The organism is Bacillota bacterium (assembly GCA_012518215.1).
GTDB lineage: Bacteria > Bacillota > Dethiobacteria > DTU022 > PWGO01 > JAAYSV01.
Genome location: JAAYSV010000020.1, coordinates 1 through 84688 on the forward strand (window position 1 = coordinate 1; position 84688 = coordinate 84688).

The window sequence follows — 84688 nt, forward strand, 5'->3', positions numbered from 1 at the left end:
GCGAAACGGGACTGCCGACGTGATGTCGGCAGCCGGATACTTCACAGGACGTGAAGATTGGAGGTGTTCCCGTTGAGCCCGAGCCTGAACCGTTCTTTTGCTATGGCCCATGAACGGCCCAGTCGCCAAGCCAACATATAAAAAAAGATTCCACGCTGTGCTATGCCTACCAATTCAGGTTGGCATTTTAGCATTACTTTCCCCCTAGGGCATAGTGCTTGTGTATTTGCGAGAAACCGCTTGCTCTGAATGGCAACGTAAAAGCATTCTTCATTGCGCACCGTAGTAAAAAACCGCACTACCTGTCATTCACAGGAAACCGCAGGCGACCGAAGAATCCCCTCCTCGAACACCACTTACCACCTGCCTAAACTGGTTCCTGGTTTTGTTTTTCCCCGTCCCGTTGCCCATGGTTTTCGAGAGTCAAAAAAAACTGACTGTCCGGCAAGCCCATGCTGAAGGTGCCAGGGGTTGGTGATGGTTCCCTTGAATTTTTTGGGAACGATTGGCACAGAATATGTCCTGAAGCCAATTAACAGCGGAAGGGGGAAGATGGATGGCAGAACTGATCACCAACCTTGGACGACTGCGCGATAATTTGCTACGCGAGTATATGCTGGCTCGGGGGCTGGAAAAAGCCACGGTTCTGACGAGGATAATTGATATCGATGAACAGATAGAAAATGAAAGAGAACGCCGTGGTGAGAAAATTGTCCGGTAAAATGACACATGATGGATATACAATGAAAAAATTTTATTGGCGGGGAATTTCCCGCCTGTTTGCTGAAGGGGGATAATTTCGAATAATGGTAATTTAGTATATTTTATTGGTTTTAATACAAGGAAGATGTTATCATATTGAAGAAAGGGGTGCATTTGTTTGCAGTTGGATATGCGGGGCTTGTACCGCCGCCTGGAAGAAATCAATTATATCGGTGAAGAAGAAAATATTTTTACTGTCTTTCTGGCCCTGAGGCTGCAGAAGCCTTTGCTGATAGAAGGTGCGCCTGGGGTGGGAAAAACAGAGATGGGCAAGGCTCTGGCAGAGGTTTTTGGAGCCGAACTGATCCGGTTGCAGTGCTACGAGGGTCTTGATGAGAACAAGGCACTCTACGAATGGAATTATCAGAAGCAATTGCTGGCCATACAGATGAGCAAGGAACTGGGTGTGCAGGATCTGGACACCGCGGATCTGTTTACCATGGATTATCTGTTGCAGAGACCCCTTTTGAAGGCAATCAGATCTACCGAAAAGGCGGTACTGCTCATCGATGAGGTTGACAAATGCGACCATGAATTCGAGGCGTTTTTGTTCGAGGTTTTATCCGATTTCCAGGTATCGATTCCCGAATTGGGCACGATCAAAGCCCGGCAAATACCGATCGTCGTGCTGACCAGTAACAGTGAACGGGAGCTTTCTGATGGGTTGAGGAGGCGCTGTATCTATCTCTATCTTGATTTCCCCAGTGTGGAAAGGGAGATCAAGATCATCAACAGGAGGGTTCCGGAAGCGAGGGGGAGGTTGGCCGAGGAAATCGCCCGAACGATCAGTGTCCTGCGGGAAAATGGGCATATCCAGAAGAAACCTTCCATTGCTGAAACAATTGACTGGGCAAGGGCCCTGGTTTCGCTGGGACATGATCGTCTGGATGCCACCCTGATACAGAATTCATTGGGGGTGCTGTTGAAGTCCAAGCGGGACCAGCAGATCTTCAAGGAAGAAGTGGATGTGGAGATGCTCTGGCGCAGGGTGGGTGAACGATCCTGAACAGTTGTTTGTTCTGAAGGGGGTGCCGGACAGGCGCGGGGGACGGGATGGTCAAGAACAGTTTTGAGATACATATCGTTAATTTTGCCTCCTTGCTTCGCAGGCAGGGGGTACTGATCGGAACCGCTGAACTTCTGGATGCGCTGGAGGCAATCATGATCACCGGGCTGGATGACCGGCGCAAGTTCAAAGCTGCCCTCAGGGCAACCATGGTCAAGAAGGCTGCCGATTTTGATCTTTTTGAGCGGAATTTTGAACATTATTTTGCCTCGCCGGGTGAGGCTGCGGAACAGTGGCATCAGGGTAAGAAGCTGGAGAAGAGGTACCAGAGGTATCTGGACCAGGCCGATGAGGAATTGGTTTTTATGGGGGAACAGCTGGATCTGGAGGAATCAGAGAAAGTTGTTTTTTCTGCTTTGCCTGAAAAAGAGAGGGCCAGGATAAGGCATTTTGTCAGGGAAACGGAAGAGGGGAACAAGATCAGCCCAACCTTCAAACCCATGCTGGAATCGATTGTCAAGGGTTCGCTTCGTTACTGGCGAAGCCGCCATGGATTGTCGATGCAGAGGCCGCCCGCGGTTACCGGTGATTCTTGCCGGGATTGGGCTCTGGCTGCTTCGGGGGAGGGCAGTTCGACAGGGTTGAAGATGCAGGACATGAGTATGATTTCCGGGAAGGATGTGGCTGCCGCCACCGAGATCATGCGCAAGATGTCACGCAAACTCGCCGTTTCGCTTTCTCGCCGTTACAAGATGGGCGGACAGCGGTGGCGGTTTGACCCGCGCCGGACAATGAGGAATAATATGAGCCATGGCGGTTATATTTACGAATTGAAATATGTCCAAAGGAAAAAGCATAAATTACGACTTCTGCTTCTGTGTGATGTTTCAGGTTCCATGATCCGCTATACGGGTTTCATTCTTCCGTTTATCTATGGCCTGAATGCCGTGGTTGGGGATATAGAGAGTTTTGTATTTGCCGAGGGGCTGGAAAGGATCACGCCATTCCTGGCCCGGGGCCTCTCCTTTGAGGAGACGATACGGGAAGTCATGAAAGACAATAAACAGTGGGGTGGGGGCACAAGACTCGGGGTGGCTCTGGATGGGATTCTGTGCAGATATGAAAGCCTGTTGACTCCCCGCACGATCGTGTTGATAATCAGCGATACCAAGACTACCTCTTTGCAGCATGCTCTGGAAAATGTGAACGCCTTGAAGGCGAAGGTCAAAGATGTTATCTGGCTGAATACGCTTCCCAAGCCTGAATGGGAGCGGTTTCGTTCTGTCCAATCTTTTGGCAGGGTTACGCGTATGTTTCCCTGCAATCGGCTTATTGATCTGGAGAGAATCGTCGAGAAAAAAATAATCTAGGAGAAGGAGGAGATCTTGTCATGACTGTAAAGATTGCCATAGCCGGGAAAGGGGGAACCGGGAAAACGACGCTTTCAGCACTACTGATACAATATCTGGCCAAAAACCATCCCGGCAAATCCATATTTGCTGTCGATGCCGATGCCAATGCCAATCTCAACGAGGTGCTCGGGCTGGAGGTAGAAGAGACGATCAGCGATATTCTGGATTCTATCAAGGATCCCAAGGCCGTGCCTGCAGGGATGACCAAGGATATGTTCGTGCAATATGGCATCAGCAGGGCGATAGTGGAGATGGATGCCTATGACCTTCTGGTCATGGGGAACCCGCAGGGGCCGGGATGTTACTGTTTTCCCCTGGACCTGCTGAGCAAATATCTTGAAAGAATGGCCAAAAATTATGATTACATGGTTACCGACAACGAGGCGGGACTGGAACATCTCAGCCGGAAGGTTATTCCGTCGATGGATTATCTGTTGATTGTCAGTGATGCCACCGTCAGGGGCATTAGATCGGCCGGCAGGGTAAGGGAGATAGCCGAAAGGGTCAAAATTGACATAGGCAAGACATTTCTGATCGTATCTCGCGGAGACGATGAACAGTTGGCTACATTGAAAGGCGAGATTGACAGGACAGGCTTGACCTTGCTGGGAGTGGTTCCCTATGACAGCCTGATTCCCCAGTATGATCTTGAAGGCCGTGCGCTGGTGGATCTTCCCGCCGATTCCGTGTCCTTGAAAGCTTCGGAGGGATTGTTCCGCAAGCTGGGGTTTTAGGATGAGCCATGCTTTGTTTTCCGGGGGGACTGCATAACCGGAATCGGGATGAAGGATGTACAGGAGTCGCGTTCAATCATGGCCATGGGTGGCACGGGCTTCAACATGTGGGGGTATGGATCCCGAGTCAAAGTGTATAATTTTGGGCCGGACAGGGCCGCAAGGGGGAAGCAGAATGTTCGTGGACCGGGAGGATGCCGGTAAGCAACTGGCGGCAAAGATGTTGCCTCATGGTTGGTACAATCCTCTGATCCTCGGTGTGCCCCGGGGCGGTGTGGTTGTTGCCCGTTTTCTGTGGGAGCGGTTGGGAGGGGAACTGGATCTGTACATCACGCGCAAGATAGGGGCGCCGACCCAACCCGAACTGGCCGTGGGTGCCGTTTCTGCTGACGGCAGTATCACGCTTAACCACGAGGTTGTTTCGGGGTTGGGCATCTCTTCCACCTATATCGAGAGGGAGGCGGCCAGGGAACAGGAAGAAATCAGGAGGCGCCTCGAGGTGTACAGGGGGGAGAGGCCCCTGCCCCGATTGGCGGGAAGGCAGATTATCCTGGTCGATGATGGGGTGGCCACCGGCTCTACCCTGTTGGCCGCGCTCAAGGGGTTACGCGAGAGTGGCACGGGTGAGATTGTCCTTGCCGTTCCGGTCGGTCCGCCGGATACAATTTATCGCCTGGAAGCGGAGGTGGACAGGTTGTTCCATCTGGCAGCGCCTCCGCATTTTTCGGCCGTGGGGCAGTTTTACAGCCGTTTTGAACAGGTGGAAGACGACGAGGTCACAAGGATATTGAATGAGATATGGGGGAAGACAGATGGCGGAATTGAACATCGATGAAATTCTGGGGATGATCCCGCATCGTTATCCGTTTCTGCTGGTTGACAGGATCCTGGAGATTGTTCCGGGGGAGAAGGCGACAGGCTTGAAAAATGTCAGCATCAACGAGCCTTTTTTCCAGGGGCATTTTCCCGGAGACCCCATCATGCCGGGGGTTCTCCAGGCAGAAGCTCTGGCCCAGGTGGGGGCGGTGACCCTTCTGGTACAACCGGAGTACAGGAACAGATTGATCCTTTTTGCCGGAATTGACAAATTTCGTTTCCGTGGAGTGGTACGCCCCGGGGATCAGATGATCATGCGGTTGGAGGTTCTCGGAATGAGGAAGGGTGCCGGGAAAGCCCAGGGTGAAATCACTGTGGATGGCAAGGTGGTTTCGGGGGGACAGATCATGTTTGCGGTTATGGAATGATGGCGGGTCGGTAATAGCGACATTGTTCTGATAATCGTGCGGTGTTGTTTTGCCAGATGCCTTCCGATCCTGTTCCGGATGGAACGGTCAACGACCCCGTTTTTCAGGGAAGAACGGTTTATCTACATTGACTTTAAAATTTTTATACGATATGATTTGATACAAAATCACAATATATTTACTCTTATCCAGAGTGGAGGAGGGACGGGCCCGATGAATCCCGGCAACCAGGCTTCACTGCCAATGGTGCCAATTCCCGTGGAGGCCTTTCTGCAACCGGGGCCCCCGTTAGATAAGAGGTTATGTGCAACCTCTTTGAGCTGATGAGAGGTTTTTATTTTGCACAAATTCCAACCTGGGAGGGAAGAAGATGAACGAAGAACGTAGATTATTTACCTCGGAATCGGTCACGGAAGGACATCCCGACAAGGTCGCCGACCAGATTTCCGATGCCATTCTGGATGCCATTCTCAAGGATGATGAAAATGGGAGGGTGGCGGTAGAAACCCTTGTTACCACCGGGTTGGCTCTGATAAGCGGGGAAATAACCACCAGATGTTATGTCGATATTCCCCGTATTGTCCGGAACAAGATCAAAGAGGTTGGCTACACGCGTGCCAAATATGGTTTTGACGGGGACACATGCGCGGTGCTCTGTTCAATAGACGAGCAATCGCCGGATATAGCCATCGGGGTGAACAAGTCCCGGGAATACAAACTCGAGCAGGACGGGGAGAATGAATACGACAGGTTCGGGGCCGGTGATCAGGGGATGGTATTCGGCTTTGCTTGCAACGAAACTCCGGAATTGATGCCCCTGCCCATCGCCCTGGCCCACAAACTGGCCCAGAGACTGGCTCTGGTCCGCAGGGAGAGGATTATAAAATACCTCAGGCCCGATGGCAAGACCCAGGTTACGGTTGAATATGAAGGTGATAAACCTCTCCGGGTAGATACCATCGTGGTGGCAGCACAACATCGGGATGATATCGAGTCGGGCCGGATTTACGAGGACATCCTGAACGATGTGATCGGGGAGATCGTGCCCCCGGGACTGATCGATGAACGTACTCGTATTCTGGTCAACCCGACGGGTCGATTCGTGGTCGGCGGGCCTCTTGGTGATGCCGGGTTGACGGGACGGAAAATCATCGTGGATACATATGGTGGTCATGCCCGCCATGGCGGGGGGGCCTTCTCGGGCAAGGATCCGACCAAGGTCGACCGTTCGGGAGCGTATGCTGCACGCTATATCGCCAAGAACATCGTGGCAGCCGGGTTGGCTGACAGGTGTGAAATCCAGGTGGCCTATGCCATCGGAGTGGCCAGGCCCGTTTCCATGTCCGTGGATACTTTTGGAACCAACAGGATTTCCGAAAGAAAAATCGAGGCCATGATACGGGAACATTTTGATTTGAGGCCCGGGGCCATAATCGACCACTTGAACCTGAAGAATCCTATCTATCAAAGCCTGGCTGCCTATGGCCATTTTGGACGCCCGGAATTGGATCTTCCCTGGGAGAAAACGGACAAAGCTGCTGTCATCAGGAAAGAAGTCGGTCTGTAATTGCAATTGCCAGCAGGGCAAAAAGGAGCCTTCAAGGATGCCGGCCACCTGGTTGGAAAGTTTTCTGGATTTATTTTTCCCCCCGGCCTGCCTTCTCTGCCGGGTACGGATAAGCCCCGGTGCAGCAAGTTTCCCGTTCTGCAGTTCCTGTCTTCCGGAAGTGAAACTTGCAGGTCGATATTGCCTGAAATGTAATAGCAGCGGGACCAGTAAATTGCCTTGCCGCTGTGGCCGGGATGGCCTGTTGCCCGGAGGACTTTACGGGCTGGCCTGGTACGAGGGAGCATGGAGAAAACTGTTGCTGGATCTGAAATACGGGGACAAGCCTTATCTGGCCCGCAACATCGGCAGGTTGCTGGGGGAATCGTTGCAGGGCCTCGAGGAGTGGCCTGCACCGGAACTGGTAACGGCAATTCCACTTTTCCCTGCAAAAAAGAGGGAGAGGGGATACAACCAGGCGGCTCTTCTGGCCCGAAGGGTGGGAAGTGAACTGGGCATCCCTTACATACCGCTTCTGGCCAGGGTACGTAGCACATTGCCGCAAACCTCCCTGTCCCGGAAAGAAAGAAGGGAGAATGTCAAGGGTGCGTTTTCCTGCATTGAAGGAGCCCGGCTGCAGGGGAAGAGGATCCTGCTTGTCGATGATATCTTCACCACGGGATCGACCATGAGGGAGGCCTCAAGGGTGCTGGCGACGGCAGGGGCCGGGGAGATTGTTGGCGCGGTGGCAGCGATTCAAAGAAAAACCGAATGGTAGGGGAACGGTGTTTTACCTGTTCCGGCTACCCGGAATTGAGCAGGATTTTTCCGGTATTTGGGGAATAGTATTGTTAAGCAAGAATTATATTTTGAAGGGGGTAAGAGCCATATGAAAATTTATATCAGAGGGAAAAATATTGATGTTACCCCGGCTTTGGAAGAATATGCGGAAAAAAAATTGTCCAAGCTGTACAAATTTTTTGAGGATAATACGGAAACCCAGGTTGTTTTTTCCATCACCCGGCAGGAACATACGGTCGAGGTAACGGTGCTTTTCAACAGTCTGATCCTGCGCTCGGAGGAGACCACCGATGATATGTACGCATCCATCGATCTGGTCGTGGATAAACTTGAAAAACAGGTGATCAAGTACCGTAAAAAATTGAAACGCCGTCTGCGCCTGGGAGACCGCCAGTTGAATGAGCAATTGATGCTTCAAAGCGAAGATAAGGATAAAGAGGAAGACGAACCCAGGATAGTCAGAACCAAACAGTTTATTCTCAAGCCCATGCCTGTCGAGGAAGCTATTTTGCAGATGAATCTTCTCAGCCATGATTTTTTTGTGTTCAACAGTGCGGAGACCGATGCTATCAGTGTCCTCTACCGCCGGAAGGATGGCAATTACGGGCTGATCGAACCGGAATTTTGAAGAGATATGAACATAATCGATGATGGTGTTACCGCAGCTGTTTTTGAAGGGGGTTACCCGGCAAGCGATATTGAAAAAATGTTGGTCAGGGTCCGCGATGCCGTCCTTCTTGATAACCTGCAGAAGATGGTGAAGGTGGATGCGCTTCATGAAGTTATCTTTGTCACCAACTATACCCATTTGATCGTCGAGGTCGAAAAAATGGGTCTGGACAAGGTGAAAATTCATGAAGTGAAGGGAAATGATTTTCATTTCGGGCGGGAACTCAAAGAAGTGATTTCCAGATACAGGCCCCGCCGCGTGTTTTACATCGGCGGAGCCGGTTTTCCGTTGCTCGGGGAGGACGAAATCGGGGGGATTGCCTCTTCCCTGTTGTTTCGCCGCAATGCCGTGCTCACCAACAATCCACAATCTTCGGATCTTGTGGCTTTCTCCCCTGCCGAAGCCATCAACAGCATCGAGCCGCCGCCCGATGACAATTCACTGGCGATATCGTTGCGAGACCAGGCCGGGCTGGAAATGGAGCTTGTGCCCTACACGGCGGGGATTCTCTTTGATCTGGATACGCCGACTGATTATCTGATACTGGGGGGCAGCCCTTTTGCCGGGGAACGGGCCCGGGAGGCTCTGGAGGCTCTTCCACTGGACTTTGAATTGCTGGAGAGGGCCAAGGAGGTGTTGCGCGGTTATTACCGCGAGACAGTACTGATCGGCAGGGTCGGGGCCCCGCTTATCGCGCATCTGAATTGCAATCTCCAGTTGCGCTTGCGGATATTCTCGGAAGAGAGAGGGATGAAAGCCCTGGGCCGGGAATCGGCCGGGGTAGTGGAGTCCATTCTGGCTCATCTCATAGATGAAGTGGGTATCAATAAATTTTTTTCCTATCTGGAAAAGGTAGCAGAGGTGGCATTTATTGATACGCGGGTTCTGTTTGCCCATTTCAAGTTGAAGTTATCGGCGGAGGAGAGGTTTCTCTCCGACATGGGACGCTGGCAAGAGATAAAAAACCCCTGGCTGAAGGAGTTCACGAGAGCGGCAGCCGAGAGCACCATTCCCATTGTCCTGGGGGGGCATTCATTGGTTTCCGGGGGAATATGGGTTCTGGCCGAGGAGATAATGCTTGAAAGATAGTATGTTTTTCGGCTGTTTTGCACGGCTGGATTTTGTTTTTGTGGAGGGCAGATGATTTGATCGATTGGTTCAGAAAACGTTTTGCGGGACGTAGCAACGCCCGGGAAATAAGGAAACTCGAGGATATGGTCGCCGAGGTCAACGCCCTGAAGGAGGAGATGTCCGCTCTCACTGCCGGGGAGATGGCAGCCAGGACGGAGGAGTTCAGAAGGCGGTTGGCCGGAGGTGAAACCGAGGATGATCTTCTGCCGGAAGCTTTTGCCCTGGCAAGGGAGGCCGCCGGGAGGACCACGGGCATGTTTCCCTTCGACGTTCAGGTTCTGGGGGGGATTGTCCTTCATCAGGGGCGTATTGCGGAGATGAAAACCGGTGAAGGTAAAACCCTGGTGGCCACGATGCCGGCCTACCTGAATGCCATCAGTGGCCGGGGGGTGCATATCGTGACGGTGAACGATTACCTGGCCAGACGTGATAGTGAATGGATGGGCCCTATCTACCGCCTGCTCGGCCTGAAGGTGGGCCTGGTGGTTCATGATATGGATCCCGAAGAGAAGAAGAACGCTTACAATGCGGACATTGTCTATGGAACCAACAATGAATTGGGGTTTGACTACCTGCGTGACAACATGGTCATTTACAGGGATCAGTTGATGCAGCGGGAACTCAATTTTGCAATCGTGGACGAGGTGGACAGCATCCTCATCGACGAAGCCCGCACTCCGTTGATCATCAGCAGCAGGATCAAGGCCGAGCAGGGTTACGAGCGCTGGAACAAGGTCGTCTCCACGCTCATGAAAAAGCAGTGGCAGATGGTCAACGATGCCCTCAACCGTGCCCGGGAACATCTGGACAGGGGAGAGAACGAGGAGGCCGGTGAGCTGATCCTCATGGCGCGGCGCGGTGCCCCCAGGAACAAGAAGTTGTTGAAGATGCTGAAAGAACCCGGCATAGAAAAACTGGTGGAAAGAGTGAAACACCGCCTCATGTCCGAGAAGAGCCTCCATCTCCTTGATGGGGAACTTTTCTTCAGTATCGATGAGATTACCAGGAACGTCGATATATCGCCCCGGGGGTACGACAAACTGGCCGGGGAAGATCGGGAACTGAAGGAATTTCTGGGTTACGGGCAGGATAAAGACAAAGATGAGGATGCCGGAATCGGCGGGGAAGAGGAAGAGTCAGGGGAAGGAGAGGAAGGGGCCGAGGAGGAAGAAATGGCCCGTCAACGGGGCGGAGAGCATGAGTTCACGATCCGTGCCCTGTTCAAGGGTTACTCGCTCTACGAGAGAGATGTCGATTATGTGATCAAGGACAACCAGGTGATCATCGTTGATGAATTCACGGGACGGCTCATGCCCGGGAGAAGGTACTCGGAAGGCCTTCACCAGGCACTGGAGGCCAAGGAGAATGTGGCCATCCAGGATGAGACGCGTACCGTGGCCTCGATCACCTTCCAGAATTTTTTCCGGATGTACAACAAACTGTCGGGGATGACCGGTACTGCTGCCACGGAGGAGAAGGAATTCCGGGATATCTACGGTATGGATGTGGTGACTGTTCCAACCAACATGCCCATGATCCGGGGTGACCATCCCGATGTGATTTACAAGACGGAGGAAGCCAAATTCAATGCTGTTGTCGAGGAAATAATCGAGTTCAACAGCACCGGGCAGCCCCTTCTGGTGGGGACCATCTCCGTGGAAAAATCGGAGAGGCTCAGCCGGATGCTCAAGCGGCGCGGGGTGCGGCACAATGTTCTCAATGCGGTCAATCATGCGCGGGAAGCCGAGATCATCTCCCAGGCAGGGCAGAAGGGAGCGGTGACCATTTCCACGAACATGGCCGGAAGGGGGACCGATATTGTCCTGGGGGGAAACTACGAATACCTGGCCAGGGAGAAAGTACACAGGGAATTGGCGGCCATGGAGGAAGAAAGTCCACAGGAATATGACCTGAAATTTGCCGCACGCCTCCGGGAAATTCTTCCCGGATTCAAAGCGAGGTGGGAGGAGGAACACGAGGAGGTCATAAGGCTCGGCGGCCTGCACGTTATCGGTACCGAAAGACACGAGAGCCGGAGGATCGACAATCAGCTGCGGGGGCGGGCGGGAAGGCAGGGTGACCCCGGTTCATCGCAATTCTTCATCTCCCTGGAAGATGATCTGATGCGCCTGTTCGGGGGGGGTAACATCGCCCCCATCATGGACCGGCTGGGGATGGAAGAAGATATGCCCATAGATCATCCGCTCATCAGCCGGGCGATCGAAAATGCCCAGAAGAAGGTGGAATATCGAAATTTTGAAATCAGGAAACATCTGCTCGAGTATGACCTGGTCCTGAACGAGCAGAGAAAAGTGATATATGAATCGCGGCATCGGGCATTGCAAGAAGAAAATATCAAAGATTCGATCCTGGAGATGATACGGGAGGTGGTTTCTTCATCGTTTGATCGTTTTTGCGACGGCAGGCCTTACCTTGGAGAGGAGGCAGCCCGGGAACTGCTCGGATATGCCCAGACCACTTTTCTGTATCCCGGTGCGGTCTCCCTGCAGGATCTGAAGGAGAGAGAAGGGCCGCAGGCAAAGGAATACCTGCTGGACAGAGTGCTCCGGAATTACGAGAACAGGGAGAAGGAGATCGAAAGCAATTTCGGGCCGGGCAGCATGCGTGAACTGGAACGGGTGGTATTGCTGCGCACTGTTGATCGGCACTGGGTCGAGCATATAGATGCCATGCACGACCTGCGTCATGAGGTGGGGAACCGTGCCTATGCGCAGAGAGATCCGCTGGTGGAGTACCGTATCGAAGCTTCGCGGGCCTACGAATTCATGTTGAATGAGATCCAGGAAAATGTTGTACGGGGGATTTTCATGACCCGCATCGGAAGATTGCCCCGGCGGGAGAGGATCGTTTCCTCACCCACGGAGGTCCGGCCCGGTGCGGGTGGGTCGAGGCCAGGAAGTTTCCGTGATGATGCGGGAGCCGATGCCCCGGATAGAGAAGAGGGGAAACCACAGCCGATCAAGGTGGGGAAAAAAGTAGGCAGGAACGAACCTTGCCCCTGTGGCAGTGGTAAAAAATACAAGAAGTGCTGTGGAAGGAACGGATAGCGGCGAAGATTGAAGGCCGCGGCAATGGGCAGGAACGGGAGGCGAAAAAAATGGTGCCGATATTCAAAGATTTGTCCGCAGAATTGGCGGCATTGAACAGCCGTTATGGAGAATTGAGGGATTCACTTTGAACTTGAAAAGAAGAAGGATCTGCTGGTAACACTGAATCGGAAATCTGCAGATCCGTCTCTCTGGGAAGACGGCGGAAGTGCAAAGGGGATTCTTCAGCAGATCAGCACCCTGCAGGAAGATATCGAACAGGATCAGCTTATTTGCAAAAATATAGAAGAGGCCGAGGTGCTGCTGCAGCTTGTTGAAGAGGGTGGGGAGGCAGGGGAAATTGAAGAACTTCTTGTCGAGGCCGAAAAACAGATAACAGCCCTGAAAAAGACCCTCGATGGCCTGGAGATAAAACTGCTCTTCCCCTCTCCTTACGATGACAAAAAAGCGATGTTATCCATTCACCCCGGGGCCGGCGGAACAGAGTCTCAGGACTGGGCGGAGATGCTGATGAGGATGTACATGCGCTGGGCGGAGAAGGAGGGCATGGAAGCGGAAGTACTGGATCTTCTGACCGGTGAGGAGGCCGGCATCAAGAGTGTAACCCTGTCCATAAACGGGAAATATGCTTACGGCTTGCTGCAATCAGAGAAAGGGGTCCATCGCATGGTGCGGATTTCCCCGTTCGATGCCGCAAGGCGGAGGCATACTTCCTTTGCATCTGTCGATGTTATACCGGAAGTCGAAGGTGAGGAATTTGCCATTGCTGCCGAAGAGCTGCGGGTGGATACATTCAGGGCCCGGGGTGCGGGGGGGCAGCATGTCAACACCACGGACTCTGCGGTGAGGGTGACACACCTGCCTACCGGCATCGTGGCCCAATGCCAGAGTGATCGTTCACAGCATAGCAACCGCCAGCAGGCCATGCGTATCCTCCAGGCCCGCGTGGCCGAATTTTATCGCCAGCAGCAATCGGAAGAACTGGAAGCGATCAGGGGGGAACAGAAATCGATTGCCTGGGGCAACCAGATACGTTCCTACGTTTTTCATCCTTTTACCCTGGTCAAGGATCACCGCACCGACACGGAAATTGGCAACATCGGCGAGGTTATGGACGGGGAGATCGATCTTCTCCAGGAAAGATATCTGCGCTGGAAAGCCGGCAGCAAGTCATAAAGCGGGTTAGTTCATACCAAATTACAGATACTATACCAAAGATGTTTAACGGCGGGATGGTATGAAGAAACCCAGGCGGCGTTGGAAAAGAATATTGCTGGAAATAGCCGGTTTGATAGCGGGGACAGCGATCATGGCCGTGAGCCTGAATATGCTTCTTGTACCCAACCGCCTGGCTGCCGGCGGAACCAGCGGGTTGGCCGTGATTTTATTTCACCTGTGGAATGTGCCCGTGGGGCTGACCATATTCCTGACCAATATTCCTCTGTTCGTCTCTTCCTATTTTCTGCTGGGGCGTAAAATGATACAGAATAGCTTCCTCGGCATGATCCTGTTCTCTTTGTTCTCCGAACTGTTTCTTTTTCTGCCCACGTTCACCTCCGATCTGCTGCTTGCTTCCATTTACGGGGGAATTCTTCTCGGGTTCGGCATGTGGATTGTTTTCGGGGTTGGCGGATCCACCGGGGGGACCGCGCTGGCTTCACTTCTGCTCAACCGGGTCAAGGGTATATCCCTCGGTCAAGGCCTGCTGGGAACCGATCTGCTCATCATCGTTCTGGCCGCCCTGGTTTTCGGTGTGGAGACTGCCATGTATGCAACCATTTCTTTATTTGTGAGCAGCTGGTTTGTTGATCTTCTCCAGGATGGTTTCAGCCTGGTCAAGGTGGCGCTGGTGATCACGAAGGAGAAGGAGATGATTACCCGCAAGATTTTTGAAGACCTGAAACGCGGGGTAACTTTTCTGGAGGGCGAGGGCGGCTTCACAGGGGAAAAAAGGGAGATGATCTTCTGTGTTGTAACCCGTCCCCAGGTGGCCCGCCTGAAAAATATTGTTTACGAGAGCGACCCGGGGGCATTCGTGATCATCGGCAACGCCGGGGAGACGATCGGGGAGGGTTTCAAGGAAAAGGAATATCTGAAGCAGGAAACCGGTAAAGTTTTATAGAAAATTAGATGAGTACCAAAAAGTGATAATGGGGTTAAAATCTATGTACAACAGGAGGTATTTATGATGGTCAAAGCTTATTACGAACAGGATGCTGATCTGGGGATGCTGGAAGGGAAAAAAATAGCTATCCTGGGTTACGGCAGCCAGGGGCATGCACAGGCACTCAATCTCAAGGATAGCGGGGTGGATGTGGTCGTGGGATTGTACAAAGAAAGTAGCAGCCGCAAGAAGGCTGCAGACGCCGGGTTGGAGGTCAGGACAGTCTCCGAGGCCGCGGAAGAAGCCGATATCATCATGTTTCTGATTCCGGACAGCATCCAGCCTGCCGTTTATCGCCGTGAGGTGAAACCCCATCTGAAAGCGGGCAAGGCGCTGGGCTTTTCACATGGTTTCAATATCCTTTACCGGCAGATCATTCCTTCCGGGGAGGTCGATGTTTTCATGATTGCCCCCAAGAGCCCCGGCCACCTGCTGAGGAGAATGTACGAGGAAGGCAGGGGTGTGCCGGCCCTCCTGGCGGTTCATCAGGATTACAGCGGTAAAACCAAACCCCTGGCTCTGGCCTATGCCAAGGGGATCGGCTCCACGCGAGCCGGGGTTATCGAGACCACATTCCAGGAAGAGACGGAGACGGATCTTTTCGGGGAGCAGGTGGTTCTCTGCGGCGGGGTTACGGCGTTGATAAAGGCCTCTTTTGATATGCTGGTTGAAGCCGGTTATCAGCCCGAGGTGGCCTATTTCGAGTGTCTGCATGAGCTCAAATTGATCGTGGATCTGATCTATGAAGGGGGAATTTCCCGGATGAGATATTCGGTCAGCGATACAGCCGAGTATGGAGACCTTACTCGCGGTCCGCGCATCATCGATGAAGGCCGGAAAGAAGAGATGCGCAAGATTCTTCAGGAAATCCAATCCGGTGCATTCGCTCGCGAATGGATCCTGGAAAATCAGGCCGGATTGCCCATGTTCCAGATGCTGAGGGATATTGAAAGCCGCCATTTGCTGGAAAAGGTAGGGCGGGAACTCCGCGATATGATGCCCTGGATAAGCAAGGAAGAAGGATGATCGCGTTCTTCCGTTGGTTCCCGATCATTATGCAAATATTGTTGGGTGTTAACAAAACTTCATATATTTTGGAGGAATCGGATTTTAAATTGTCGAATATGCTAGAGTACAATGGCCCATTTGTTTCCGGAGGTAGTTCCCTGGGGAGTGAAACATTCTGCACAGAGGGTTTGCTGATCAATGATAGAGGCTTACAATTTAACAAAGAAATATAACGGAAAAACAGCACTATCACAGGTGAACTTGACGATAAACAGGGGGGAATTTGTTTTTATCGTCGGGCCGAGCGGCGCCGGTAAATCAACCTTGTTGAAATTGATCATCAGGGAAATCCAGCCCACAGCCGGTATTCTGAAGGTTTTTGGACGTAATATAAGCCGCTTGCGCCGTAGCCAGGTTTCAATGCTGAGACGGAACGTGGGAATGGTCTTCCAGGATTTTCGCCTGCTGGAAGGAAAAACGGTATTTGAAAATGTAGCTTTTGCCATGCGGGTAACGGGTGTGTCCGGCCGGGAAATCAACAAGAGAGTGCCCCTGGCGCTTGATCTTGTGGGACTGGAACATAAAAGAAAGTCTCTGGTTACGGATCTTTCAGGAGGTGAACAGCAGAGAGTAGGCCTGGCCCGTGCCATAGTGAACAAGCCATCGATGATCCTTGCCGATGAACCCACGGGCAATCTCGACCCCGACAATTCCGCCGAATTGATGAATTTATTGCGCAGTATCAACAGTTACGGAACGACGATTATCGTTGCCACTCATGATCGGGATGCCGTTGACAGGCTGCAAAAAAGGGTAGTCTACCTTGACAAAAGCATTGTCATCGGCGACGAGGCAAGGGGGGCCTATCTACGTGCTCCTTAGAAATATTTACTACTTTATCAGTGAGGCTATCAAGGGTTTGTTCAGGAATGGATGGATGAGCCTGGCGTCCATCGGTGTTGTGGCCATAGCCCTGTTGATATTCGGAATTTTTGTTCTATTGAACATGAACGTGGAACACTGGTCGGGCACCCTGCTGGAGCAGATCGAGATCGTCGTTTTTATCGACGACGATGCCTCTGCTCTTGAAAGAAGAAATCTGAAGAATAGCCTTGATGAACACGAGTTGATCAGGGAGGCCGATTATGTTACCAAGGAGGTAGCCCTCGAAGAACTTAAAGACATGCTCGGCCCGGAATATGTGGAGGGCATCGAAGAGAATCCGCTACAGGATTCCTACATCATCAGGGTCTGGAAGCCGGAGATGGTTTCCGCCTTGATCAAGGACCTGGAAAAAATATCGGCAATAGAAGACATTGTCTGCCATCAGGAGATGGTCGAGAAGCTGACCAAGTTCACCAGGGCCTTGCAGTACGCGGCGTTGACCTTGATGATTCTGCTGGCGGTAACGGCCACATTCCTGATCTCTCACAGCATACGCATGACGGTGATGTTGCGCAGCGAAGAGATCATGATCATGAAATATGTGGGGGCCACGGATTCGTTTATCCGGTTGCCGTTTGTTTTTGAAGGTTTGTTTCTGGGGTTGCTGGGCACGATAATACCCTTGATCTGCCTTTATTTTGGTTACCAGTTGCTTCTGGAGGGTATCGAAACCGAACTTGCGTTTTTGCCGATGGTCCCTTTTCATACGGCCATGAACGAAGTTGCCAGGTTGGTTTTTCCCATGGGCATCGGGCTGGGGATCGTGGGCAGTGTGTTGTCTATTCGACGTTACTTGAAGGTGTAGGGATGTTTGGCAGGAGGTGACAGGGGATGACCGGATCCGGATGGAACTACAGATTGAACCGCACAGGTACAAAAGCGGTGGTAATCTTGCTGGTCATGATTCTGGCCACCTGTTTGCTGGTTTCGTCGGTATGGGCCAATGAATACAAAAGTATCGGTGAAGCCCGGCAGGAACAGGAGAAGATCGAGTCGCAGAAGGCGGCGCAGGAGGAGAAACTCAAAGCCAAGCGGAGCCGGGAAGAGGAACTCAAGGAAGAACTGAATGATCTGGACCGGGAGTTGCGCCAGATCAGGATAGAATTGAGCAGGCTGAACCGGGAGATCCGTACGACGGAAAAAGACATCAAGATCACCGAAAATGATTTGAGAGAGGCCGAAAAAAGGCTGAAGTACCAGGAAGGCTTACTTGTCAAACGCTTGCGTGTAATTTACAAACGGGGCAATATCAGCTATCTGGAGGCTTTGCTGGAGTCTTCATCCTTTGCCGACATGTTGACCAGGTTTTATTATCTGAAGGTCCTGGCCGATAACGATCTGATGCTTATCGAGAAAGTCGAGGAGGAAAAAGCGGTCATCACGGCCAAGAAAGAAGAACTGGAGGAGAAAAAAGGTGAACTGGAGGTCACCCGCCGCTCGGTGGCTGACAAGAAGGAAGAAGCTGACCGCAATGTGGCAGCCCGTTCCCGTGTTCTTAATGAACTTAACAAGGAAATACAGAAGATAGTCCAGCATCTTTCTGATCTTGAAGAAGCAAGTAAAAAAATTGAAGATGAAATAAGGCGGATGAACATCAGCGGGGGGCAACGCCCCTCGGGAGCGCTGCTCTGGCCGGTGGAGGGTCATTCATATCTTACCTCGCCTTTCGGTATGCGCTGGGGAGTGCCTCATACGGGGATAGATATAGGAACCGGCGGACAGCCCAATCGCATTCTGGCAGCGGAAAGCGGTGAGGTGTTCAAGGTAGTGCACAGCTCGCAAGGGTACGGGAATTATGTTATGGTTAACCATGGCGGGGGGATGACCACGCTCTACGCACATTTAAGTTCCATCAGCGTAAGGTTGGGGCAGACTGTTAACCGGGGTGACCCGCTCGGGAAGGCCGGAAATACTGGCCATAGCTTCGGGGTGCATTTGCATTTCGAGGTGCGGATTGATGGTGTGCCGGTGGATCCATACGGTTACCTATGATTTGGGTTTGTTCCGGCCGGGGGCAGACAATATTGGTTGGAAACCGGATCGATTGAGTTATCGGGAAGACACTCAGCAAGGATCCGGCTTTTTTTTAAATTATCAGGGTACAACAGCAGGCGGTGTTGCGAATTGAAAGAGAACAGGTTTTTTTATACGGTGCTTTTTCTGGTGGCGCTGCTACTCATCAGCAACTTTGTAACCTACAAGGTTGTTGGTAGGCAAGAATCAACACGTCCGGTGGAAACGGACGGGTCCCTGCAAGGCAACGAAAAATACAGCGAATATGGCTTGTTGTTCAGGATCGTAGGTATCCTGGAAGAGGGGTACATCGATGAACTTGATCAGCAAGAACTGCTTGAGGGAGCGATCGAGGGGATGCTCGGAGCGCTGAATGATCCCCAGACTACCTTTCTGGGCCACGAGGAAACAGAGGATCTCCTCTCCTTGCTGAAGGGTTCTTTCGGGGGCGTGGGAGTGCGTATCGTGGACACGGGGGAGGGGATCACGGTGGTGGAGGTTCTGCCGGAGTCCCCCGCTCTGAAGGCCGGGGTACACCCGGGTGACCGTATCCGCCATGTTGATCAGATTGACATCAAAAACAGGGATGTTGATAAGGTTGTACAACTTATACGTGGCAGGGCAGGGTCAAAAATTGTCATCGGGATCGAACGGCCCGGATCCGAGAAAGAGATCGAGTTTTCCATGGAACGGGAAGAGATATCTTTCCGGACGGTTACGGGCGAACTGGTGGATAACGATATCGCCTGCATCAGGGTCAGTCAGTTTGACGGGGGTACCGGACATGAGTTTGTAACCATGCTGGAAAAATTCGAGGCGCATGGGTTGCGAGGGCTGGTTCTTGATCTGCGCGACAATCCCGGGGGGCTCTTCATGGAAGCACTGAAAATTGCACGAGTGCTGGTTCCCGAGGGAGAGATCGTCCGGATCGTGGAAAGGGATGGGACAGTCAAAGAAATTTATTATTCCGATGCGGAGCCGAGGGGCTATCCGATGGTTGTGCTGATCAATAGCGGTTCAGCAAGCGGTGCAGAAATCATCGCCGGTGCGTTGAAGGACCGCGAGGCGGCGCTTCTGGTGGGAAAACCGACCTACGGGAAGGCTACTGTTCAGAACTTCGAAACATTCGAGGAAGGGCAGGGCTTGCGCTACACGGTGGCCAAATATGTGACTCCCTCCGGGTTTGACCTGCACGGCGAGGGGTTGACGCCCGATTTTGATGTCGATCTGCCACCCATTTACCAATACTATTATCATCTGCCGCCCGGCAAACTTGAAAAAGGGGATTTTGGCACCTCGGTTTATCTGCTGCAGGAGATGCTCGTTACTCTGGGTTACAAAATAAAATTGTCCGGCTTCTTTGACGGGGCTACCGAGGAGGAATTGAAAAAGTTTCAACGGGGGCATGACCTCTCCCCGCACGGAAAATTTGATGATACCACGTGGGTCTATTTGCGCCGGGATCTGGATAAAGTTATTAAAGACAGAGATAGCCAGTTTGAAAAAGCGGTACAGATCGTAAAAGACAGGAGTCGGGGCTGATGTTTCCTTTCGGGGATGTAATCATGATGTTGATCAGGACTTTCTTTTATTTTTTGTTCAATCCTCTTTTCTGGCTGGTCATGGTCATTGTCTATTTTCAATATCGCCGCACGGCCAGGATGGAGGAACGCCTTTTTGGCAGGCCTTTGAACAATATATGGGAACAGGTTGCGAGGTCCCTGCTTCTGGGTTGCGGGGGCGGGTTTCTGGCCAGCGTAGTGCTGCTGGTGCTGGGGCTTTCTCTCGACAGTATCGGTATCGAATATATCTGGCCGGTGGCGATCCTGCTGTTGTTGGTCAACCCTCGCTTTCTGTGTTTTGCCTATGCGGGGGGAATCGTATCGGTCGGGGTGCTGATAGCCGATTTCATTACCCGTCACTTTGCTTTATTCACAGATAATGCTTTCGTGTCCTCCTTGCTGGAGATCAATCTGACCGGTCTGCTCATCCTCGTTGGTGTCCTGCATCTGGTAGAATCCCTGCTGATCTACATAGGGGGCCATTGGGGCAACAGCCCCGTGTATTTCAAAGCGCCCTCGGGACAGGTCGTGGGGGGGTTTTCTTTGCAGCGTTTCTGGCCCGTCCCCCTGGTGGGCATGGTTGCCAGCCTGCAACCGGACACCTCGGAACTGATGAGCAATTCGATTCAGATGCCCGACTGGTGGCCCATATTGAGTGCAGGGATAGAACCGGGGATGGCGGAAACTCTCCTGTTTTTGCTCATTCCGGTAATGGCCGGGCTGGGCTACGCCGATCTGACCATCTCCTCGACCCCCCGGGAGAAGAGCATCGTCTCCGGCCGTCTTCTGGGTGTCTACAGTGTTGCCCTGATGGCCATGGCCCTGGCCGCCGAATATTTTCCGGCATTTATTGTACCTGCTTGCCTGTTTGCACCGCTCGGCCATGAACTCGTGGTTTTCCTGGGGCATCGTCTGGAGTTTTTCAGGACGGCGCGTTTCAGCTTGCCGGAAAGGGGAACGATGGTGCTGGCTGTCTATCCCGGTTCGGCGGCATCCAGGGCGGGATTGCTTACAGAGGATATTATCGAGGAGGTAAACGGGGAGAGGGTGGAAGACAGCCGACACCTGATACGGCTTATCGATGAAAGTTATTTTCTGGTGCATCTTACGGTGAGAAGGGAATCACGAGTCATTACCGTCGTTCTGAAAAAAGACAGAGTGGAAGGAACCCGCCCCGGCCGGGCATCTCCACGGTGGGGTTTGATACCGGTACCCGATACCCGTACCACCATTTTCATGGAAGCTCGAAAACCAAAACTGGTGCAGAAGATCAGAAAATATTTTTCAAGGGAAAGAAAATGAACTGACCGTATTTTTTGCTGCCGGGGGTAATGGAAATGTGGAGGAATGGTGTCGATGTTGGCTGTTTTTTTCACTTCATTTACAAGCATCTTTCTGGCGGAATTTGGAGACAAGACCCAGCTTATCTCCATGAATCTGGCCTGTCGCTATCCACCATTGCAGGTTCTGGCCGGGGTGATGGTGGGCCTGGCCGCTGTCCAGGCTATGGCCGTCGGGGCCGGCGGGGTTATCTACAGGTACATTCCCCTGGAAGTTATCATCATCTTCTCCGGGGCATTCTTTATCTGTATCGGGTTGTGGACTGCCCTGGTGCCCGTACGTTCGGTTGATCACGCCACCGAAAAGAAGTCGGGATTCTGGCCCGCCGTGGGGCTTATCTTTATCTCGGAACTTGGCGACAAAACCCAGATCACGGCGATGCTTCTGGCTGCCAGTTTTGGCCGTCCCCTGGTGGTTCTGGCCGGTGCCATCCTGGCCATGCTGGCCAATCACCTGATTGCCATATTCTTCGGGGCTCGCTTTCTTTCGCGGCTTCCCGACAGGTGGCTGCGTTTCATATCCGCGGCGGTGTTTCTGGTGGTGGGTATTGCCGTGCTCTCCCTGGGCGCGAGGGCGCAGGTATAAATTGGCTTCCCATTGGTAAAAGATAAAGGTATCAGCTTCAAGAATGGAGGGATTGGTAATGCCTTCCAAGGATACGGGGAGCCTGTTCCTGGATATTCAAAAAGAGAAAATGAAGATGGTCAATCTTCTCCTGGCGCAAAGCCTGAGCTTTCTTGACCAGGCCAGGAAGATTCTCAACAGTGTCAATGATGATTTGAATCTGCCGGGCAAGGCCCGGACACTTCCCCAAAAAGAGATTTACACCCTGGATGACCTCCGCAAAAAATAGCAATGCCCTTCACCTTCCGTGAACATCCGGCTGCGACATCACATCGTCAGTCCCGTTCATGTTTCCCCGTCTTCGTCGGCCATGGCATTCATTCACCCGCCGTTGCCCATCCACGCTCACGATTTCTCTTTTCCCCGTTGTCGCCATGGGAACAAAGCGTTTACAATCGCTTCTTGCCCTTCCCTGCAAGGATAGCCTTCCCCTGTTGGAATCAAGGTACGCTGTACCGTCCGGGTTACATCGCACTATCTATTATTTTTTGGCGAAGCCATGGAACCGGTTGTCCCGACCTGAAAATGGTAGCGGAGTTGATTTTGCTCGCAGCAGGGTGGTTAATATTTTTGGCGTTTTTATGTTATAATCAGGGGATGGATAGACAGGTGATGGAAGAAGGGGGATTTGTCCGGGGTGAAGGGAACTTTCAAGCTCAAATCTGATTACCTGCCCAGCGGTGATCAACCTCGGGCCGTGGCCGAATTGGCCCTGGGTTTGCAGAACGGCGATCGATACCAGACACTGCTGGGGGTTACCGGTTCGGGAAAAACTTTCACGATGGCCAACATCATCCAGAAGGTACAACGTCCGACCCTGGTGATGGCTCCCAACAAGACATTGGCTGCCCAGCTCTGCAGTGAATTCAAGGTTTATTTTCCCGACAATGCCGTGGAATTTTTTATCAGTTATTATGATTATTATCAGCCCGAGGCTTATATACCGCAGACCGACACCTACATCGAGAAAGATTCTTCGATCAACGAGGAGATCGACAAGCTCAGACATTCGGCTACCGCTGCGGTACTGGAAAGAAGGGATGTTATCGTCGTGGCCAGCGTTTCTTGCATATACGGACTCGGTTCACCTGCCGAATATCGCGATCACGTCATCTCCTTGCGGCGCGGGATGTCTGGAAGCCGTGAGGAAATATTGCGGCGCCTGGTGGAAAACCAGTACATTCGCAATGATCTGGATTTTCAGCGGGGCAGTTTCCGTGTCCGTGGGGATGTCATCGAAATAATTCCGGCTTCTTTTCAGGAGGCGGCGATCAGGATTGAGTTGTTCGGCGATGAGATCGAGCGCCTTCGTGAGGTGGACATCCTTACCGGGCGTGTGCTTGGCGAACGCGATCACGTGGCTATCTTTCCGGCCAGCCATTACGTGACTTCCCGTGACAGGATGAAGGCGGCAGTAGGGTCCATCGAGGAAGAATTGCAGGAGAGGCTGGCCTATTACCGGGAAAAGGAACTTTTTCTGGAGGCGCAACGGATCCAGCAGCGTACGCTCTTCGATCTGGAGATGATGATGGAGGCCGGTTACTGCAGTGGTGTCGAGAATTACTCACGGCATCTTGACGGGCGCCCTCCGGGGAGCAGGCCAAATACCCTGATGGACTATTTCCCGCCGGATTTTCTTTTGTTTATCGATGAATCGCATATCTCCATACCCCAGATCAGGGGGATGTTTGCCGGTGACTATTCACGGAAGAAAACCCTCGTGGAACATGGATTCCGGCTGCCCTCGGCTCTGGACAACCGTCCCCTTCAATTTGATGAGTTTGAAAACCTGGTCGGTCAGGCTATCTTCGTGTCGGCCACGCCCGGCCCTTTCGAGCTTCAGGAAAGTACGCAGATCGTGGAGCAGATCATCCGCCCCACCGGCCTGGTCGATCCGCAAGTGGAGGTTCGCCCCGTTGACGGGCAGGTTGATGATCTGTACGGGGAGATAAAGAAAAGAGTCCAACGTCATGAACGGGTACTGGTAACGACCCTGACCAAGAGAATGGCCGAGGATCTGGCTGACTATTACAGTGATCTGAAGCTGCGGGTTCGTTATATGCATTCGGAGATAAATGCTCTGGAGAGGATGGAGATCATCAGGGGGCTCAGAATGGGGGAGTTCGATGTCCTGATCGGTATCAACCTGCTGCGGGAGGGGCTGGACCTGCCGGAAGTGTCACTGGTAGCCATACTGGATGCCGATAAAGAAGGTTTTCTCAGGTCGGAACGATCCCTGGTCCAGACTTTCGGGAGGGCGGCGCGAAATATTGACGGGCAGGTAATCATGTACGCGCGGGAGATCACCGCTTCGATGGAAAGAGCGATTGCAGAGACAGAGCGGCGCCGGAAAATACAGGAGAACCATAACCGCAAATACGGGATCAAACCCCGGACCATCAAGAAGGCGGTACATGGGCTCATTGAAGCCACGCACCTGGCCGAAACGGAAGGGGGCCTCGCCTATCTGCCGACCAGGGACGAACTGAAATCCGGCAACAGAAAACAACTGATAAAAGATCTACGCCGGAAGATGAACACGGCTGCCCGCGATCTCGAGTTTGAAAAGGCAGCCGAGATCAGGGATTTGATTTTCGAGCTGGAGGAAGGAGCGATACTGGGTTGAACAACAGAAAGATTATCATCAGGGGAGCCCGGGAACACAACTTGAAAAACATAGATCTGGACCTGCCCCGTAACAAATTGATCGTGTTCACGGGGGTGAGCGGTTCGGGAAAATCATCTCTGGCATTTGATACGATCTATGCGGAGGGACAGAGGCGGTATGTCGAATCTCTATCCGCCTATGCCCGCCAATTTCTGGGGCAGCTCAACAAGCCGGATGTCGATCTTCTGGAAGGCCTCTCGCCATCCATCTCCATCGACCAGAAGGCGGCATCGCGCAACCCGCGTTCGACTGTGGGAACGGTTACCGAGTTGTACGATTTCATGCGGTTGCTGTACGCCCGCATCGGCAGGCCTCACTGCCCGCATTGTCATAAACCAATCACTCCCCAGACCGTGGAGCAGATTGTCGATCAGCTTCTTGATCATATGGAGGAGGGGACCAAGCTGCAGATATTGGCGCCACTGGTGCGCAGCAAAAAGGGCGAGTACGCGCAGCTACTCGAGGATGTGCGGCGCAAGGGGTACGTGCGGGTCAGGATCAACGGTGAGATAAAAGATCTGGAAGAAGATATTGTTCTGGACAGGAACAAGCGCCATACCATCGATGTGGTTGTTGACCGGATTGTCATGCGCAAGGGGATCGAGACACGACTGGCCGATTCCCTGGAGACGGCACTCAAACTCTCCGATGGACTGGTCAAGGTCCAGGTGGTCGGAGGGGAGGAGAGTCTTTATCACGAGAAGTTTGCCTGTGTTGACTGCGGTTTCAGTTTCGAGGAGATCAGCCCGCGGGCATTTTCTTTCAACAGCCCGTACGGGGCTTGCCCCGAATGCAGCGGCCTGGGTGTGAAGATGGAATTTGATCCCGAAAAGGTGGTACCCAACGAGGAACTCACCGTCGCCGAAGGGGCGCTGCACCCGTGGAACTGGGGATCACGATATTATTCGCGGCTTCTAAAAGCGGCGATGCACCATTTCAATATAGACGAGAATACACCTTTCAGTTCACTCTCCGACGAGGAGAGGGAGATCATATTGTACGGTTCCGCGGAGCCGATCAGTTTCCGCTATGTGAATACCTACGGGCGGACCAGGAATTACCGCATGGCCTTCCAGGGGGTCATCAACATTCTTTCCACACGTTACCGGGAGACCACTTCCGAAGAGATCCGGGAGGAACTCGGCCAGTACATGAGCACCCACCTTTGCCCCGGTTGCGGGGGAAGGCGCCTGAAAGAATCAAGTTTGGCAGTAACCATAAATGGAAAGAATATCTCCGAGGTTGCTGCCTGTGCGGTCAATGAAGCGGATGCCTTTTTCAGATCACTGGTTCTTGATGAGAGGGAGGCGAAAATTGCGCGTCAGGTGTTGAAGGAGATCACTTCCCGGTTGAATTTCCTGCGCAATGTCGGGCTTGATTATCTAAATCTGGACCGGGCGGCGGCTACCCTTTCCGGGGGTGAGGCGCAGAGGATACGCCTGGCCACGCAGATAGGTTCTGGATTGACGGGGGTGATCTATATCCTTGACGAACCCAGTATCGGCCTGCACCAGCGTGACAACATGCGCCTGTTGCAGACACTCATGGATCTGCGAGATCTGGATAACACGGTCATAATAGTGGAGCACGATGAAGAGACGATCAGGACGGCTGACCATGTCGTCGATATAGGACCGGGAGCGGGTGCGGACGGGGGGGAAATCGTGGCTGCGGGGCCGCTGAAAAAGATCATGGAGACACCGCGTTCGGTAACCGGGGATTATCTGGCCGGGAGAAGCCGCATCGAGGTGCCCGGAAGCCGCCGCGACAAGGATGGCCGGTGGCTGGTTGTGGAGGGTGCCCGGGCCCACAATCTGAAAAATATAAATGTGAGGATTCCCCTCGGTTTGTTTACCTGTGTAACCGGCGTGTCGGGCTCGGGGAAGAGTACGCTCATCAACGATATCCTGGCACGCGAACTGGCACGGCGATTGCACCACGCCAGGGAGCGCGGGGCAGAGCATGACAACCTGCTGGGCCTGGAACATCTGGACAAAGTGGTAGAAATAGATCAATCGCCTATCGGAAGGACGCCGCGCTCAAACCCGGCTACCTACACGGGGTTGTTCGATGGGGTTCGTACCTTATTCTCCCAGATGCCTGAATCCCGGGTGAGGGGATACCGTCCCGGCCGATTCAGTTTCAATGTCCAGGGGGGCCGCTGCGAAGCATGCCGCGGTGATGGGATCCTGAAAATCGAGATGCATTTTTTGCCCGATGTCTATGTTCCCTGTGAAGTATGCCGCGGGAAGAGATACAACCGCGAGACCCTGGAGGTATATTTCAAAGGCCACAACATTGCCGATGTTCTCAACTTGACCGTGGAGGAGGCTCTGGAACTTTTCAAGACAATACCCCGTGTGCAGCGCCGATTGCAATCGCTTGATGATGTTGGACTGGGGTATATCCGTCTGGGGCAGCCGGCCACGACTCTTTCCGGGGGCGAGGCACAGAGGGTCAAACTGGCCACGGAGCTTTCCCGCCGCAGCAATGGCCGTACCATCTATATTCTTGATGAGCCCACCACGGGGTTGCATATCGATGATATACGCAAATTGTTGATGGTCCTTGAAAAGCTGGTCGATTCCGGCAATACCGTGGTGGTAATCGAGCATAACATGGAAGTAATCAAAAGGGCGGATCATCTGATTGACCTTGGCCCGGAAGGAGGCGCCGAGGGGGGAGAGATCGTGGCCGAGGGGACCCCCGAGGAAGTAGCCGACCTGGATCATTCTCATACCGGGCGTTACCTGCGCCGGGTCCTTTATGCGGGTGAAACTTCTTCATCCCCGGGGTCGATGGACAGGCGGGTGATCGACCGTGAGCGATGAACGGCAGGCGGCGAGGCTCCCGCTGCTCGAGAAGATAAAACAGTTCCCCACCCTTCCCGGCGTCTATCTGATGAAGGACAGGGCGGGCCGGGTGATTTACGTGGGCAAGGCACGGAATCTCCGTGCCAGGGTAAATTCGTACTTCAGGCGCAACATCGGTGCCCGTCAGCAACTGCTTGTTTCCCGGATAGAGGAGATCGATTACATCTTGACTTCCACGGAGATGGAGGCCCTGATCACGGAAAATCAGATTATCAAGGAGTACCAGCCCCGCTACAATATCAGCCTGAAGGACGACAAGTCTTACCCCTACGCCCGGATTACACCGGAGCTTTACCCGCGGTTGGAAATGGTAAGATTACCCCTGGAAGACGAGAAGCGGCATGGCGCATATGAGCCCATCTATTTCGGCCCTTATACCGAAGCCCGCGCCCTTCGCCGTACGTTGCGTTTTCTGGATAAAATATTTCCTCTGCGCAGTTGCCGCCAGGACCTGGATGGGACTGAACGAGGCCGCCCCTGTTTGAATTACCAGATGAAACGTTGCCTCGGCCCTTGCCGTGGGAACGAAGCTGTACCCCCCGAAGAATATCGGGCTCTGGTCAACCAGGTCATTCTTTTCATGGAGGGGAAGCAGGGCGATCTGCTGGGAAGGATCGAGGCGCAGATGCACGATGCCGCCGCCAGGTTGGATTTCGAGACGGCCATGGTCCATCGTGACCGCCTCCATGACCTGCGCCGGGCTCTCGACAATCAGAAAGTGCTGGCTCTGCCTTCGGGCGATTATGATATCCTGGCTCTGATAAATATGGAAGAGGCAGCGGGGGCAGAGCCGGCATCCACGATTTCGGTTTACATGTTCCGTATCCGTGAGGGGCGTATGAAGGAGCGTGAACATTTCGTGTTGAAGGGGGCCGGGGGGATGCCCGAAGCGGAAATAATGGGCGGGTTCATCAAAAATTATTACAGCCGTGGGGTGCTTCTGCCCGCGGAGATCATCGTTTCGCACCGGCCCGACGATATGGAACTTCTGGAACAATGGCTTCACCGGATATACGATCTGAAAGTAAAAATAGTCCTTCCCCGGCGCGGTTTCCGCCGGGATCTACTGGAAAGATGCGTTCACGAGGGGTATCTTCTTGCCAGGGAGAAAGCCCGGAAAGGCGTACGGCCGGAGAGGGAGGAGGAAAGGCGGCGGTCCCTGGCTGCATTGGGCAAAATAGTGCAACGGGAAAACCTGTCGCGGCTGGAGGGTTACGATATTTCACACTTGCAGGGTGGTGGAGCTGTCGGTTCAATGGTTGTATTCCAGGAGGGGGCGCCTTTCAAAAATGGTTATCGGCGTTTCCGTTTGCGCGGTGAATACGGGGGTGACGATTGTAGATCCTTGAGGGAGGTATTGCGGCGCAGGATGGAACATGGGGAGATGCCACGACCGGATCTGATCATGGTGGATGGGGGAGCAGCCCAGCTGAATGTCTTGACGGGTATTTTGCGGGAGAAAGGGTGGGGTGATGTGTCCGCCATTGCCCTTGCAGAAAAAAAAGAAGAAATCTACCTTCCCGAGGAAAAAGAACCGCTGCACCTTCCCCTTCAAAACCCGGCGGTGAACTTGCTGCGCAAGATCAGAGACGAGGCCCACCGTTTTGCACTGGCCTACCATCGCCGGGTCCGGGGCAAGGAGGCCCTGCTTTCCTCCCTGGACCGTATTCCGGGCATCGGCAAAAAACGGAAAGCGGAACTTCTTCGCCATTTCGGGGGGATGGGAGCTTTGCTGAAGGCTTCACCGGAAGAGATCCGCAGGGTCAAGGGTTTCGGCAAGGAACTCTCCCGGGCAGTTTATGATTTCCTGCATCGGCAGTGAAACGATATGATATAATTAATTGAATCATGAATGAAACTGGGGGTTTGGGTATGGCTTATCGTCTCATAGTAATGGATCTGGATGAGACCCTCCTGGGTCAGAATTTCGAGATATCCGAAAGGAATCTTTCGGCGATAAAGAAAGCACAGGACAGAGGGATCAAGGCGACGATAGCTACGGGGAGGATGTTCAGGTCCAGCTTGCCTTACATCAAGCGGTTGAAAATCAGGGAGCCGGTGATCGTCTATCACGGAGCGATGGTCAGGGCGGTTGAAACAGGGGAGGATCTTTATCATTATCCCATCGATTACGAGATGGCCCTGCCGATCGTGGAGGCAGCGGAGGAATTTGGTTATCATGTCAATCTCTATGCGGATGACCAGGTTCATATCAAGGAAGAGGGTCAGTTCTCGCGCCTTTACCAGAAAATCGCCGCCGTGGAAGTTAAACCGGTGGGCAGCTTGCACAGATACCTGGAAAATACCGGTACAAGCCCGACAAAACTGTCAATCATCGATTTCGATGGCAATCTGGCGCGGATGGAATCATTCCTGCAAGAAAAATATGGGCGCCGCCTGGTGGTAACCAAATCACTCGGCTATTTCCTGGAAGTTACACACCCGAGGGCAACCAAGGGGCAGGCCCTGGAATTCCTGGCAGGAAAGATGGGGATAAAAGCCGAGGAGATAGCGGCTTTTGGCAATAGTTACAATGATATAGACATGCTCGAGTATGTTGGCCTGGGGGTCGTGGTCGATAATGCGCCGCCCGTGATCAAGGAGGTGGCCGATCTGGTTACCGGATCCAACGTCGAGGACGGGGTAGCGGAAGCGATAGAGAATTATATTATCTGACCGGTTGTGGCCAGGGGGAGACAGGCAGTTGGCAGAAATGAAAATTGATGCGGATCTGCATGTTCATACGGTGGCCAGTGGGCATGCATACAGCACCGTGAACGAGATATGCGCCGTGGCGGCGCGGAAAGGGCTGCAACTGGTGGCTATCACCGATCACGGGCCGGCCATGCCCGGGGGGCCTCACCGTTACTATTTCGGGAACCTGCAAGTACTGCCGCAAAATATAGAGGGAGTTCGGGTTCTTTCCGGCGTGGAGGCCAACATCATCAACTTTGATGGGGAGCTTGACCTCTCTGTTTTTTACCTTCGGAGGCTGGATCTGGTCTGGGCAGGTTTGCATCAACCCTGTATCCGGCCCGGCAGCCGTGCCGAAAATACCGGGGCCCTGGTTAAAGCGCTGGACAATCCCCTGGTGGACGGGGTCGTGCATCCGGGCAACCCGGAATTTGCCATCGATGCCGAAGAGTTGGTTCTGAAAGCGGGGGAAGAACGCAAGCTGATCGAGATCAACAACAATTCATTTGCGGTACGTCCCGGAAGCCGGGAAAATTGCCTGCGGATTGCAACCCTGGCGAGAGCACAGGGCTGTCTGGTGGCAGCCAATAGCGATGCCCATTTTTCCGAAGATGTTGGCTGTCTGGACAGTGCCCTGGAATTGTTGAAAGAAGCCGGGGTACCCGGGGGACAGATTATCAATATGGATGCTGCCCGGGTTGTTGATTATGTGGAGAAACGCCGTTGCATGAAGGAACAATGGTATCAGAAGGCTTTCTGATGGCTCCTGGAGAAGGAAAGGCAGAGGCGGCACTGCATGAGTATGAATGGGGCCGATCTCTATCCCGTTGGCTGGCCCATCGGATTACGGCAAGCGGGGAAAATTTTCAAAGCGCATGTGGCTGACGGGGTTCGATAAAAACAGGGCTGGAAGCTGGTGTTGCAGTATGTATGCATGTGGGCTTTGCGCCTGAAATCATATTGAACGGGGGGAAAGAAAGGTGAACGATATACAATTCGTTCTTATCACCGGCCTTTCCGGGGCTGGAAAGAGCTGCGCGGTGAATTGTTTCGAGGATCTGGGTTATTTCTGTGTGGACAATCTTCCCCCGCTCCTGATTCCCAAATTTGCGGAGATGTGCCTCCAATCGGAAGGGAAAGTAAATCGGGTTGCCCTCGTCTGTGATGTTCGTGGGCGTGACTTTTTCACACACCTCTTTGAAAGCCTGGCCGAACTGGAGGCGGACGGTTTCCGCTACAAGATACTGTTTCTCGAGTCTTCCAGTGATGTGCTGGTGCGCAGATACAAGGAGACGCGGCGACGTCATCCTTTGAAGAAGAGCACTATCCTGGAGTCAATTGGCAAAGAGGTCAAGATACTGAGTGAGATAAGGGGTAAGGCTACCAGTATCATCGATACTTCATTCCTGACTCCCAACGAACTCCGTGACAGGATCATCTCCCTCTATGCTGAAAATCGGCGGGAGAAGAGCTTGCAGGTGACGCTTGTTTCTTTCGGGTACAAACATTCAATACCTTCAGATTGTGATCTGGTTTTTGATGTTCGCTTTCTGCCCAATCCCCATTATGTTGAACACCTCAAACCCTTGACGGGCAACGATACGGCGGTCAAGGATTATGTGTGCAAATGGCCGATCACCAGGATTTTTTTGCAAAAACTCGGGGAGATGTTGACGTTTCTGATCCCACATTATGTCAGCGAGGGGAAGAGCCACCTGATCATCGGGATTGGCTGTACGGGGGGACGGCATCGTTCGGTGACGATTGCCAATGAACTCTTCCATTTTCTGCAGCAGGAAGGTTGTTCCCTGGCAATCGAACATCGGGATATTGACAAATAAAGGGTTGGTGTCATGGCTGGGAAAATAACGACCTTTTCGCAGAAGGTGAAAAGTGAACTCTGTCGTACAAGGCCCCTTTTTCCATGTTGTACCCGTGCAGAATTGGGAGCCATAATCCACCTGCGTGGTTATATCACTCTCAACGAGCGGAAACCGATGTTGAATATAAGGCTGGACAGCAACGCATTGACCAGATATGTTTTCAAAACAATCAAGGAGACGGTCCATGCAGCCCCCGGGGTAATGTACCATGAAAGGGAAAAATGTGCGGGTTCATATTTTGTGATCCGCATCCTGGATGAGGCTGTCCTGGAGAAACTGTTTTCATGTCTGGGGATGAAGAAACAGGGACAGTGGCTGGGGGTGCCCCGGGTCAATCCGCAGATGGTGCGGAACGGTTGCTGCCGGGGAAGTTACCTGCGGGGGGCATTTATGGCCGGAGGATCGATCAATTCGCCGCGGGCCGCTTACCACCTGGAAATATTTTCTGAATATGAAATCTACGCCCGCGAGATGCTCGAACTGATGCAAGAATTTGAAATTACCGCCTCGTTGCGCCGCCGGGAAAAAGGTTATTACGTTTATCTGAAAAATGCGGAATCAATACTGGATTTTTTAAGACTCATCAGGGCCTATTCCCCTTTGATGCAGATGGAGGAGCAGCGGGTCTTCAAGAGTTTGCGAAACCATACAAATCGTCTGGTGAACTGCGAGACGGCCAACCTGAACAAGATCGTTGCGGCTTCCTGCAAACAGACAGAGGCCATCGAGGCTATTGCCCGGAGTATAGGACTGGACAGGTTGCCCACCGGATTGAGGGAAGCTGCTATCTTGAGAATAGAACATCCCGAGGCTTCCCTCAAAGAATTGGGGGAGATGATGAATCCTCCGCTGAGCAAGTCGGGGATCAGTTACCGCCTTAAAAGGTTGAACAGGATAGCCGACCATATTTCGGGGCGCGGAGATAAGTCCTGTTGATTTTGGGAAAGATAGATGACGGTTCATGGGTAAAATAACGGTTGAACAACTTCAAAGCGGGGTTGGCACTGAAAGGAATTTGATTGTCACCGGGCGAAAAAAACAACCGGGAAGGGATGCAAAAGGGGTGGTGCGGTGAAAAAGCTAACCTTGAAGGATGTGTCCGTGGAACGGAAGAGAGTACTCGTAAGAGTCGATTACAATGTCCCACTGGATGGGGGAGTGGTAGCCGATGACGCACGGATCCGTGCATCGTTGCCAACCATTCGTTACCTTCTGGGAAAAAAAGCAAAGATCATCCTGCTCTCACATCTGGGAAGGCCGGCGGGTGAAGTCGTTGATGAATGGAGAATGGACCCTGTCGCCAGATGTCTGGAGAAGCTTCTGGGGATGAAGGTCAAGAAGATCGATTTCACCGTGGGGCCTGAAGTGGAAAGATCTGTCCGGAACCTGGATGGCGGGGAGATCCTGCTACTCGAGAATGTGCGTTTCTTGCCCGGCGAGGAAAAGAATGATCCGTTGCTGGCCGAAAAGATAGCTGCCCTGGCGGATATATTCGTGAATGACGCTTTCGGGACGGCACACCGTGCCCACGTTTCTACAACGGGAATAACCAGATATCTCCCGGCGGTGGCCGGGTTTCTCATGGAGAAAGAGATCACCACCCTCCGGAGATGCCTCGATCGCCCGGAAAGGCCCCTGACAGCTATCTTTGGCGGGGCCAAGGTCTCCGACAAGATCGGGGTTATCAACAAGTTCCTGGAGTTGGCCGACAATATTCTGATAGGTGGGGGGATGGCCAATACATTTTTAAGAGCCAAAGGGTACGACATGGCTTCCTCTTTTTATGAAGAGGGCAGGATTGAGAGTGCCAGGGAGTTGTTGAAAAAGATAAGGGCCGGGCGGAAACGGGTTTACCTGCCTGACGACCTGGTAATCGTTGAAGAGCTGGTCGCAGGTGCACCGTTCCGGACAGTTGCGGCGGATTCCGTAACCGGAGGATGGAAAGCCGTTGATATCGGCCCTGGCACGATGGAGAGTTTCAGCGAGATAGTTGCCGCATCAGGAATGATAATATGGAATGGGCCGCTGGGGGTCTTCGAGTTGAGCCCTTTCGACCGCGGTACGGAAGCGGTAGCCAGGGCGGCAGTGGAAAGCAAAGCCTATCTACTGGTCGGTGGAGGAGACACTGCCGCTGCATTTGAGAGGTTTGGCATTGCCGCGGAAGCCGACTACATATCCACGGGGGGAGGGGCTACCCTCGAATTTCTGGAAGGGAAAGAACTGCCGGGGATAGCGGCGTTGAAAGGGCTGGATAAATACTAGATTGTAGGAGGTTGAATAATGAACTTGATCATTGCAGCAAACTGGAAGATGCACAAGACCGTCGAGGAGACAAAGGAGTATGTGGAAAAATTCAAGGTGTGGCAGGAGGAATTGTCCGGAAGCCAGGTAATCATCTGCCCGCCATTTACGGCCTTGTTGACTGCCAGGGAGGCGCTCTTCAAGACAGCTTTTCACCTTGGCGCCCAGAACATGATGTGGGAGAGCGAGGGGGCCTATACAGGGGAGATATCTCCGCTTATGCTGAGGGAACTGGGGGTGCGCTATGTGATCATCGGCCATTCCGAACGACGGTGGGTCTTTGGTGAGACTGACGAGCAGATCAACAGAAAGATAAATGCGGCCCTGGAATACAATTTGATTCCCATTTTCTGCGTGGGGGAAACCATGGAGGATCACCAATCAGGGCGGATGAAGAAGGTCGTTCTGGGCCAGTTGCGGGAAGGTCTGAAGGGTATTGATACAGACAAAGTAAAAAACATGATCATTGCCTACGAGCCGGTCTGGGCTATCGGAACGGGGGTTGCCGCATCACAGGAAGATGCTGCGGCAGCGGCTGAATGTATTCTGGAAGAGATTGATCATATCTTCGAGGATAGAACCAGGGTCAAGATCCTGTATGGTGGCAGTGTCAATAAAGATAATATCGGTGATTTTGTTACCATTCCGGGCATCGAGGGCACCCTCGTCGGCGGTGCCAGCCTTCAGGCCGATGTATTTGCCGGGTTGATCAGGGCAGCCAACTCAGCGCGTGTTTACCGGGAGGTTTAGCGATTGTATCTTGCCAACAGGCCTGTAATCCTTGTTATCATGGATGGATGGGGATGCCGTGCCGAAAAAGAGGGAAATGCGATTGCCCATGCTTCAATTCCTTATTTGCGCCATCTCGGGGAATCATGCCCTTTTACCTTGCTGGGAGCTGCCGGGGAAGCTGTGGGATTACCGGAGGGCCAGATAGGCAATTCCGAGGTGGGGCATCTGAATATCGGGGCCGGGCGGATTGTTTATCAGGACCTGAGCCGCATCAACAATAGCATCGAGGCCGGTGTTTTCTTTGAAAACAAGATCATAAAGCAGACGCTGGAAACGGTGGGCAGAAAACGTTCTTCGCTTCACCTGATGGGGCTTCTTTCCGATGGGGGAGTCCACAGCCATATCGATCAATTGTTTGCCCTGTTGATAGCTGCCAGGCGTTTCGGTATGAAACAGAATGTATTTGTTCATGCCATCCTGGACGGCAGGGATGTCCCGCCGGCCAACGCTCTGAAGTATATCAAGGAGCTCGATGAATTTTGCAGTGCAAATGCGGTGGGCCGGATTGCCAGCATTGCGGGGCGTTACTACGCAATGGATCGGGACAACCGTTGGGAACGGACCAAAAAGGCCTACGATGCTTATGTATACGGGCAGGGGGTTCTTGCCAGGGATCCCTTCGCGGCTCTGGATGCGGCATATCGCAGGGGTGAGACCGATGAGTTTGTTGCTCCGGTGTCCATCATTCAGCCGGGTGGGGATCCGATCAGGATAACCTCCGAAGATGCCATTCTGTTTTTCAATTTCCGGCCGGATAGGGTTCGCCAGATTGCCAGGGCTTTTCTGGAAAAGGAACTGGAGGAGTTTGACCGGGGGCCGGAAGCGGTGTTCCCTCTGGTGGTTACCATGACTGAATACGACAAAAATTTTGATTGCCCCGTGGTTTTCCCTCCGGAATATTTGCGTGATACGTTGGGAGAATGGCTTTCCAAAAGCGGTTGCAAGCAGTATCGGCTGGCGGAAACAGAAAAATATGCTCATGTAACCTTTTTCTTCAATGGTGGCCGTGAGGAACCTTTCCCGGGGGAGGAGCGTTTCATGGTTCCTTCACCTGCCGTGGCCACCTATGATCTGCAGCCGGAGATGAGTGCACCCCGGGTGGCCCGGAAAGCCTGCCTGGAGATAGCGCGGCAGAAACATTCTTTCTTTGTTGTCAATTTTGCCAATGCGGATATGGTCGGGCATACCGGAAACATGGAGGCCACGATCAAGGCAGTGGAAGCCGTAGATCGAGGGGTTGAATCGATTGCCGAACAGGCGTTGAAAAGTGGTTACTGGACACTCGTAACCGCCGATCACGGCAATGCCGACATGGTTCAGGATCCGGTCACGGGGAAACCGGTCACGGCGCATACCACCAGTGCAGTTCCATTCATCTTGCTGGGAAAACAAAATATGTACAATCTGCGAAGCGGCGGTGTACTGGCGGATATCGCCCCCACGGTGCTGGAATTGATGGGGATGCCATTGCCGGAAGAGATGACGGGGAGAAGCCTGCTTCTGGAAAAAGGTTCTATCTCTACCGGGAAGCCGGACGGAAAACCGGGCACCCCCGGAATTCCCATGTGATTGCCAGATAAACTTTCTTGATTGGCAGTCAGTAAGACAACTTTATTGTACGAGGAGGTAATGTAGGAATGCACTGCATGGAAATAAAAGAAATCAAGGCCAGGGAAATCATTGATTCGCGTGGAAATCCCACGGTCGAAGTCGATGTAATCTTGCCGGGAGGGATAAGGGGGCGTGCGGCGGTTCCTTCGGGGGCTTCCACCGGAGCGTTTGAAGCCCTGGAGCTTCGCGACAGGGATCCGGACCGTTATCTGGGGAAAGGTGTGTCGGAAGCAGTCAGAAAAGTCGGGGAGAAGATCGCTCCTTTTCTGGCAGGCCGCAACTGCCTGGAACAGGAAGCCATCGACCGCTATCTCATTCACCTGGATGGAACCCCGGATAAAAGCCATCTGGGTGCAAACTCCATTCTGGGGGTTTCGATGGCCATTTCCCGGGCGGCTTCATCGGCACTGGGAATTCCCCTTTACCGTTACCTGGGCGGGCTGGGGGCCAATCTTCTTCCAACCCCGATGATGAATATCATCAACGGGGGGGAACATGCCGATAACAATATCGATATCCAGGAGTTCATGATCATGCCCGTGGGCGGTAAAAATTTCGAAGAGGCCATGCAGATGGGGGTGGAAACCTTCCATGTCCTGAAAAGGGTATTGCAGAAACAGGGGCTGAACACGGGGGTCGGCGACGAGGGGGGGTTCGCTCCCGATCTTGATTCCAACCGTTCGGCACTCGATGTCATCATCGAAGCGATCAAGGGGGCCGGTTACCAGCCCGGTGAAGATATCTTGCTGGCGATGGACGTTGCTGCCAATGAACTGTATCATGATGGACGGTATCATCTCGAGGGGAAAGCCCTGGAAGTAAATGAGATGATCGCTTACCTGGTAAGTCTGGTGGAAGAATATCCGATTTGCAGCATCGAGGATGGCTTGGCGGAAGAAGACTGGGAAGGATGGAGTGGGTTGACGGAGGCCCTGGGTAAAAAAATTCAACTGGTCGGGGACGATCTTTTTGTTACGAATCCGGATCGGCTGACCAGGGGGATCGAGGAAGGGGTGGCCAATTCAATCCTGATCAAACTCAATCAAATTGGCACGGTTACGGAGACGATGGAAGCGATAAGGATCGCCCAGACAGCGGGTTATTCGTATGTGATTTCCCACCGTTCCGGTGAAACCGAGGATGCCTTTATAGCCGATCTGGCCGTGGCCACCGCTGCCGGTCAGATAAAAACCGGTGCTCCGAGCCGGGTTGATCGTACCGCCAAATACAACCAGTTGTTGCGCATATCCGAAGAACTTGGGGCGGGTGGCAGCTATGCCGGGCGGCGGACCCTTTTTACCTTCTGATGAAAAAGTCGGTTGTTAAAAAAGTGCTACTATGTTAGAATATCATTCGTTGGTCCGGGAAGGTTGTATCTGATGGAGGGATAGGTTATGCGTATAGCCCTTACTGTTGTGCATGTATTGATCTGTGTGGCGCTGGTTGTTTCCGTGCTCCTGCAATCAGGAAGGAGTGCGGGGATATCAGGTGCTATCGGCGGAGGTGCGCAGACCCTCTTTGGCAAGAAAAAAGGCCTGGATGATCTGTTCAGCCGGATTACCACGGGGCTGGCGATAGCCTTCATGATCCTGGCCATCGTGTTGACGGTTTTGAAATAAATGGGCTGTTTCGAAGTATGATAGAAGTGTTTACCGGTAAAATTGAAGTATTTCAAGAAATTTCGGGTATAATACAGGAAAAATAAGGCGGAGCAGGGAGGTCCTGCTCCTTTTTGCTAAGATCCGGACATGGAAGGGGAATCAAGATCAATAAAAGAGAGCGCAAAAAGAAAATCGGAGGAAGGCATGCAGTTCCTCGACACGGGAGGGGCCGGAGAAAAAAGAAGGGTACCTTGACCGGAACCTTTCAGGGTACACGCCGGGGCTACGCGTTTCTGATTCCCGATTCAAGGGAAGAAGCGGACATTTTTATTCCGGCGAACAAGATCGGCGAGGCGGCTGAAGGTGATCGTGTTTCAGTCAAGATTCTGCCCGGGGGATCAGGGAAAAACCGTAAAGGCGAAGTCATCTCGGTTATCCGGTCGGCAGGGGCGAAAATGATAGACAGGGAGAAGTTCCCTTCCCGGGTGATGAAGGAGTTACGCAACCTTCCCGGGGAGAAAGACATAGCATCAATTGCACTCCAGGAAGGAAGAGCCGATTTGCGAGATGAGTTGATTGTTACCGTGGACCCGGCGGACGCCAGGGACATGGATGACGGTATTTCTCTCGGGGTGCGTGATGTCGGCGGATACCGACTCGGTGTCCATATTGCCGATGTGAGCTATTATGTCCGCGAGGGAACGGCTCTTCACCGGGAGGCTCTCAAACGGGGAACAAGTGTTTATTTGACCGACAGGGTTATCCATATGTTACCGCCCCTGCTTTCCCAGAAACTGTGCAGCCTTCAGGAGAATAAAGACCGCCTGGCTATCAGTGTCATCATAGAACTCGATGTGCGGGGGAGAGTGGAAAAATATGATATTTTCCCCAGCCTGGTCAGGGTAAAACGGAAGCTAAGTTATGAACAGGCAGAGGAGATGCTCTCTGCAGGGGGAGAATCGGCGGAAATAGGGGCCATGCTCAAAAGCATGGATGAGTTGGCGTCCATGCTTAAAAAGAACCGTCTGCGAAACGGGGCACTCTTCCTCAATCTTCCCGAAACAAAGATTACCGTTGATGACGAAGGAAAACCCCTGACCATAGAACGCAAATTTCCGGGGAGGGCTGAATCGATCATCGAGGAATTCATGTTGCTGGCCAACGTTTCCGTATGTGAGCATTTTGGTGTAAAGGATCTGCCCTTCATTTACCGGGTGCATCCTCCCCCCACAGAAGAGAAGATGATCATGTTCAGGAACATCCTGTCGCTGATGAACATCAGGATCAGCGGCGATTTGCGCAAGATCAAACCCCGGGCCATACAGTCGGTGCTCGACAATGTAAGAGGGACGCCTCTTGAAAGAACGGTCAATTATCTTCTGTTGCGTTCGCTGCCCCATGCTTATTACAGCGTTAACAACGAAAGGCATTTCGGGCTTGCTTTGCAAAAATATACGCACTTCACTTCGCCCATACGGCGTTTTCCCGATCTGCAGGTTCACGCTATGATAAAAGATCAACTTGCAGGGAACATGGATGAGGGAAGGATTGCTTTTCTGAAGAAACAACTTCCCGGGCGGGCCGAACATGCTTCCTGCATGGAAAGAAAAGCCATGGAGGCGGAAAGGGAGAGTGTTCAACAAAAAAAAGTTGAATACATGGAGGGAAAGGAAGGCGAATCTTTTCCGGGCATCATCTGTGGTGTGACTTCTTTTGGAATCTTTGTAGAACTGCAAAATACGGTCGAGGGGTTGGTTTTGCTGGAAAGCCTGCGGGATGATTATTACCGGTATCATGAGGAGATGATGGCTGTGATCGGCAGGCGCACCCGTAAAAAATACTGCCTTGGTGATCCTGTAAATATTGAAGTTGCCAGGGTGGATCTGCAGAAAAAGGTTGTTTATTTTTATCTGCTTTCCAGGGGTGAAACCGGGGATTTCCCCTCTCCCGAATCATAACCGCGATGGCCCGCCTGTGTTATAACCCGGTAACAAAGGGGAAGATTTCATATTACCAGGATTTTTCCATCCGGAGCAGCAGCCTGCTTGAAACAGGATGAGCAGGAAAGATCGAGCCATGAAAAAAGTCATGGGAGTACATGCAATATCTTTCCGTGCAGCGGCGAAAATTTGTACAATCATGTTTTATTCCGATAATTGACAATGTTGATCTATTTGTTCATAATAAATGATAAGTTCCGGGCACGTGGAGGTAATACTGTTGCAGCAAGGAAACACAGATGCTTTGAAAGACAGGATCCAGCAACTTAAAAAGCAGCGGAATGCTGTAATATTGGCTCATAATTACCAGATTGGCGAGGTACAGGATATAGCCGATTTCGTGGGTGATTCCCTTGATCTGAGTCACAGGGCAGCAGAGGCAGATGCGGAGACGATAGTTTTTTGCGGGGTTCATTTCATGGCTGAAAGTGCGGCTATGCTCGCTCCGGAAAAAACGGTGCTCCTGCCGGAGGCGCTTGCGGATTGCCCTCTGGCCAACATGGTTACCGGGCCGCAGTTGAAGAAAGTGCGGCAGCGCTACCCGGGTGTTCCCGTGGTAACCTACATCAATTCCACGGCCGAGGTCAAAGCGGAAAGCGATATCTGCTGTACTTCTGCAAATGCAATTGAAGTTGTCAATTCTTTGCGGGAAGAGCGGGTTCTGTTCGTACCGGACAAGAATCTGGGCGGATACGTTTCTCGTTTCACTTCCAAAGAGGTTATTCTATGGCATGGATACTGTATCACGCATCACAGGGTAACTTTGCGGGATATCGAAAAAGCCCGCCGCGATCATCCAGGTGCCCCGATTATCGTTCATCCCGAATGTCCGCCTGAAGTGAGCATCAATGCCGATCAGGTTTTATCGACGGGAGGCATGGTAGATTTTGTAGCCCGGACGGGAGAGAAGAAATTGGTCATCGGCACGGAAGTGGGCTTGCTTTACCGTTTGAAGAAAGAAAACCCGGAAAAAGAATTTTATCTTCTCTCGCCGGGCCTGCTCTGCCCCAACATGAAATACACCACGCTGCACAAAGTGGCTCATGCACTGGAACACATGGAAACGGTAATCTCCGTTCCGGAGGAAATCCGCAAGGAGGCTGTCGTCTCCCTGGCGCGCATGCTTGAGGTCAGATGAGGGTTCACCGATCTGGCATCTGCATGTTGCAAGGCGGTTGTTCCGGGGAACGGAAAGGTTTGATGGAGGGGCAGTTTTTTTGTATGTATGCTGATGTAAAAGCATGACAATGTTGATTCATGATACATTTTTTGTTTGGAGGAGCAGAAGAAAATGATTCTTACCCCATGGGCCAGAGAGATAATGGAGCTTGCCTTGAAGGAAGATATCGGGGGCGGAGATTATACCACCTCGCTTATCGTGCCTCCAGAAAAAGTGGGCGATGCAGAGATAATCACCCGCGAGGACGGTGTTATTGCCGGGCTGGAAGTTTGCAAAGGAGTTTTCAAAATGGTGGACGAGAGAATTGATTTCAATTCCCGTGTTACCGATGGGGATTCCGTGAGCAGGGGAGCGGTGATTGCCGAGATTGACGGCCCGGTGCAACCGATAATGATGGCGGAAAGAACGGCATTGAATTTTCTGCAGCGTCTCTCGGGCATTGCCACATTGACGAGGATATGGACCGAGAGGATCAAGAATCATGCTGTCTTTCTTCTGGATACCCGCAAAACATCCCCCGGTCTGCGCTATCTTGAAAAATATGCGGTCATGGTGGGCGGGGGACGGAACCATCGCCTGGGTCTTTCAGGGGGGATCGTCATCAAGGAAAATCATATTGCCGCTGCCGGGGGAATCAGTGCTGCCGTGAAGAGAGCAGTGATGAAGGCCCCGATAACGCTGAAGATAGAAGTCGAGGTTACCGATCTGGATGAATTTCGTGAAGCCCTGGATGCCGGGGCAGACCTGATCATGCTAGACAATATGGATCCGGAAACGATCAGGGAGGCGGTCAAGATAAATGCCGGGCGCGTCCTTCTGGAAGCCTCGGGTGATATCTCCGAAGCACGACTGGAAGAATATGCCCGGACCGGGGTTGATTTTATCTCCAGCGGAGCACTCACACATTCCTTCAAATCTTTGAATCTTAGCCTTCTGACTAAAAACATCGATCAAGGTTAAACTTAAATATAGCGCGAACCGAATCATACGGTGTGGCCCGTGACAACATGGGCGAATTCCGTATTTCGGGGATCGCTATATTTTGCTTTGTGGGGGCTTCCCCCCGGGATTGAATGTAAACTTCAATGAACAAAGGAGTGTTTGTAGTGCGCCCGCTGTGGAAAGGATCGATCAGTTTCGGATTGGTCAATATACCCGTAAAGCTATATACTGCAACCCGGAAAAAAACGGTGCAATTCAGGCAACTTCACGAAAAATGTCTGACCCCCCTGGAATACAAAAGATTTTGCCCCCGCTGCCAGAAGGAAGCTGCTTACGGGGAGATCGTCAAGGGTTATGAATACGACCGGGATCGGTTCGTGATCATCAAAGAGGAAGATCTGGCCAAAATACCGGACAAAACCACAAAAACAATCGACATCGTGGATTTTGTTGAATTGTCGGAAATTGATCCCTTGTATTATAACCAGGCTTATTATTTGACACCAACGGAGATGGGAGAAAAAGCATACAACCTTCTGCAGGAGTCAATGAGGGAGACGGGGAAAATTGCCGTTGCGCGCCTGACCATCAGGTCGAAGCATTCTCTGGCCGTGATCCGTACTTACGAGGATATTCTCTCCCTGGAGACAATGTTTTACCCGGATGAGGTGCGTGACACGGCAGAGTTGCCATCGTGGAACCGGGAGATTGAAATTCACGAACAAGAATTGAAGATGGCCAGGGAATTGATTGAAAAGCTTACCGCTCCTTTTGATCCGGGACAGTATGTGGATGAATACAGGAAGGCCTTGCTGGAAATCATCGAAGCCAAGGTTGCCGGCGAGGAAATTGCCATCGTGGAATCTGCCGAAGGAGGGCGTGTTACCGATCTGGTCGAAGCCCTTCAGGCCAGTTTGGAAGTTGCGGCCGGAGAAGAGGAGGAGGCTGGCAAAAAGGAACCGACGGGGGTGGGCCGTGCTTGATCTTTGTTCTCCCTTGCAGCAGTTCTTTCCCCGGGTCAGGCCGATGGAACCGACCAGCGCTTCGCGGCCTGTCAAGGAGCCCGGCTATGTATCACAGATCAAATGGGATGGTGTACGTATCCTGGCTTTTGTAACTGCTGACGGAGTCAGGTTGCAAAACCGCGGAGGAGGGGAACGTACGCGGCAATACCCTGAATTCCAGATTCTGAAGGAGGTGGTGGGGTCGGGGGAGGCACTGATTGATGGGGAGGCGGTGGCCCTGGAAGCGGGTTATCCACGTTTTTCACGCATCATGGAAAGGGATTCCCTTCAGCATGAGAACAGGATCAAACGGCTTTCCCGCCACCGCCCATGTACCTACTGCATCTTCGATCTCCTTTTCTGGAGGGGGGAAGACCTGACCGGTTTCCCGTTAAACCACCGTCAGGATGTGTTGAACGAGGCTTTCGGAAGCCTGCAGGGAGAACCGACAGTTTATTTGAATGAAAACTATGAAGATGGGGAGTTGTTGTTCCAACAGGTGTCCGACCGGAATCTGGAAGGTATAGTGGCCAAGGATATTCACAGCCCTTACCTGATCGGGCGCAAATCTTCAAGCTGGCGGAAGGTCAAACCCAGGCGCAGGCAGCTTTCCGTGGTGGTGGGTCTGGCCTTCAGGGGAGGGTTGGTGAGTTCTCTATTGCTGGGGGCTTACCATGATGGGGAGTTGCGCTATATAGGCCGGGCGGGGTCAGGTTTAAATACGGAAATGGCCAGGGAATTGCGCAAGGCCGGGGAGATACTCGGTGTCCCCGAACCTTTATTTGTCAACCCGCCCTGCCCGGGGGAAGTGGCCTGGCTCAGGCCCTTCCTGACCGTCGAAATTGAATTCATGGAATGGACGGAAAACTTGAAAATGAGGGCACCGGTTGTCATTGGATTTTCAAAATCCAGGCCTGAAGAAGCAATCTATTGAAATTCCGCGTTTCCTTGCCGGAGTTGGGGGGAGGGAGTAGATATATCATCGACTTTGAAGGTAGGCAGACGCCTGGTCAGAGTCAGCAATCTGGAAAGAATGCTCTGGCCGGAGTCGGGGCTTACCAAGTATGATCTGATCTCCTACCTGATCTCCATTGCCCCATTCATGATTCCATATTTGAGGAACCGCCCCCTGGTTCTGCGTCGTTTCCCCGCAGGTATTGACAAAAAGGGCTTTTATCAGAAAAATTGCCCCCCCGGTGCACCCCGCTGGGTTGAAACATTCCGGGTTTTGCATCGAGGTGACAGGATCACCGATTATATCATGGTTGACAATGTGGAGACACTGGTCTGGATAGGCAATCAGGCTGCAATAGAAATCCATCCCTGGCTTTCGGAACGGGATCGCCTTGACAGTCCCGATTTTGCTGTCTTTGATCTCGATCCCATGGAAAAATCCACTTTCACCGATGTATTGGAAGTGGCCCGGGCATTGCATGAATGTCTGGCTGATTTTCAAATGCGGGGATACCCAAAAACTTCGGGCGCCACGGGAGTACAGGTGTTTGTTCCTGTTTACCCGCTATATTCCTACGAAACGGTGCGGAATTTTGTCAAGGGCGTTTGCAAGCAGATAAACAGGGCCTACCCTGAAAAGACAACCCTGGAACGGAAAATAGAGAAACGTGAAGGCAAGCTCTACCTCGATTATCTCCAGAATGGGAAGGGCAAAACCCTGGTCTCTCCATACAGCCCCCGCCCCCTTCCCGGAGCTCCCGTGTCCATGCCCCTGTCCTGGGATGAAATCGAGGAAGGAAGGGTTCTTCCCGGGGATTTCACGATCGGCAACTGCTTCGAGACTGTGAGGGAACGAGCTGAATATTTTGCGGGTTCGTTGACCGACCGTCAGTTTTTGCCACAGATTTCCTGATTCAGCAGATTTTTATTATCAGAACGGCTGAAGAAAGTAATAATCGTCCGCCCGTTCAATATCAATTTAATACAATTCATTTTACCGGCCGGCTGTGATATAATTATCACAATAACCAATTTTAGAAGGAGGGCAGCAAATGATTCCTGAATTGAGTATTTTTGAAATAGCCCTCAGGCTATTTATTGCTGTCCTTATGGGTGGCCTGATCGGATTTGAAAGGGAAATAAGCAACCGACCCGCAGGTTTCCGGACGCATATTCTGGTTTGTGTAGGTTCGGCACTGATCATGATGGTCTCGGTTTACGGTTTCTACTGTCCGGGGGTCGAAAACCTATTTTTACGGCAGGATCCCGGGAGAATGGCAGCCGGCGTGGTTACTGGCATCGGGTTTCTGGGCGCAGGGACGATCATTCAACATCGTGGTAATATCAAGGGGTTGACGACTGCAGCCGGAATATGGGTGGTTTCCGGGATCGGATTGGCTATTGGGGTTGGTTACTGGAAGGCGGCAATGGTGGCCACGATTTTTGTGCTACTGAGCCTTTATGTACTCAACAAGGTTGACAATGTCTATCTTTCGCGTCACAAGTACAAGATCCTTTCTATCAAAGCTATAGATCAGATTGCGCTGCTTAGCAAAATTAGCGGTGTTCTCGGGGAACACCATATGAATATCAAGAAAATCAATATTTCCCAGGCCGAATTCATCAAGACATACAATTCCGATGTGATCATGATCGATTTCACTCTTGAAGCTCCCGTTTACATTGATTATCAGGAGTTTTATCGTCGCCTGGTGGCCATCAACGGTGTTCTGGAAATATCCTGGCAAGGCGAAGATGTGTTTGTTTCATCGTCATCATCAGCATCATCACTTTTCAGCTGAGAAGGATGCCCCTTTTGAATCATTTATCTTTCTACAACCTGACATCAACATTGCCAACTGTCAATTTTTGATCCCAGGATGAAATGAAGAGATATTTGCAGCAAATCAAGGAAATACGAGCTTAAAGCCGCCAGTACGGTAACCTCGGTTGATGTGATGCTTCAGGTAGTTCAAAAAAAACTTGTGTAAATTGATCTGTTTTGGGGTATAATAAAGTGAAGGTCAGTAAAGGTCAAACGGGAAAGTAGGGTGCATAATCTATGCTTACCATAGCGGATTATATCGAGGATTATATAAAAAAACTACTCTCTCTCAGTGTTGGCCAATGGGTCATTATCCAGAGGGGAGAATTGGCAGGAAAATTTAACTGTGTTCCTTCGCAGATAAATTATGTATTGTCAACAAGATTTACACCGGAGAGAGGATACATGGTTGAAAGCAGGAGAGGGGGACGGGGTTACATCAGGATCATGAAGGTAAAACCTCTTTCCCGGGACTGGGTCAGCAGTTTTGAAAGGGAAGGTCTTGATTTTCGTCAAGCTGGTGACCTGTTGAAACGGTGGCATGATGAAAAATTTATCTCGCGCCGCGAGGCGGCCATGATTGACAGTGTAATGAAAGATGAAATATTCAGCGGCCTTCCCATCGATGAACGACAGAAAAAAATAATGGTCAAAAGATTGCTGAAGAACATGATCATGGCCATTTTGAAAGATGATCAATAGTGAAGGAGGGTTATCATGCTCTGTCAGGAATGCAACCAGCAGAAAGCAACGGTTTTCATCACCAGGATCGTCAATGGTCTTAGAACAGATCTGCATCTTTGTGAACGATGTGCCCGCGCCAAGGGGGATCTTGATTTTTCTTTTGAACCAAAATTCACGCTGAAAAACTTTTTTGCCAGTTTTCTGAGTGAACCGTGGGCAGCCAAAAAAGATAAAGAGGCAGTGCATCCGGCCAAAGTACAGTGTTCAAATTGCGCTTTGACTTTTGCCCAATTCAGCCAGATCGGCAGGTTCGGTTGTAGCAGTTGTTACCATTCCTTCGGGGATGAGAAGCTCCAACCGTTATTCCGTCGGATCCATGGCAATATAGATCATGTAGGTAAAGTTCCCCGCCGCATAGGGGGAACGACCAGAATCAAGCGGGAAATCGGTGATCTCAGAAAACAGCTGCAACAGTTCATCCACCTGGAGGAATATGAAAAAGCAGCTGCCATACGGGATCAGATACGGGTTCTGGAAAATGCATTGCAAAAAAAAGAGCAGGAAAGGGGTGATGGCCATGAAGAATGAGAAGACGCAATTTGTCAGCCATTGGATGGAGGGCAATGGCCCTTACGCCGAGGCGGCAATAAGTTCGCGTGTACGATTGGCCAGAAATATCAAAAATACTCCTTTTCCCTATCTGGCTTCCGATGCCCAGACACTTGAAGTCCAGGGGTTGGTTGTCGATGCGGTCAAGGATCAGGACGATTTCAAAGATTTTCTCCTGATCAAGATGGATGAAGTGAGCACCCTGGTGAAACAGGTTATGGTCGAAAAACATCTTATCAGCCCGCTTCTGGCCAAGGAATCTCACAACAGTGCATTATTTTTGCGCAAGGATGAGGCTGTAGGGGTAATGATCAATGAAGAGGACCATGTTCGCATTCAGAGTGTTTTCCCCGGGCTTCAGCTGGAAAGGGCATGGGAAGAAGCTGATTTGTATGACAATGCTCTCGAGGAGAAGTTGAATTATTCCTTCCACGAGCGCTATGGTTATCTGACTTCCTGCCCTACCAACGTGGGAACCGGTTTGAGGGCCTCGGTCATGCTACATCTGCCAGCCTTGATTATCACCAAACAGTTTAACCGGATCCTGGGAGCTCTTTCCCAGGTGGGCCTGGCGGTAAGGGGGCTGTACGGGGAGGGTACCGAAATTATTGGCAACCTGGTGCAGTTGTCCAACCAGATAACCCTCGGCCAATCAGAACAGGAGATAATCAGAAATCTGTTCAGTGTTACCCGCCAGGTTATCGAACAGGAGAATGCTGCCTGCCAGTCGTTGTTGAATCATAACCGGGAGAAAATTGCTGATCGCGGTTCAAGGGCGCTGGGGATTTTGAAGCATGCCCGTATCATCAGCAGTCAGGAAGCGATGCAGCTTATTTCTGATATCAGGCTGGGATACGAACTGGGCCTCATATCGGGGGGGATCAATCGCAAATTGCTCAACGAGCTGCTTATTGTGATCAGGCCTGCCTGTTTGCAGATCATTGCTGACGGGGAACTGAATGCCCGGGAAAGGGATGAGGAGAGGGCAAAGCAGCTGAGAGAACGGTTGAAGGAAATCAAGGTATAAAAGGAATGAATATAGATTGTCAACTTGCATTTCTGGTTGTCCAGGCATGGGCCCGGGAATCTTGCAAATAAAAAAATATATTACAGGGGAGTGAAAAAATATGTTTATGTTCGGACGTTTTACCGAGCGGGCGCAGCAGGTTCTGGTGCTTGCCCAGGATGAGGCCCGCAGGCTCAATCATAATTTTATTGGAACGGAACACCTTTTACTGGGTCTGGTAAAAGAAGGGGCGGGGATTGCTGCTCGTGTATTGACGAATGCGGGCATCGATCTGAACAGGTTACGGCAGGAAGTTGAAAAGATCATCCCCAAGGGTGAGAAGTCCCTTTCACAGTCTATAAGTTATACACCGAGGGCAAAGAGGGTCGTGGAACTTTCCATCGAGGAGAGCCAGAATCTGGGCCACAATTATGTCGGGACAGAGCATCTGTTGCTGGGACTGCTCCGGGAAGGGGAAGGCATCGCCGCGCAGGTTCTTGCGAATATCGGCATCGATCTCAAACATGCTCGCAAGGAAGTTATCCAGTTGCTCGGTGGCGAGGAGGGCGGCGGTGGCGGATTCCGTGGCACAAAAACGGGTCAGCAAACTCCAACGGTCGACGCCTACGGGCGTGACCTTACCAAATTGGCCCGTGAAGGCAAACTTGATCCGGTTATCGGCAGGGATAATGAAATCGAGAGGGTGGTTCAGGTTCTGAGCCGCCGTACAAAAAACAATCCCTGCCTGATTGGAGAACCTGGGGTGGGCAAGACGGCTATCGCCGAGGGGCTTGCCCAGAGAATAATGGAGGGCACCACACCGGAAATATTGAACGGTAAACGAGTTGTAACCATTGAACTTTCCGCCATAGTTGCCGGCACAAAATATCGTGGTGAGTTTGAAGAACGCCTGCGCAAATTGATACAGGAACTTCGGCAGGCGGGAAATATCATCATGTTCATTGATGAATTGCATACCATTATCGGTGCTGGCGCGGCTGAAGGAGCCATCGATGCTTCCAATATTCTCAAGCCGGCTCTGGCGCGGGGGGAACTGCAATGTATCGGTGCCACAACGATCGATGAATATCGTAAACATGTGGAGAGGGATCCGGCACTGGAACGCCGTTTTCAACCCATCCAGGTGGGTGAACCCACCAAAGAAGAGAGTGTAGCCATCCTCAAGGGGCTGAGAGATCGTTACGAGGCCCATCACAAGGTAAAGATCACCGATGAAGCACTCGAGGCGGCGGTCAATCTTTCGGACCGTTATATCGCTGACAGATTTCTTCCCGACAAGGCCATTGATCTTATCGATGAAGCTGCCTCAAGGGTCAGGATTCGCAATTACACCACGCCACCGGATCTGAAGGAGGTCAAGGACAAGGTCGAAACCCTCAGGAACGAGAAGGAAGCGGCGGTCAGAAATCAGGAGTTTGAACTTGCAGCCAAGCTCAGGGACAAGGAGCACAAACTCAAGGAAGAACTGGGTGAGCTGTTAAAAGAATGGGAGCAGAAAAAAGGGATTTCCGACCAGGTCGTGGTATCGGAAGAGGATGTTTCCCATATTGTGGCCAGCTGGACGGGTGTTCCGGTCAAACGGTTGGTGGAAGAGGAATCGGAACGGCTTATGAAACTGGAAGATATATTGCATCAACGAGTAATCGGCCAGGATGAAGCGGTCACCGCTGTATCCAAAGCCGTGCGGAGGGCTCATACCGGATTGAAAGACCCCAACAGGCCCATCGGTTCATTCGTTTTCCTTGGTCCCACGGGAGTAGGCAAGACAGAGCTGGCCAGGGCCCTGGCGGAGGCTCTTTTTGGTGATGAGAAAGCGATGATCAGACTGGATATGTCCGAGTTCATGGAAAAGCATACCGTCGCCCGCCTCATCGGTGCTCCGCCGGGCTATGTCGGCTATGACGAGGGGGGGCAATTGACCGAAAAGGTACGCAGAAAACCTTATTCGGTGATTCTATTCGACGAGATCGAGAAGGCGCACCCGGATGTGTACAATGCATTGCTGCAAATTCTTGAAGATGGAAGGCTGACTGACGGGAAGGGCAGGACGGTTGATTTCAGAAATACAGTCGTGGTGATGACCTCCAATGTCGGGGCCACGTTTATCAAGAAACAGGCAAGAATGGGTTTCCGTTCTGATGATGAACAGGCTTCCTATGAGCAGATGAAGGAGAGGGTCCTTGATGAATTGAAGAAGACTTTTCGTCCGGAATTTCTCAATCGTCTGGATGAAGTTACGGTTTTCCACAACCTCAACAAGGATCACATCGTCGAGATCCTCGATATCATGCTCGAGGAATTGAACAGCCGCCTGGAGGAATATAGCATGGCTCTGGAAGTATCACAGGCGGCCAAGGATCAGCTGATCAACGAAGGGTTCGATCCCCTCTTCGGGGCACGGCCACTGCGAAGGACGTTGCAGAGGCGTCTGGAGGATGGCATCTCCGAAGAGATGCTCCAGGGAAGGATCGTTGCCGGCGACAGTATCCTTGTTGACGTCAAGGATGAAAAATATCTATTCAAAAAAAAATAAAACCGCAGCCTGTTGAAAGTCACGGGACGGGTCCGTGAATGGTGTACGGGAAAACAAGAAGTATTTACGGGGGGTACCCCCGCGAGGGTACCCCTTTTCTGCATGAAAAAACATGGTATCGCTGGCATTTATCACCAAACAAGGCAGTTTTGTATTAATTGTGTATACACTCACAATATACCCAAAATTGAGAATAGAGCAACTTTTATAATGGAAAAGGAATTATCAAAAACTTCGTCGAATATAGGAACGATTAAAAGATAAAAGAATTGTCAGATTAGAGGGACAAAGAATCATGAAGATCGCGGTCTCAGGAAAAGGTGGCGTGGGTAAAACTACATTGTCTTCAGGTTTGGTAAAGTGTTTTGCCAATACAGGCGTTCCCGTGTATGCAATTGATGCCGATCCGGATACAAGTTTGGGGATAACCCTGGGGTTGGATCCGGAAAAGCTGGATCAGCTCGTACCTCTCATCGATATGAAGGATGTGATCGAGAAGAAGAATGCCGGTGGGGGGCTGCTGGTGGACTTGAACCCGGATGTGGAAGATGTGATTGAAGATTATTGCTTGAAGGAGGGAGAAATTCTTTTTTTCAAAATGGGGGGCATAAAGCAAGGAGGCTCCGCATGTTATTGTAAAGAAAACTCATTTCTCCAATCGATTCTCAATTCGCTCCTGCTGGATAAAAGTGACCCCGTGATCATCGACATGAGCGCCGGCATAGAACATTTGACCCGGGGAACTGCCCGCGGGGTGGACCTGATACTGGTGGTCACCGAACCATCCGTGACCAGTGTCAAAACCTCCATGATCGTGAAAAAATTGGCGGAGGAAATAGGCGTCAAAAAAGTAATGTTCGTTGGCAACAAGATCGCCGGGCAGGAAGACAGTGACTTCTTGTATGATCATCTGCCACGGGACGATTTTGCTGGTATGATTCCTTTTAACCGAGATATCTTGCGGCAGTCGCGGGAGCAAAATTCCGCAGATAGGTCAATCATTATTCAAGAAATAGAAGATATCTTCAACAATTTTCTGGGGAGGTGAATTTTGGGGTAGGTTATACCGGTTCAGAACACTTGGTTCAAGTGTTTATCATGTATTTTGTTGTAGCATCGTATTTTTGCCATGTAAATGTATACAAGGAGGTTAGAAAATGTCCGCAGGAGATAAAAAAGAGAAAAAAAAACCTGATTCCAAAAGGACTATTGACCCGGCAGCACTAGCGATATTGGATAAGAATGACGGGCAGATCGAGACGGCTTATGATCGTTATGTCAAGATGCAACCGCAGTGCAATTATGGCCGGACGGGGATCTGCTGTCGAATTTGCCTGCAAGGGCCTTGCCGTATTACCAGGAAAGCATCAAAAGGTATTTGCGGGGCTCATGGCTACACCATCGTCGCCCGCAATCTGATCAGGGCCATCAACGGCGGATGTGGTGCACATGCTGACCACAGCCGTCATATGCTTCTGACCCTGACGGAGATGTTTGCGGGGAAAGCTCCGGATTATACCATCACCGACACGAAGAAGCTTTACCGGGTGGCCGATCGGCTGGGGCTTTCCAGGGAAGGCAAGAGTGATGATGATCTGTTGAAAGAAGTATATGACGTCGCGCTAAGTGATTTTACGAAGATTGACGATACACCGTGCCGCTGGCTGGAGACAACGGTGGTTCCGGATCGCCTGAAAAAATTCATCGAATGCAACATTTCTCCCCGTGGTATCCATACGACTATCTCCGAAACCATGGGGCAGACGCACATTGGTGTCGACTCCGATCCGGTCAACCTGGTATTCCAGGGTTTGAAAACATCTCTGGCCGATTATATCTGCATGCATATTGCTACTGATATTTCCGACATTCTGTTCGGAACCCCCAAGCCGGTTACTTCCGAAGCCAATATGGGGATAATCGATCCGGAGATGGTCAACATTGCTTTACATGGTCATAACCCGTTGCTGAGCGAGATGATCGTGCGTGTGGCCAGGGAGATGACCGATGAGGCAGAGGCAGCAGGCGCAAAAGGGATCAAGTGCATGGGAATCTGTTGCACCGGTAACGAGGTGCTGATGCGTCAGGGAGTCCCCGTTTTGACCAACTTCCTCTCCCAGGAACTGCCAATAATGACCGGGGCCATCGATGCCATGGTCGTGGATGTTCAATGTATCATGCCCGGCATACAGGCGGTGTCGGAATGTTTCAATACCAAGATCATAACGACCATGTCCCATTCCAAGATCGCCGGAGCCCACCACGTGGATTTTGTGGAAGAGAAGGCTGTGGAGAAAGCCAAAGAGGTGGTCCGGATAGCAATTCAGGGTTTCAAGGATAGGGATTCCTCGAAGGTAGATATTCCCGATATCAAACACAAGGTGACCGCCGGTTTCAGTTACGAGGCGATGGAAGACCTGTTCAGGGCGGTCAATCCCGAGGAACCGATCAAGGTTCTGACCGATGCCATCGAAACGGGGCAGTTGCGGGGGGTAATCCTTCTTTGCGGCTGCAACAACCTCAGGGTGATACATGACCTGAGCGCTTCCCATATAATCAAGGAACTGGCCAAGAATGACGTCCTCATGGTGGCTACCGGTTGCATCGCGGGTGCAGCGGCCAAACTGGGCTTGATGAATGACGAGGCTGTTGAGGAGTACGCCGGCGACGGCTTGAAGTCTTTCATCCATCAGCTCAACGAGGCCAATGCCGATCAGCTCAACGGTCAGAAACTGCCCCTGGTATTCCACATGGGTTCCTGTGTGGACAACAGCCGTGCTTACAATCTATCCAATGCAATGGCAGAACAGTGGGGGGTCGACACTCCCAAGGTGCCTTTCATGGCCTCGGCTCCCGAAGCCATGAGTGAGAAGGCGATATCTATCGGCAGCTGGTGCGTTACACTGGGCATGCCCACCCACGTGGGTGTGATACCCGAGATCACCGGAAGTGCCCTGGTCAACGGAATTGCGCTGCAGATTGCGCATGATGTTTACGGAGGGTATTTCATCTGGGAAGAAGATATAGAGAAATCGGTGGAGAAAATCATGGGAGCACTTGATGAGCGGACCTGGAAACTGAGGGTTCACCAGAGAACTGCCGAAAAATTTGAAACGGAACTGACCAAAACCTGGTAGATCGATCCGAAGAAAAGGAGGAGAGAAAATGAGCGAAGCCAGTGGTGTGTTATCCAGAGAATGGAAAGAGTCATTTGACGAAATATTTGATGGCGCTGTGGACGAGAACAATCCGCCGCTAGCGCTGTTTGAAAAAGCATACGACGGGGCGGTTATCGCCACCAGTTATGCCGAGATACTGATGAACCAGGCTATTCGCCGCTATGGGCCGGATCAGGAGGTGAAGTATCCGGATACCGGTTATTACCTCCCCGTGATCAGGGCATTGAGCGGTGAGGCCGTTACCACATTGGGGCAACTCCCCCCCATACTTAACCGCATGAGGGATCAGATCAGCGAGGAGCTTAATTTCGAAAATGCCCGTCTCTGCGGTGAATCTACCGCGTACGCAGCAGAGATTATCGAAGCAATCAATTATCTTGATCCCGAGAAAGCCCATGTAACACCCTGGACCGGTTTTCTGGGTGACCCGGTCGTGCGCCGTTACGGTATTCTTCTGGTGGACTGGACCATCCCCGGCCAGGCGGTGATTGTCGGCAAGGCCAAGTCAACCGAAGCTCTGGCCGAAATCATCAAAGATCTGCAATCCAAAGGATTCATGATCTTTCTCAGCTACGAGGTGGTCGACCAGGCCATCGAGGCCGATTTGAAACTGGGGATCGATTTTATCGCTTTCCCCACCGGTAACTTTACCCAGGTAGTTCATGCCGTGAACTATGCCCTGCGTGCCGGGATGGCTTTCGGAGGGATTCCCCCGGGAGAGCGGCAGAATACGCGTGACTACCAGCGCCGGAGGGTGCGTGCCTTTGTTCTTCATTTCGGAGAACGTGATGAGGTTCAGGTGGCGGCCCATTTCGCGGCAATCTTTCTGGGATTTCCTGTTATCCTCGATCAGGAGTTACCCGAGGACGAGCAGATCCCCAACTGGTATGTTTCCAACCCTGACTACGATACCATGGTTCAGGTGGCGATGGAGATCAGGGGTATCAAATTGAAGATTGTCGACATCCCCGTTCCCATTACCGTGGGGCCTGCCTTCGAGGGCGAAGCCATCCGCAAGGGCGACATGTACGTCGAGTTTGGCGGTCCCAAGAATACCGGTTTTGAGCTGGTGGAGATGGTGGGCGAGGGTGATATAGAAGACGGCAAGATCGAGGTCATCGGGCCGGAGATTGATGATGTCGAGGAAGGCGCCTCGCTTCCCGTGGGGCTGATAGTCAAGATTTTCGGCCGGAAGATGCAGAAAGACTTCGAAGGGGTTCTTGAAAGGCGCCTCCACTATTTTGTCAACTACGGCGAAGGTTTGTGGCATATGGCGCAGCGGGATACCATCTGGATGCGGATCAGCAAGGATGCCGCGGCCAAGGGTTTCAAGTTCCATCATTTTGGCGACCTGATCATCGCCAAGTTCAAGGATGAATTTCCCGCGATCGTTGACCGTGTGCAGGTTACGTTCATTACAGATCCGGAAAAGGTGGAAGAAGGACTCCTTCATGCCCGGGAACTTTATGGTGAGCGTGATGAGCGGCTCAGCGGGCTTACGGATGAGGCCGTGGAACTTTTCTATTCCTGCATTCTGTGTCAGTCATTTGCACCCAACCACTGCTGTGTGGTAACCCCGGAGCGTCTGGGCCTGTGTGGTGCGGTGAGCTGGCTGGATTCCAAGGCTTCCTATGAGATCGATCCCAACGGCCCCTGCCGACCGATCGAAAAGAAAGGCCTTCTTGATGAAAGGATCGGGATGTGGGAATCTGTCAATGAATACGTTTACAACAACACCAACCGTACCATCGAGAAATGTTCCATGTACAGTTTCATGGAGGACCCGATGACTTCCTGTGGCTGCTTCGAATGTATCATGGCAATCTTCCCCGAGGCCAACGGGGTCATGATTACCACCCGTGAATACAGCGGGGACACTCCATGTGGAATGAGCTTCTCCACCCTGGCCGGATCATGCGGCGGGGGAATACAGACCCCGGGTTTCATGGGGCATGGCAGGCAATATGTATTGAGCCGCAAATTTATCAGTGCCGATGGAGGGTTGGGACGGTTGGCATGGATGCCTACAGAGCTGAAGGAAGCTCTCGGTGATGAACTGCGGCAGCGTGCCGAAGAAGAAGGACTGGGTGCGGACTTCGTGGACAAGATTGCCGATGAGACGGTGGGAGTTACCGCCGAGGAAGTCCTTCCCTTCCTCGAGGAAAAAGGACATCCGGCTCTGGCCATGGATCCGTTGATGTAGGAGCTGCATGAAAAACAGCAGCACCGGAAACGGTGAGGCTGTTTTTCTTTGGTTTATCAACTTGTAATCTATAAAGTAAAGGTATGAAAGGAGTAGAGGAGATGGCGTTAACTGGTTTAGAGATCTTCAAACATCTGCCCAAGACCAATTGCAAGGAGTGTGGGATGCCCACTTGCCTGGCTTTTGCAATGGCCCTGGCTGGCGGGAAAACCTCGCTGGACAAATGTCCTCATGTGACCGAGGAAGCCAAGGCGGCATTGGATTCTGCCGCCGCACCTCCGATTGCTTTGGTGGAGGTCGGTGTAGGAGATCATGTGGTGCAGTTGGGTGATGAAACGGAAATTTTCCGGCATGACAGGCGTTTCTATCATCCGACCGGCGTGGCGGTAACCATCAGTGACAATGAAGATGTGGCGGCCAAGGCGGAGAAATTCGAGGCCCTGGAGTTTGATCGGGTGGGGCTTCACTACGTGACCGATATGGTGGCGGTCAAGTGTGATTCGGGAGATGCAGCCAAATTCAAGGCCGCTGTGGAAATCGTGGCTGGCAAGACGCAGAAAGCGATGATCCTGATGTGTGAGGATCCGGCAATCATGGAAGGGGCCCTGAACGTGGTGGCTGACCGTCGCCCACTCGTCTATGCAGCCACAGCAGACAACTACGAGAAAATGACCGAATTGGCGAAAAGCAAGGAATGCCCCCTGGTCGTCCGTGGGGATGGGCTTGATGATACTGCCTCCCTGGTGGAGAAGGTCGTGGCCCTGGATTACAAGGAATTGGTTATCGACACGGGTAGCAGGGATACCAGCAAGGTGCTGGCTGATATGACCGTGATCCGCCGTCTGGCGGTGAGGAAGAAGTATCGCCCCTTTGGATACCCGACCATTGCTTTTACCAACAAGGAGGACCCCCAGGAAGAGATCATGCAGGCGGGCGTCTACATGAGCAAGTATGCGGGCATCGTGGTGATCAAGGCAGCGGAGAAACAACAATTATTGCCGTTGCTATCATGGCGCCAGAACCTGTTCACGGATCCGCAGAAACCCATTGCTGTTGAACCTATGCTTTACGAAGTAGGTGACGTACAGGCGGATTCTCCCGTCTACTGCACCACGAATTTCTCCCTCACTTACTTTATTGTCGAGGGTGAGGTCGAGGCCACTCGCATTCCCGCTTATATTCTGGCGGTGGATACCGGTGGTGTCTCCGTTCTCACTGCTTATGCGGATAACAAATTTTCAGGCGAGACTATCGCTGAAGCGATGAAGCAGGCTGGCCTGGAGGAGAAGGTCAACCACAAGAAAATAATTATCCCCGGACACGTTGCCGTTCTCAAGGGTTCGCTGGAGGAAGAGTCGGGCTGGGATGTACATGTGGGGCCCAGGGAGGCTTCCGGCATCAACAAGTATATCAAGGAAGTTTATGCCTAGGAGAGTGGCAGGGGCCCGGAAAACCCGGGCATTGTGATTATATACTGTAAGAAAGGGGCGTTAATATGGCTGTCGAGATCCTTAAGGAAAAATATAGAAGCAAGGTAGGCGAAGTGGTGTTGGGAGCAACCAAGGAAGAAGGCGGGACCCGCTCCCACACCATCACGGTGGGCGGTGAATCCGCGTTGCCATACTTGCATTTCGAAGGGGAGGTTGCTAACCGTCCCGTCGTGGCGCTGGAGATATGGGACACCGTTCCAGATTGGAGCCCGGTATTCGACAATTACTACGGTGATGTATACGAAGATGTGGCCGCATGGGCAAAAAAATGCATCGATGAATACGGGGCAGATCTTCTCACCCTGCGCCTTAAAAGTGCCGATCCGGATTTGAAAGATGCTTCCCCGGAAGAATGTGCGGCCAATGTTAAGAAAGTGCTTGAAGCAGTGGGCGTTCCCCTGATTGTCATCGGTTGCGGCAACGCGGAGAAAGACAACCTTGTTTACCCCGTTGTTGCCGAGGCTGCCGAGGGCGAAAATCTGCTTATGGGCGTGGCCGAGCAGGACAACTACAAAGCGATCACGAGCGCATGCATGGCCAACAAGCACTGTATCATTGCCCAATCTCCCATCGATATCAATATCTGCAAACAGTTGAACATCCTCATTCTGGAGATGAGTCAGGCCCTGGACGGGAAAATCATTATCGATCCCACAATTGCAGCCCTTGGTTATGGTATCGAGTACTCCTATTCGATCATGGAAAGGGCGCGTAACGGAGCCCTTCAAGGTGATCGGATGCTGGCCATGCCGGTTATCGGCAATATTGGCTTTGAGGCCTGGAGGGCCAAGGAGGCCAATATAGCGGCTGAAGAAGAGCCGGGTTGGGGCGAGCAGGAAGAAAGGGGTATCATGTGGGAGGCGACGACGGCGATGGCTTACATCCAGGCAGGAATGAATATCCTGGTAATGAGGCATCCCCGCGCGGCAGAGCTGGTAAAGAAGAATATCGACGACCTGTTGCAGGACAACAGTTATTAGATTTTGATCGGCAGGGAGGGCGGGGAATGACCTCCCTCCCATGATGTCTGTTTACCCGTTTGGATGCTTTCTTTTTTGTTCAAGTTGATTCTGTACGGGAAAAAAATGCAAGGAGGTTGGGTAGATGCTGATTATTGGCGAAAGGATTAACGGTATGTTCAGGGATATCGCCAGGGCTATCAAGGATCGTGATCCGGCACCGGTGCAGGAATGGGCACGCAAGCAGGAAGAAGCCGGTGCGCATTATCTGGATATCAATGTCGGCCCCGGTTCGACAGAAGTGGCAGAAGCCATGAAATGGCTGGTGGAAGTTACTCAGGAAGTTTCGGATTTGCCTTTGGCCCTGGATTCAACCAAATACGATGCTATCGAAGAAAGTCTGAAAATATGCAAGCGCCCGGCGATGATCAACTCGGTTCCGGCAGAGGCTCCCAAGATGGAAAGAGTATTTACCATGGCTGCCGAGCATAATTCTGAAGTAATCTGCTTGGCCATGAATGAAGAGGGAATCCCCAAGGATGCAGAAAGCCGCATTGCTCTGGCGATGGAACTGGTAGCCACGGCCGATGCCTATGGCATATCGCCGGATCGTCTGTATATAGATCCTCTGGTGTTGCCGTGCAATGTGGGGCAAGATCATGGCCCTGAAGTATTTGAAACCCTCAGGCAGGTCAAGATGTTGTCCAATCCGGCGCCGAAGACGACGGTGGGGTTGAGTAACATCTCTCAAGGAACCGTGGACCGCGAACTTGTCAACCGGACTTTTGCGGTGATGGCCATGGCTGCCGGCCTGGATTCAGCGATTGTCGATGCCTGCGATGATGAGCTGATGGCTGCCATTGCAACGGCCAGGATTTTACTCAACATGGATATTTATTGTGATTCCTATGTTGACGTATTCCGCCAATCTAACAGGTAGCTCGGGTTGTTGAAATATGGGAGGAAGGTGAGAAAATGATTATTGCCGAGAGGAAGCCTTTACCGCAGATAATGGAGATGCTCGCTCCTTTCAAAAATATCTGTGTGCTGGGTTGCGGGACATGCGTTACTGTTTGCCTGGCAGGAGGGCAGAAGGAGGCCGAGGAGACAGCTGCTGCAATCAGCATTGCCCGTAAAGAGGAGAAAAAAGATGCAAAAGTTGAGGCCTTCACCATCGAGCGCCAATGCGAATACGAATTTATTGAAGAAGCCATAAAACGGCTGAGAAGCTATGATGTGATCCTGTCCATGGGATGTGGTGTGGGGGTACAGACACTGGTTGAATATGCACCGGATCTGATCGTTATGCCGGGCCTTAACACCCAATTCTACGGGTATCCCGTGGAACAGGGAGTCTGGAAAGAAAATTGTCTGGGATGCGGCGACTGTGTTCTGCATCTGACGATGGGCATCTGTCCTATCACCAGATGCTCAAAAAGCATGCTGAATGGCCCTTGTGGCGGATCCCAGGATGGCGTTTGTGAGGTTGACAAGGATATCCCTTGTGCATGGCACCTGATTCATGAGCGTCTATCCAAGCTGGGCAAGCTGGACCTCTTGAAGGAGATACAGCCCCCCAAAGATTGGTCCAAAGCTCATCATGGCGGGGTTAGAACTTTAGTAAGGGAGGATGTCAGAATTGATCGCGGGGAGTAACTTGGAAAAGGTTATAAAAAGTGGAGAATTTGCTGTTACCGGCGAACTGGGCCCTCCCAAAAGTGCAGACGGAGAATTTATCAGACACCACGGGGAACTGTTGAGAAACCACGTTGATGCGTTCAATATTACAGATAACCAGACCGCCATCGTGCGTACATCCAGTATTGCTTGCGGTGCCATTCTGGTGCAGATGGGCCTGGAACCTGTTGTGCAGATGACCACGCGTGACAGAAACCGCATTGCCATCCAGGGTGATATTCTGGGTGCTTCGGCCCTGGGGGTAAAAAACCTGCTCTGCCTTGCCGGGGACCATGTCAAATTTGGCAATGAACCCGGGGCGAAAAACGTTTTTGATATCGATTCGATGCAACTGATCAGAGCGGTCAAAAACATGCGCGACGAGAACAAGTTCATCGGCGGGGACGAGCTGGAACATCCCTTCACCATGTTCATCGGTGCTGTGGCGAACCCCTTTGCCGATCCTTTCGAGTACAGGGTGGATCGGTTGGAGAAGAAGATCGAAGCCGGTGCCGATTTTATCCAGACCCAGTGTGTCTTCGATCTGGATCGTTTCAAGGAATGGATGAAACGGGTGGTTGATCGTGGGCTGCATGAAAGATGCGCAATCATGGCCGGTTTTACCCCGGTAAAATCGTTGGGGGCAGCTCGTTACATGAAAAACAATGTGGCCGGTATAACCATTCCTGATTCACTCATTGAAAGGCTCAAGGGCGCGGAGGATAAGAAAGCCGAGGGGATCAAGATCTGTGTTGAATCGATCCAGGAGTGCCGCGAGATCGAAGGGGTTGCCGGGGTGCATATCATGGCCGTAGCCTGGGAGGAAAAAGTGCCTGAAATTGTTGAAAAAGCGGGTCTGTATCCTCGTCCCAAACTATGAGCATCCAGGACAACGGCTTTTTGAGGTATTTACCCGATCGTGAAAAATATGGCTTTTTCCACATTGCAAGTATTCATGGAAACGGAATTTGGACCGATCGCGGATTCAAGGACAGGCTAGGTCAATCTGGTCTGTCCTTTTTTCTTGAAATCATTGATAATCAAGGTAAAGGGGGGACCCCGTATGAACAGAAAAGAGGTTGTTATTGTTGGCGCAGCCCGGACGCCGATCGGGGACTTTGGCGGGGCATTCAGGGATGTAAGCCCCGGCAATCTGGCCAAAATTGCGGTGGAGGAAGCGCTGAGAAGGGCGACGGTCGGGAAGGATCGGGTCGATGAAGTAATTCTGGGGAACTGCATGCAACCTACGGATGAACCGAACATGGGCCGCCATGTGGCTCAGATCTGCGGGATGCCCGATCAGACGACGGGGATGACCATACAGCGGCAATGCAGCTCGGCGATGCAGGCAATTGTCTGCGGCTATCAGGAAATAATTTTCGGGGATGTCGAGATCGTGGTTGCCGGGGGAGTGGAATCGATGAGCACGGCTCCCTACCTGCTCAAAAATGCACGGTGGGGGAAAAGATTGCAACACGGAGAGATGACGGATGCACTGTGGGAAATGTTGATGGATCCCGTCCACAAAATCATGATGGGCGTGACGGCTGAAAACCTGGCCGAGAAATACGATATTTCCCGTGAGGAACAAGATGAGATTGCTTACCGCAGTCACAAGAATGCCCTGGACGCCATTGATGAGGGACGGTTCAAGGATGAGATCGTCCCCGTAACGGTTCAGAAGAGAAAGATGGAAGTGGTGGTCGACACCGACGAACACCCCCGACGGGATATCTCCCTGGAAGGTTTGGCTTCGTTGAGGCCGGCTTTCCGCAAGGGAGGGACGGTAACGGCTGGAAATGCTTCGGGGTTGAACGATGGGGCAGCGGCAGTTGTTCTCATGAGCGCCGACAAGGCCCGGGAGGTGGGGATAGAACCTCTGGGGCGTATCGTTTCCTATGCCTGGGCAGGGGTGGAGCCCGAGTTGATGGGATATGGCCCTGTCCCGGCAACCAGAAAGGCTCTGGAAAGGGCGGGAATGAGCCTGGAGGAAATGGAGCTTATCGAATTGAACGAAGCTTTTGCTGCCCAGTATCTGGCCTGCGAGAAACTGCTCGGACTCAACCGTGATATCGTCAATGTCAACGGTAGCGGAGTGGGGCTTGGACATCCCGTAGGTTGCACGGGAGCGCGGATTGTCATAACCCTGATTTACGAGATGGTGCGCCGCGGACTGAAAATGGGCCTGGCATCACTCTGTGTCGGCGGGGGTATGGGAATGTCAATCATCATCGAACGGGACTGAAAATCTCCGGGGTATCGGGGCAAAGTGGCTTCAATGGTAACAAAGAACAGGAGGTAATCAAAAATGAGCCTTGTTCAGGTTGAGAAAGAAGGGAAACTGGTTGTTCTGACGATCAACAACCCCCCGGTCAATGCTTTGAATTCATCATTGCTGGGAGAGCTGGAGAACACTGTTGATGAGTTGGCCGCAACAGATATTGCCGTTCTGATAATTACCGGGGCCGGTGAAAAGGCTTTTGTGGCGGGGGCTGATATCAGTGAATTTCCCCAGCTAAATCGTGCCAATGGGGAGAAACTTGCTCGCCGCGGGCAGTTGATTTTCCAGAAGATCGCCGATTTCCCGGTACCGGTGATCGCCGCGGTAAACGGTATCGCCCTGGGAGGGGGCCTGGAACTGGCCCTGGCTTGCGACATCAGGGTCATGGCCCTGGGTGCCAGGTTTGGCCTTCCCGAGGTAACGCTGGCAATTTTCCCCGGCTACGGGGGAACACAGCGACTGCCGCGCCTGATCTCCCCGGGCAAAGCCAGGGAACTGATCTTTACCGGGGATCTTGTCGATGCAGAAGATGCCGTCCGGTTGGGTCTGGCCGAATATGTAACGGATGATGTTCTCTCCAAGGCCAAAATGATCGCTCAGACCATAATGAAACGCGGCCCCGTTGCGATTCGTCAGGCCAAGAAGGCCATAAACCGCGGCCTGGAAGTTTCTTTGGGGGAAGGGATGAAGATAGAAGCGGCCCTGTTTGGCGAGCTCTGCGACACCGAGGATCAGAAGGAAGGGGCCCGGGCGTTTCTGGAAAAAAGGAAACCTATCTATAAAGGCAAATAGAAGGTGTTCCACGACAATGATGGGGAGGGATAAAACATGGAAATAAAGTCTATCGGGGTGGTAGGTGCCGGAACGATGGGTAACGGCATCGCACAGGTAGCTGCGGAAAGCGGTTTCAACGTGATCATGAGGGATATCGAGGATTCCTTTGTCGAGAGAGGGCTCAAGACAATCGAAAAAAACCTGCGCCGGGCCCTCGAGAAAGGGAAGAAGACCGAGGACGAAGTGAAGGAAACAATCGGCCGCATCAAGGGAACGGTCGACATTTCAGATCTCTCTGCTGCCGAACTGGTTATCGAGGCCGCCGTGGAGAAGATGGAATTGAAAAAGAAAATCCTTTCCGAACTGGATCAACTGTGCGCTGCCGAAGTTGTCATTGCTTCCAACACCTCCGGATTGAGCATAACGGAGATGGCTTCTGCAACCGGGCGTGCGGAGAAGGTTATAGGGATGCATTTTTTCAATCCGGTACCGGTGATGAAGTTGGTGGAGGTAATCAGGGGTAACGATACTTCCGATGAAACATTCGAAACGATCATGGCCCTGGCCAGAAAGATGGGAAAGGAACCCATCGCTGTCAATGAGGCGCCGCTGTTTGCCGTAAACCGCATTCTCTGTCCAATGATCAACGAGGCGGCCTTTGTCTTGATGGAGGGTGTAGCCAGCGCCGAGGATATCGACAAGGGGATGGTGCTCGGTGCAAACCATCCGATCGGCCCGCTGGCCCTGGCCGACCTGGTTGGCCTCGATGTGTTGCTGCTGGTCCTGGACACTCTTTATGCGGAGACCGGGGATTCAAAATACAGGCCCTGTCCTCTCGTCCGCAAATTGGTTCGTGCAGGCCACCTGGGCCGGAAGACCGGACGTGGATTTTATTCGTACAGATAGGGTGCCTGAAGGCGCTGTTTGAAATAACTGTTACTGGACATGCAGGGGGCCCCTTACTTTTGAGGGGTCCCCGATCTGTTCGGGCGGATGCAATGCTTGCCACCGGGGGAGCGGTGAAAAAAAACCGATTCCCGGAAGGTGATCATGTGACGGAGGAAGAAAGGGAATCCTGTAGCCGGGGTTTTATTTCATCATGTTATATGATACATTCTTGAAAAGAAGATAAGTTCGGTTGAAATCAAAAGGAAAGGCAGGATTTTTTCAGGCGTGACGGAGACAAAAAAGCAGTTGATCGGCAATCTGAAGGTCGGCAGCGAGGTGGAAACCCAGGTTCTTGTCGTGGAAGCCAATCTGGCAAATTACTCTTCCCCGAACCGGGCCGGCGAACAATTCCTGAGGTTGGTCCTCGGGGATATCAGCGGTACAATAAAGGGGATTATCTGGGACATCGATATCCTGGAAGAATCCCCCAGGGAAGGGGACATACTCTATGTCAAGGGTGATGTCTCGGAGTATCACGGATTGCAGATTGTAATCAGAGAGGCCAAAAAACTTGATCCCGACCGTGTCAACCGTCGTTTATTTCAGCCGGTTTCCAGGAGGGATATTCCCGGGATGCTTGGAGAATTGAAAGAGATCATAACCACCCATGTCAGCGATCCCTTTTTGCTGAAATTGCTGCGTGATTTTTTCAGTGACCGGGATTTTGTTAAAAGATTTGCCGGCAGCCCGGCGGCCAAGACCATTCACCACAACTACATCGGTGGCTTGCTCGAGCATACATTGGAAGTAGTGTCCCTCTGCCTCAAATTCAAAGAAATGTACCCCGAACAGATCAGGGTTGATCTGCTCGTAACCGGTGCCATTCTGCATGACGTGGGGAAGATAGAAGAATATGACGCCGAAAGTTTCAACTTCGAGATGACCGATAAAGGTAAACTGATCGGGCATATTTGCCTGGGGAAAGAAATGCTGAACGAGAGGATCGCGGCCATAGAAGGATTTCCCCCGTCCTTGAAATTGGAACTGGAGCACATCGTTCTTTCACATCATGGACAGCGGGAATGGGGGTCCCCGGAGATTCCCAGGACGATACATGCTTTTGCTGTTTTTTATGCTGATCTTGTCAGTGCACGGCTCAACCAGTTTGTGAGTGTTATGCAGAAAAACGCAATTGCAGAAAATGATTGGAGTGAATGGGACCGTTATCTGGATAGAAGTATCTATTTGAAGAAACCATGAAATTTGTAGGCTTTTTCTGAAGTTGGCCTCTTGCCTCCATTCATATTCCTCACCAAAAACAAAAACAGCTTCCCGGAAAAGCAGGAAATTCAGACCCGAAGATAGAAATAAATTGCAGTAATCCAATATAATATCAAACAATATTCTCCATTAAGAATATTCGCACGCCTGTCTGGGGAGGTGCTCTTTTTTTGAATATCAAACGGGGAAACAATAGAAATGTCGAGGGTTCCTGCCCGAAAATCGTTCCGTTTGAACGCGATGCAGCTTATTATTTTCAAAAAGGGAACTATTATTTATTTAAAAACAACTGGCGGAAGGCCCTGCTGTACTACAAGAAAACAATAGAAATGGAGCCCCTCGACCCTCTGAACCATTACAATCTTGGCTGCCTGCTCAGCAAAATGGGGCAGCTGGAGGAGGCCAATCAAATTTTCCAGTTCATCCTCGAACACCTGGACAGATCCTACTGGGATTGTTATTTTCTCATGGCCATCAATTATGGCCTGATGGAAGATCTGGAGGAGGCGCAGAGATGCCTGCAAAAGTATCTCCAGAATTCGCCCGGGGGGGAGATGTTCATCGAGGCACAGGAGCTTCTGTGGGCCCTGGACGATGAGGAGATGGTAATCAGCGATGACGTTGATGTCCCTTTCATTATCAAAAAAAATGAAGAACTCATCGAGGATATTCAGATTCTGAGCAAGGATGAATTTATCAGCCGCTACGATCACGATGATTACACATGGGACCTGTTGCGGAAGTTGTTATTTCAGGGGAATGACATGTTCAAGAAGAAGATCATCGATATATATGCTGAATTGGGTGATGATCGGGCCGTTGCAGCTTTCAAGGAATTTGTGCGTAATCCCTGGGTAAAGGATCAGCTCAAACAGGCGGTTCTGCTCAAACTTAAAAATATAGGTTTTTCAGGGGAATGCCGCGTCTATCTGAAAGGCGTGCTACAGGAGATACATATCAACAATTATCCATTGGTGGTTCCTCACTGGAAAGATGAGTGGCAAGAGGTGCTTGACTGCACCTTGAACCATATGCGCCAGGGCGGTGATTACAATGAAAATTTTTTCGAGGACGTCCAGGCGATGTGGATCGATTACATAAATCGGAAGGGGGAAGATATGCCCCCGATTCACAAGGTTGAAACGTGGGCGGCAGGATTGGAATACTGCCTGGTCAGGTTTCATCTTTTGAATGTGACCCAGACGGAAATCGCCGGTAAATATGGGGTTTCCAGTTCCAGTGTGCGGGCCAAATTCAAGGTTATCGACGAGACACTGCAGATTGACAAGAAAGCCTATCAAAATATGCTGGTTTATCTGTTCAACGGGGACAGGGAAAAATGACATGTTCGGTTCCGGGGGATGAGGAATGGGGTTCAGAACAGATCTGGAAATCAGGACTTCTGCAAGGGAAGAACTCATTGATATAACGCGGGAAGTCAACGAAGTGGTCGGGAAACTCGGTCTCAAGAGGGGATGTATTCTTGCTTTTGTTCCCCATACCACGGCTGGCCTTCTGATCAACGAGGCGGCAGACCCCGCGGTGGGGACGGATATTTTGAACTATCTGCGCCACAGGGTTCCTCACCGTGACGGTTATCTGCACGCGGAAGGAAACAGTGATGCACATATCAAGGCCAGTCTGATAGGCAATTCCCAGTTGCTGATGGTTGATAATGGAGAGATCGTGCTTGGGACATGGCAAGGTCTCTTTTTTGCCGAATTTGATGGCCCACGCCTCCGAAAAATATTATTTGGAAATATTGATTTTACCGGCTGAAAGGAGTTGAATCCGGTAGATGATTCAAGAACAGATAGAACAGGCGATTGAAGTTTTAAGTGGCTGCAAATATGTTGTAGTTTTAACCGGGGCGGGGATTTCCACTGAAAGTGGGATACCCGATTTCCGCAGTCCCGTGAGCGGGCTTTGGGCCAAGGTCAGCCCCGATGATTTCACGATCGAGAAATTCATGTCCGATCCGCAGATCCTTTATCAACTGGGCGTGGATATTTTTAGAGTGATCACCGAAGCCCAGCCCAACGCTGCACATGAAGCCATTGGAGAACTGGAAAGCAAAGGCCTGGTCAAAAGTGTCATCACCCAGAATATCGATGGCCTGCATCAGAAGGCAGGTTCAAAGAATGTATATGAAATTCACGGTTCGCTGCGCAGGGGCTCCTGTACCGGTTGTCACCAGGAACAGCCCATGGAAAAATTGTTGAATGATGTGTTGAAGGGGGTAATCCCCCCGCTTTGCCCCCGTTGCGCTTCACCGTTGAAGCCCGATGTTACGCTCTTTGGTGAGGCGATGCCCCCCGCTTTTCAAGATGCACTGGATGAAGTGCGCAGGGCCGATGGGATGCTGGCAGTTGGCTCCAGTCTGGTCATATCTCCGGCCAACATGTTGCCCGGTTATGTGGATAACCTTGTGATCGTGAATCGGGAGCCCACCCCGCTGGATCGGAGGGCCAAAGTGGTTATAAACGGCGGCATTCTGGATGTTGTTCCGCTACTGGCCAGGGCCTGGCTGGAAAAAAAAGCTTGATCCCTGAAGAGGGCGGCTCATCTTTCTTCCCTGAATATGGTTGATTCAAAAAACGTTCTGATCTGTTCGACGGTCATGCCCTCGCCCAGGTAATGGTCTCCAAACCATATCTCCAGATGCAGATGAGGCCTGTCCGGTTCATCGGTGCCTGAAAAGCCCATCTTGCCTACGATGTCACCCGTTTTGACATAATCGCCCACTTCCAATTCATCATTGACTTCGTGAAGATGGCAGTAATAGACCAGGAAGCCATGTTCATTTTCGATCCAGATCTGGCGCCCGCGGAAAATATTCAGGGTCTCGTCCGGTGTGTAACCCCGCTGCTGGCATTCAACGGCCAGCTCGCCAAGTTTTCCGGCCGGGGGTGGGATATAATCATGGTCGATCCTTTTAACAGTTCCCGGTGCAGCAGCCTTGACCGTTGATCCCAGGCCGATCCCCCCACCGCTTGTATCCGGATAAAAATCCAGGCCGTAATGGGTACCGGCACGGTAGGGCCTGGCTGCACCCGGCAGGTGAGCATCTTTCCAGCTCATCCACGTTCCCGGGAGCGGGTTGCGCAAAAAATCGAAAGAAGTGATCAGTTCATCAAGATCAACATTTCGAGGGTCATAGATTATACGGGGAAACGATGTTTCATCTATATCACCGCCGAGTGCTTCCCGGTCATGATCGACAACGGGAACGGTCGGCGTCGGCAGATCGGATTGCGATGATTTGCCCGGAGGGATTGTTTTGATCACGATCAAAACAGCAATGATGGCCAGGGCGGTGGCCAGGATGGTCATGAAATTTTTTTTGTTGATTTTTCTTTGCATTTCCATTCCTCCGTATTGAATTATCTGTCTTTAGCGATTTTAGCATACTTTTTACTTAATTTAAAAGGATGTTTTTTCCCCGGTAGCGAATATCTACCTTTGGAGCAAAGGAGGTTTGTTATCGATGTGTTCCTATGAAGATGCCCTGGCCAAGGCTCTTGAAGATTTCAGGAACGGTGTACCGCGGACCATGGCCGAAGGCAGCGGCTGCGGATATGACGTAGACAATAATGAATTTTCATTGACATATTGTGGCCAGGAGTATCGGATATCATACCCGGATGGGGAGATAACTGCAATTCAGGGATACGTGACCCCCGAAGAGCGGGTTATTTTCTTGCAGTATCTGCATTTTTCCCGCAGTATTCCCCCGCGCCGCAAGTGGATTTCTTTCCTCGAGCTTCCGGGGGGAGAGATGCATTACGCCCCCTTTCAACGGGAAACATTCTTTCCACTGGCCCGGAAATACGGTTCCAACCTGGAAGAGTTCAAACAGCGTAGCAAACTTGTCGGTGAAGAAGCAGGGATAGGCGATGCTGCTTACATCATTCCTGTATTTCCGCGTCTGGAGCTGGCGATAATACTGTGGGAGAAAGACGCCGAATATGCGGCTCGGGCAAGGGTGCTTTTTGATGCTACATCTTCATACCACTTGCCCACCGCTACCCTTTACATGTTGGGGATAGAGGTGGTAAAGAGGATCTATGACCTGTAGCATGTTCGTTATTGCCAGGCCTGCGCCGGGATAAAAGGAACCGATGTGGCGGGTGGAATCGAGGAAATGAATTTCATGATAATTGAAAGGCAGAAAGGGGTTGTGACATGCCTGCACATCTGTTGGGGTTGAGGGAGTGGAACGCTGAAAATATCGAGGAGATACTGGCGCGTTCATTTTTTTTGTCCGGGTACAGGGAAAGAAAACTGGACAACCTGAAAGGGAAGCAGGTTGCTGCTCTTTTTTTTGAGCCCAGCACAAGAACAAGGTTTTCATTCGAAGTTGCTGCAAGATGGTTGTCGGCAGACTTCTACAACTTTCCGGTCGAAACAAGTAGCGTTCTGAAAGGAGAGACTCTGCTCGATACGATCCAAACCTTGAAGTCGATGGGATTGGATGTCCTTATCATCCGTCATCCGGTTTCCGGAACGCTCGAATGGTTGAAGAACAGGGTCGATATCTCCATGATCAATGCTGGCGATGGATCTCATGAACATCCCACCCAGGCCCTCCTCGATCTGTTTACGATCAAGAAACAGTTCGGGTATATCGAAGGCTTGAAGGTCGTGATGGTCGGAGATATAAAATACAGCCGGGTGGTCAGGTCAAGCGTCTGGGGTCTCAAGGAAATGGGAGCCAAGGTGGTTCTGGTCGGCCCCCCCACACTTCTGCCGGAAGAATTCCGCCGCGCCGGAGTTGAAATAAGCTGGTATCTTGAAAAGGAGATGAAAGATGCTGATGTTCTCTACCTGCTCAGGCTTCAGAAGGAGAGGCAGCGGGATGGCCTCCTTCCTTCTTTAAGAGAGTATGTGCATCTTTACGGGCTTACTGCAGAACGTCTTTCCTTGCTAGCCCCGGGAACGATGGTCATGCATCCGGGCCCCCTCAATCCAGGTGTTGAAATAACACAGAAGGCGATGGACAGGCTGAACGAATCTTCCCTTCCCGGGATCAATGTTTCGATACTGAGGCAGGTGGAAAACGGAATAATTGTGCGGGCAGCCGTGCTCGATTATCTCTTCAAAGGAGGCGGGCAAATTGGATAAGCGCATTCTTTTAAAAGGAGGAACGGTCGTCGATCCCTCGCAAGAATTGCATGGCCGGGCAGATCTGGTTATCGAGGGAAACAGGATCGTTGATCTGGCTCCTTCTATTGCATCCGGGGATGGGGAAGTGGAAACAATTGATGTGACGGGCAAGATCGTCGCCCCGGGAATGGTGGATATCCATGTTCATCTCCGTGAACCGGGTGAGGAGGAAAAGGAGACCATCGCCACGGGTACAGCAGCTGCAGTTGCCGGAGGGGTTACCACCGTGTGCTGCATGCCCAATACCGATCCGGCGGTTGATAACAAATTGGTTGTAGCCTACATCAAAGAACATGCCCGGCAAGCAAACCTGGCCCATGTTTATCCTATCGGTGCTTTGACCCGGGGGCGGGGCGGCCGGGAAATGACCGATTATGCTTCCCTTCTTTCCGCCGGGGTAAAGGCTTTCAGCGATGATGGCAGTTATGTCAACGATAGCATGATAATGATGAATATCATGAAATACCTTTCTCAATTTGAAGTGGTGGCCATAAGCCATTGTGAAGATGCCGGGTTGGCGGCGGGGGGGGTAGCCCATGATGGTTATTACGCGAATTTGCTTGGCCTGGGGGGGATGCCTCATGTTGCGGAGACGGCTGCGGTGGGGCGGGATATATTGATTGCGGAGGCTACAGGGGGGAAGCTCCATATTGCACATGTCAGCTGTGCCGCTTCGGTAGAACTGATCCGTTGGGCCAAGGAAAGGGGGATTCAAGTGACTGCCGAGGTCACTCCCCACCATCTTCTGCTGACCGAAGAGGCGTTGGAGGGGTACAATGTGATGGCCAAGATGAACCCTCCTTTACGCTCAAAGGAAGACCGTGAAGCGCTTCTGCACGGTTTGCAAGATGGAGTGATTGATATCATTGCTTCCGATCATGCTCCGCACCGACGGGAAGATAAAGAACGCCCCTTCGCCGATGCCGCTTTCGGGGTTTCTTCTCTGGACTACGGACTTTCACTGTTGTTCAACGAACTGGTTCACACAGGCATGATCAGCATAGACAAACTTGTCGACTGTTACTCATGTCGTCCTGCAAAAATTCTGGATCTTCCCGCCGGGACCTTGAAAAAAGGTGCGGTTGCCGATATCGTTGTTCTTGATCCGGAGCTCGGGGGGAAGGTGGATCCAAAGAGGTTTTATTCCAGGGGGCAGAATACGCCCTTTGAAGGCTACCCGACCAGGGGCGGGCCGGTGATGACTTTTGTGGAAGGGAAACTGAAGATGAAAGAAGGGAAGGTTTCAAGATAAAGTCATGAACAGAGGCCGGGTCAAGTCACTCGAAAAAGTAACGGCAGATTGCCATCTGTTGAAGATAGAGCCGGTTCAACCGCTGGAAGCATCACCGGGGCAGTTCATCTTCCTCCGCACGGCGTCAGGGTTGACCGATCCATTGCTAAGAAGGCCTTTCAGTATTCATTACTGTGATCCCGAAGATGGCACTGTCTGGATCCTGTTCCGGGTTGTGGGGCGTGGGACCACATTGATGGCTGCGCTTGAACAAGGCCAGTACATCGATTTCCTGGGGCCGCTGGGAAAAGGATTCTATCTTGGCCCCCATGACCGGGAAGTCATTCTTGTTTCCGGAGGGGTGGGGGTGGCTCCTATTTTTTTCTGGGCTTCCTGTCTGAATGGACGGGGAGTCAAGTTCGAATTTCTGCATGGCACCGATACGGCAAGGAACCTTCTTCCGGATGATTATTTTGCCAGGGCAGGAGCAGCGCCGATGGTAGCCACGGAAGACGGTTCCTCCGGTTACCGGGGACGCGTGACCGATCTATTCGAACATATTACCCATGAAAAGAGCAAGAAACCTGACAGGGTGTACGGCTGTGGCCCCCTGCCGATGCTTTCCTCACTGGTCAATTTGGCCCGCGCGGCAGGGATTCCATCGCAGGTCTCCCTGGAAGCGGAGATGGCCTGTGGCGTGGGGGCATGTCTTGGATGTGTGCGTGAGGTGGGGCCCCGGGGTGAAGATGGGGTCCCCGTATTTTTGAGGGTCTGCAAGGACGGCCCCGTCTTTCCGGGAGAGGCGGTGGTTTTTGATGAAAGCTGAGCCGGATCTGGCTGTCGAGATAGCCGGTATACAGATGAAAAATCCATTGATTGCAGCTTCCGGCTGTTATGGATACGGGCAGGAATATTCAAGTTACATACCCCCCGGGAAATGGGGGGCCATCGCGCTGAAAGGAACGACCCTCCATCCCAGGGCAGGGAATCCTCCTCCCCGTATCGTGGAGACTCCTTCCGGGCTGATCAATGCAGTAGGGTTGCAGAATCCCGGCATCGAGAAGGTTCTGAAAGAAGAGGTTCCGGCATTGCGGGAGAAAGATGTTCCCTTGATTATCAATGTGTCCGGGGAAACCGTGGAAGAGTATGCCCTGCTTGGAGAATTGGTTTCCCGTGCTCACGGTGTTTCCGGGCTGGAATTGAACATATCCTGTCCCAATGTGGAACGTGGCGGTATCGCCTTCGGCTCTGACCCGGTGCTGGTCAGGGAACTGGTATCAGCTGTCAGGGACAGTTACAGGGGGCCTCTGATCGTGAAGCTATCGCCCAATACGGAGCATCTGACCCGGATTGCCGTGGCAGCGGAAGAAGCCGGGGCAGATGCCCTTTCCCTGATCAATACACTTCGGGCCATGGTCGTGGATATAGAAAAACAACGACCGATGCTGGCAAATGTGATCGGCGGTCTTTCCGGGCCGGCAATTCGCCCCGTGGCGGTCAGGGCTGTCTGGGAGGTTGCCGCCGCGGTCAAAATTCCGCTTATCGGGATGGGGGGGATCATCTCCACTTCGGATGCATTGCAGTTTATACTTGCCGGGGCGGCAGCAGTAGCTATCGGCACGGGTAACTTTGTTGACCCTCTGATCGCTGACAGGATCACGGCAGGAATCAGAGAATACATGAAATCCAAAGATTTCCCCGGGGTGTCGGCGATGGTCGGGGCGGCGCGGAGGTGATTATATGCGTATAGGCATACACATGCATTTGAAGAAAGGTTTTGCTTATAACCTTCAGAAAGCAAAAGAGGCCGGGGCAGAGACGATCCAGATCTTTCCCGGCAATCCCCGTAGCTGGACCTCCCCCACCACTTCCCCGGAAGAGGTGAAAGAACGTTCACTCCTCATGAAAAAGGAAGACATCTTTCCCCTGGCCATACACACAACTTATCTGATCAACCTGGCCTCCGTGCATCCCGAGTTCTACCGGAAGTCAACCAGGTTGTTGCATGACACCCTGCATCATGCCTCACTTTATCCGGAACCTTTTGTGGTTTTGCATGTCGGCAATCATGGCGGTGCCGGGACCATGGAAGGAATCAAAAAAGCAGTCCGATCCCTGGAAGAAGAATTGTCCCGGGGGTGGGCACCGGGGGTAACCCTGCTTCTGGAAAATACAGCCGGTGGCGGGCATCATCTGGGTGGCGATATCAAGGAACTGGGTGAGATATTGCGCCATTTTCAAGGTGCCCCCATAGGCTTCTGTCTGGACACCGCTCATGCCTGGGCTGCCGGTTATGATCTTTCCGGAACGGAAGGTGTGGAACGGTTGTTGACAGAGATTGATCGGGAAATGGGCCTGGAGAGGCTACATCTCATCCATGCCAATGACACGAAAGTGGAGAGAGGCTCCAAGCATGATCGCCATGCCCATATCGGTGAAGGCCGGATCGGCCTGGAAGGATTCAGATCCCTGCTGGGATATGGTTGGCCCGATGATTTTCCCATGATTCTGGAAACTCCGGAGATAGGAACCGAGAGAGACAAACAGAATATTTCTGCCTTGAGAAACTGCATGAATTGAGAATGTAAACATCGACCGACAGATCAGCCATATGATTGTTTGAAGGAGAATGAACTGACCATGAGCAAGGAATCATTTTACTGTCAAGAATGTGGATACGAGACGTACAAATGGATGGGGCGCTGCCCGGGGTGCGGAAACTGGGGCACCTTTTCGGAGAAAAAGGCAAGCCACCGGGGGGCTGGCAGGAAGGGTCAGGAGTTATCGGCAAATAATCTTGCGGCCCTGAAGGTAACAGAAGGTGAGAGAGTCTCAACCGGTATCAGGGAGTTCGATCGGGTCCTGGGAGGCGGTGCAGTGAAGGGATCGGTGTTGCTGATAGGGGGTGATCCCGGCATAGGCAAATCCACCCTTATCCTCCAGGCCTCGAGCCATATGAATGCACGGGGCCGGGTTCTTTATGTAAGCGGGGAAGAATCCCTTGAACAGATCAAGATGAGGGCCGGAAGGCTGAATATTGATCAGGATTTTCTTGCTGTTTCTGCGGCTGAACTGGGTCCGGTGATGGGATTGGTGGATAAAGCTGCCCCCGATATTCTGATTGTCGACTCCATTCAGGCCATGTACGATGAAGAATTGGATGGTATTCCGGGCAGTATCAACCAGGTTCGGGAAGTTACGGCGGTCTTGACAAGGTGGGCAAAACGGGAAGAAAAAATTGTATTTATCATCGGCCACGTTACCAAGGGAGGGGCTCTGGCCGGGCCAAAAACACTGGAACACATGGTGGATGGGGTATTTTATCTCGAGGGAGATCGCTATCATGGCTTCAGGATACTGCGGGGCATCAAAAATCGTTTTGGTTCCACGAACGAGATCGGCGTTTTTCTGATGGATGAGCGTGGCATGAAGGAGGTGGAAGATCCTTCTTCTTTATTTATTTCTTCCAGGAAGGGATCGGCATACGGTGCGGCAATCACGGCTGCCCTCAGTGGTTCCCGCCCCCTGCTGGCGGAGATACAGTCATTGGTTACCACTTCCAGCTACGCAGCGCCACGCCGCACAACCATGGGGGTGGATCATCATCGGGTGGCATTGATCATGGCGGTGATGGAAAAAAATCTGGGCTGTAATTTTCAGGGCCTTGATACTTTTGTAAATGTTGTGGGGGGAGTGCAGCTTATCGAACCCTCTTCCGATCTGGCGGTCGCGGTCAGTCTACTTTCCAGCTTGAAGGAAAAGGCTGTCGACCATGGCGACGCTTTTATCGGAGAGCTGGGTTTGACAGGTGAAATCAGGCCCGTGGTGCGGATCTTACCCCGGGTAATGGAAGCGGAAAGACTGGGCTTCAAAAGATGTTTCATTCCCGTACAGAATCTGGATGAACTGAGGAAAGAAAGAAAGATTTCAATTGAAATGGTAAGCACCGGGTCTGTTTCGGAAGCCATGAAAATAATTTTTTGATCGCTGTTTCCTGTGGTCCAACTAGAAAAAGAAAAAATGCCCGAGGGTGTTGAGGCGACTGAGTTCATTGCAGAATACTTCTTTCAAATCGATATCCAGGAGATTGCAGAGCGCGGCCAGATAGAAAAGATGGTTTCCCAATTCCTCTTCCACGATTTCATAACAGTTCTCACACAGTTTTCCTTCAAGATGCGAACATGCATATTTCTGACAGTCCTTGAGGGATCCATCCTTGGGGAAATTCTGACGATTCGCATTTATAGAAATACATCCGCAATGGGTGACCGCTTTGGTAACTGCACGGTTTACACGAGATGTTGATTCGTGATGTTTGGTCAAGCAGTCGAGTATACTTCTATGTCTGGCCAGAAGTTGGCTAACCACGTCTTGAAATTCTTCAACGTCTTTGCCGTTTTTCATGCCGCAGCTCACCTCTTAACAAAATATTCAATATCCATCTACATGAATTATACTTTTTTTACAATGATGTTGTCAATTGTTTTACATTGCTTCCGGCCGGATATCAGGCAATAAGAGGAAAATCAAGGATGTTTGTAACAGTGTATTTTTGACTTAACCCGGATCGTATGGTATTATTTTAATAATTGGAGAATCTGTATCCAAAATTATTATTCAGGATAGATAGGAGAGAATGCAGTTTGTTTAATATAGGTGATCGTGTGGTTTATCCATTGCACGGGGCGGGCATAATCGAGTCTATCGAGGAGAAAGAAATATTGGGGGCCAGGCGGAAATATTACATCATGAATCTTTCCATCGGGGAAATGAAGGTGATGATTCCTCTTGACAATGCATACCGCGTGGGGTTGCGCAAAGTGATCAAGAAATCCGAAGTCAACGGCGTTTTCAATGTGTTGAAAGAGCCCCAGACCGCTCTTTCTTCCAACTGGAACCGTCGCTATATGCTGAATCTCGAAAAAATAAAGACCGGTGACATCCACGAAGTGGCACAGGTGGTCAAGAATCTGCTTCATCGGGAGAAAGAAAAGGGGCTTTCCACGGGGGAGAAAAAAATGCTGGAGAACGCCAAACGGATACTGGTCAGTGAACTCGTGCTGGTGGAAGATATGGAGCCCTCCAAAGTTACCGGCATGATCGAAAAAATATTCATCTAATTGTTTTTGATCTGTTATTCCTCAAGCAAAATTCTCGGTTATAACTCAATATCCTTATCCTTGTTAATAATTTTAAGGTAGAAAAGTCAATAATAGAAGGTAATGCTAAAAGGAGGTGTAGAGGATTTGTTTCGAAAAATCATCAGCATCCTGGGTGCCGCGGGAGGTTTCATACTGGGGCTTCATCTTTCAAATTTTTATGAACCGTTGATCGAAGTCAGCAACACGTGGAGTTTTTCTGTACCTGTTGGTTTTTCCTTGGTCGGTGGTGCCGCAGGGGGAATAATATTTTACCTTGTCGTGCCCGTATTTACCAATCTGTTGAACAATGCCGCGAACCGTGTGGAAAGTAATCTTAAAACAGTACCCACACATGATATAATGCTCGCTGTTTTTGCCCTGGCTGTTACTCTTTTTATAGGGTTGTTGCTCAGTATCCCCCTCGGCAAAATACCGGTGATCGGAACCTACCTTTCCTTGTTGGTAATATTGTTCATGGCCTACACGGGAGTGAAACTGGTCCTGGCCAGAAAAGAGGATTTTTCATTTGCCACGGCATTGATCAACCGCAGGAGTGCTTTTGATCCTTCCTTGAATGATCAGACCTACAAGATTCTGGACACCAGTGTGATCATAGATGGGCGTATCGTCGATATCTGCAAGACAGGGTTTCTGGAAGGGATCATCGTCGTGGCCGAATTTGTGTTGGAAGAATTGCGGCATATCGCTGATTCCCCGGATCTTTTGAAGAGGAACCGGGGAAGGCGAGGATTGGACATCCTCAATAAAATTCAGAAGGAAATGGATGTTCCGGTTGAAATCTATGAGGGGGATTTTGACGAAATTTCCGAGGTGGACAGCAAGCTGGTCAAACTGGCCAAGCTCATGAAGGGGAAAATCATCACCAATGATTTCAATTTAAATAAAGTTTGTGAACTCCAGGGTGTTTCTGTTCTCAACATCAATGAGCTGGCCAACGCCGTAAAGCCGGTGGTATTGCCGGGTGAAGAGATGACGGCCCAGATTATCAAAGATGGTAAAGAAGCCAGCCAGGGAATTGCTTATCTTGAAGATGGAACAATGGTCGTGGTCGAGGGCGGCAAAAGGTTTATCGGGGAGACCCTCGATGTTCTGGTTACCAGCGTGCTGCAGACGGCGGCCGGGCGGATGATTTTTGCCAAGCCCAAGGATGTTTCCGGAAAGATGGCCGGGGTGAAATAATCGTGTTTGGTGCCATAATCGTGGCGGCGGGCCAGGGCCGTCGCATGGGGGGAACCACCCCGAAACAGTTTATCGAGATAGAAGGGAAATCAGTTTTGACCCATACCGTGGAAAAATTTTTAGGTATGGGCAACTTTTTTGGGCGCATTGCCGTCATGGTTCCTTCCGAAAGCGTGGAACCTTGCCGAATGGAATTTTCCCGTTATGGTTGTGAACATTCGGAACATTTGTTGTTTGCTGCCGGGGGCAGTCAGCGGCAAGATTCTGTTTACAAAGGATTGCTCTCTTTGGGGCAGGATGTTGAAACGGTGGTCATCCATGACGGGGTACGCCCCTTTGCTAGCACCGGGTTGATAAAGAAGCTCGCTCTGCTGGCGCAGAAAGTCGGTGCCGCTATCCCTGCCATATCCTTGAAAGACACCTTGAAAGAGGTTGACGGGGAGGGAAGGGTGTTGAGGACACTGCCGCGGGAAGGGTTGTATCTGGTACAGACCCCGCAGTGTTTCAGACGGGAGATTATCTGGGATGCCCATCGGAAGGCAGCACGGGATGAATACCATGCAACCGATGATGCCATGCTGGTGGAAAACTGCGGATATACGGTGATGACTGTGCCCGGTGAACCTTGCAATATCAAATTGACCACCGTGGAAGACCTTTTCTGGGCGAGGATGTTTTTGAAGAGGGAGAGTAAGGATGTTCAGGATAGGAATAGGTTATGATATTCATCGATTGGTGGGTGGGCGTGACCTTGTTCTCGGGGGGGTGAAAGTACCTTTTTCCCTTGGGCTGGATGGGCACTCCGATGCAGACGTCCTCGTTCATGCCATTATCGATGCGATGTTGGGTGCGCTTTCATTGCCGGACATAGGCATTCTTTTTCCTGATGATGAAGAACGGTACAGGGGGATCTCCAGTGTCAGGCTTCTGGAAAAAGTGGCGGGTATTGCATCCGCAAAAGGATTTCGCCCGATCAACATCGACAGCGTGATCATGGCTGAAAAACCCAAATTGGCTTCCTACCTGCCGGAAATCAAGGCCGAACTGGCCCGGGCCTTGAAGATAGATAAGGATTCCATAGGGATCAAAGCCACCACCATGGAGGGCCTGGGGGCGATAGGTAATAGCGAAGCAATTGCTGTCCAGGCCGTGGTTCTGCTCTGCAAAGATAGACAGGGAACGAGTTGATTCGGAAGTTGAGCCCGCCAGTTGGTTTTCTTTTGTTGACTTTATACCATAGGTATTTATAATGTAATGTGATTGTATCTTTGCATTACACATACAACAGAAGCAATGAAAAAGAGAGTAAGCCGGCAACGTGAGACAGAGAGGGATTTTTATCAAGCTGAGAGAAGTCCTCGATTCGTCCCGGTTGAAGTGCACTTTGGAGCAGGTGCCCTGAAAGAAAAACGTTTTTGATTAGGGGCATCCGGGCAACGCCCGTTATAGCCAGCGAGCGGGGAAGATTTCTTTGCAGGAAATCATACCAAGCAGGGTGGGACCGCGGTGATTACCGTCTCTGTATTTTTGTCAGGGCGGTAATTTTGTTTACGATGGCCGGGTATCAGACCAGATCCCGGGGCAATTTATTATCAGATATAACAGGGAGGTAAAGATGTTTAGAAGACTTAAAGAGGACATGCAGGCTGTTTTTGAAAGAGATCCCGCTGCCAGAAGCAAGCTGGAAGTCTTGCTGTGTTATCCCGGCCTCCATGCTTTGATCCGCCACAGGATTGCTCACTGGTTTTATTGCCGCGGAGGGGTTCTTCTGCCTCGCCTCATTTCTCACTTCAGCCGCAGAAGGACCGGTATCGAGATCCACCCGGGGGCGAAGATAGGAAAAGGATTTTTTATCGATCATGGATCCGGGGTGGTGATCGGTGAGACGACGGTCATCGGCGACAACGTGACCATCTATCAGGGTGTAACTCTGGGGGGGACCGGAAAGGAGAAAGGGAAAAGACACCCCACCATCGGCAGCCATGTAGTTATCGGCGCCGGGGCAAAGATATTGGGGCCCATCAAGATCGGGGATGGAGCCAGGGTCGGTTCCGGATCGGTGGTGCTTCAATCGGTTCCTCCGCGTACCACGGTGGTGGGCATACCGGGTCGGGTGGTGGTGTACAAAGGGGAGAAAATTTCCTCCATCAATCTCGATCATACCGATTTGCCCGACCCCGTTGCGGAGATGCTTTCTTCCCTGCAAAACCAGATCGATAGCCTTAGATATCAGATGGAGAAGACCGAAAAAAAGGAAGGGAGGGTTCGTTATGAGCGTTCTGAGGGTTTACAATACTCTGACCCGGCAGAAGGATGAATTCAAGCCGCTTCGGGATGGCGAGATATCTTTTTATGTATGCGGGCCGACGGTTTATGATTATTTCCATATTGGCAATGCACGCGTATTTATCGTCTTTGATGTTATCAGGCGTTATCTTGAATACCGTGGTTTCAAGGTGAAATATGTTCAAAACTTCACGGATATTGATGATAAATTGATCCGCAAAGCAGCCCAGATGAAAACGAGTGTTTCCGAGGTGGCAGCCCGGTTCATCGAGGCCTATTTTGAAGATGCGGCCAGGTTGGGGATCAAGAAAGCCACCCTTCACCCCAGGGCCACCGAAAATATCGAAGCCATTATCGGGTTGATAGAGAGTTTGTGCGAAAAGGGCCTTGCCTATCAAAGCGGGGGGGATGTCCTCTATGATACGGAAAAATTCCCGGCTTACGGCAAACTTTCACAGCAGAAGAAGGAAGAACTTGTTTCCGGAGCAAGGGTCAGGGTCGATGAAAATAAACGGAATCCCCTCGATTTTGTCTTGTGGAAGGCGGCCAAGCCGGGCGAACCATCATGGGACAGCCCCTGGGGTAGTGGAAGGCCGGGGTGGCATATTGAATGTTCAGCGATGTCGTTGAATCATCTGGGGGAGACGATCGATATCCATGCTGGCGGCCCCGATCTGATCTTTCCGCATCATGAAAATGAGATCGCTCAGAGTGAGGGGGCCACGGGAAAGCCTTTTGTGAACTACTGGCTTCATGCTGGCTACCTCAATATCGATGCGGAGAAGATGTCCAAATCCCTGGGCAATGTTTTGAATATCAGGGATCTGATTCCCAGGTACAACCCGCTGGATATCCGTTTCTTCATGCTATCCTCGCACTATCGCCACCCCCTCAATTACAGTGAAAAGCTACTGGAGGCGGCCATGGCAGGGCGGAACAGACTGCAAACATTGTATGAAAATCTTCTTTCTGGACTTGACAGGGCCGGAACTTTTCCGTACGGAACGGCAGAAAAAACTCTGGAACGTGAACTGTCGGCTTCCCGCAAGAAATTCAAGGAAGCGATGGATGATGATTTCAACACGGCGGAGGCCATCGGTGAACTGTTCTCGTTGGTCAGGGCCACCAATGTTTATCTGGCTGGTAAAAAACTTGATCGCGACCTGTTGATGGCCGTTCGGGAATTTATCGAAGAGGCCAATGAAATATTCAGCATTGTTGATCTCGAAGAAGAAGAAAGATCTCTCGAAGAAAGAGTCAAGGAAGCTATTGAACGCCGCGAGGAGGCTCGTCGCAACAAGGATTGGGCCACTGCTGACCGGATCAGGGACGAGCTTGATGCCGGGGGGATCACATTGGAGGATACCTCCCATGGGGTTAGATGGAAAATAAAAGGCGAGAAGCCTGGTTGAGTGGCGGGCTCCTTTTTGCATCGGGTCATCCGGGGCAGTACAGCGGGAAACGGGGCGTCTGACGTGGTCAAGCGTAATGAAATAATCTACGGGCGGCAGGCTGTAAAAGAGGCACTGCTAGCGGGTAATGTCCGGAAAATATTGATGATTGAAGGACAGAGGGGCACCATTGTCAAGGAGATCGTGGCGCTGGCCCGGGACAGGGGGATTTCTTGTGAAAACATGAATGCAGCGGCTTTCGGGAACCTTCTGCAAGGTGTCACTGCGGCCGGAGGGGTGGCGGCAGTGGTGTCTCCTTATGATTATGTTGGATTCGATCAGTTGATCGGCATTCTGAAAAAAAAGGCAGAAAAGAAGCTTGTTCTGATTCTCGACCATCTTGAAGACCCCCACAACCTGGGTGCTTTGATCCGTACCGCGGAAGCATCCGGAGCCATGGCGGTGATTCTTCCCGTTGATCGGTCGGCTTCCGTTACCCCTTCGGTACGCAAGGTGTCTGCCGGGGCTGCCGAATGGATCCCGGTAGCCAGGGTAACCAATCTGGTGCGGGCCATATCACGCTTGAAAGAAGAAGGTTTCTGGATATATGGTGCGGAAAAAGACGGGGACCTGCCTTTTTTTCAGGCGGATTGGGACAGGAACGTGGTTCTGGTTCTGGGGTCTGAAGGAAAAGGCCTCTCCAGCCTGGTAAGAAAAAAATGCGATACGGTAATCGGTATCCCGTTATTTGGCAAGATCAATTCCCTGAATGTCTCTGTCGCCGGGGGAATCGTTATGTATGAATTTAATCGACGAAAGATGACATAATCCATTCAAATCTCCATATTTCACTGAATATAGCCACTACTCGTAACAATTAAAGGGTTGACCGTTAAAATTCCTTAAGATATAATGTCTTCGTGCTTGTCCTTTATTATCTGAACGGAGGCGATATCTGTGAGTCTTCCGACTCATGAGTTTTCCTGGCAGGTTGGTTCTCCTGGTTATGAATATATGTCGGATGAGGATGTGGCGGCGCAGGCGAAGGACGGGAATGACATTGCTTTGGAGTTTCTTCTCAATAAATACAGGAATTTTGTCAAAGCAAAGGCCCGTTCTTATTTTTTGATTGGCGCGGATCGTGAAGATATTATTCAGGAAGGGATGATCGGCCTTTACAAGGCCATCCGTGATTTTAGAGAGGACAAACTATCATCCTTCAGGGCTTTTGCCGAACTATGCATCACCCGCCAGATTATCACGGCCATCAAGACGGCCACGAGACAGAAACATATTCCTCTCAATTCCTACGTTTCGCTGAACAAACCTATCTATGATGAGGATTCGGATCGGACACTTCTGGACATTCTTTCGGGAACGAAAATCACGGACCCGGAAGAATTGATGATCAATCGGGAGGAATATAACGACATCGAGTTCAAAATGGGGGAAATCCTCAGTGAACTGGAATTGAAGGTATTGACCCTCTACCTCGAAGGCAAATCCTACCATGAGATCGCATTTGATCTTTGCCGACATGTGAAATCAGTGGACAACGCTTTACAAAGGGTAAAACGTAAACTGGAGCGTTATCTGGAAGTCAGAAAGGGCTGATTTTGGAGCTTCTTTTTCAAGACATCGCCCATTTGACAAGGTTGGGGGCAGAGTGTATAATCTTTTATGCGTAAGGGGAGTGCGGGTGTAGCTCAATGGTAGAGCGCTGGCTTCCCAAGCCAGTAATGTGGGTTCGATTCCCATCATCCGCTCCAGTAAATATTGCATATCGCGGGGTGGAGCAGCCAGGTAGCTCGTCGGGCTCATAACCCGGAGGTCGCAGGTTCAAATCCTGCCCCCGCAACCATTTTAAGGAAATCGTTCCGGAACGATTTCCTTACTTGATTGGATCTGCTCACGTAGCTCAGCAGGCAGAGCACATCCTTGGTAAGGATGAGGCCACCGGTTCGAGTCCGGTCGTGAGCTCCAGGCGGCGTAGCTCAGTTGGATAGAGCATGCGGTTCATACCCGCAGTGTCCGGGGTTCGAATCCCTGCGCCGCCACCATTTTATTAAATATAATTTTTTGGTTCCTGAATTCATAATTGATGCCTGTAGTGTAACATAATAGGTATGAAAGGTTCTGCAGAAATGCAGGAGGTAACTACTTCAAATCTGTGCTTTTATACATTAAGGGAGGAATGACTTGAATGGCCAAACAGAAATTTGAGAGGACGAAACCCCATGTCAATGTAGGAACGATCGGTCATGTTGACCATGGCAAGACCACTTTGACTGCGGCGGTCACGTATTGTTTATCGAGTGCGGGTTATGCA

Annotated in this window: 78 protein-coding genes, 4 tRNA genes, 1 riboswitch and 1 other annotated feature; of the genes, 79 read left to right on the forward strand and 3 right to left on the reverse strand. The window is 51.6% G+C overall.

Going from position 1 to position 84688, the window contains the following annotated elements; all coding sequences use genetic code 11:
- Positions 1–556: 556 nt before the first annotated feature.
- From GX364_03640 to GX364_03740, 21 genes are all read left to right on the forward strand, one after another.
- A complete protein-coding gene (locus tag GX364_03640) occupies positions 557–721 on the forward strand; it encodes a hypothetical protein (protein ID NLI69946.1) in 165 nt (54 codons plus the stop codon).
- Between the two features lie 171 nt (positions 722–892).
- Positions 893–1768: a MoxR family ATPase gene (locus tag GX364_03645; protein ID NLI69947.1), complete on the forward strand. Its 876-nt coding sequence runs from the start codon at positions 893–895 to the stop codon at positions 1766–1768.
- Positions 1769–1815: 47 nt separating this feature from the next.
- The gene (locus GX364_03650) at positions 1816–3138 is read left to right on the forward strand and encodes a VWA domain-containing protein (GenBank protein ID NLI69948.1); all 1323 of its coding nucleotides are present in this window, start codon (positions 1816–1818) and stop codon (positions 3136–3138) included.
- Between the two features lie 20 nt (positions 3139–3158).
- The gene (locus GX364_03655) at positions 3159–3914 is read left to right on the forward strand and encodes an AAA family ATPase (protein ID NLI69949.1); all 756 of its coding nucleotides are present in this window, start codon (positions 3159–3161) and stop codon (positions 3912–3914) included.
- A gap of 175 nt (positions 3915–4089) precedes the next feature.
- A complete protein-coding gene (locus GX364_03660; protein NLI69950.1) occupies positions 4090–4749 on the forward strand; it encodes a phosphoribosyltransferase in 660 nt (219 codons plus the stop codon).
- Entirely contained in the window at positions 4727–5158 is a 432-nt protein-coding gene (gene fabZ, locus GX364_03665; protein ID NLI69951.1) for a 3-hydroxyacyl-ACP dehydratase FabZ, read from the forward strand. Before GX364_03660 ends, fabZ begins: the two co-directional genes overlap by 23 nt.
- A 181-nt stretch (positions 5159–5339) precedes the next feature.
- A riboswitch (SAM riboswitch) is annotated at positions 5340–5457 on the forward strand.
- Positions 5458–5528: 71 nt separating this feature from the next.
- Positions 5529–6725 carry a methionine adenosyltransferase gene (locus GX364_03670; GenBank protein ID NLI69952.1) on the forward strand — a complete coding sequence of 399 codons (1197 nt, stop codon included), beginning with the start codon at positions 5529–5531 and terminating at the stop codon, positions 6723–6725.
- Positions 6726–6762: 37 nt separating this feature from the next.
- Positions 6763–7482: a ComF family protein gene (locus tag GX364_03675; protein ID NLI69953.1), complete on the forward strand. Its 720-nt coding sequence runs from the start codon at positions 6763–6765 to the stop codon at positions 7480–7482.
- A gap of 111 nt (positions 7483–7593) precedes the next feature.
- Complete coding sequence (raiA, locus tag GX364_03680; protein ID NLI69954.1) at positions 7594–8133, forward strand: ribosome-associated translation inhibitor RaiA; 540 nt, start codon at positions 7594–7596, stop codon at positions 8131–8133.
- Between the two features lie 6 nt (positions 8134–8139).
- A complete protein-coding gene (locus GX364_03685; GenBank protein ID NLI69955.1) occupies positions 8140–9264 on the forward strand; it encodes a hypothetical protein in 1125 nt (374 codons plus the stop codon).
- A gap of 2828 nt (positions 9265–12092) precedes the next feature.
- On the forward strand, positions 12093–12374 hold the full coding sequence (locus GX364_03690) for a hypothetical protein (GenBank protein NLI69956.1): 282 nt from the start codon (positions 12093–12095) through the stop codon (positions 12372–12374).
- Positions 12375–12424: 50 nt separating this feature from the next.
- Positions 12425–13550, forward strand: a protein-coding gene (prfB, locus tag GX364_03695) for a peptide chain release factor 2 (protein NLI69957.1) whose coding sequence is annotated in 2 segments (ribosomal slippage) — positions 12425–12496 and positions 12498–13550 — 1125 coding nt in all. Because the reading frame shifts where the segments join, the coding sequence is not laid out codon by codon here.
- Positions 13551–13611: 61 nt separating this feature from the next.
- Positions 13612–14496: a YitT family protein gene (locus tag GX364_03700; protein NLI69958.1), complete on the forward strand. Its 885-nt coding sequence runs from the start codon at positions 13612–13614 to the stop codon at positions 14494–14496.
- 66 nt (positions 14497–14562) lie between these two features.
- Positions 14563–15564 (forward strand): ketol-acid reductoisomerase, encoded by a 1002-nt coding sequence (ilvC, locus tag GX364_03705; protein ID NLI69959.1) that lies wholly within the window; start codon positions 14563–14565, stop codon positions 15562–15564.
- A 180-nt stretch (positions 15565–15744) separates the two neighbouring features.
- On the forward strand, positions 15745–16428 hold the full coding sequence (gene ftsE / locus GX364_03710; protein NLI69960.1) for a cell division ATP-binding protein FtsE: 684 nt from the start codon (positions 15745–15747) through the stop codon (positions 16426–16428).
- Positions 16418–17296 (forward strand): ABC transporter permease, encoded by an 879-nt coding sequence (locus GX364_03715; GenBank protein NLI69961.1) that lies wholly within the window; start codon positions 16418–16420, stop codon positions 17294–17296. Before ftsE ends, GX364_03715 begins: the two co-directional genes overlap by 11 nt.
- A 26-nt stretch (positions 17297–17322) precedes the next feature.
- Positions 17323–18483, forward strand: coding sequence for a peptidoglycan DD-metalloendopeptidase family protein (locus GX364_03720; protein NLI69962.1), 1161 nt, complete (start codon positions 17323–17325; stop codon positions 18481–18483).
- Between the two features lie 132 nt (positions 18484–18615).
- Entirely contained in the window at positions 18616–20046 is a 1431-nt protein-coding gene (locus tag GX364_03725; protein ID NLI69963.1) for a S41 family peptidase, read from the forward strand.
- 23 nt (positions 20047–20069) lie between these two features.
- Positions 20070–21368 carry a PDZ domain-containing protein gene (locus tag GX364_03730; protein ID NLI69964.1) on the forward strand — a complete coding sequence of 433 codons (1299 nt, stop codon included), beginning with the start codon at positions 20070–20072 and terminating at the stop codon, positions 21366–21368.
- A gap of 54 nt (positions 21369–21422) precedes the next feature.
- Positions 21423–21992, forward strand: coding sequence for a TMEM165/GDT1 family protein (locus GX364_03735; protein NLI69965.1), 570 nt, complete (start codon positions 21423–21425; stop codon positions 21990–21992).
- Positions 21993–22050: 58 nt separating this feature from the next.
- Positions 22051–22260: a hypothetical protein gene (locus GX364_03740; protein NLI69966.1), complete on the forward strand. Its 210-nt coding sequence runs from the start codon at positions 22051–22053 to the stop codon at positions 22258–22260.
- A 9-nt stretch (positions 22261–22269) separates the two neighbouring features.
- Here GX364_03740 and GX364_03745 read toward each other — a convergent pair whose 3' ends face one another.
- Positions 22270–22449, reverse strand: coding sequence for a hypothetical protein (locus tag GX364_03745; protein ID NLI69967.1), 180 nt, complete (start codon positions 22447–22449; stop codon positions 22270–22272).
- A gap of 219 nt (positions 22450–22668) precedes the next feature.
- On the opposite strand from GX364_03745, the gene uvrB reads away from it, so the two are divergent.
- The 38 genes from uvrB (at position 22669) to GX364_03935 (ending at position 68489) form a co-directional block, all read left to right on the forward strand.
- Positions 22669–24657 (forward strand): excinuclease ABC subunit UvrB, encoded by a 1989-nt coding sequence (uvrB, locus tag GX364_03750; GenBank protein ID NLI69968.1) that lies wholly within the window; start codon positions 22669–22671, stop codon positions 24655–24657.
- Positions 24654–27530, forward strand: coding sequence for an excinuclease ABC subunit UvrA (uvrA, locus tag GX364_03755; GenBank protein ID NLI69969.1), 2877 nt, complete (start codon positions 24654–24656; stop codon positions 27528–27530). Before uvrB ends, uvrA begins: the two co-directional genes overlap by 4 nt.
- The gene (gene uvrC, locus GX364_03760) at positions 27520–29394 is read left to right on the forward strand and encodes an excinuclease ABC subunit UvrC (GenBank protein NLI69970.1); all 1875 of its coding nucleotides are present in this window, start codon (positions 27520–27522) and stop codon (positions 29392–29394) included. Before uvrA ends, uvrC begins: the two co-directional genes overlap by 11 nt.
- 50 nt (positions 29395–29444) lie before the next feature.
- Positions 29445–30248, forward strand: coding sequence for an HAD family phosphatase (locus tag GX364_03765; protein ID NLI69971.1), 804 nt, complete (start codon positions 29445–29447; stop codon positions 30246–30248).
- 37 nt (positions 30249–30285) lie between these two features.
- Positions 30286–31026 (forward strand): phosphatase, encoded by a 741-nt coding sequence (locus tag GX364_03770; protein ID NLI69972.1) that lies wholly within the window; start codon positions 30286–30288, stop codon positions 31024–31026.
- A 220-nt stretch (positions 31027–31246) separates the two neighbouring features.
- Entirely contained in the window at positions 31247–32107 is an 861-nt protein-coding gene (gene rapZ / locus GX364_03775) for an RNase adapter RapZ (protein ID NLI69973.1), read from the forward strand.
- Between the two features lie 12 nt (positions 32108–32119).
- Positions 32120–33085, forward strand: coding sequence for a DNA-binding protein WhiA (gene whiA / locus GX364_03780; protein NLI69974.1), 966 nt, complete (start codon positions 32120–32122; stop codon positions 33083–33085).
- Positions 33086–33220: 135 nt separating this feature from the next.
- A complete protein-coding gene (locus GX364_03785) occupies positions 33221–34411 on the forward strand; it encodes a phosphoglycerate kinase (GenBank protein NLI69975.1) in 1191 nt (396 codons plus the stop codon).
- An 18-nt stretch (positions 34412–34429) separates the two neighbouring features.
- On the forward strand, positions 34430–35200 hold the full coding sequence (locus GX364_03790; GenBank protein ID NLI69976.1) for a triose-phosphate isomerase: 771 nt from the start codon (positions 34430–34432) through the stop codon (positions 35198–35200).
- Between the two features lie 3 nt (positions 35201–35203).
- Positions 35204–36811: a 2,3-bisphosphoglycerate-independent phosphoglycerate mutase gene (locus GX364_03795; GenBank protein NLI69977.1), complete on the forward strand. Its 1608-nt coding sequence runs from the start codon at positions 35204–35206 to the stop codon at positions 36809–36811.
- Positions 36812–36888: 77 nt separating this feature from the next.
- Positions 36889–38160 (forward strand): phosphopyruvate hydratase, encoded by a 1272-nt coding sequence (gene eno, locus GX364_03800; protein ID NLI69978.1) that lies wholly within the window; start codon positions 36889–36891, stop codon positions 38158–38160.
- An 87-nt stretch (positions 38161–38247) separates the two neighbouring features.
- Positions 38248–38472 (forward strand): preprotein translocase subunit SecG, encoded by a 225-nt coding sequence (gene secG / locus GX364_03805; GenBank protein ID NLI69979.1) that lies wholly within the window; start codon positions 38248–38250, stop codon positions 38470–38472.
- Between the two features lie 233 nt (positions 38473–38705).
- The gene (locus GX364_03810; GenBank protein ID NLI69980.1) at positions 38706–40412 is read left to right on the forward strand and encodes a VacB/RNase II family 3'-5' exoribonuclease; all 1707 of its coding nucleotides are present in this window, start codon (positions 38706–38708) and stop codon (positions 40410–40412) included.
- Between the two features lie 229 nt (positions 40413–40641).
- Positions 40642–41592 carry a quinolinate synthase NadA gene (gene nadA / locus GX364_03815; protein NLI69981.1) on the forward strand — a complete coding sequence of 317 codons (951 nt, stop codon included), beginning with the start codon at positions 40642–40644 and terminating at the stop codon, positions 41590–41592.
- A 153-nt stretch (positions 41593–41745) separates the two neighbouring features.
- Complete coding sequence (gene nadC, locus GX364_03820; protein NLI69982.1) at positions 41746–42594, forward strand: carboxylating nicotinate-nucleotide diphosphorylase; 849 nt, start codon at positions 41746–41748, stop codon at positions 42592–42594.
- Positions 42595–42740: 146 nt separating this feature from the next.
- Positions 42741–43559: a Ku protein gene (locus GX364_03825; protein ID NLI69983.1), complete on the forward strand. Its 819-nt coding sequence runs from the start codon at positions 42741–42743 to the stop codon at positions 43557–43559.
- A complete protein-coding gene (locus tag GX364_03830) occupies positions 43552–44514 on the forward strand; it encodes a hypothetical protein (GenBank protein ID NLI69984.1) in 963 nt (320 codons plus the stop codon). The genes GX364_03825 and GX364_03830 overlap by 8 nt, the downstream gene beginning before the upstream one ends.
- A 99-nt stretch (positions 44515–44613) precedes the next feature.
- A complete protein-coding gene (locus GX364_03835; protein NLI69985.1) occupies positions 44614–45447 on the forward strand; it encodes a DNA polymerase domain-containing protein in 834 nt (277 codons plus the stop codon).
- A 139-nt stretch (positions 45448–45586) separates the two neighbouring features.
- A complete protein-coding gene (locus tag GX364_03840; GenBank protein ID NLI69986.1) occupies positions 45587–46336 on the forward strand; it encodes an MgtC/SapB family protein in 750 nt (249 codons plus the stop codon).
- A gap of 260 nt (positions 46337–46596) precedes the next feature.
- The gene (locus tag GX364_03845) at positions 46597–47061 is read left to right on the forward strand and encodes a CtsR family transcriptional regulator (GenBank protein ID NLI69987.1); all 465 of its coding nucleotides are present in this window, start codon (positions 46597–46599) and stop codon (positions 47059–47061) included.
- Between the two features lie 15 nt (positions 47062–47076).
- Positions 47077–47631 carry a hypothetical protein gene (locus GX364_03850; GenBank protein ID NLI69988.1) on the forward strand — a complete coding sequence of 185 codons (555 nt, stop codon included), beginning with the start codon at positions 47077–47079 and terminating at the stop codon, positions 47629–47631.
- Positions 47621–48679: a protein arginine kinase gene (locus tag GX364_03855; GenBank protein NLI69989.1), complete on the forward strand. Its 1059-nt coding sequence runs from the start codon at positions 47621–47623 to the stop codon at positions 48677–48679. The genes GX364_03850 and GX364_03855 overlap by 11 nt, the downstream gene beginning before the upstream one ends.
- Positions 48680–48785: 106 nt before the next feature.
- On the forward strand, positions 48786–51212 hold the full coding sequence (locus GX364_03860) for an ATP-dependent Clp protease ATP-binding subunit (protein NLI69990.1): 2427 nt from the start codon (positions 48786–48788) through the stop codon (positions 51210–51212).
- 295 nt (positions 51213–51507) lie between these two features.
- Entirely contained in the window at positions 51508–52260 is a 753-nt protein-coding gene (locus GX364_03865) for an AAA family ATPase (GenBank protein ID NLI69991.1), read from the forward strand.
- Between the two features lie 109 nt (positions 52261–52369).
- Positions 52370–54349 carry an anaerobic carbon-monoxide dehydrogenase catalytic subunit gene (gene cooS / locus GX364_03870; GenBank protein ID NLI69992.1) on the forward strand — a complete coding sequence of 660 codons (1980 nt, stop codon included), beginning with the start codon at positions 52370–52372 and terminating at the stop codon, positions 54347–54349.
- A gap of 28 nt (positions 54350–54377) precedes the next feature.
- Positions 54378–56594, forward strand: coding sequence for a CO dehydrogenase/CO-methylating acetyl-CoA synthase complex subunit beta (cdhC, locus tag GX364_03875; GenBank protein NLI69993.1), 2217 nt, complete (start codon positions 54378–54380; stop codon positions 56592–56594).
- A gap of 101 nt (positions 56595–56695) precedes the next feature.
- Positions 56696–58024, forward strand: coding sequence for an acetyl-CoA decarbonylase/synthase complex subunit gamma (locus tag GX364_03880; GenBank protein ID NLI69994.1), 1329 nt, complete (start codon positions 56696–56698; stop codon positions 58022–58024).
- Between the two features lie 65 nt (positions 58025–58089).
- Positions 58090–59064 carry an acetyl-CoA decarbonylase/synthase complex subunit delta gene (locus tag GX364_03885; protein NLI69995.1) on the forward strand — a complete coding sequence of 325 codons (975 nt, stop codon included), beginning with the start codon at positions 58090–58092 and terminating at the stop codon, positions 59062–59064.
- Positions 59065–59188: 124 nt separating this feature from the next.
- A complete protein-coding gene (locus tag GX364_03890) occupies positions 59189–59983 on the forward strand; it encodes a methyltetrahydrofolate cobalamin methyltransferase (GenBank protein ID NLI69996.1) in 795 nt (264 codons plus the stop codon).
- 35 nt (positions 59984–60018) lie between these two features.
- Positions 60019–60699, forward strand: a complete 681-nt coding sequence (locus GX364_03895) for a hypothetical protein (protein ID NLI69997.1) — start codon at positions 60019–60021, stop codon at positions 60697–60699.
- Complete coding sequence (locus tag GX364_03900) at positions 60674–61600, forward strand: methylenetetrahydrofolate reductase (protein ID NLI69998.1); 927 nt, start codon at positions 60674–60676, stop codon at positions 61598–61600. Before GX364_03895 ends, GX364_03900 begins: the two co-directional genes overlap by 26 nt.
- Positions 61601–61783: 183 nt before the next feature.
- On the forward strand, positions 61784–62965 hold the full coding sequence (locus GX364_03905; GenBank protein NLI69999.1) for a thiolase family protein: 1182 nt from the start codon (positions 61784–61786) through the stop codon (positions 62963–62965).
- Positions 62966–63028: 63 nt separating this feature from the next.
- A complete protein-coding gene (locus tag GX364_03910; GenBank protein NLI70000.1) occupies positions 63029–63793 on the forward strand; it encodes an enoyl-CoA hydratase in 765 nt (254 codons plus the stop codon).
- 42 nt (positions 63794–63835) lie between these two features.
- Positions 63836–64681 carry a 3-hydroxybutyryl-CoA dehydrogenase gene (locus GX364_03915; protein NLI70001.1) on the forward strand — a complete coding sequence of 282 codons (846 nt, stop codon included), beginning with the start codon at positions 63836–63838 and terminating at the stop codon, positions 64679–64681.
- Positions 64682–64948: 267 nt separating this feature from the next.
- Positions 64949–65923, forward strand: coding sequence for an HD domain-containing protein (locus tag GX364_03920; protein ID NLI70002.1), 975 nt, complete (start codon positions 64949–64951; stop codon positions 65921–65923).
- A gap of 191 nt (positions 65924–66114) precedes the next feature.
- A complete protein-coding gene (locus GX364_03925; GenBank protein ID NLI70003.1) occupies positions 66115–67287 on the forward strand; it encodes a tetratricopeptide repeat protein in 1173 nt (390 codons plus the stop codon).
- Between the two features lie 25 nt (positions 67288–67312).
- Positions 67313–67723 carry a YjbQ family protein gene (locus GX364_03930; protein ID NLI70004.1) on the forward strand — a complete coding sequence of 137 codons (411 nt, stop codon included), beginning with the start codon at positions 67313–67315 and terminating at the stop codon, positions 67721–67723.
- A gap of 19 nt (positions 67724–67742) precedes the next feature.
- Entirely contained in the window at positions 67743–68489 is a 747-nt protein-coding gene (locus GX364_03935; protein ID NLI70005.1) for an NAD-dependent deacetylase, read from the forward strand.
- Positions 68490–68506: 17 nt separating this feature from the next.
- Here GX364_03935 and GX364_03940 read toward each other — a convergent pair whose 3' ends face one another.
- On the reverse strand, positions 68507–69307 hold the full coding sequence (locus GX364_03940; protein NLI70006.1) for a M23 family metallopeptidase: 801 nt from the start codon (positions 69305–69307) through the stop codon (positions 68507–68509).
- 124 nt (positions 69308–69431) lie between these two features.
- Between GX364_03940 and GX364_03945 the strand changes: the two genes are divergently transcribed.
- The 7 genes from GX364_03945 (at position 69432) to radA (ending at position 76325) form a co-directional block, all read left to right on the forward strand.
- The gene (locus GX364_03945) at positions 69432–70022 is read left to right on the forward strand and encodes a DUF3786 domain-containing protein (protein ID NLI70007.1); all 591 of its coding nucleotides are present in this window, start codon (positions 69432–69434) and stop codon (positions 70020–70022) included.
- Positions 70023–70129: 107 nt separating this feature from the next.
- Positions 70130–71068 (forward strand): aspartate carbamoyltransferase catalytic subunit, encoded by a 939-nt coding sequence (locus tag GX364_03950; GenBank protein NLI70008.1) that lies wholly within the window; start codon positions 70130–70132, stop codon positions 71066–71068.
- Complete coding sequence (locus GX364_03955) at positions 71061–72362, forward strand: dihydroorotase (GenBank protein ID NLI70009.1); 1302 nt, start codon at positions 71061–71063, stop codon at positions 72360–72362. Before GX364_03950 ends, GX364_03955 begins: the two co-directional genes overlap by 8 nt.
- A gap of 4 nt (positions 72363–72366) precedes the next feature.
- Positions 72367–73167, forward strand: a complete 801-nt coding sequence (locus GX364_03960; protein NLI70010.1) for a dihydroorotate dehydrogenase electron transfer subunit — start codon at positions 72367–72369, stop codon at positions 73165–73167.
- Complete coding sequence (locus tag GX364_03965) at positions 73157–74077, forward strand: dihydroorotate dehydrogenase (GenBank protein NLI70011.1); 921 nt, start codon at positions 73157–73159, stop codon at positions 74075–74077. Before GX364_03960 ends, GX364_03965 begins: the two co-directional genes overlap by 11 nt.
- A 4-nt stretch (positions 74078–74081) precedes the next feature.
- Complete coding sequence (locus tag GX364_03970) at positions 74082–74921, forward strand: deoxyribonuclease IV (protein ID NLI70012.1); 840 nt, start codon at positions 74082–74084, stop codon at positions 74919–74921.
- Between the two features lie 60 nt (positions 74922–74981).
- Positions 74982–76325: a DNA repair protein RadA gene (gene radA, locus GX364_03975; GenBank protein ID NLI70013.1), complete on the forward strand. Its 1344-nt coding sequence runs from the start codon at positions 74982–74984 to the stop codon at positions 76323–76325.
- Between the two features lie 21 nt (positions 76326–76346).
- Here radA and GX364_03980 read toward each other — a convergent pair whose 3' ends face one another.
- Positions 76347–76745 (reverse strand): DUF1573 domain-containing protein, encoded by a 399-nt coding sequence (locus GX364_03980; GenBank protein NLI70014.1) that lies wholly within the window; start codon positions 76743–76745, stop codon positions 76347–76349.
- A gap of 239 nt (positions 76746–76984) precedes the next feature.
- Between GX364_03980 and GX364_03985 the strand changes: the two genes are divergently transcribed.
- The 13 genes from GX364_03985 to tuf form a co-directional block, all read left to right on the forward strand.
- Positions 76985–77461, forward strand: a complete 477-nt coding sequence (locus GX364_03985) for a CarD family transcriptional regulator (protein ID NLI70015.1) — start codon at positions 76985–76987, stop codon at positions 77459–77461.
- Positions 77462–77563: 102 nt separating this feature from the next.
- Complete coding sequence (locus GX364_03990) at positions 77564–78682, forward strand: PIN/TRAM domain-containing protein (protein ID NLI70016.1); 1119 nt, start codon at positions 77564–77566, stop codon at positions 78680–78682.
- Positions 78683–78684: 2 nt separating this feature from the next.
- Positions 78685–79404 carry a 2-C-methyl-D-erythritol 4-phosphate cytidylyltransferase gene (gene ispD / locus GX364_03995; GenBank protein NLI70017.1) on the forward strand — a complete coding sequence of 240 codons (720 nt, stop codon included), beginning with the start codon at positions 78685–78687 and terminating at the stop codon, positions 79402–79404.
- A complete protein-coding gene (locus GX364_04000) occupies positions 79379–79870 on the forward strand; it encodes a 2-C-methyl-D-erythritol 2,4-cyclodiphosphate synthase (protein NLI70018.1) in 492 nt (163 codons plus the stop codon). The genes ispD and GX364_04000 overlap by 26 nt, the downstream gene beginning before the upstream one ends.
- 96 nt (positions 79871–79966) lie before the next feature.
- Positions 79967–80206: a binding site (T-box leader), on the forward strand.
- Positions 80207–80297: 91 nt separating this feature from the next.
- On the forward strand, positions 80298–80999 hold the full coding sequence (gene cysE, locus GX364_04005) for a serine O-acetyltransferase (GenBank protein ID NLI70019.1): 702 nt from the start codon (positions 80298–80300) through the stop codon (positions 80997–80999).
- Positions 80953–82380 carry a cysteine--tRNA ligase gene (locus tag GX364_04010; protein NLI70020.1) on the forward strand — a complete coding sequence of 476 codons (1428 nt, stop codon included), beginning with the start codon at positions 80953–80955 and terminating at the stop codon, positions 82378–82380. The genes cysE and GX364_04010 overlap by 47 nt, the downstream gene beginning before the upstream one ends.
- 63 nt (positions 82381–82443) lie before the next feature.
- Positions 82444–83187, forward strand: a complete 744-nt coding sequence (rlmB, locus tag GX364_04015) for a 23S rRNA (guanosine(2251)-2'-O)-methyltransferase RlmB (protein NLI70021.1) — start codon at positions 82444–82446, stop codon at positions 83185–83187.
- A 186-nt stretch (positions 83188–83373) separates the two neighbouring features.
- Entirely contained in the window at positions 83374–83973 is a 600-nt protein-coding gene (sigH, locus tag GX364_04020) for an RNA polymerase sporulation sigma factor SigH (GenBank protein NLI70022.1), read from the forward strand.
- Between the two features lie 81 nt (positions 83974–84054).
- A tRNA-Gly gene (locus tag GX364_04025) sits at positions 84055–84128 on the forward strand.
- 15 nt (positions 84129–84143) lie between these two features.
- Positions 84144–84220, forward strand: a tRNA-Met gene (locus GX364_04030).
- Positions 84221–84266: 46 nt separating this feature from the next.
- Positions 84267–84342 (forward strand) — tRNA-Thr (locus GX364_04035).
- Positions 84343–84419 (forward strand) — tRNA-Met (locus GX364_04040).
- A gap of 143 nt (positions 84420–84562) precedes the next feature.
- Positions 84563–84688, forward strand: a 126-nt coding sequence (tuf, locus tag GX364_04045) for an elongation factor Tu (protein ID NLI70023.1), incomplete at its 3' end; no start/stop codon positions are given.

What these genes read in the sequence shown, in the direction of transcription:
- GX364_03850 (NLI69988.1), top strand. Translation starts at nt 47,077, where the DNA reads ATGCTCTGTCAGGAATGCAACCAGCAGAAAGCAACGGTTTTCATCACC.
- GX364_03895 (NLI69997.1), top strand. Translation starts at nt 60,019, where the DNA reads ATGATTATTGCCGAGAGGAAGCCTTTACCGCAGATAATGGAGATGCTC.
- GX364_03720 (NLI69962.1), top strand. Translation starts at nt 17,323, where the DNA reads ATGACCGGATCCGGATGGAACTACAGATTGAACCGCACAGGTACAAAA.
- GX364_03845 (NLI69987.1), top strand. Translation starts at nt 46,597, where the DNA reads ATGCTTACCATAGCGGATTATATCGAGGATTATATAAAAAAACTACTC.
- nadA (NLI69981.1), top strand. Translation starts at nt 40,642, where the DNA reads ATGATAAGTTCCGGGCACGTGGAGGTAATACTGTTGCAGCAAGGAAAC.
- GX364_03900 (NLI69998.1), top strand. Translation starts at nt 60,674, where the DNA reads ATGTCAGAATTGATCGCGGGGAGTAACTTGGAAAAGGTTATAAAAAGT.
- cooS (NLI69992.1), top strand. Translation starts at nt 52,370, where the DNA reads ATGTCCGCAGGAGATAAAAAAGAGAAAAAAAAACCTGATTCCAAAAGG.
- GX364_03905 (NLI69999.1), top strand. Translation starts at nt 61,784, where the DNA reads ATGAACAGAAAAGAGGTTGTTATTGTTGGCGCAGCCCGGACGCCGATC.
- GX364_03935 (NLI70005.1), top strand. Translation starts at nt 67,743, where the DNA reads ATGATTCAAGAACAGATAGAACAGGCGATTGAAGTTTTAAGTGGCTGC.
- GX364_03675 (NLI69953.1), top strand. Translation starts at nt 6,763, where the DNA reads ATGCCGGCCACCTGGTTGGAAAGTTTTCTGGATTTATTTTTCCCCCCG.
- GX364_03855 (NLI69989.1), top strand. Translation starts at nt 47,621, where the DNA reads ATGAAGAATGAGAAGACGCAATTTGTCAGCCATTGGATGGAGGGCAAT.
- radA (NLI70013.1), top strand. Translation starts at nt 74,982, where the DNA reads ATGAGCAAGGAATCATTTTACTGTCAAGAATGTGGATACGAGACGTAC.
- GX364_03740 (NLI69966.1), top strand. Translation starts at nt 22,051, where the DNA reads ATGCCTTCCAAGGATACGGGGAGCCTGTTCCTGGATATTCAAAAAGAG.
- GX364_03970 (NLI70012.1), top strand. Translation starts at nt 74,082, where the DNA reads ATGCGTATAGGCATACACATGCATTTGAAGAAAGGTTTTGCTTATAAC.
- whiA (NLI69974.1), top strand. Translation starts at nt 32,120, where the DNA reads ATGGCTGGGAAAATAACGACCTTTTCGCAGAAGGTGAAAAGTGAACTC.
- GX364_03645 (NLI69947.1), top strand. Translation starts at nt 893, where the DNA reads ATGCGGGGCTTGTACCGCCGCCTGGAAGAAATCAATTATATCGGTGAA.
- GX364_03890 (NLI69996.1), top strand. Translation starts at nt 59,189, where the DNA reads ATGCTGATTATTGGCGAAAGGATTAACGGTATGTTCAGGGATATCGCC.
- GX364_04010 (NLI70020.1), top strand. Translation starts at nt 80,953, where the DNA reads ATGAGCGTTCTGAGGGTTTACAATACTCTGACCCGGCAGAAGGATGAA.
- fabZ (NLI69951.1), top strand. Translation starts at nt 4,727, where the DNA reads ATGGCGGAATTGAACATCGATGAAATTCTGGGGATGATCCCGCATCGT.
- GX364_03945 (NLI70007.1), top strand. Translation starts at nt 69,432, where the DNA reads ATGTGTTCCTATGAAGATGCCCTGGCCAAGGCTCTTGAAGATTTCAGG.
- GX364_03965 (NLI70011.1), top strand. Translation starts at nt 73,157, where the DNA reads ATGAAAGCTGAGCCGGATCTGGCTGTCGAGATAGCCGGTATACAGATG.
- GX364_03950 (NLI70008.1), top strand. Translation starts at nt 70,130, where the DNA reads ATGCCTGCACATCTGTTGGGGTTGAGGGAGTGGAACGCTGAAAATATC.
- GX364_03730 (NLI69964.1), top strand. Translation starts at nt 20,070, where the DNA reads ATGATGTTGATCAGGACTTTCTTTTATTTTTTGTTCAATCCTCTTTTC.
- GX364_03640 (NLI69946.1), top strand. Translation starts at nt 557, where the DNA reads ATGGCAGAACTGATCACCAACCTTGGACGACTGCGCGATAATTTGCTA.
- GX364_03690 (NLI69956.1), top strand. Translation starts at nt 12,093, where the DNA reads ATGTTGAATGAGATCCAGGAAAATGTTGTACGGGGGATTTTCATGACC.
- GX364_03770 (NLI69972.1), top strand. Translation starts at nt 30,286, where the DNA reads ATGAAAATTGATGCGGATCTGCATGTTCATACGGTGGCCAGTGGGCAT.
- nadC (NLI69982.1), top strand. Translation starts at nt 41,746, where the DNA reads ATGATTCTTACCCCATGGGCCAGAGAGATAATGGAGCTTGCCTTGAAG.
- raiA (NLI69954.1), top strand. Translation starts at nt 7,594, where the DNA reads ATGAAAATTTATATCAGAGGGAAAAATATTGATGTTACCCCGGCTTTG.
- GX364_04000 (NLI70018.1), top strand. Translation starts at nt 79,379, where the DNA reads ATGTTCAGGATAGGAATAGGTTATGATATTCATCGATTGGTGGGTGGG.
- GX364_03655 (NLI69949.1), top strand. Translation starts at nt 3,159, where the DNA reads ATGACTGTAAAGATTGCCATAGCCGGGAAAGGGGGAACCGGGAAAACG.
- ftsE (NLI69960.1), top strand. Translation starts at nt 15,745, where the DNA reads ATGATAGAGGCTTACAATTTAACAAAGAAATATAACGGAAAAACAGCA.
- GX364_03835 (NLI69985.1), top strand. Translation starts at nt 44,614, where the DNA reads ATGCTCTGGCCGGAGTCGGGGCTTACCAAGTATGATCTGATCTCCTAC.
- GX364_03735 (NLI69965.1), top strand. Translation starts at nt 21,423, where the DNA reads ATGTTGGCTGTTTTTTTCACTTCATTTACAAGCATCTTTCTGGCGGAA.
- GX364_03660 (NLI69950.1), top strand. Translation starts at nt 4,090, where the DNA reads ATGTTCGTGGACCGGGAGGATGCCGGTAAGCAACTGGCGGCAAAGATG.
- cysE (NLI70019.1), top strand. Translation starts at nt 80,298, where the DNA reads ATGTTTAGAAGACTTAAAGAGGACATGCAGGCTGTTTTTGAAAGAGAT.
- GX364_03765 (NLI69971.1), top strand. Translation starts at nt 29,445, where the DNA reads ATGGCTTATCGTCTCATAGTAATGGATCTGGATGAGACCCTCCTGGGT.
- GX364_03880 (NLI69994.1), top strand. Translation starts at nt 56,696, where the DNA reads ATGGCGTTAACTGGTTTAGAGATCTTCAAACATCTGCCCAAGACCAAT.
- eno (NLI69978.1), top strand. Translation starts at nt 36,889, where the DNA reads ATGGAAATAAAAGAAATCAAGGCCAGGGAAATCATTGATTCGCGTGGA.
- GX364_03980 (NLI70014.1), bottom strand. Translation starts at nt 76,745, where the DNA reads ATGAAAAACGGCAAAGACGTTGAAGAATTTCAAGACGTGGTTAGCCAA.
- sigH (NLI70022.1), top strand. Translation starts at nt 83,374, where the DNA reads ATGTCGGATGAGGATGTGGCGGCGCAGGCGAAGGACGGGAATGACATT.
- GX364_03910 (NLI70000.1), top strand. Translation starts at nt 63,029, where the DNA reads ATGAGCCTTGTTCAGGTTGAGAAAGAAGGGAAACTGGTTGTTCTGACG.
- ilvC (NLI69959.1), top strand. Translation starts at nt 14,563, where the DNA reads ATGGTCAAAGCTTATTACGAACAGGATGCTGATCTGGGGATGCTGGAA.
- GX364_03940 (NLI70006.1), bottom strand. Translation starts at nt 69,307, where the DNA reads ATGCAAAGAAAAATCAACAAAAAAAATTTCATGACCATCCTGGCCACC.
- secG (NLI69979.1), top strand. Translation starts at nt 38,248, where the DNA reads ATGCGTATAGCCCTTACTGTTGTGCATGTATTGATCTGTGTGGCGCTG.
- GX364_03650 (NLI69948.1), top strand. Translation starts at nt 1,816, where the DNA reads ATGGTCAAGAACAGTTTTGAGATACATATCGTTAATTTTGCCTCCTTG.
- GX364_03885 (NLI69995.1), top strand. Translation starts at nt 58,090, where the DNA reads ATGGCTGTCGAGATCCTTAAGGAAAAATATAGAAGCAAGGTAGGCGAA.
- cdhC (NLI69993.1), top strand. Translation starts at nt 54,378, where the DNA reads ATGAGCGAAGCCAGTGGTGTGTTATCCAGAGAATGGAAAGAGTCATTT.
- GX364_03790 (NLI69976.1), top strand. Translation starts at nt 34,430, where the DNA reads ATGAACTTGATCATTGCAGCAAACTGGAAGATGCACAAGACCGTCGAG.
- GX364_03840 (NLI69986.1), top strand. Translation starts at nt 45,587, where the DNA reads ATGATTCCTGAATTGAGTATTTTTGAAATAGCCCTCAGGCTATTTATT.
- GX364_03670 (NLI69952.1), top strand. Translation starts at nt 5,529, where the DNA reads ATGAACGAAGAACGTAGATTATTTACCTCGGAATCGGTCACGGAAGGA.
- GX364_03700 (NLI69958.1), top strand. Translation starts at nt 13,612, where the DNA reads ATGAAGAAACCCAGGCGGCGTTGGAAAAGAATATTGCTGGAAATAGCC.
- GX364_03860 (NLI69990.1), top strand. Translation starts at nt 48,786, where the DNA reads ATGTTCGGACGTTTTACCGAGCGGGCGCAGCAGGTTCTGGTGCTTGCC.
- GX364_03990 (NLI70016.1), top strand. Translation starts at nt 77,564, where the DNA reads ATGCTAAAAGGAGGTGTAGAGGATTTGTTTCGAAAAATCATCAGCATC.
- GX364_03960 (NLI70010.1), top strand. Translation starts at nt 72,367, where the DNA reads ATGAACAGAGGCCGGGTCAAGTCACTCGAAAAAGTAACGGCAGATTGC.
- GX364_03865 (NLI69991.1), top strand. Translation starts at nt 51,508, where the DNA reads ATGAAGATCGCGGTCTCAGGAAAAGGTGGCGTGGGTAAAACTACATTG.
- GX364_03930 (NLI70004.1), top strand. Translation starts at nt 67,313, where the DNA reads ATGGGGTTCAGAACAGATCTGGAAATCAGGACTTCTGCAAGGGAAGAA.
- GX364_03685 (NLI69955.1), top strand. Translation starts at nt 8,140, where the DNA reads ATGAACATAATCGATGATGGTGTTACCGCAGCTGTTTTTGAAGGGGGT.